The sequence below is a fragment of the Stenotrophomonas sp. CFBP 13724 genome (assembly GCF_014841975.1).
Taxonomy (GTDB): Bacteria; Pseudomonadota; Gammaproteobacteria; order Xanthomonadales; family Xanthomonadaceae; genus Stenotrophomonas; species Stenotrophomonas lacuserhaii.
Genome location: NZ_JACYUW010000001.1, coordinates 1544441 through 1659783 on the forward strand (window position 1 = coordinate 1544441; position 115343 = coordinate 1659783).

A 115343-nucleotide genomic window follows, 5' to 3' on the forward strand; every position below is an offset into this window, starting at 1 on the left:
GCTGCTCCACCGTGGTATCGGCATCGCGCCGCATCCGGGCGAACACGCCGTGGAAATCACCCTGCATGCGCGCGGTAAGGTCGCCCCGGGCGATCGCCTGCAGCAGCCGCGACAGCTCGGCCAGGTTGCCATCGGTGGTATGCATCAGGGTATTCAGACCCTCCACCATGCTGCGGAAATCGTGGGTGAAGCGCGCCACATCACCGCGCTGGGTGAAATCACCGGCCGCTGCAGCATGTGCCAGCTGCAGGATCTGCGCGTTGATCGCCTGCAGGTTGGCTTTGGTGTCGCGCATCGCCGCGCTGATCATCGCCTTCTCGCCGGGCAGCTCCACCATGTCCGCGCTCATGTCGCCCACCGCGTAGCAGGCCATGACCTCGACCAGCCGACGCTGCACGTCCACGTGCCCAGCCACCAGCATGTTGGTGCCAGCCACCATGCGGCCATACTCCCCGGGGAAGGCGCCATCATCCAGCCGATAGCTCATCTGCCCTTCGTCATGCCGGCGCGCCATGTCGGCCTGCGCGGCGATCACCGCGCGCAGCTGGGCCTGCATCGCCCCCATCGAGGTCAACAGGCGCCCCACTTCGTCATTGCGCGATGCGCTGATACGGCTGTCCAGGCGCCCCTCGGCCACCGCCGCGGACACGCGTTCGGCCTCGGCCAAGGGCTTCAGCACCAGCGCACGCAGCAGCACGAACAAGGCCGCGCTCAGCAGCACGGCCGAGAACAGGCCCACTGCCACGATCACCCACAGCAGCGTGCGCGCCTGCGCCATCACGTGCGCCTTCGGCACCGCGATGCCCAAGGCGAACACCTGCGGCGCCGAGCCTACCCGCAACGGCACGAACACCTGCAGCTCCTCCTCGCCATTGAAGCGGGCTTGGCTGCCGATCGTCTCGCCCTTGGCGACGGCGGCCAGCATCGCCTGGGTACCGGCATCGTCACGCAGCTTGCCGACCTCATCCGCATTACGGCTGGCCATCACCGAACCGGCCGGCGACAGCAGGGTGGCGTGGCCGACCTCCATCGGCCGCATCGCCGCGATGCGCGCCTGCAGCGCCGCCAGCGTGAAGTCGACCGTGATCACCCCTTGGTAGCGCCCGTCTTCGAGGATCGGGGTGGCCACGGTGGTCATCAGGGTGTCCTTGCCGGCCACCGGGTAGTAGTACGGTTCCACCACGGCCTGGGCGAGCGTCTGCCGCGGCTTGAGGTTCCAATCACCATCACCGGGCTTTTCGTAATCGCGCAGCGCTTCGCGCACCAGCGTACCGTCCTGCCAGGCCCACCAGGCCATGAAGCGGCCGCTGCCATCATGGCCCTCGCTGTCCACGAACGCAGCGTCCTTGCCATCGAAGGCATCGGGCTCCCACAAGGTGCCCATGCCGAGCCACTGCGGGTGCGCCTGCAGCTGGGCGCGGATGACTTCGTTGGCCGCCGTCCGGTCCAGGCTGCCCAGCGATCGCTGCACGCTGAAACTGTTGGCCAGCGCCGTGCCGGTGTCGGCGGCCACCGCGATCTCGGCCGCGATCCGCTGTGCCTCCTGCCCGGCCAGGTCCTGCAGGCGGGCCTGCGCGCTGTCCAGCAACGCATCGCTGCTGCGCCAGTAACTGATCACGGCGGTGAAACCGAAGCAGGCCAGGGCGAGCAGGCCGGTGCCGAGCATCAGGCGACGGGCCACGCTGGGCGGACGCGTGGAGCGGGAAGAAAGGAAAGCGGTACGCATCACGGAACTCGGAAGGGGGCGGACAGCCTCTCTATCGACCCGTATGACGGTTTCTTGACCATCGGTAGGGAGGGCCGCTGGCCGTCCGCCTCCCGCTCTGGTGGGTGACGACCGTTGGCCGTCACGCCTCTGCCGTTGCCGCTGCGCTCGCCGAGCATGGCTCGGCGCTACCCCACCAGCCGGCAACCCGGTAGCGCCGAGCCATGCTCGGCGGCGCCTTTCGCGGCATCCCGACCAACCCGCCGAGCATGGCCCGGCGGCGCCGGAAATCAGCGACTCAGGTGCAGGAACTGCACGTGGCGCTCGTACTGGCTGATGATGTCGTTGATGATCTGCTCGCGGCTGTAATCGACCAGATCGTAATCCTGGCTGCCCTCGTACAGATGCACCTCGGCCCGGTAGTAGCGGCTGTTGCGCGCCTGGTGCGAGGCGAACGACGGCACCCGGTAACCGGTCAGGATCACCCGGTACAGGAAATCCTGCTGCTCGCCATGGTTGACCGACAGCTCCATGTCACCCGCTTCCAGCCGCGTGGAAACCTCCCAGCCATCCCCGCGCAGTTGCTCGGCCACCGCTTCCATCGCCGGCTTCACGTCGGTATCCATGAACCGGTACACCTGGTCGCGCACCGGGAAATTGACCGCCCGCCCCAGCCGCTGGCGCCAGCCCTGGTGGTGCCGGCTGGCCCCCACCAATGGCGAGGCCCGGTACTGCAGCGCCCGCTTGCGGTGCGACTCATCGGCAAAGGACCGCATCAGCCCCCACGCCATCAGCAGCAGCACCGCCGAGAACGGCAGCGAGGCCAGCACCACCGCGGATTTCAGCGCATCCATGTTGCCGGCCAACAGCAGCCCGGCGGTGACCACCGCGGTCACCGTGCCCCAGAACACCCGCAGCCAGCGCGGACCGTCGTCTTCGGGCGCCCCGCCATGCGATGACAGCGTGGACAGCACCACCGCACCGGAATCGGCCGAGGTCACGAAGAACACGAAACTCACCAGCACCGTCACCGCGATCACCGCCCGGCTCCACGGATAGCTTTCCAGCAGGGCGTACAACACGGTGGGAGGGTCATCGATGGCCAGTTGCGCCAGCTGCGATTGCCCATGGTGCAGCACCTGGTCCAGTGCGCTGTTGCCGAAGATCGACAGCCACGCCAGGGTGAACCCCAGCGGGATCAGCAGCACCCCGAACACGAACTGGCGGATGGTGCGGCCGCGCGAGATGCGCGCGATGAACAGCCCCACGAACGGCGACCAGCCAATCCACCAGGCCCAGTAGAACACCGTCCAGCTGCCCATCCAGCCCGGCTTCCCGCCGTAGGCATAGACATCGAAACTCTTGCCCACCACGCTGCCCAGGTAGTCACCGGCGTTCTGCATCAGCGTGCCCAGCAGGTACTGGGTAGGGCCGGCGAACAGCATGAACAGCACCAGCGCGATGGCCAGCAGCATGTTGATGTTGGACATCCAGCGCACGCCCTTTTCCACGCCGGTCACCGCCACCGCCACCGCCGCGCCCATCATCAGCACGATCAGCGTGATCTGCACGCCGTGGGTGTGCGGCACGTTGAACAGATTGGCCAGGCCGGCGTTGAGATGCAGCACGCCAAAGCCCATGTCCGCGCCCAGGCCGAACACGGTGGCGACGATGCCGAGGGCATCCACGGTATAGCCGATCGGTCCGTTGATGCGGTTGCCGATCAGCGGGTAAAGGGCTGAACGCAGCGCCAGCGGCAGGTTGTGCCGGTAGGCGAAGTAGGCCATCGCCATCGCCGCCAGCGCGAACACGCCCCAGCCGTGCAGGCCCCAGTGCAGGAACAACAGCTGCATGGCTTGGCGCGCCCCGGCTTCGCCTGCCGCCGGGTCACCCTGCGGCGGCTGCATGAAGTGGGTCAGTGGTTCGGACACGCAGAAGAAGAACAGGGTGATGCTGATGCCGGCGGCGAACAGCATGCCCGCCCAGGACAGATAACTGAACTCCGGCTCGTCGTGGTCGGCGCCCAGCTTGATGCTGCCATACGGCGAAAGCGCGGCGACCACCACGAATACCAGGTACAGCGTCATCGCCAGCAGGTAGTACCAACCCACGTTGGACGAGGCCCAGTCCTGCGCCTGCATGAGCATCCGCCCGGCACCCAGCGGGTAGACGCTGACGAATACGGCGAACGCCACGACGATGAGCGAGGCGATGGCAAAGACGGGCCGCAGCGTCCGCACCGGGGTTTGTTGAGGCTCCAGGGCTTCCATGAAAAGCGACCTGCTCCGAATCAAGGGGTATCCGTACCATCATGACGGACCCACCATCGATTCGTGATGAAGGCCACCAGAAACCAGGCATTTAGCGTGATTTCTGGCGGAAGGCGACAGTCGATTACGTCAAACAGCAGCCAATACGTAATCCAGCGCAGCGGTCACCGCCACGACCTGGGCCTGGTTGCACTGCGCCGGGGTGGCGCGCGGGCTGTCCGGGTAGACCTCGGTGGTGGTGGTGTAGCGGGCCCCGGTGATGCCGGCACACAGGCCCAGCGCCACCAGCGGGTACTCGATCACCCCGTGCGAGACCACCTTCGACCCGATGATCTCCCCGGCCTCGTCGGCCGGTGCGATATGGGTCACCTGCTCCACCGCCGTTACCACCGCCTGCTGGAACGCCGGCTGCGGGTTTTCGGTGTCATCCACCAGATAGAAGCCATCCGGAATCAGGCCCGGCTCGAACGGCTTGCCGTCGCGTGCAGCCACCGCCGGACGGAACTCGCTTTCGTCGCTGTCGGTAGTCTCGTGCAGGTCGATGTGCAGCACGAACTGTGACGTCAACGGCGCCACCAGCTCGATCAGCGCGGTGGACTCACGTGCCGGACCGCCCTCGCGGAAGTTGCGGTTCGGGTCGATGGCATCGTAGTTCCAGCGGTTGATGCGCTCATAGCCCCACGGGTTCACGCACGGCACCACCAGCAGGTTGATGCGCCCTGCATAGGCGGCGGCATGCAGTTCCAGAAACTCCAACGCGCCCATCACGCCGCTGGTCTCATAGCCGTGCACGCCGCCGGTCACCAGTGCCGCCGGCAGCGCCGGATTCCAGTCGGGGCTGCGCAGGGCCAGCAGCGGGTAGGTCTCGCCGGCGTAGTCCAGCGCACCGTACTGCACCGGCTCAAAGGAACCCGCGAGCGCATCGATGCGTGGCAACACGTCCTGGTCGAAGCGACGCAGCCGCTGCTGCCGTGCCCGCCACTGCGTGCGCTCGGCCTCGCCCCAAGGCTGGCCGGGGGTTCCCACGGGATAGAAGGCAACAGGGCTCATGGCGGTCTCGCGGCAACGGAAATCAGCGCGCATTTTAGCACCGCAGCCACGGACGACTGGATTCAGCCCATCGCCTCGCCGGCATCGGCCAGGCGTTCTTCGATCTGCGCATACCAGTCCTGCAGCACCTCGATCAACAGGTCCATTTCGGCGTCGGCGCGCGGAAGGCGGCCGGCACGCAGCGACACCTGCGCCTCCTGCAACTGCGCGATGAAGCCGGCCACGGTGTCGGACTGCACGATCAGGCCGGGATGGCGTCGCCCCGGCAGACGCACCACGGCATGGTTGCCGAGCTGTCCATACAGACTGATCGTGGTGTAGGTCTTCATCGCCAGTTGGGCGTTCATGCAATCCTGTCTGGAGAGAACTGGTTCACCGGCACGCGCGGGCTGGACGGGGGAGACGCTGCCGCGCGTGCCGGGGAACCAGGGGGACACGGGAGGTGGGCCGGCGCGCAGGCCGCCCACGAGAAGAAGCGGTCAGTCGATCCGGGCACGCCCGGATATCTGCACCCGGCGGTTGGGCGCAAGGCAGGCGATCAATGCCGGCTGGCTGCGCTGATCGCACTGCACCAGTGGCTCGGCATCGCCGCGACCTTCGGCACGGATCGCCCCGCTGGCCACTCCGCCTTCCACCAGTGCACTGCGCACGGCTTCGGCACGACGCGTGGACAGCGCCTGGTTGTAGGACGCGCTACCGATGCGATCGGTGTAACCGACCACCTCGATCCGCTGTACCTCGCTGGCCCGCTGTACCTGGCCGAGCAGCCCGTCCACCGCACGGCGACCGGTGGCGCTCAGTTCGGCGCTGTCGAAGGCGAACAGGGCATCAGCGGACAGCCGCAGCGGCTCCGGCGGTAACGCGGCGGGCACTTCAGCGGTGGCTGGCGGCGGCGGTTCCACCAGCGCCGCGCACGACTGCGGCTTCCAGTAGCCGCCCTGGGCGACGCCCTTGCCATCGAACCGCACCTGGAACTGGCAGGTGAAGTACTCACTGCGCTGCGGGGTGCGGAAGTTGAGCAGGTAGTTCCACTCACGCACGCCCCACATGCCTTCGTTGAAGTGCGGTGTGCCCAGCAACGCGTACAGCTGGCGCTTGCTCATGCCCGGTGCGAAGCGGCGCAGGTCGGCCGGGTCGGCGAACACACCTTCCTTCAGCGAGGCCTTGCCGGGCTCCGGGAAGCTCACTGCTTCGCCAGCGGTGCTGCCCGCAACCGGCGCCTCACCCGCCGCGCCATGGCTGCGGCAGCCGGCCAGCGTGATGCAGGCCATCAGGGCGGGCAGCAGCACGCCGCGCAGCGCCCTGTAATGCGTATTCGTCGTGTCCATCAGGTTCCCCCTGTCATTGCTGGAGCCAGGACGGGCCGGCATCTCACCGGCCCGTCCGGCGTGCTTACCACTGGATGCCGGCACCTACAGCCACCCCGCCATCACCGCGGGTGTTGGTCGAACCGCTGAACTTGTAGATCCAGCGCCCGCCATCGGAGACGCCGGAAAGACCGACCGCCATGCCCGATTCGCCGTTGAAGCTGCCCGCCGCGAACGACGCCATGCTGCGACCGGCTTCGCTGGGCTGTGGCAGGGAGGCCACCGCCATCGCCGAGGCGATACCGGCCGAAGCGCGGTCATCGGTGCGCTTCAGGTTGCGGTCGAAGCTGTCCATGCGCTCATCGGTATAGGCCTTGGACCAGTCCAGGGTCTGCGCCATGCCGCTGCGCAGCTGGTCGACATTGACCGCGTCGGTGCCGGCGGTACCGGCGGCGACATTGCGTACCTGGGTCGGCCCACTGCCCGCCTGCCCCAGCGTCACGCTGCTGAAGTTGGTGGTGCCGTTGGTGTTGTTGTCATAGCGCAGCGTTCCCTGCTGCGAGGCCTGCAGCTGGCGGACATTGACCGCATCGGTGGCCTGGCTGCCATCGGCCACGTTGGCGATCTGCCTCTCGGCACCGACGCTGCCCACCGACACCGTGTTGGCACGGTCGGCGACCGAGCCGGCACCCAATGCCACCGTGTTGTCGGCCTGTGCCTGTGCGCCGTTGCCCAGCGCGGTGGCATTGGCACCGGCTGCACTGGAACCGGCACCGCCGGCGGCCGCGTTTGCCCCGCTGGCCGATGGATTGGCCAGGCCCTGCGAGTTGTTCACCTGGAACATGCCCGAGGTGCCGTTGTTGATGTTGTTGATCTGCTGGTCGGTGTAGCTCTTGGATTCGTCGATGGCGTAGTTCACCCCGTTCTGCAGCTGGCCGACATTGACCGCGTCATAGCGCTCTGACCCATCTGCCACATGGGTGACCTTGCGCTCGCCACCGCTGCTGCCCACCGACACTTCGCCTGCCGAGTTGCTGGCCCCGGCCTGGCCGTAGGCGCCGGTATAAGCGGCCTGCGCGCCGGTATCGGCGACCGAGCCTGCACCCAGCGCCACGCTGTTGTCGGCCGATGCATCGGCGCCATCGCCGATCGCCACGCTGGCCGCACCGGCTGCGCTGGCTTCAGGACCGACCGCCACCGCGTCGGTACCACTGGCTGTGGCGCCGGCCTTGGCCGAATTCACCGCCAGGAACGGGTTGCCACCGGCGATATTGTCGATGCGCTGGTTGATGTTCAGCAGCGAGGAATCCACCGCCGAGAACGCAACGGTGACATTGCCGTAGTCGTTGCCGGTCACCGTGCCATCGGTGGCGATGGATGAGATCCGGAAGGTCGGCGCGGTCCAGATGTTGCTTCCGCCGTCATACATCGTGGTACCTCCGAAATAGTTCGCCACGGTCTGGTTGGTCGCCGACAGCTGGTTGCCGGTGACCGCCTGGCGGCTGCCCGCGGTCACGCTGCCATCGTCCAGGTTGTCCAGCACCACCGCAGTGCCGCTGCCATCGCCGGCCAAGGTGATGCGGTTGCTCGCGTTGCCCGCCACATCGGCGTCGTACTTCACCGCCAGGCGGTCCACCGTATCGGTCTTGTCAGCGACATTGGCCAGCGAGGTGCTGACGGCATCGAAGGCAGTGCCTACGTCGTTGTAGTCACCGCTGCTGACGCTGCCATCCACGGCGACGTTGTTGAGCGTATAGGTCGGTGCAGTGACCGTACCGCTTGCATCCACGCCAGCGCCGCCACCGAGATGGGTGGCCACCGACTGGCTGCTCGCGAACAGCTGCGCACCGTTGATCGCTTCACTGCTGGTGGCCGATACCTCGCCCGCTGCCAGGTTGCTCAGCGTGGTCGCGGTGGCGCCATCACCCAGCGTGGCGCTGCTGTAATCCACGCTGCCATCGGCGGCGATGTCATAGCGCAGCGCCCCTTGTTCGGAGGCCTGCAGCTGGCCCAGGTTCACCGCATCGGTGGCGGCCGTCGCATCGGCGACGTTGGCCAGCTGGCGTTCGGCACCGGCGGCGCCGATGGACACCGTGCCATCCCGATCGGCGATGCTGCCCGAGCCGATCGCCACCGCGTTGGCCGCCGTGGCACTGGCGCCGCCACCGATGGCGACCGATTCAAGGCCGCTGGCAGCAGCATCCACGCCCGTCGAGTTGACCTTGAAGAAGCGCGACGCTTCACCGGTGCGGATGTCGTTGATCTGGGTGTTGAGGTTGACCAGCGAGCCGTCCACCGCCGCGAAGGCATCGCTGGCGTTGTCATACACGCCCGGGGCCAGCACGCCGTCGGCCGCGACCGAGGTGATCGCGAAGGCCGGGGCGGTGAACAGCGCGGTGGCCGGATCGAACGCGGTGGTGCCACCGAAATAGGCCACCAGTGCTTCATTGGTTGACAGCAACTGGGCGCCGGTGATCGCCTCGGTGCTGCCTGCCGCGACCAGGCCGTTGCTCAGGTTGCCCAGCCGGGTGGTGCCACTGCCGTTGCCCAGCGTGGCATTGCGGTAGTCGATGCTGCCGTCGGCGGCCACGTCGTAGCGCACCGCGCCCTGCTCCACCGCCTGCAGTTGACCTACGTTGACCGCATCGTTGGCGTCCACGCCATCGGCCACGTTGGCCAGCGTGGTGGTGCCGGTGCCTCCGCCCAGGGTGGCACGACGGTAGTCCGGCGCGCCGGTGCCATCGTCGTCGTAGGTGATGGCCATCACACCGACGTCGTTGATCAGCTCGACCGCACCCTGCAACTGCGCGACGTTGACCGCATCGGTGCCCAGGCTGCCGGCGGCCACGTTGCTGATCTGCCGCTCTCCGCCAGCAAAGCCCACCGACACTTCGCCGCTGGATACCTGCGCGGTGTCCAGGCCATACGCGTTGTAGCTGGCCTGTGCGCCACGCAGCGCGCTGGAACGGTAGCCCAGCGCCACGCTGTTGGCCTTGTCGGAGGTGGCTTCGGCACCCAGCAGCACCTGGCCGTTGGCGGTGCCGCTGGCGCTGTCACCGACGATCACCGAATGGCCCATGCGCGCGGCGTAGTCCGCCGTCGGCACGCCGGTGGGATCGGTCGGGTCGTTCACTCCATTGCCCGGGAACGCGAGGTTGGCATCCTGCAGCGGCAGCCGGTGGCTGGCGTTGGCGCCGATCACCACTTCACGCGAGCCATTCGCATACGCGCCATCGCCCATCAGCACCTGGTAGTCCTGGGCCGGGTTGACCGCCCAGCAGTCGATCGACACCACCCCCAGCACATCCAGGCACGAGGCGGCCCAGTCCGGCGCCTGGCCCGGCAGCACCAGGCCGAGCAGGCCATTGGGGTCGCCATTGTTGATGTTGTAGATGTAGCTGTCCGAGGTCACTCCGCCGATCAGGGTCAGGTGCGAGCTGCCGCCGGTGGTGGCGCCGCCCAGTCCATTGAGCAGCGTGCCGACCGGGGTCAGGTTGACCACCGGCAGGCCGAGCACGTTGGTGACCGAATAGGCCTGCTGCACGTTGGCACTGTTGACGGCCAGATTACCGTTGCGGACGTAGCCATCGCCGCCGAGCAGACCCTGCGCGGTCGGCCCGACCAGCGTGGACAGGGTGCCGACCAGGCCACCGCTGCCGATGATCAGGCCGGAATTGGGATCGGCCGGGCGCGGCGCCTTGGGGCTGGTCGGCGGAATGGCAGACGGCGAGGACAGGCCGAGACCATCGGTCACCCCGCCCACCAGTCCGCCTACGCCCCCCACGACCCCACCGACGACTCCGCCCAGGTCGCCCTGGACCAGACCGCCGACCGCGTCGCCGACGCCATCCAGCAGCGACCCGACTCCCCCGACCACGCTGCCCAGGTTGAGCCCGCTGGCCTGCGCGGCGGCGGTAGCCTGCGTGGCCAGCTTCGGATTGCGGTCAGCCACCGCCAGCAGGTGGGCTTCACCCTCCACGCCCACGCCACCGGCCACGCCGGTATCCAGGGCGGCGCTGACCACGGCATCGGTGGCGACCAGCTCTTCGTCCTTCGCGGCAAGGCGGACGGCGGCCTCGGCAGCAACCTTCGCATCCAGTGCGTCGGTGCCTGCAACCTCGGCGTCCACTGCGGTAGCCAGCTTTGCCTGCACCAGCGCGGCCGGGGTCGGTGCGACGGCGATGCCGGCATCGACCGAGGCGTTGATCGCAGCAAGCGTGCTAGAAGGCGCATCCACCGCGCCGATATCCGCCTTGACGCCAAGCTGCGCGGCGACGGCCGGTGCCGGCGCTGCGACGTTCGGCGTGCGCACCGCAGCCGCGACTTCCACCTTCGCGGGCAGCACATGACGGACCACCGGCAGGCGGCTGGCAACTCCCAGCGAAACGCTGGCATCGACGTTGGCCAACGCATTGCCCGCAGGCTGGCCGACGATGGCGGCCAGCGCTACGTCAGCATCCACCTTGACCGGGGCCTGCTGGGTGTACTTGGCCGCAAGTGCCTGCAGGTCGCGCAGGGTCTGGTTGTTCTCCGAAGCGGTTGCGGTACCGGCGCACAACGCAAGCGCCAGGGCAACGGCCAGCATCGCCGGCGCCGGCAGCGCGGCACGTTGATCGATGAGCGAGGAGGCGCCGTGGGCGCCGGTGGCCAGTTCAGAGGCCACGACCATGGCGCGCAGCTGCCTGCTCCACACCAAGCGGAAAATACGATTCATGAGTTCAGTCCCCCGTGGACGACGCTTCGTGAGTCAGAGATCTGCCTGCTGGCAGGTGACTGCTATTTGAGCGCGTGCAACGAAGGCGGGGCACTTCATTCCGGCAGGGCAAGCGCGCATTCCGGCAAGACCTCGACCAGATTCGGCAGCGCGATGCACCAATTCGGCAAGCGGGTCCTGCGCGCGTCCCGCACAGGTATCAGGCAGGTTGCCCGACGATCCCTGGCGCACCGGGTGCGCGCATCAACGTGTCGCGTGGCAGCTCGCCGAACACCTTGCGATAGTTGTCGGCGAAGCGCGAAAGATCCCACAGGCCGCAGCTCAGCGCGATCGCCTTGACCGAACGTCGACCGCCATCGGCCATCGACAATCCACGGCACGCCGCGCACAGGCGCAGCATCGACAGGTAGCGGTTGGGCGAGATCCCGAACAGATCCTCGAACGCATAGCGCAGGCCACGCTCACTGACCCCCGCCGCGTCACAGATCTCGTTCATGTAGATATTGCGCCGCAGGTTGAGGCGCATGAAGTTCTCTGCCCGTTGCACGATCAGGTAGTGGGTGCGCCGCGCACGGGTGTTCATCGCCTGTTCGCCCGGTCCGGCCGCCAGCAGTGCCTGCACGTGCTCGTGCAGCAGTCGCTCGCTGCCCTCGGCTGCCATCGCCGCAGCGTTGCCTGCCGCCAGTGCATCCTGCAGGTGGCGGTAGTGGTTGGCGAGCAGGGAATTGTCGGCAATCGAAAACAGATTCAGCGCTTGGCCGGACGGCGGCATGCTGCGCAGGCTGAGCTCGGAGAGCTTGCGCTGCAGCCGTGCCGCCGAGACCAGTACAAGGGTAAGTCGCGTGCCCGCGCCGAGGGCGAATTCACTGATGCCTTCCGGCAGCACGGTCAACACCGTGCCCGCGGTCAGCGGAACACCGTGGCACCAGCTCAATGCCGGGTCCGAGGCATGCACGTACCCCAGCAGGGCCCAGTCGGTGGGCAGCATGAACCGGCCACGTGCCTGGAAGCCGGTGACCGCATGGCAGAACAACGCTTCATCCTGTACCCGTGCGTCCACCGCTGCGCGCGGCCCGTTGCCATTCAGCAACACCAGTTCCACCTCACAAACGCGCAGCACGTTGCCCAGCGTGGCCAGGTCCATCGGCCTCAGCCCATCCGTGCTCTCGCTTCCCACACCATCTGCCATGACAGTGACGCCCCCCTTTCCAAGGTCCGTACGACGAGCCGTGCCGACCGCAACCATGCGACCGCTGCAGCGCCCCCGTTTTTTCTCGGGGTCGAGTATGCCTGATTATCTGTGGCCGCATACATTCGTAAACTGCGTGGCCGCGCAAGGATTAACTGTTAACCACCAGGCGTCAAATTTCCGTCGCTGCGCGGCCGCGTTACGGGATTTATTACGATCCAAACGTATTTAATTACGGGCACGGCCATTGCAGGCCGGGGCAATTTCGCATTTGTGCCGAATTTGCGTATCGATTGATGCGGTCGCCGGGTGAAACTACGGCACAGTAGCAACACGGTGGTTGGCTGGGGGACATCTGGCTACCCAGGGGAAACGTGATGATGTGACGTATATCTCACTATTGAGAGAGGCGACGGCGCGTTTGGCGTCATCGCGCTTCTGGCTCCTGAAACCTGCCACCCGTATTCACGGCCACATTATGTTGGCCGCGCCCTCGCATGGCCTTTGATTATCACCCCGGACCCGTCCAGTTAATCAAAAGGAGCCCCATGCAACCGTTGACAGGTAAAAGGAGAAAGCCGTCATGAATGCATCCATCCGCAAGTTCCTGAAAGAAGAAGACGGCGTCACCGCGCTGGAATACGGCCTGTTGGCCGCGCTAGTGGCGGGCGCTTTGGTTGTTGTCGCCGGCCCGGCGATCCGTACCTTCTTCACCACGTTGTTTGATGCCCTGACCGGCATGATCACCACCGCCACCGACTCTACCTGAGGCGTTGCCAGGCGGATGGATGAACCCGTCGTTGCAGGCTGCGGCCTGCAGGACGGGGGCGGCCTGCCGCCGCAGGTTGCATCGTTTCCAGGGAAAGGGAGGCCACATGTTGCTGTTCGCTATGCTGGCAACCACGTTGAGCATGCGGGTCATCGCCAGCGATCTGTACGCACGACGCGTACCCAACCGCTGGCTGCTGGGCGCACTGCTGCTGGGCGCGCTGCTGCTTGCCTGGCTGGCCATGCATCAGGGCATCGCCCGCATCGCGCCACACGCTGCCGGGCTGCTGCTGGGCCTGTGCAGCCTGCTTCCCTTCTACGTCATGCGCTGGATGGGCGCCGGTGACGTCAAATTCTTCGCCGTGCTCGGTTTCCTGCTCGGCTGGCAGGCACTGCTGCCGGTGTGGATCGGCGCCAGCCTGCTGGCCGGTGTGCACGCGGTGGCGGTGTACAGCTGGCGCAGCCTGCGCCTGTATCTCCCGCTGCGGCTGACACTGCTGCAGCACAACGCCGCCCAACACCGCGCACTGGCCCCTGCGCTGCATCAGCTGCAACAGGCACGCGGTGGCCGGCAAGGCATTCCCTATGCCGCCTATCTGGGCCTGACCAGCATCTGCTGGATCGGCTGGACCCTGCTCGGGGGTGCGCAATGACACGTCTCAGCCTGCGTCCGCGAAAATCACAACGCGGCGTCGTCACCATCGAATACGCCTTCATGCTCATGTTCGGGGTGATCCCACTGCTGCTGCTCACCTACACCGGCGTGATGCTGATGGCGGTGCAGCAGACCCTGGCCACCGCCTCGTCGGAGGGCGCGCGCGCATCGCTGCGCTTCGCCCCGCTGGACCAGCGCCGGGTGGCGGCCTGCGAAGCGGCGCGGCGCTCCATGCAATGGCTGCTGACCTATGCCGCGCAGACACCGGACTGCAGCAGCGCCAGCAGCGCACCGATCGTGGTCTCCTCGGCGGCGCCCTGTTCCGGGTTGGCAGATGCGCAGTGCATGCAGGTGTCGGTGAGCTTCGATTACCGCGCCACCCCGTTTCTTCCAGGCACCGGCCAATTGTACGGCTGGGTGCTGGACCGACCCATCAGCAGCACCGCCGTCGCCCAGCTCGACCTGGGCAGCAACTGAAAGGCGCAAGGAGACGTTCCATGCTCAGGTTCACCCGCATCGCCGCCATCGCCTTGATCGCCCTCGCCGTACTGCTGGCCGTGGTCGCCTTCGTGATCGGCCGTCGTGCCGCGACAACGCAGGCACCCACTGCCGCGCCCGCCCTCGCCGCCAGCGAAACACCGCAGGGCGTCATGGTGGTGGAGGCCGGCGGCCGCCTGGCCGCAGGCGTGCCGATCGAGCCAGGCCAGGTGCGCATGGCCCGCCGCCCGCAGCCACCGGCAGGTGCCTACCTGGACGTGGTCAGCGTGGTCGGGCTGGTACCGACCCAGGACGTACCCGAAGGCACGGTGCTGCAGCAGGGCCTGTTGGCGCAGGGTTTTTCGCTGCAGCTGCGTCCGGGCGAGCGCGCGCTGGCGGTGCCGGTGGATGAACTGGCAGCCGCCGGCAACCGGATCCTGCCCGGCGATTTCGTCGATGTGTTCCTCAACCTGAAGGGCAGCCAGGGCTACGGTGAACAGGAGGCCGCGCAGGCACGGCTGCTGTTGTCGCGGCTGCGGGTGCTGAGCTACGGCGCACACGATCTGCGTCCGCCGCAGCCATCGCCACAAAGCGAAGCCGGGGCCACCGCCAGCACGGAAGGCGATCCGCGTGCAGCCGACATCCGCGGCGCCAGCGCGGCCGGCAGCGCGTCGTCGTCAGGCACACCGGAGGCGCCGGCGCGTAGCGCGGTGCTGGCCGTGCCGGTCGCCGATGCCAACCGCCTGCTGCTCGGCGCGCAGCAGGGCAAGTTGTTCCTGGCCCTGCGCAATCCTTCCGATACCGGCATCGCCGACCCCTCGCTGTTCCCCCTGCCCCGGCCGGTCCTGGCCGCGGCACGTGGCCTGGAGGGCGAGCGCGCCGCCGCGCTGGCGCAACCGGAAAACGATGCCTACGCCGGGCTGGACGGCGATGCACTGGCAGGCCGCAACAGCGTGCGTGCAGCGCCGCCGGTGGCAGCCACCGCCGTACCGGCACGCCGCAGCAGCGCCCCGCGCGCACCGGCCGGCATTGAAATCATCCGCGGTAGCGGCACCCCCTGAACGAGACGAGACCGACCATGACGTATCGCTGCACCCCTCGCCTGTTCCGCCGACCGCTGCTGCTGGCCCTGCTGGCCGTGGCGCTGGCCTGCCCCCCCGGGCTGCAGGCCCAGGCCCAGCCGGATTTCGTCCTGCAGACCCGCGAACAACGCCCGTGGACGCTGCCGGCCAACCTGGAACGGGTGGCCATCGCCGACCCCGGCGTGGCCGATGTGGTGATGCTGCGCGGCAACCGCCAGGCGCTGCTGGTCGGCAAGGCGCCCGGCACCACCACCCTGCTGTTGTGGCAGCGCGGCCAGTCCGAACCGCAACGCCTGCAGGTGGACGTGCGCAGTGCGGTACAGGGCGGCCTGGCCATCGAAGGCGGAACCGCGTTGACCGTGCAGGGCAACGACGCCCTGCTCAGCGGCAGCAGCCCGTCACTGCTGGATCATGCGCAAGCGCGCAAGGCCGCCGAGGCGGCAACCGGTGCTGACGGCCGGGTTGCCGATGTATCCACCGTGGGCATCGGCGGCGTGGTCCAGGTGGAAGTGAAAGTGGTGGAGTTCAACCGCAGCGTACTGCGCCAGATCGGGATCAACTTCCAGAACCAGAACGGCGGCTTCTCATACGGCATCGCGCGCCCGGGTGGCGTGGCCAGCGGCGATGGGGACAGCGGCAGCACCCCGCTGCAATCGGCGTTCAAGCTGGTGTTCGGCTCCAGCAAGGACCTGTGGAGCGCCGACATCGACCTGCTGCAGAGCAATGGCATGGCGCGCGTGCTGGCAGAACCGACCCTGGTCGCACTGTCCGGCCAGAGCGCCAGCTTCCTGGCCGGCGGTGAGCTGCCGTTGCTGGAACCGCAGGGACTCGGTACCACCACCATCACCTACAAGCCGTTCGGCATCGGCTTGACGGTATCGCCGACGGTGCTGTCGGCCGACCGGATCGCCTTGAAGGTGGCGCCCGAAGCGAGCGACCTGGACTACAGCAACGCACTGACCCTCAACGGCGTGCAGGTGCCTTCGATCAGTACCCGGCGTGCCGATACCACCGTCGAGCTGGGCGATGGCGAAAGCTTCGTGATCGGCGGGCTGGTCAGCAGCACCGTGGCCTCCACCGTCAACAAGCTGCCGCTGCTGGGCGACCTGCCCATCATCGGTTCGTTCTTCCGCAACCTGGACTACAAGCGCCAGGACAAGGAACTGGTGATCATCGTGACGCCGCGGCTGGTCAAGCCGCTGGCCCGCAATACCGAATTGCCGCTGCCAGGTGACCGCGAAGCGCGCGCCAACCTGCCGGTGTGGGGTTCCTGGCTGATCGGGCCGGCCGGGCCTGACGCCGTCCCCGGCTTCTCGCGCTGATCCATGACCGGAGCACCCAGCACATGCCCTTCGCCACTGCACGCCAGCTGCCTTCGTCGGGATTGCCGATGAACCTGGTCGTGTTCGCCAGTGACCGGGAGCTGCTGTCACGGCTGGCGGCGAAGTTGCCGCCGCATTGGCCGTTGACCTACCACGACGCCGGTTTCCCCGGCGCGGTGCAGCAGTTGCGGGTCGCCCCCCAGACGCTGGTGCTGCTGGATTTCCATGCGACGCGCGCGGCGGCGTCGGCCGAACTGGTGCGACAGATACGCCAGCTGCGCCCGGAACTGGCGATGGTCGCGGTGGGTGCCACCAGCGTCAACCAGGTCGAGGGCGTGGTCACCGCACTGCGCGTCGGGCTGCGCGACTTCGTCGACCTGGATGCCGATACCGAAGAGGTGCAGGCCGTGCTCAGGCGTGCCACCGCGCCTGCCGCAGCCGCGATCCCGGTAGCGACTCGCAAGGCGCCGCTGACGTTGATGCTGGGCGTGCGCCCCGGCATGGGAACCAGCACGCTGGCTGCGCACCTGTGCGTGCTGGCGCAGCAGATGCGCGCGGCCGGCAACAGCCAGGACGTGCTGCTGCTCGACATGGGCCAGCCGGCGGGCGATGTGGCCTTGTACCTCAACATCGAAAGCCGGTTCCACTACGACGAAGCTCTGCGCAGCGCCAGCCGGCTCGATGCCACCCTGGTGCGCACCGCGATGGCCCGCCATCCAGGCGGGCTGGTACTGCTGGATCGCGCCGTGGGCAGTGAATCGCTGCCGCCCAGCGATCCGGGCCTGCTGCTCAAGCGCCTGTGCGGCCTGTTCTGCAGCGTCCTGTGCGAACTGGGCGGGACGCCGTTGCGGCAGATCCCCGGCGCACTGCTGGAACATGCCGATGAGATCTGGCTGGTCACCGATGGTGCCATCGCCAGCCTCGTATCTCTGGACCAGGTGCTCAAGCAGTTGCCGCCAGGTGTGCGCGAAGGTGACCGGCTGAAGCTGATCGTCAACCGAAACGATGAAGAGGCCGGCATGGCTGCCGCGCAGATTGCCGAACGCTTCCAGCTGCCGTTGCTGGCCACCCTGCCCGAGCGCCCGCGTCTGCGCGCCAGTGCCAGCCAGGGCCGCCTGTTGCTCGATGACGCACCGCGCGACCCGTACCTGCGGGCGCTTGCCCCGCTGCTTGCCCGTTTCGACCCGACCACCAGCCCACCGGAGGCGCAGGGACTGCGCGACCGGTTCGCCTCCGCCCTGAGTAGCCTGCAATGGAAGACAAAGTGATGCCCTTCCCGAATGCACCGTTCCGCGAGGTGCCGGCCGAACCCGCCGCGACGCCGTTCGCGCAGACCGACCAGTACCAGAAGGTGCTGTCGGCCGCGCACGAGCACCTGTTGAACCGGATCGAGGATGAGCGGATCGACATCGACGCCTGGGCGCCGGATACGGTCAGCCGCTGGGCCCAGGGCGAAACGGCAGCGTTCGTGCAGGAGTGGCGCATCCCGATCAACGAGCAGGAAATGCAGGACGTCGCTGCCGGGCTGGTCAAGGAATTGACTGGTTTCGGGCCGCTGGACGACCTGCTGCGCGACCCGACCATCGAAGACATACTGATCAACGGCTACAAGGACGTGCACGTCTCGCAGGGCGGCCGGCTGCAGCGCGCCACCCAGCGCTTCACCGATGACACCCACCTGCTGCGCATCCTGCGCCGGATCATCGCCCCGCTCGGCCGCCGCCTGGATGACTCCAACCCGATGGTCGATGCGCGCCTGCCCAACGGCGGCCGCCTCAACGCGATCATCGCGCCACTGGCCGTGGACGGTCCGATGGTGTCGATCCGCAAGTTCCGCAAGGATCCCTACACGCCGGAGGAGCTGCTGCAGATGGGCACCTTCGACAAGCCGATGCAGGCGCTGCTGCAGGCCATGGTGCTGGGTCGCTGCAACATCCTGGTGTCCGGCGGCACCAGCTCGGGCAAGACCTCGCTGCTCAATGCACTGGCGCATTACATCCCCGCGAACGAGCGCGTGCTGACCGTGGAGGACACCGCCGAACTCTCGCTCAACCATCCGCACGTGGTGCGTCTGGAAAGCCGGCTTGGCGGTGCCGATGGACAAGGCGCGGTGAGCATCCGCGACCTGGTCCGCAACAGTCTGCGCATGCGTCCGGACCGCATCGTGGTCGGCGAGGTGCGTGGCGCCGAAGTGCTGGAAATGCTGCAGGCGATGAACACCGGGCATGACGGCTCCATGGCGACCATCCACGCCAATTCGCCGCGCGACTGCCTGTACCGGATCGAGATGCTGGCCGGCTTCGCCGGCTTCCAGGGCAGCGAGGACAGCCTGCGCCGGCAGATCGCCAGTGCGATCGATTTCATCGTGCAGATCTCCCGTCTCGGCAGTGGCAGGCGCGTGCTCGTCTCCATCACGGAAATCACCGGGGTCAGCGACAACATGATCTCCACCCAGGAGATGTTCCGCCACGAGGTGCAGATCGACGAAGCCGGCCGTGAAACCGATCGCTGGATTGGTCTCGGCTTCCATCCGCATTCGCACAAGCTCGAGCCGTTCCGGCAGGCGCTGCGCGACTCCTTCAGCCCCGGGGCGTGGTGACGGTGGGTATCGTCCTGCTGCTGCTGAGCTTTGCCGCGCTGCTCGGCGCCGGCGCAATGCTGCTGCTGGGCAGCGCGCAGCGGCGCGCGCGTGCGCAGGCCACGCTCGTCCATGCAGAACAGCGCCTGCAGCGCAGCGCTGTGTCGATGGCGGCTACGAACGCTGCGGCGCCTTCAGCGGCGGCGGTGGCACTCGCCGGTCCTGCCGCCGTCGATGGCAAGGCAACGGCGGCCGGCCGCCCCTCCCTGCCCTGGGACGCCGCCCTGCTGCGCGCCGGGATGAAACCCGGCTGGCGTGCGCCGGTGCTGGCGCTGGTGCCGGGACTGGCCCTGGCCGGCTTTGCGGCGATGCGGCTGGGCACCGGCTGGGCCTTCCCGCTGACCCTGCTGCTGTACGTGCTGGTCGCATGGCTGCTGTTGCAGCGGCGCATCGGCAAGCTGCAGCAGAAGCTGATCCGTCAGCTGCCGGATTTCCTCGACAACCTGGTGCGCCTCACCGCACTGGGCAACAGCCTGCAGATGTCCTACCAGACCGCCTCGGTACAGACCGTGGCGCCCCTGCGCGAGCTGCTCGACACCACCCTGCGCAACGCGCGCGGGGGCATGGATCTGGACCGTGCACTGGCCCAGGCGGCCGCGCCATGGCGGGTGGAAGCACTCGACGTGCTTTCGGTGGTGTTGGGCGTGTGCGTGCGCATCGGCGGCCGATCGGACCAGGTGCTGCAGCGGCTCAGCGATTTCATGCGCGACCTGGATCAGGCCCAGCAGGAGCTCAAGGCGACCACGTCTGAAACGCGGATGTCAGCCTGGGTGCTGGCCCTGCTGCCGCCGATCAGCGCACTGATGATGGCGCTGGCCAGCCCGGGCTTCTTCGAACCGATGCTGCGCGAGCCGCAGGGCCACAAGATCCTGCTGGCGGCGCTGGGACTGGAGCTGGTCGGCGGCTTCCTGCTGTATCGGCTGGCCAAATCCATATGAACCGCACTCCGAACGCCGCAGGAGCAGAGCGATGAACCCGGCTACGTTGTGGATCCTGGCACTGGTGCTGCTTGCTGCCGGTATGGCGCTGTTCGGCGTGGCGTACTGGGTGCAGGGCGCCCGCCTGCAGCGTAGCGAAGCCACCCTGGAAGCGGCCCTGCAACCGCGCGGGCCGGCCACGCCGGCCGCGCCGCCCGCCGCGCGCAGCCGATGGGCATGGCTGGAGCAGTTCGGTGCGCAGTTCAGCGGCAGCCGCATCGAAGGCGCACTGCTGGCCAGCGAGGACCGCATGCTGCTCGACCTGGGCGGCTGGAACACCCGCAGCGGCACTGCCATCTACCTGGCATTGCGGCTGCTGCTGGCGCTGTCGGTACTGCTGCTGGTACTGGCGCTTGCCCCTGTAGACGGCATGGCCGGCCTGCTGACCTGTGTCGGCGCGCTGGCTGCCGGGCTGCTGCTGCCCAAGGTCGTGCTGGGCATCTGGGCCGGACGACGGCGCAGGCGCGTCGGCAACGAACTGCCGATGCTGATCGACCTGCTGCGCCTGCTGCAGGGCGTGGGCTTCAGCATGGACCAGAGCCTGCAGACGCTCGGCGACAAACTGCGTCCGGCGCTGCCGGTGCTCGGCCAGGAAATCCATGATGCCAACGTCAACTACAGCCTGGGCCGCAGCCGTCCGCAGTCGCTGCGCCGCTTGTCCGAAGCCTATGACGACGAAGACCTGCGCAGCCTGGTGCAGCTGATCGTGCAGGTCCATGCGCACGGCGGTGCGGTGCAGGAACCGTTGAAGCAGTTCAGCGTGCGGCTGCGCGAACAGCGGCGGCACGCGCTGAAGGAAAAGGTCGGCAAGCTCTCGGTGAAGATGACCGTGGTGATGATGGTGACCCTGCTGCCGGCATTGATGCTGGTGCTTTCCGGTCCGGCGCTGATGGCGCTGGCCTCAACCCTTACCCGGATGTAGCGCCCATGCTGCGACCCTTGATCCTTGTCTGCTGTTTCGCCCTCGCCGCCTGCTCACAGACCGTGGGCGGCTATCGCCAGGCTGCACCCAGCCTCGCCGAACCCGGTGCCGACGCGGTGGATACCCGCAGCACCTACCTCGACCTGATCCGGCGCATGCAGAAACAGGGCGCGTACTACGCTTCTTTGGCGCACATCGACGCATTCCGCCAGCGCCACGGCGACAGTCCCGCGCTGCGCCTGCTGCAGGCCGATGCGCTGCGCCACACCGGCCAACTGGATGCCGCCGGCGCGCTGTATGACGGACTGACCCGTGGCGAGCAGGCCGCAGCGGCGTGGCACGGACTGGGCCTGATTGCCGCCCAGCGCGACCAGGATGCAGTGGCCGAGGCCGCACTGGCACGCGCCGCCCAGCTGACCCCACTGGACACCGCCGTGCTCGGCGACCTGGGCTATGCGCGGCTGCGTGCCGGCCAGCTGGAGCAGGCCCGCGCACCGCTCGCACAGGCGTTGGAGCTGGCTCCGGACGATGCCCGCGCGGTCGCCAACCTGGCGGTGTGGGCGCTGCTGCGCGGCGACACCGCCACCGCCGAACGCCTGATGCAGCAGGGCAAGGTCAGCGAGACCACCCGCGCCGAAGTGCAACGGCAGGCCATTGCCCTGCGTCAGCGTAGACCAGCTGTCGCGACCGCAGCCGCAGCGGCCGCGCAGACCACAGCCGCCCCCGCAGCGGCCGCCGGGCGTGCCGACAGCGTGCCGCGCCGCGTACCGGTTGATCCACGCGCGGTCTCCGCCGTTGCCCAAGGCACTGCCGAGCGCCCCGATTCAACCCTGCCGGCGACCATGCTCGAACGCTTCGGCCGCCCGACCCCTCCCACGGAGAGCACCCGATGACCCGTTCCCTGACCCTTGCACGCGGGCTGGCCGTGTCGGTACTGCTGGCCGCTGGCCTCGCCCACGCGCAGCAGGCGCCGGTCACCGGACGCATGCTCGGCGGCTCCGTACCCGCGCCGGCGCAAGCCCGCGCTGCAGCGCCCGCACCTGCACCGACCCGTGCCGTGCCGGAACCGGGCCCGCAGCATGCCGGACCGCTACCGCCACCGCGCTACGCCGATGCCCCGGTCGCGCCCTTGGTGCAGCGGGCAGCGCGTCCCGAACCCGGCGATGCCACCCGCCACCTGCTGCAGTTGCAGGCATCCGGCGCACAGGGCGGGCGCAGCCTGCCGGTGCTGGGTGACCAGGCCCACGCCAGCTACGCGCGTTACCTGAGAAGCTTCGAACATGACCTCCCCGAGTTCTTCGAGAACACCGTCGGCCAGAGCACCCCGGGCGGGAGCAACTGAGCATGCCGCGTCCGCGCACGCCTGGCTTCCCACACCGGCAGCGCGGCGCCATGTCGGTGACGATGCTGCTGGTGATGATCGGCCTGGTGGCGATGCTCGGCCTGGTGGAAATCGGTTACCTCTACTGGGCAAAGCGCGACGCGCAGAAGGTCGCCGACCTGTCGGCGATCGCCGGTGCGCAACGATTGGACCTGTGCAACGCCAGCTACAGCGACAACAGCGCGGCACGCAACAATGCCGAACGACAGAACCGCTTTGCCGGCACCCTGGCCATCCAGTGTGGGAGTTGGAACACCAACCATCCGGCCCTCGACCATTTCGTGGCGGGCGTCTCGGCGAGCCATCCGCTCAACGCGGTCAAGGTGACCGCCAGCCGCAGCGTGGTCCCGTTCTTCGGCCAGAACGCATCGCTGCCGCAGATCAGTGCGCAGGCCGTGGCCAAGCGCAGCGCGCCCACCGCGGTGTTCAGCGTCGGCTCGCAACTTCTGCGGGTCGATGGCAACACCCCGCTGGGCAGCACGCTGAAACTGGTCGGCGTGGACCTGGACCAGACCACCCTGCTCGGCTATGACGGGCTGGCCCAGGCACGCGTCACCCCCGGCGGGCTGCTGCAGGCGCTGGGCATTCCGGTGGATGCCAACATCAGCATCGGCGATTTCAACGCGCTGCTGGCCGCGCACAAGGTATCGCTCGGGCAGCTGGTCGATGCCACCGCCAGTGTCCTCGCACGCAGTGGCGTGGCCGGCGCCGACCTGCGCCTGCTGCGCGACGCGCTCGGCACGAAACTGGACCTTGATGCACTGGCCGTGCAGCTGGGCAGCGACGCCAGCGGCAGTGGCCTGTTCGCCAAGCTCACCGCACCGGACGGGTCGGCCTCCAGTGCACTGCAGGCCGGTGTCAGCGCATTGGACCTGCTGACCACCGGCATCACCATCGCCAGTGATGGCCGCGGCGTGTCGATCAACCAGTTGAACCTGCTCGGCGACGCGGTCAGCGTGCGCACAGGCGTGGTCGAACCACCGTCGATCGGCATCGGCGGCGTGGGGGCGACAGCTTACAACGCGCAGGTACGCGTAGTCGCCGACGTCGATACCAACGGTATCCGGATCCTCGGCCTGGGGCTGGGCCAGCTGCTCGGCAACCTCGGCATCCGGGTCAAGCTGCCGGTGCACGCCGATGTGACCAACGCGATGGGCACGCTGGTGTCGCTCCAGTGCACCACCGAACGTCCGACAGCGACCATCCGCGTGGATGCCTCGGTACTGCGCAGCTGCGTCGGCAAGGTCACCGAAGCGGAGCGCTTCTCCACCCGCAATGTGTGTGGCACCAGTCTGCAGAACGAGCAGATGATCACCCTGCTCGGCGCGTCACTGGTCAATGACAAAATCAGTCTGGATGCGCTGCAGGACAGCCAGCAGGTCACCCTCGCCGCGGGCGAGACCGCCTCCACCCGGATCAATCCGCTGCTGATCGGCGATACCGTCAGCCACATCGTCGAGGAACTGCTGCGGGTGCTGTCCAACCTGCTCAGCCCGGCCAACAGCGGCATGGGCACCAGCCAGGCCGCCGACAACCTGGCCGACCAGCTGCTGAAGGCGGCCAATCCAGGCGGCGGGCGCTACAACGTCAACGACACCGTGACCTTCCTGCGCCGCACCCAGGCCCACAATGGCATCGAACCGTTCGCCGAGTGGCAGCTGGCCAACGGGGTCCCCTATGCATGCAACCTGCTCGGCCTCAACACCTGCTTCAGGACCGGCCCGGTCTGGGACGGCTTCAAGGCCACCGTCACCGGCGAGGGCCTGGGCGTGCTCAACGGCCTGCTGGGTTCGCTCACCGGCGGCCTGCTGATCAACCGCTGCGACAGCCTGATCAGCAACCTGGTCGGCTACAACAGCTGCGTGCAGAAGAACCTGGCCTCCTACCTGCAGACGGCACCGGAAGGCGTGCTCGACGCCTACCTCGGCAGCGGCGTCACTGCGCCGGGCAACCAGATCAGCTGCAAGGGCCTTCTGTGCACCCTGCTCAAGCCGGTGCTGGACGTGCTGAAGCCTGCCCTCAACGGCATCGGCACCCTGCTTACCACCACGCTGGCCAATGTGCTCGGGCTGGAACTGGGACGCACCGATGTGCACGTGCAGTCGATCCAGTGCAACAGCGCGCAGCTGGTGTACTGAATGCGATACCGGTGGCATTGGCGACGGAATCGCGCATGCTAGACTGCGTTCGGGGAACTATCGACATCAACAACAATCCACTCGTGGGTGGTCCATACATGCGACATGACTCAGGGACGGCAGCGCCCATCCGGCGCACGCGCGTCGTAGCGGCTGCACTGGCGATGATCCTATCCGTGCCGTCGGCTTACGCCGCACGCGCAGAGCGCACGCCGATTCCGGATACCGAACGCACCGCGCCGGTGGCACGCAATTCGGTCGACGAACTGCGCCAGCTCATGGACGCCAAGCAGCTGACCGAGCTGCGCACCACCTACAACGGCAACTACGGTGCCAGCCTGCTGTTCAATCCCAGCACGCTGAACTACTACGTGGCGCTGTTCCAGGAAAAGAATTTCTGGCGCGTGATCAAGACCGATTCGGTGGAGAACGCCGAGCACGTCTACCGCACCTTCGTGCAGCAGACCGAGCAGCTGGCGCAGGTCAACATCGACACCATCCGCCTGGATGCCGGAAAGCGCTACACCGAACGCCTGGTCAGCTTCAATGAAGAGCGCCTGCGCACCCTGCAGGCGCAGGTTGAGCAGGAACGCGCGCAGTCGCTGCAGGTCAGTACCGCGCTGCAGCAGGCACAGCAGCAGGCGGTCAGCCTGAGCACCGAACTGCAGAGCAGCAACAGCCAGCTCGGCACGTTGCAGCAGCGCATCCAGCAGCTGCAGCTGCAGCAGGGCAATCCGGAAACCACGCTGCCCACGCCGGCCCCGCCGCCGTCGCCGGCCCCGCAGGTCGACTGATCCGACCGTCGTAGCCGGTCCGATGGCGCTGCAAAGTGCCATCGACGGTCAGTCCGCGCCGGGCGGGACGTTGCAGGGTGGCTCGCCCGCGCAGGGTGCATCGCCGCCGTGCAGGCGCCAGGCATCGCGCAGGCGGCGGCGCTGTTGCGGCGAGGCATACAGATACGCATTGAGCGCCTCAAGGAAGGCAGCCTGCCCTTTCGCGTCGAGCTCGGAGAACCGGGCCAGCATGATCACGATAGGGGCGGGTGGAAGGGGCAGCACATCGGCACCGGTTGATCCACGACATTGCATGCCACCATAGAGGCATGCGCACGCGCCGCGTATCGGACCAGGACTAAACGCTACTCCGCTTCGGCCGCATTCGCCCGGGCCTGCTGCGAGGCATTCACCAGGCCATGGGCAATGGCGTACTGGAACACATCGGCATCGGTCGCCAGCCCGAGCTTGCGCATCGCCGCCACCTTCTGCGTGCTGATGGTCTTGCGCGAGCGTCCGATGCGGGCAGCGATCTCGATCACCGAAAGCCCTTCGGCATACATGCGCAGCACTTCCTTCTCGCGCTTGGACAACGGCTGGCCCTCGTCATCCGCCCCGGCTTCCGGCACCAGGCGCGCCCGCACCTGCGGCGACAGATAGCCGCCCTGCGCCCACGCCATCCGCAGCGCCGGCAACACTTCCTCGATCGGATCGCTCTTGCTGACGATGCATTCCACGCCCGCCGCCAGGATGTTGTTCAGCACCAGTGGGCTCTCCATGCCGGTCAGCACCACCAGCCGGGTCTGCGGGAACCGGCGATGCAGGAACCGCAACATGGCGATGCCGTCACCGTACTGCCCATGCGGCATCGAAAAATCGGTGACCACCACATCCACCTCCTGCCCGCTGACCAGCGCCACCAGGGCAGTGGAGTCCTTCACCACGCCCACGACCTCAATGTCGGCCTCGGACTGGAGCAGATGGGTGATCCCGGCCAGCAGCACGGGGTGGTCATCGGCGATCGCTATGCGAAGTGGCACGTCATCGGCCCATGGGTTGAGGGTATGCCGGGAACTATATGCCACCTTCAATCGAAGCTGTCATATAGTTGCGCCGCGCCCCCTTTCTGCAGGGGCTGACCACGAAAGCTGGAGTCCTGAATGGCCGATAATTCGATCCACGTCGTCGTGGCAGACGATCACCCGCTGATCCGGATGGCCGTCGAGTCCGCCCTCGATTCGATCCCGGCCCTGGTCCATGTGGGATCCGCCGCCGATTCGACCGAACTGATAGCGCTGCTCGATGAACAAACCTGTGACGTACTGGTCACCGATTACGCCATGCCCGGCGGCGCCCATGGCGATGGCCTGCCGTTGCTGCACTTGTTGCGCGAGCGCTATCCGGAACTGCAGATCGTGGTGTTCACTGGCCTGGACCAGGCCGCGATCGTGCAGACGCTGTTCGAAGCGGGAATCAGCCATATCCTGAGCAAGGCCGATGACGTAAGCCACATCGCCGCTGCGATCACCGCCGCCCACGTAGGGCGCCGGTATCTTTCGCCCAGCATCGCCCCCCTGCTGCCTTCGCGCGGCACCCAGCGCCCGCCTCTGGCACTGTCGCCACGCGAGCGTGAGGTACTGACCCTGTTCGTGGCCGGCTGGAGCGTCAACGCCATTGCCGAGAAACTCGACCGCCGCAAGCAGACCGTCAGCACGCAGAAGGTCAACGGAATGGCCAAACTGGGCATCGAGCGCGATGCGGACCTGTTCAAATACGCCGTCGAACTGGGCCTGTCGGGGGCCGCCAGCTGAGCCGATCCGCGCAGGCCGGTTCAGCCTGCGCCAAGCTGCGCCGCCTGCTGGTCGACCAGCGCCTGCAGCGCTTCGATCACCCCATCCAGCGCGACGGCGTCCACGGGCCCGCCCTCGCGCAGCTGCGCTTCGATCTCGCTGAAGCGCTCCCCCAACCCGCGCTGCCCCAGCATCATCAGCACGCCCTTGAGCGCGTGTACCCGATCCAGCAGGGCCGGTTGATCCTGATCGGCGCGCGCACGCGCGATGCGCTGCAGGTCGTCCCTGGAGCTGTTGACGAACGTGCGGCGCAGGTGGTCCGGGAGGACCATCCCACCGCCCGGCGGGGCGGCGTCAGCCGGCCCGGCAGGCTGCACGGCAGCCTCGCCGGCAATGCCGGGCATCGGACCGAGATGCTGCAGCAGCACGCGGCCCAGCGTCTCCAGGTTGAGCGGCTTGAGCAACAGGTCGGTGATGCCGGCCTGGCGGCAGCGCTCGCGCTCGCTGGCAAGTGCGGTGGCGGTTATCGCCAGGATCGGCAGCGTGGCCGCGCGTTCCCGCAGCGCACGCGCCAGCGCATAACCATCCATCACCGGCATGTTGATGTCGGTCAGCACGGCCAGGTGCTCATGCTGGCGCCACGCCAGCAGCCCTTCCTTGCCATCCTCTGCGGTGTCCACGGTGAATCCCAGTGTTTCCAGCTGCTGCTGGATCAATTCGCGGTTGATCGGATTGTCTTCCACCAGCAGCACCCTGCCGCGCGCGCTGACGGCCGCCGCCGGCGGTGCGGGCGGCAGGGGCGAAACAGCGCCGTGCAGCGCGCCCAGCGCACGCAGCAGCGACTGTCCTGCATAGCAGCTGACATGCACCCCATCGTCCATCTGCTGCGGCGAGAGGGGTCCATTGGCGTAGGCACGCACCACGTAACGGTGGCGCGCGACCAGTGCCGCCTCGTCATCGGCGCTCCACGCGCGCCGCTCGCCGAACAGCAGCAGCGTGGCGCCCTCGCTGGCCACCGGCTCCAGTGGCGGCTGCTCCAGCACCGTCACGTCCGCCCCCGCCCGCTGCAACAGCCCGCCGATTTCCAGCCGCCATTCCGCCGCGGCCGACAGCAGCGTGATGCGCTGGCCGGCAAGCACTGCAGCGGGACGGGCGGGCACCCCGGCACGCTGCACCGGTACCTCCAGGGTGAACACGCTGCCCACGCCCAACGTGCTTTCCGCGCCGATGCTGCCGCCCAGCAGGCGCGCCAGCTGCTGGCACAGCGCCAGCCCGAGCCCGCTGCCGCCGTAGCGACGCGAAACGCTGGCATCGGCCTGCTGGAAGGGCTGGAACAACTGCCCCAGCTGGTCTTCGGCGAGCCCGATGCCTGAATCCACCACCTGCAGCCGCAGCAGCGGATCCGGCGTGGTGTGGCGCTCCACCAGCGCGGCCCTGACCACGATCCTGCCGGACTCGGTGAACTTCACTGCATTGCCAAGCAGGTTGTTGAGCACCTGCCGGATGCGCTGCACATCGGCCAGGAACACGCTGTCCAGCGCCGGATCCAGCGCGTAGTACAGCTTCACGCCCTTGCGCTGGGCCTGCGCTGAAAACAACAGCGCGGCCTGTTCGATCAGCGGCCGCGGCTCGAACGCGACCGGGTCGATGTCCAGCTGGCCTGCTTCGATCTTGGAGAAATCCAGCACATCGCTGATGATGCCGAGCAAGGCGTCGGCCGACAGCCGGATGCGCTCTACGCGCTCCTGCTGCGCCGGTTGCATCGGCGAACGCGCCAGCAGCTCGAGGTGGCCCAGCACCCCATTGAGCGGCGTGCGGATCTCGTGGCTCATGGTGGCAACGAAGGCGGATTTCGCCTGCGATGCCGACTCGGCCGCCGCGCGCGCGCGATCGGCATCGCTGCGCGCAACCCGCAGCGTCTGTTCCAGCTCTGCCTGCGCGGTGACATCGCGCAACGCACAGACCCACACGGGCCGGTCGCGGAACATGGCAGGGGCCATCGCCACCTGTAGTTTCAGCGCATGCCGGGCAGGTCCCTCGGCGTTCCACTGGAACTCATGGGTGGTATCGCCGTCGGCCGCAACGGCGTCACGCGCGTGTCCGGACAACACTGCGTAAAGCGCTTGGCCGTCAGCGGCCACGCCCTGTGCGGCCATTTGCCGGGCCGGCTCGTTTTCCACCAGCGGCTCACCGCTGGACGGGTCGATCAGCACCAGCCCGACCGGCGAAGTATCTATGATCACCCTGCTCAACGCCTCGCTTTCGTACACGCGAGAAGCGTCTGCCAGCGCGGGGGTGAACACGCGACGGTCCAGCCGCAGCAGCAGCAGCCACAGCGCCAGCAGGATCACCGCCGCAGCCAGCGCCTGCGCCAGCAGCCGCGTGCCTTTCTCCTGCCACAGATCACCCCAGCCATAGAGGTGCAGGACGGTCCAGTCCACCCCATTTACCGGCCCATGCACGATGAACTGGCCGCCCACATGCAGCCGGCCGTCCCCCGCCGGGACGGCACGGGCGATCCGCCGCGCCAGCGCGGGACTGACATCACGCGGCAGGCCGGCACTGCGCAGCACCGTGCGCCCGTCGCGGGTGACCACGGCGTAGGCACCGGAAACGCGCTCATCCAGCCGCGTCTTGATGGTCTCGACCGGCTCGAAGACGATGCGTCGGAATGCCGGATCCCGCCCCTGCAGCAGGGTCTGCACGCCGACCAGCGACGGCTGGCCGGTAATCGGGTTGGTATCAAAGCGCGAGATCAAGCGGCCGCTGGCGGCGGCACTTTCCACTGGACCCACCTGCGGCCGCATGGCCCGCGCCCTCTCTTCGTCGACCAGCAACCGGGCGAAGGCTTCCTCGCGATTGGCAACCCGAAGCGCGCGCAGCAGCTGGGCCTCGTCGGCCACCCCGGCGACCGCCAAAAGGCGACCCTGCGGTTCGTACAGGTACATCGTGACCGGACCAGAGGCACGCAGCGCGGTCACGGTAGAGGCGGCATAGGCCGAGTACTCGACCATGATCCCAAGGTAGGCATCCAGCTGCGGCCGCGGCAGCGCGTTGTCCTTCGCCCCCAATACCAGCCACGGCACGGAGGTACGTCCCTCCGCGCGCACCACCCCTTGGCCGCCAGCGGCGAGGAAGCGGTCTGCCAGCGGCCGCCCCTGCGCCTGCAGCTGTGCCTGTTGCCCGTTCCACATGGCCTCGCTGCCGTTGATGTTGGCGGCATAGGCACGGTCGCGCTGGAACAGGAAATAGTCGACCGAGGCGCGCGCTTCGGCGAACCGCTGCTGCTGCGCAGCATGGAACGCATCCACGTCGGACAACAGGGCCACCAGCAGGGTCGCCAGGATCAACAGGCTGACCACGCCCCCGCCGCCGAACAACAGCCTGCGCTGGTGGCGGCGTAGCGACGGCAACAGGGAGCGTCCCTGCACCGATGCAACTCTGGTTGGCAACGTATCCAAGCCGATTCCCTTTGCGCGCCTGCGCGGCTCGAATCTAGCCGATCGCTGCCGGGGTTGCCATCGGCCCATCCAGCGTGACCGACCCGTCCTCCAGGCGTCCCGGTTCCAGCAGCGCTTCCAGCAGCGATGCAGCCGAATAGGCCGACACCTGCCACACCCCTTCGCGCAGCGCGGCCCGCAGCGGCCCGTCGCTGCGCACACGGACGACGCGCTCGACCCCGGCGTGCCGCGCTGGACCGGTAGCGCGCTGGTTGCGTTCGAACAACACCAGCGGCAACGGTCCGCCGTCATTGGCCTTGTCCGCCTGCCCCAACGTGTCCAGCACCAGCACCTCAGCGCCCCATCGGCGCAGCCGGCGCGCCAGCTCTTCGCGCCAACTGGTCACCGTCGAATGCAGCAGTACCCGGCGACCTGACAGCGGACCCCGCCCACCGTCGCAGGGGCGCTCGGCAGGCAGCAGCGGGATGTCAAAACCGAACACGCTGCCCACCCCCGGCGTGCTGTGCACATCGATGTCCCCGCCCATCAGCCGGCACAACTGCCGGCACAGCGACAGGCCAAGGCCGGAACCGCCGAAGCGGCCGGCAATGGAGTCGTCGGCCTGGATGAAAGGCTCGAAAAGATTCTCCTGCTGCCTTTCGGTCAGCCCGATTCCCGAATCGGCGACCTCCCAGCGCAGCGCTCCCGGCTGCGCCGATGGCAGCAACCGGATCTCGATCCTGCCGGACGGCGTGAACTTGATGGCATTGCCGACCAGGTTGCGCAGCACCTGCTCGATGCGTGCCATCGGACCAGTGCAGTGGCTGGGCAGCAGCGGATCGACCAGCAGGTCCAGGTCCACCCCCTTGCCCAGCGCCAACGGTGCATACAGCAGGGCCACGCCTTCGATCAGCACGGCCGGCTCGAAGCGCACCACCTCCAATCCGAGCTGGTTCGCCTCGGCGCGCTCCAGATCAAGCACGTCGCTGATGATGAGCAGCAACGAATCGGCGGACTGGGTGATGCGATGCAGGCGCGCGCGCTGCTCGCCGTCCAGGCGCGAGCGCGCAAACAGTTCCAGATGGCCCAGGATGCCATGCAGTGGCGTGCGGATCTCATGGCTCATCGCGGCCAGGAAGCGCGATCTGGCGCGGTGCGCGGATTCTGCCTGGTCATGCAGCAGGTCTTTCTGTGCCTGCAGTTCAACCCGGGCGGTCAGGTCCTGCAACACGCACAACAGTACACTGCGCTGCTCGTGGACGACCTGGGTCGCACTGACCAGCAAGTGTCGCGCCGCGACCCGGCCCACTGCAGGATGGGACAGTTCGAATTCGGCGATCGCCGGATCGCCCTCCCCGCCGACCCTGCGCGCGCGGATGTGGCCCTCCACCAGAGCGGCATACAGGTCCATGCCGCAACGCTCGGCCGCGGCCGCATAACGCCGCATCAGTTCATTCTGCACCACCGGCTGCGCCCCTTCGGTGTCTATCAGGCAGAGCCCGGCCGGCGTCATCTGGATCAGCGAGCGGAACAGCTGTTCATCGGCATGCACCTGCCGCGACCGATGCGCTGCCGGCGCGAGCACGCGTCGGTCCAACCACGCCAGCAGGATCCAGATCGTGGCCATGCCCAGTGCCCACACGGCCACGGCGATGCCCAGCTCGCGCCGCGCCTCGGCCAGCAGCTCGCGCCCGTCCAGCAGGCTGACCAGCGACCAGTCGGTTCCTGCCACGGGCGCAGCGAACCCCAGCCAGCCCGCGTGCAGGTACTCGCTGATGCCGGAGCCGCCTCCTGGCCATCGGCGGATATCTTTCAACGCGTGCAGCAGATCGGCGGGCGCGCCCGCGCGCGAACCCAGGATGACTTCGCGATCGGGGCCAACGACGAGCAGATTGTCGGCCGTTGCCTGGCCAAGCACGCCGGCCAGCGCTGCGACGGGTTCGATGGCCACCAGCACACCCACCGCGCGCGTGCCGTCATGGACCGGAAACGCGGTTGTCCGCGACGCCCTTCCACTGATGGGATGAGGAGCCGTGCCGGTTCGGTTGCGGCGATCGCCGAGGGACGGGCCCGGCGTCGCCACGCTGCCGCGATCAGGCCCAGCCAGGCTCGATTGCACGTACGCGCGCAGCTGGCCGAACGGCGCATCACGGTCCGCGCGGGACAGCGCACGGGCCAGGGCACTGTCCTGCAAGCCGTGGTCGAGCACGGCAACGTGTCCGCTGGGATCGAGGAAGTACGCCACGCTCGCCGCTGCTGCACCATCGGACTCCAGCTGCGAAACGAGCGACATCGATCGCGCCAACGCCAGGTAACGCCCGAGCCGTCCTGCAGGCCATCGCTGCGTGTCCCTTCCAACGACCAGCTGCGTGGCTGCACCCGCTCCCTGCTGGACCTGCAGCGTCTGGCCATCGGCGAAGTAACGCCGCAGGTCCGCGGCCTGCAGCGCCGGATCCCTCTGCGCACCCTGCTGCCACGCGTAGGCGGTCAAGCGGGCAAGCCTGGCGTAGTGGTCGTGGTGATGGCGCAGATGCGCGTCCAGTGAGGCGCGCGCGCGCATGAAATCGTGCAGATGGCCCTGCTGCCTGGCACGCACGCAGGACGCCACCGTGATCGCAAGGGCGATGCACGACAGCATGCTGAGCAGTATCCCCGCTGCCAGCAGCAGGCGCCGAGAATGCCGATGGGCCAAGCGCAGGTCACCGCCATGGCCAGGTCGATCACGTCCACGCAGGCGCGACAGGTAGATGAAGGGCCGCAGGCAGGCAATCATGCTGGGGGCGGGCAGGCAGACAGGATCCACGCAGCGCGCGGCGTTCCTGGTTGCCACAGGGTTCCGGGGAGATGACCTGCACGTTAGTCGGCCCCGTCCTCGATCCCCATAGGACGCGACTGAAACGACGAGCGCGCTGGACCGTCATCGACAGGCATCGCGCAGTAGATCGTCCCAGCGCCGCTGCTGGACGTAGGACTCGCGCTGGCGTCTCCGCTGCAGGGCGTTCTTCCGTGCACGCTGCGCGCGGCTGCAGGCCTGCGGGTCGCGTTGCAGGGGGATCAACACGATCCGTCCCGGCGGTGGCCGGCGCGTTCTGCGGCTGACGGGCGGCGGCCGCGGCGGTGGCTCGGCAACGGGCGTTGCGGCCGGGGTTTCGGCGGTTGCCGCGCTGTCCGGGACCATCCACCGCACCATCGGCTCGCCCGCCGCGCACGCTGCGTCCTGGTAACGCACTGCGGCGCCGCTGCCACATCGATGGACCGGGCCGGCAAAGGCAGCGGAGCACACCCCGATGCCCATCGCCAACCACCAGACTGATGCGTGCATGGCGATCCTCCTTGCGCGCCACGCTGCGGCATGGATGAACGCCGGCCAAGAGGCGAAGGCGGCGGATCCACCTTTTCGTGTTTGTTGTATTCCGCACCCCGACGCAAGCCACCAAGCTGCCCGCCCTCCCCTCCCTACCCCTCCTGCCCGCCATGAATCCCGCGCTCCCGCACCTCCGGCACGCAGCACGCCGCATCGCCGAGCGTGGCCGCGTGGCACGCCGCCTGGAAGCGGCGGTGATGCTGGTGATCGTGGTCAACGTCCTGGTGCTCATGCTCGACAGCGTGGCGGACATCCATCGACAGCACGGCCACCTGCTGAGCATCCTGGAGTGGGCGTTCACCGGGCTGTTCACCGCTGAATACCTGCTGCGCCTGTGGCTGCTGCGCAGGCCCTGGCACTACGCGCGCAGCTTCTTCGGCATCGTGGATCTGTTGTCGATCCTGCCGGTGTTCCTGGCCTTGCTGCTGCCCGGCCTGCATGTGCTGGCCGATGTCCGCCTGCTGCGCCTGCTGCGTCTGTTCCGCATCCTGCAGCTGCCGGTCTACCTGGAAGAAACGCGGCACCTCCGCCAGGCACTGGCGCGTGCGCGCCGCAAGATCCTGGTCTTCATCGGCGTGATGGTGCTGCTGGTCATGCTGCTGGGCACGGTGATCTTCCTGGTGGAAGGCCCAGACAACGGGTTCAGCAGCATTCCGGTTGGCGTGTACTGGGCCGCGGTGACGATGAGCACCACCGGCTATGGCGACATCACCCCGCAGACCGGCCTGGGGCGGTTGATCACCGGCTGCGCCATCCTGCTCGGTTACGGCATCATCGCCTTCCCCACCGGCATCATGGGGGCGGAACTGTTCGCCGGCGCGATGCAGCCCCCCCCGCAGCCGCACGACAGCTGCCGGTGTCCCTGCCACTGCGGCAAGCGCGGCACAGCGGCTGAAGACCCGAAGTGAACCGCGGTGCGCGGTTCAATCAACGCGCGCGTCGCCTTGCGCTGCGTCCCAGGCCTTCACCTTGCTGCGCACCTGCTGCAGCATCGCATCCAGCGCGGTGCGGTCATGCACCTTGCCTCGCAGCACCACCGTGTTGATCGACTCGGTGGCGCTGATGTCCTGCAGCGGATTGGCGTCGAGCAGCACCAGGTCGGCGGCCTTGCCCGCTTCCACCGAACCGTAACGGTCCATCTGGCCGAACCAGGCCGGACCGGCGCGGGTAGCCGCCGCCAGGGCCTGCGGCGGCGTCAGTCCCTCGCGCACGAACAACCGCAGTTCCTGGTGCAGCCCGATGCCGGGATAATTGAACGCGTTGAGGAACCCGGCATCGGTGCCGGCAATGATCGTCACGCCTGCCTGCTGCAGCATCGGCAGCACCGCAGCCACCTGGTGGTACTGCCGGTGGCGCGCCTGCACCTGCGCCGGCGTGGCCTTGGCAGCGCGATCCACGCGCCATGCATAGGTGGCGCGCAGTCCGGGCCCGATATAGGCCAGATAGGGATCGTGGCGATGGTCGTCCTGGTCGAGGAAATCCAGGATGCGTCCGCCGTTGAGCGTGGGCGTGACGAAGACGCCGCGACGGGCGAAATCACGGTAGGCCGCCATCGCGGTGTCCCGATCGAAGCTGGCATCCAGGCGCTGGTTGGCCTGCGCGCGGTCGATCCGCCCGGCGCCGAAATCCGCGGCGATGCCGGCCTGTTCCCGGCTGCCGGCCTTGAACGCGTAGTCCAGGTGCTCGATGGACGCCAGGCCGGCATCGACGGCCTGCTCCACCGTCAGGGCCATCGGAATGTGCCCGGAGGCCTTGAGTCCGGCCTTGCGCGCCGCGCTTGCCGCATACAGGAACAGCTCGGGCTTCAACGTACTGTCGGTGATCTTGACGAAGTCCACGCGGTCGCGGCGCAGCTGCGCGATCGCCGCATCCACGTCCGCCTCGCTGCCCACTTCCAGCGTGCCCTTCCAGACCGGCTTGATACCCTCGATCTTCGCGCCGGAGGTCAGCAGCCGTGGCCCGGCAAGCGCACCGCTGGCGATCTGCCCGCGCCACTGCAGTACCTGCTGCGGCAGGTCACCGGACGCATCGCGTACGGTGGTGATGCCATGGGCGATATACAGCGGCAGCAGCGCCTTGTTCTCCTCGATCAGGGCCGGGCCACCGCCGAAGTGCACGTGCATGTCCCACAGCCCCGGAACCAGGTAGCGGTTGCCCGCATCGATCCGCCGCGCGGCGGTCCATCGGGAGGCCATGGAGGCATCGTCACCGACGGCGACGATGTCCTCGCCACGCAGCGCAACGCTTTGTCCGGGGCGGGTCAGGGCCGCTTCGACGTCGACGATCGTGGCGTGCTGGATCAGCACGTCGGCGACCTTGGGCGAGGCCAGTGAGACAGCAGGCATGCCGGCCCCGGCAAGGGCCAAGGCAAGCAGGCAAATGGTTCGAGCAGACATGGGCGGCATCCGGTTGCACGGCGCGCAGGCCGCGGGAATCAATGCGGGCATGCGCGTTGGCACACCGTGTCAGCGCATGGTAGAAGTCGTTTTACCCATGCGGAAACGAAATAAGTAAATCCCAGCGATGAACGAGGCAAATAGATCGCTCTTTGAACTGGACCTGCTGCGGGCGCTGGTCATGGTCGCCGACTGCGGCAGTTTCACCGCGGCCGCCAGCCGCTTGCATTCCACCCAGTCCACCATCAGCCAGAAGGTGCGGCGCCTGGAACAGCTGGCCGGCCATCGCCTGCTGGAACGCGGTCACCGCGACGTGCAGCCCACCGACGCCGGCCAGACGCTGCTGGGCTACGCGCGCCGCATGCTCGGGTTGAACGACGAACTGCTGCAGGCGCTGGCGGGTGCAACGGTGGCCACGACGCTACGCCTCGGCGTGCCCGAGGATTTCGTCAACCCGGCCACCACGCGCATGCTGGCCGCCTTCAACCGGGGCAATCCGCAGGTCCGGCTGGAAATCAGCAGCGGCCTGAGCCGGGACCTGGCCCAGGGCTTCGACCACGGTGAGCTGGACCTGGTGCTGGTCAAGCAACGGCGCAACAGCCGACCGGCGGTGCATTGCTGGCCCGAACCGATGCACTGGATCGACAGCAGGGCCGCGCCCAGCGCAGGCCAGGACGTGCTGCCGCTGGTCACTTTCCCGCCGCGTGGGCTGTACCGCGATGAGATGATCCATGCGATCGAAACGCTCGGCAGGGGCTGGCGGATCACCTTCACCAGTTCCTCGCTGAGCGGCATCCAGGGCGCGGTGGCCGATGGCATCGGCATCAGCCTGCTGCCACGGCGCGCGGTGACCGCCGACCATCGCATCATCGATGGCGAACACGGACTGCCGGTGATCGACAGCTACGAGATCGGCATCCTCTACCGTGACAACGCCGACGACGGCGTGCGCGCGCTGGCGCTGGAGCTCAAGCGCCAGGTTGACAGCGAAACGCGGTGAGCCGGCCTGCTCAGGCGCCAGCCGGGGGCAGGATCCAGCGCCCCCGGCGCATCGAAACCCGGTCCGATGGCACGCCCGCCACCGCGGCCGGTCCATGATCGGCGCGTACCGCCACGAAGGTCGCCGGCAAGCCCTCCTGCAGGCCGTGCTCCGGCAAGCCCAGCACCGCAGCCGCGTGGGTGGTGACCATGTCCAGCGCCAGCTGCAGCTTGGCGTCGGTATGGAAGCCGGACCGGTAGCCGATCAACATCGCACGCTGCAGCAGGTCGCCGTTGCCATACGGCCACCAGCTGTCGCGGATGTTGTCGTTGCCGGAAAACAGCCGCACGCCCTGTGCATGCAATGCCGCCACGGGGGGGAACGGCCGGTCGCCCGGCGCATTGGTCATGATCGCCACCTGCGCGCGCGCAAGCGCCTCGCCCACCTGCTGCGCACGGGCCAGCGGCACCTCACCGAGGGCGTACGCATGGCTGACCGCCACCCTGCCCTGCAGGCCCGCCGCTTCGGTACGCGCACACACCTGCAGCAGCTGCGCCAGGCCCTGCTCACCGGGCTCGTGCAGGTGCACGTCGATCCGCGCGGCATGCCGGTCGGCCAGGTCGAACAGCAGGTCCAGCTGGCCATTGGCATCCCCATCCAGGCCCTGCGGGTCGATCCCACCCACCACCTGCACCCCTTCAGCCACTGCCTGCCGCAGCACCTGCGCGGTGCCGGCACAGGACATCACCCCGGCCTGCGGGAAGGCCACGTACTGGATGTCCAGCAGGTCGGCGCAGCGCGCATGCGCCTGCTGCACCGCATGCAGGTTGCGCAGGCCGGTGGTCGCATCGACATCGACGTGGCAACGCACCGCCGCGGTGCCCAGTGCGACGATCTGCCGCATCAGCGCCTCGGCGCGCACGTCCATCGGCGCGGCATCCGCCAGCGCCTGCTTCTCCTGGGCCAGACGCTCGCGCAGGCTGGCGACCGGTTGGTGGGGACGCCAGTGGTCGCCAACGAAACTCTTGTCCAGGTGGATGTGGCCGTCGACCAGAGCCGGCAGCACCGTATACCCGCGCAGGTCGACCCCCTCGCCGGCGCCGGCTTCGGGCGCCACGCTGGCACCGAAGCGGGTGAACCGTCCGTGCTCGATGGTGAAGGACAGGGGCTGGCCGGCGGCATCCACCGCGCCATGTACATGCAGGGCCGTCATGTGGGTCTCCTTCGATGAATTCATGCGACCTTACGGCGTGGTGTGGCCAGACGACCAATGAAATCGCTGCATTGCAGGCATCCACCGCGCCACTGCCGGGCGCCCCGGCAGCGGGTCGACCCCGGGAGCGGGTAAACTAGCGCTGACGCAATCACCACAGCAGGATCCATGGGCCCGTTCGACCGCACCGACCGCCTTCGCTGGCAGGCCGCCTCGCTGCTGGCGGCAGCGCCGGTGGCCGCCTTCGCCGCGGCCGATGCGCAGACCGGACAGGACGCCCCGGCGGCATCCGCAACGCCGCAACAGCGCGTGGAGGAACTGCACCAGCGCGTGCTGGCCGGACGCAGCGCCACCGCCACGTTGGAAGCCTGGTGCGCCGAACACGGGCTGGCCGACAAGGCGCGGGTCCGCGCGGTACGGGTCCAGGGCGTGCAGCGTGATGCACCCGACGACGTACGCAGGGCGCTGCAGGTCGACGCCGGCACGCCGTTGCGCTACCGCCGCGTGCAGTTGGCCTGTGGTCCGCGCGTGCTGTCCGAGGCGGACAACTGGTACGTACCCGCGCTGCTGACGCCGGCGATGAACAGCGTGCTCGACGGCACTGACGAACCGTTCGGCCGGGTCGTCGCACCGCTCGGCTTCAAGCGCCAGACCCTGCGTGATCAAACGTACTGGCCCGCACGCGGCGACGGTGCCGACGCCACCGTGCTGGAAGTCCGTGCCCTGCTGCGCGACGGCGCGCAGCGGCCTTTCAGTTATGTCATCGAAAGCTACCTGCAGGGCGCGCTGCCGCACTGACCGCCCGGCTGCCGTGGCCGTCACGCCGGGCGGTGCTATGGTGCTTCCACCTCCCCTGTGGAAGCGCACTGATGGACACCCGCCACGGCATGATGATCCCCCTCGCGCTGCTCGGCACGCTGGCCCTGAACGGCTGTGCCAGCAGCCCGGGCCCGCAGGTGCGCGGCAGCGGCCAGTGCCAGGCCAGCACGCTCGGGTGGGCCGTGGGCCAGCCCGCGAACGAGGCGAACATGCGTCGGCTGTCACGCGAAAGCGGCGCCGGGCTGGTCAACCCGATCGGTCCAGGCACGATCACCACCAAGGACCTGCGCACCGATCGCCTGCGCGTCTTCATCGACAAGCAGGACGTGATCACCGCCGTGCGCTGCGAGTAACACAGCACCGGGGCGGACTTCAGTCCGCGCGGACCAGCAGCTCGGGGCTGATGTCGGCAATGCGACGCGCGCCGGTGAGGGTCATCGCCACCCGCATCTCCCTTGCCACCAGGTCCAGCAGGTTGGCCACCCCGGCTTCTCCATGGGTGGCCAGGGCGTACACGAAGGCCCGTCCCAGCAGCACCGCATCGGCGCCGAGCGCCAGCATGCGCACCACGTCCAGGCCACTGCGGATGCCCGAATCGGCGAGGATCTTCAGTTCGCCCTTCACCGCATCGGCAATGGCCGGCAAGGCGCGCGCGGTCGACAGCACGCCATCCAACTGGCGCCCGCCATGGTTGGATACCACGATCCCGTCGGCACCGAAGCGTACCGCATCGCGCGCGTCATCAGCGTCGAGGATGCCCTTGATCACCATCGATCCCTTCCAGAATTCGCGGATCCATTCCAGGTCCTTCCAGCTGATCGACGGATCGAAGTTGCTGGCCAGCCAGCCGATGTAATCGGCCAGCCCGGTGGGACCGCCGCGGTAAGCCGATATGTTGCCCAGGTCGTGCGGACGCCCGCGCAGGCCCACGTCCCAGGCCCAGCGCGGATGCGCCAGCACCTGGCCGGCGCGGCGCAATGCAGCGTTCGGTCCGCTCATCCCCGAATGCATGTCGCGGTAGCGCGCACCGGGCACCGGCATGTCCACGGTGAACACCAGCGTGGTCACCCCGGCCGCCTGGGCGCGTTCCAGCGCGTTGCGCATGAAGCCACGATCGCGCAGCACATACAGCTGGAACCACATCGGCCGGTTGATCGCCGGGGCCACCTCCTCGATCGGACACACCGACACCGTGGACAGCGTGAACGGGATCCCCCGGCTGGCCGCCGCGCGTGCCGCCTGCACTTCCCCACGCCGGGCGAACATGCCGGTCAGGCCGACCGGCGCCAGCGCCACCGGCATCGCCAGCGACTCGCCGAACAGATCGGTCTGCAAGTCCAGTTCGGACATATCGCGCAGCACGCGCTGGCGCAGCGCGATGCCGGCCAGGTCCTCCACGTTGCGCCGCAACGTGTGTTCGGCGTAGGCACCGCCGTCCACGTAATGGAACAGGAATGGCGGCAACCGGCGCTGCGCCGCTGCCCGGTAGTCGGTGGAGGCGGAAATGATCATGTCCGACTGTGAGCGCAAACCGCGCCGCCAGGCAATTCGCCTTTCGGCGAATGCGCCGGATTACAGTTTCTTCTCGACCCGGCGCATCACGGTCAGCACTACCACGCACATCAGCGTCACCCCGGTGGCGATCACGTACGCGCCGATTCCGACTGCGATGCCGACCGCGGCGGACATGATCAGCGAACTGGCGGTGGTCAGGCCGCTGACTTCGCCATCGCGCGTGCCGCGGATGATGGTGCCGGCGGCGATGAAGCCCACGCACGCCACCACCGCCTCGATCAGGCGGATCGGATCGACCTGCAGCAGGTCCCGGTACTGGTCCTGCTGGAAATGCTCGGCCACTGAATCGCCGAGCCCGACGATCAGCGCCGCCGCACCGGCCAGCAGCATGTGCGTGCGCAGTCCCGCCGCATGCTTGCCCAGTTCGCGCTCGAACCCGATGACCCCGCCGAACAGCATGGCCGCAGCCACCCGCAGCAGCAGGGAGATATCCTGGCTGAAATCCATCGCACGTCTTCCCTTGATCAAACCGTGAAGGTCGCCGGAACGCCGTGCGAGGACCGTGAAAACCGATGGCTTACTGTGCCAGGTAGCCGCCATCGATGGCGTAGTAGGTGCCGGTGGCGAACGATGCGGCATCGCTGGCCAGCCAGGCCACCAGCGCGGCGACCTCTTCCGGAGTGCCCAGGCGCTTGAGTGCGTGCCGGCCTTCCAGGGTCGCCCGTACCTTCGGATCCATCTGTTCCAGCAACGGGGTGCTGATGAAACCGGGGCCAACCGCGTTGATGCGGATCTGGTCGGCGGCATGCTCCCAGGCAGCGGTCTGGGTCAGCCCCACCACGCCGTGCTTGGCCGCCGCATAGGCCACCGAACCGGCATACCCCACCTGCCCCAGGATCGAGGCCATGTTGATGATGCTGCCGCCACGGCCAGCCTTGCGCATGGCCTGGATCTGCGCGCGCTGGCACAGGAACACACTGGTCAGGTTCACGTCGATGACCTTGCGCCAGCCATCCACCGGGTAGTCCCCGCTGATCGCGGCCGGACCGGCGATGCCGGCGTTGTTGACCGCGATATCCACGCTGCCAAGTTCGGCCACGGTGCGCGCCACGGCCGCTTCCACGGCGGTCTCGTCGGTGACGTCCAGCGCGATGCCGAGCGCCTTTGCGCCCTTGCCACGCAGCGTTTCGGTGGTGGCGTCGACCGCCTCCTGCTTGAGGTCCCATACCGAAACCGCGGCACCGGAGGCGGCAAGCATTTCCGCCACGGCCAGGCCGATGCCGGACACGCCGCCGGTCACGATCGCGGTCTTGCCCTTGAGTTGGTAATCAATCATTGCTGGACTCCTGTTGCGGGGGTCTGGATGGACGTCCATCCGTCACCGGCAACGCTACGCCGCGCCGCGTGACGCGCCCGCATCATGCGTCCACGGCGCGTGCAACAGGCCTTCCCACCGCTGCAACAACCCAGGTCCTATGCTCGGTCCACGGGCCTGCAACGACCCCTCCTCCCCCAACGAAGGATGCTTGATGCCAACCGATGACAACGTGCTGTTCACTGCAACCCGCCTGGGCGGGATCGCCCTCGCCAACCGGGTGGTGATGGCACCGCTCACCCGAAATCGCGCACTGCCGGACCGCGTTCCCACGCCGCTGGCGGTCGAGTACTACGGTCAGCGCGCCAGCGCCGGGCTGATCATTGCCGAAGCGACACAGATCAGTCCGCTGGGCCAGGGCTACCTGGACACCCCGGGCATCTACAGCAACGCACAGGTGCAGGGCTGGAAGGCCGTGACCGACGAAGTCCACGCCCGCGGCGGAAAGATCGTGCTGCAGCTGTGGCACGTCGGCCGCATCTCGCATACCAGCCTGCTGCCGGAAGGTGAGGTGCCGGTCGCACCCAGTGCCATCCGCGCCGATGCGAAGACCTTCACCGCCAACGGTTTCGAAGACGTGTCCACGCCGCGCGCGCTCGCCCTGGACGAGATCCCGGCATTGATCGAGGACTACCGCAAGGCCGCGCACAATGCCATCGAAGCGGGCTTTGACGGTGTGGAAGTGCATGCGGCCAACGGCTACCTGATCGATCAGTTCCTGCGCGACGGCAGCAACAAGCGCGAGGACGCCTACGGCGGCAGCATCGAGAACCGTACCCGCCTGTTGTTCGAAGTGGTCAGCGCAGTGGCCGACACGATTGGTGCGGCGCGCACCGGTGTGCGCCTGTCCCCCACCACACCAGCCGGTGATGCCCACGACAGCGATCCGCAGCCGTTGTTCGAACGCGCCGTGGAACGACTGGACGATATCGAGGGGCTGGCCTTCGTGCATGTGATCGAAGGGTCGACCGGCGGTGACCGCGACAATATCCCGTTCGACTACGCGGCCCTGCGTTCGCGTTTCGGCGGCGCATGGATCGCCAACAACGGTTACGACAAGGCACGTGCCGAAGCAGCAGTGGCATCGGGCTATGCCGATGCGGTGGCGTTCGGTCGTGCCTTCATCGCCAATCCGGACCTGGTCGAGCGCCTGCGCCTCAACGCACCGCTGGCCGAGCTCGACCAGGCCACCCTGTATGGCGGCGGCGCAAAGGGCTATACCGATTACCCGCCGCTGTGAGCAATACGGGCTGACATGCTGCCTGGTGGGTGACGACCGCCCCGGTAGGTGACGACCGTTGGTCGTCACCTACCTGACCGCAATCAGCGCACCACGGTGTCCTGCAACTGCACATCCACCACCTGCAGCGGCTCGGCCGCATTGCGACCCAGCTGCAGCTGGTAGTCACCAGCGGCTATCTTCCACTCCCGCGCGATCGGATCGAAATCAGCCAGGGTCTTCGGCTCGGCTTCGATGCGGATCCGGCGCTGCTCACCCGGCTGCAGACTGACCTTGTCGAAACCGACCAGGCGGATCGGCGTGGTGTGGCCCTGTGGCAGCTTCAGGTACAGCTGGGCAACATCGGCGCCGGCACGCGCGCCGGTGTTGCGCACGTCCACGCTGGCGACCAGGCGCTGGCCTTCCACGCTCACCTGCAGGTTCTCGTAGGCGAAGCTGGAATAGGACAGGCCATGGCCGAAGGCGAAGGTCGGCACCAGGCCCTTGGCTGCAGCCCACTTGTAACCCACGTTGGCACCTTCGATATCGAAATCGAAGATGTCCACCGCCGGCTGCTTCGGGTTGAAGCCCAGCCCGGGCACGTGCGGGCGCGGCAGCTGGGACTCGTCCACCACCCACGTCACCGGCAGGCGACCGGACGGATTGACCTTGCCGGTGAGCAGTGCGGCGATGCCTTCACCCCCGCGGATGCCCGGATACCACGCCTGCAGCAGCGCCGGCACCTGCGCCAGCCACGGCGTACGCACCGGGCCGTTGGTTTCCAGCACCACCACGGTCTTCGGATTGGCCTTGGCCACCGCACTGATCAGCGCGTCCTGCTGGTCGGGCAGCTGCATGTCCGGCAGGTCTACCGATTCGGCCGACCACTGCGTGGCGAACACCAGGGCCACATCGGCCTGGGCGGCCGCGCGCGCGGCGGCAGCCCGATTGCGGCCATCCACATAGGTGATCTGGGCATCGGGCCGCTCGGCGCGCAGCGCTTCCAGCGGCGAGGACGGGTGGAAGATCACCGGACCCGGCCAGGTGGTCGGCATTACGCCCGGCACTGCATTGGTGCCTTTGGCGGTGACACCCACCATGGACGAGCCACCGCCGCCGATCACGCCCTTGTCGGCGTGGCCACCGATGATCACGATGCGCTTCACGCTGTCGGCCAGCGGCAGCAGGTTGCCTTCGTTGCGCAGCAGCACGCTGCCCTCCTCCACCGTGCGCTGGGCCGCGGCATAGCCGGCTTCCACGTTGATCGGCTGGTGCTGTGGCGGATTATCGAAGTTGCCATGCAGGAACATCGTGCGCAGGATGCGCGACACCATGTCGTCCAGCCGCGCCTGCGGCACGGTGCCACCGGCCACGGCCAGCCGCAGCGGCTGGTCGAAGAAGGTGGTGGCATCGAACACTTCACCGGCCGACTGCTGGTCCAGGCCAGCCAGCGCCGCCTTCGAGCCGCTGTGCACGCCGCCCCAGTCGGACATCACGAAACCGGGGAATTTCCATTCCTGCTTCAGCACCTGGTTCATCAGGTACGGATGCTCGCAACCGTAGATGCCGTTGATCTTGTTGTAGGAACACATCGCCGAACCCGGCTTGCCGAGCTCGATGGCGATCTCGAAGGCCAGCAGGTCCGACTCGTGCATCGCCTGGTCGCCGATCTGCACGCTGTGGAAGTTGCGCCGCGTCTCCATGTCGTTGAGCGCGTAATGCTTCATGGTGGAGATCACGTGCTGGCTCTGGATGCCGCGGATCGACTCACCCACGATCACGCCACCCAGCAGCGGATCTTCGCCGGCGTACTCGAAGTTGCGCCCGTTGCGCGGATCGCGCTGCAGGTTGACGCTGCCACCAAGCAGGATGTTGAAGCGCTGCTGCCAGGCTTCGCGGCCCATGGTGGCGCCGCCGACATACGCGATCAGTGGGTTCCAGCTGGACGCGGTGGACGGACCGGATGGCATCGCGGTGGCGAAGTCACCCTTGCGGATGCCGCCGGGGTTGGTCACGCCTACGCCGGCATCGGCCGACTGCTGTGCCGGGATGCCCAGCCGCGCCACGCCGGGCACGAAGCCGGCCGAACCGACCGCGCCTTCCGGCAGCGGACCGCCGTCCTTGCCCAGCCCGAAGTAGCTTCGCAGCATCTGGAATTTTTCGTCCTGGGTCATCTCACCCAGCAGCAGGCGGGTGCGCTCATCGGCGCCCAGCGTGGTGTCCATCCAGGGCTGCGGCGGGGTCGCGCCCTGCGCATAAGGCAAGGTCAGCAGTTGGGCCTGCAGCTTGCGACCCGCGCCATCGCGCAGGTCAAGCGTCGAGGCGCGGCCTTCTGCGAATCCGTTGCTGGCCACGCCGTCCACCGCAGTGGCGGCGAAGCCGTCGGCCCGCACCGCCTGCGACGCCAGCAGAACCGCCGGCGCCCCCAGGCGCGAGGACTTCAGCAGGCCCGGCAGTGCCGTCGCATCCGCACCGGCCTGCGCATACAGCGCCACCACATGACGGTCATCGGCCAGTCGCAGATAACCCCGGCCGACCTGGTCCGGACCGGACTCGGCCTGCACCGGGACACGGCTGAGGATCACCTGGCCCTGCGCAGTGCCTTGGGCATCCACGTCGGCCTGGACGAAGCGGTAGGCAAAGCCAAGCTGGTCAGCCAGTGTCTGCAGCGGATCGATCGCCCCGACCGCACGCTCCACCTCCAGCACCGTCACCACATCGGCCTGCACCGACGTCAATTGAGTGGCCAGCGAGCCGACATCGGCGGCCTGCGGCGCCTTGCCCAGCGTCAAGACAGTGAAGGAAGGCGTGGTATCGGCAGCGAAGGCCGGAATGGAGAGCGCCAGCGCAATGGCGGCGGAAAGGGAGAGCTGCTTTGTAATCGTTTTCATCGACAGACGTTTCAAACCCGATGCCTGCGCAGTCGGTCCTGGAAAGGGTGCCGCCGAAGGGAGCAGCGCTAGCCCGCATACAGGCCTCGCCGAAGCGATGCTGCAGGGACCGGGGAGGAGCGGGCCTGCGCACGAACCCCTCCGTCCGGCGTGACAACCTGCTCCTGGATTGCGAGGCAATCCAACAGGTGAAGAGTGGTCGAGGGGGTTTGTTGCTGTCAACCTCCGTCGCATGCGGCGAAGGTCGCATGGACGACTGGAGCGCGCCGCGTGCATCGGCTATTGTCGTGGATCGATCCAAGGAAGGAATCCGTCCATGTCCCGTGCCCTGAGCAGCACTGCCCTCGTTCTCTCCCTGGTCGCCCTGGCCGCCTGCGGGTGGACCGCCTGGCGCCAGCAGGGGGCGCAATCGCCCGACCAGGTGCTGCACGCCCGCGGGCTCGTCATCACCGACGCGCACGGCCAGGCGCGGTTGATCCTGGGCGCCCCCGTCCCCGATCCCACCACTGGCGGAAAGCCGCTGGGCCCGCGTGCCGCCCCGTTGTCCGGCCTGGTACTGCTCGGCCCGGACGGTTCCGAACGCGGCGGGTATGGCACATCAGACGTCGGCGGCGAAGCGATCCTGACCCTGGACGATGCTACCGGCGCCACCGAAGTCTTCAAGGTGGTCGCCAACCCGGACCGCGGCGCCACGCTGATGGTCAAGCACCAGAACAATACCGGCGCGATGCTGACCTCGTGGCAGGGCGCGCCTGAACTGATGTTCGTGGACGATACCGGGCGGTCGTTCTACGTGCGGCCGGGGATGCCTTCGGCGCCGTAGGCGGGTTCGTCGAACGGGTGGGACCCCCTCGCGGGTGGCTTGAAAGCCGCAGCTGGGCTGGGCCGGGCGGTGGGGCTGGTCGGGGGACGGCAAAAGCCGCATCCTGCGGGCCTCGTTTCGCGCCATCCATGGCGCGGGTACACGTCATCGCATTCGCGCTGCCGCTCCCACGCTTTGCTACGCAAACCGCGGGCCCCGTCTCACCACCACCCACACCCCGCCGCTTCGCGGCCGCCCCTGACTCAGGGGCTCCCTCCACCCGACACAGCACGGCGGTCTGGTAGCGCCGAGCCATGCTCGGCGGAAACCATCAGACCCCATTCCCCCCACCATCCGCCGACCATGGGTCGGCGCTACCAGGGTCGCCATGAACCTGTAGAAGGTGGGGCGAGGTGGCTGTGCAGGACCGTCTTTTCGCATGGATGCGAAAAGCGAGCCTACAGGGACGTACTTGCGGCGTGTCCTGCACAGCCACCCCGCCCAACCAGCAGCCCCGCAGCCGTTGCTTTTGCTCCTGCTTGAAAAGCAGGTGCCGGGCCGCAGGCCCGGCAAACCAAAATCAGCGCGGCCCGAACATCAGTTCCAGGTCGTTGCCCTGCGGCAGGCCCGAACGACGCTGCACGTGCCCTTCAGCATCCTTGAACAGAATCCCCGGCGTGCCCTGGAAACCCATCTCGACCATCAACGCCTGGTTCGCATCCAGCTTGCGCGACGCATCGGCGCTGATCGCCACCGGCTTGATGCCACCGCGGTCAAAGGCGTGCTCGTTCTCCAGCAGCGCAGCGCTCGGATTGGCCGCCTGCAGGATCGCCGCCGCTTTGCCCGGACTGTCTTCGCGGATCACGCCCACCATGATGTGGCGCAGTTGCACCTTGCCGGCATCCACCCACGGCCGCGCCGCATCCCAGAATTTGTGGCAGTAAGGGCAGTTGGCATCGCTGAAGGTGTATACCAAGCGCGGCGCACTGGCCTTGCCGTCGGCGACCCAGGCACTCGATTCAAGCTGCGACCAGATCTTCTCGGTCATCGGCCCCGCCACCTTTTCGGTCAGCAGATCGCGCGCCACGTCATTGCCCTGCGCATCGAACAGGCTGCCCACCACCACATGCTTGCCATCGGGAGTGAGGTAAGCGGCGGCAGGTTGCTGACCATTGACCACACCGGCAAACCCGCGCAGGCCGCCAGGCGCTTCGAACTCGGAAACCACTTCGAAACCGAGCTTCTGCAGGCCCGTGATCGGAGCCGGGACACCGCTTGCGTCCTTACTGGCACCCGCCGTGGCAGGCGTTGCCTGAGCCGCGTTTTTCGGCGCCTGCGCCTGGCCACAGCCGGACACCGCCAGCAGGATCGGCAACACCAGCGCCGCTGGTGCGGCGCGCAGATACGTGGAAAGCATGACAACTCCTGATTGAATGCCCGCGCAGGCTACCGCAGCCGGCGCAGTTTGTGCTCGAGGCCTGCAGCGGTCAGTTCGCCCAGGTGCAGTTCGCGAAGCTGGCCTTCGCGGTCGAAGAACAGGGTACTCGGATAGGCCTGCACGCCCATCGCCTCACCCGTGCGGGCCGGCTCATCCAGCAGCACGCCCTGCAGGCCAGGCGCATGCACGCGCAGGAATTCCTGAACCGTCTCCGCATCCTCGCCCTGGTTCACGAACAGGAAACGCACGTGCGGGTGCGCGCGCTGCGCCGCTGCCAATACCGGCATCTCGCGGATGCACGGCCCGCACCAGCTGGCCCACAGGTTCACCACAACCGGGCTGCCCTGCCCTGCGGCCAATGCAACCGGTTGGCCGCCCAGGTCGTGCAGCACCATCGCCGGCAGGCTGACCTGCCCTGCCTGCCAATGCTGCAGGCCAGCGGCGGCACCCCACCAACCCGCCGTGGCGAACAGCGCGGCAGCAACGACGGCCGGGCGCAGCGCAGGGTGCCGACGCAGCTTCCACGCGCCCCAGCCAGCGGCACAGGCGAAGAATCCGATGGGGTCAAAGCCGCCATCACCGATGCGCAGGATCGACCCGGGATCGGCCAGATACAACGGTGCGGCGCGCAGTACGAACAACACCCGTGCGGCCAGCAGCCCCAGCAGGAACATGTCCACCAGCAAGGCGGTGGCGGGCCGCCATGCCACGCCGGGCGGGCGTGGCCACAGGCGCGCGACCAGCAGCGCCAGCAGCAGGAAAGAGATGGCCAGTGCCACCGGCAGTGGCACTGGTCCCAGGCTCATCATCACAGGTGTGTCATCAACGGATCCCGTCCGGCAGGCTCAACAGGAACGAGGGTCGTTCACCATCGCGGCCGCAGCAAGCCACAGGACAGGTGTCCATTCAGGCAGCGTGCCGGTCGACCGGTCGGAACGGACTACCCATCGGCGACGGGCCTGACTGCGCGGCGCGCTGCTTGCCTGCCACCATCCGCCGGTACGTTGCCGGGGTCATGCCGACGATGCGCAGGAACAGGCGGCGGAATGCGCTCTGGTCCGCATAGCCGACGCCCCAGGCCACTTCATCGATGGCCCCGCCCAGTTGCAGCAGCAGCTGCGCCTTGGCGATGCGCAGCCGCTGGCAATACTCGATCGGGCGCAACCCGGTTGCCTTCAGGAAGCGACGCTGCAGCGTGCGCGGCTCCAGTCCCGAGGCCTGGCAGATGGCCCCCAGGGTGGCCCCGCGTGCGGCCGTGGTATGCAGCCAGCGCTGCGCCTTCAGCACGTCGCGATCGCCATGGGCGAAGTTGGCACTGAAGCGCTCCAGATCCTGCTGGATGCCGGCAGGCACCACGATGCCCTGCTGGTGAGCCACCGCCGCCATCACGCCCTGGCCATGCACCCGGTAAAGCAGGCGCAGGGCAAGGAAGCGCCAGGCCTGGGAACCGGTAACGGTCAGCAGGTCGCCGTCGTCTACCAGCAACCGTTCGCTGGGAACCCAGCTTCCACTCTGCGATGACAGCCCCGGGAAGCGGGTGGCGTCCACGCTGGCAACCGTCCGGCCAGCCAGCAATCCGGCGCGTGACAACACGCCGATTCCGTCATTTACCGCCGCCATCAGGCTTCCGCCGTCATAGTGGGCGCTCAACCAGTCCAGCAGCACGGCCTCGTCACGGATCTGTCCGTTCTGGCTGACCTGCCCAGGCAGGGCGATGATCGCAGGCACGGTCGCATCCAGCATCTCCGCACCGGCGACCCGCTGTGGCCCGCCGCCATCGCTGGCCATGATCCAGCGCGACACCAGAATGCGTGCCGTATGCCGGCCCTGTTGCTGCGCCAGCCGGTTTCCGACATGCGCCATCTCGGCCAGCATCGACGCAGCGGAGGGGTCAGCACCCGGGTATTCCACTACTGCGATTTCAGTCAGCTCGTTCTTGTTTGCGTCCATCAGCTCCTCCTCTTGCCTCCCGCGAACAGAGCCGCCGCCATTGACGGCGTGGCCCTTCGGTGGCTGCAGGTTAGGAATCGCGTACAGGCCGAGGCTATGAAGAAAGCTGCAAACTGCGTCAGAAGCCTTGCTTTTCAGAGGCTAGTGACTCTAGACCTCACTCAAGGGTTGATGGTGGTCACACTCGGTGGGCGCCATGAACAGGGGTCAACCCGTACGCCTTGCCGGGGTGCCTATCGATACCGTTCGCTATCAGGAGCGGCAACAGCTGTTACCGACCGACCGCCGCTCGGCTGCCGGCTGTTGGCTATCGGCTATTTGACGAAGACACGTGCAGCGGCTGCGTTTCATCCGCCGCGACAAGGCGCTGGGCTTTCGCCTGGAAAAAACAGGCGAGCTGCTGATGCTTTCGGCCGGACGCGGCGGTGGCGATGGGCCTGGGTTCGGTATCGGTGATCAGCAACGCACTTGGGCCGCGTTCACAGCCGCTTCCGGGCGTCTGGCTCGGCATGCAGAAAACTGCAATAAATGCTTGCCAACCCCAGTACCCATCGCTATGATTTCGCACCTCAGCGACGTGGGGCCATAGCTCAGCTGGGAGAGCGCCTGCATGGCATGCAGGAGGTCAGCGGTTCGATCCCGCTTGGCTCCACCAAACTTTCGGCATTAGGCCGTCGGAAGGTCGCGAATAAATTGATGAGCAATGCGTCCCCATCGTCTAGAGGCCTAGGACATCACCCTTTCACGGTGGCGACCGGGGTTCGAATCCCCGTGGGGACGCCACTCATCTGAACAACCGGGACCCGGCCGAAACCGGGTCTTTTTTGTTCATCGCCTTCGGCCTTCACGGGCGTGGCGCTTGTCGGGTCTTCACTTCGGTGGGTGTATCCTTCAATTGCCGGGAAGCTTCAAAAAAGCTTCCACAAACGTGAATAAGCCGGTATGATAGGCGGCTCGGTTACACGGGGCCATAGCTCAGCTGGGAGAGCGCCTGCATGGCATGCAGGAGGTCAGCGGTTCGATCCCGCTTGGCTCCACCACTTTCGACAATAGGCCGTCGAAGGTTCTACAACTTGAAGTTTTTCGTGCGTCCCCATCGTCTAGAGGCCTAGGACATCACCCTTTCACGGTGGCGACCGGGGTTCGAATCCCCGTGGGGACGCCAGTTTCAAAACGGAAGCCTGACCCATCAGGCAACCGGGTTTCAATGGGGCCATAGCTCAGCTGGGAGAGCGCCTGCATGGCATGCAGGAGGTCAGCGGTTCGATCCCGCTTGGCTCCACCACTCCAGGCATTAGGCCGTCTGGATAGCAGTACAACTCAGGTTTTCGTGCGTCCCCATCGTCTAGAGGCCTAGGACATCACCCTTTCACGGTGGCGACCGGGGTTCGAATCCCCGTGGGGACGCCAATTCTGCAAAAACCCGGCTTCGGCCGGGTTTTTCTTTTCCTGCGTTAAGCTGGCCCCATGTGCTATTCCGCCCAGATCCGCGCCGACTACGCCAAGCTGGTCCGCCATTACGGCGCGACGATGTCGCTGGAGGAATTCTCCCGCCTGTACACCTTCGACCCGGCCAAGAAGCGGCCGAAAACGCCGAAGGCGATGGACGACGGATTCCGCGGCGCACGCACCGACGCTGGCCGCGATATCGTGGCGATGATCCAGCAATGGCATGCGCAGGAACAGTCCGAACTGGAAGGTGAACTGCGCCGTCAGCACGAGCGTCGCACCCTCGCCCAGGCCGCCGTGGCGAGCAAGCCCACGCAGAAGGCGCGCAATGAACTGCGTATCGCCGGCAACCGCATCGAACGCGCCCAGACGCGCCTGGATGACCTGCAGCGCAGCCAGCAGCTGCCGCGCGACAATCGCATTTTCCCCGGCACGTACGCCCCGGTGATCGTGGCCGAAGACGGCCGGCGGGTGATCAAGCCGATGCGCTACCAGTGCCGCCTGCCGGACAAGCCAGCGCGCAACGACGTGCTGTATCCGGGCACCTACAATGCGCGCCGCGACAGCCTGGAAAGCTACTGGCGCGGCGCCTTCGGCCATCGCCACGGCGTGGTGGTGGTGCAGTCGTTCTACGAACACGTGCCGCGCAAGGGACTGCCGCTGCAGGCCGCCGACGACGACAGCGACGTGGTGCTGGAGTTCCAGCCGCAGCCACGCCGCGACCTGCTGATCGCCTGCCTGTGGGCGGAGTGGGAAGGCCCCGAAGGCCGCCTGCTGTCGTTTGCGGCGGTCACCGACGAGCCGCCGCGCGATGTCGCCGCCACCGGCCACGACCGCGGCATCGTGCCGATCCGCGAAGCCCACCTGGATGCGTGGCTGAACCCGGACCCCAGCGACCTGGCCGCGCAGTACCGGATCCTGGATGACCGCGAAGATATCGAATATGCCTGGAGCGAAGCGGCTTGAGGCCTACCCGTGGCGCGCGGTTTTGTTTACACTACGCGGCCACGCTGCCGGTGTGGCGGAATGGTATACGCAGCTGACTCAAAATCAGCCGGGGGTGACCCCATGAAGGTTCGAGTCCTTTCACCGGCACCAGAAATACAAAAAGCCAGGCCACGTGCCTGGCTTTTTTTTTGTCACGCTCTCCGCCACAACCGCCAGCTCACCCAGCCGCCATGTGCCAGCGTGGCCCCCAACAGCGCCACCACCGCCCAGCGCAGCACGCTGGCCAGTTCCACGTGCAGCGCCGCGCCCTGCACCTGCTCAAGCAACAGCCAACCCAGCACGGCGGCCATCCACGCTGCTGCCGCCGGCCCATATGCACGAAGCACTTCCCGATCCCAACCTGCCATGTCGTTCCCCGGTGTGTCTGAAGGTGCAGGCAGTGTCCCCTGCCCCGCTCTCACCGGCTGAGACCTTCACGCACCGATCAGTCACCTTCCGCTGGCGAAGCCAGGCCCATCGGTTCGGACTGCACGTTGTTGCGTCCGGCCGCCTTGGCCCGATAGCACTGCACATCGGCGGCGGCCACCGCCTCGTCCACGCTCATCCCGGTGTTGATCGAGGCGATGCCGATGCTCACCCCGACCTTGATGCGGTGCTGCTGCCACGGGATGGACAGCCCGCCGATGGTATGCAGCAGCTCGCCGGCGATCCGCCGCGCCCGGCGCAGCGAACAACCCGCCAGGATCACTGCGAATTCGTCGCCACCCAGCCGAGCCACCACGTCCGAATCACGCACGCCATGGCGCAGCACGTTGGCCACCGCCCACAGCACCGCATCGCCGGCCAGATGCCCCCACGTATCGTTGACCGGCTTGAACTGGTCCAGATCGATGAACATCAGCGAGGCGGCCTGCCCGGTGCGGTCCACATGGGCAATCGCCTGCTGCAGATGCGCCTCGAAACCGCGCCGGTTGACCAGGTCGGTCAGCGGATCCATCTCGGCCAGCTGCCGCGCCTCGCGTTGCCGCGCGCGCAGCTGGGTCACATCGCGTATCACCCACACCGCACCGCGCAGCGCGCCGGCATCATCATGCAGCCAGGCCTGGGAGACATCCACCGGCATGTTCTCCCCGTCCTGCACCAGCAGCAGGTCCGAATGCAGGTCCACTGCGTTGCTTTCCGGATCCAGCAGCACGGAGATGTCCAACGGGGAAAGCGGTGCATATTCGGTGGTCAGCTGCATCATCTCCCCCACGTGGCGGCCGTGCAGCGGGGCGCCCTGCGGCCCGCCCAGCGCACGCACCGCAGCCGCGTTGGCATGTTCGATGCGCCCGTCCAGGTCCACGCTGAGCACCAGGTCGGTCACCGCATCCAGGGTGATCCGGCTGCGCTGCTCGGCCTGCAGCAGGCGTTGTTCGCTGGCGTGCTGGGCGGTCACATCCTGGATCTGCGATACGAAATGCAGCGGATCGCCTTGTTCGCTGCGCACCAGCGAAACCGAAAGACGCGTCCAGATGACGTTGCCCTCGCGGCCGATGTAGCGCTTCTCCAGATGATAATGCGCGCGCTCGCCGCGCAGCAGGCCCTGCACCATGGCCAGGTCGGTATCCAGGTCGTCGGGGTGGGTCAGGCGCTGGAAATCGACCTGCAGCAGTTCATTGCGCGAATAGCCCATGATCCGGCACAGCGCATCGTTGACGTCCAGCCAGCGCCCTTCCAGCGACACCAGTGCCATGCCCAGCGCCGCGCTGGTGAACGCACCGGCGAATTTCTCTTCCGCCAGGCGTGCCTCGGCGCGGGCCTGCAACACTTCGGTGATGTCGGTGGCCATGCCGACGAAGCCGGTGACCTCCCCTCGTGCGTCGGCCAGCGCACTGATCGACAGCCGCACCTGGCGGGGCTGGCCATCCTTGCGCAGGAAGGTCCACTGCCGTGAAAAGGTGTGCTCGCGTGCCCGCGCGCTGAGTATCGAAAACAGGTCCCCTCCTCTCGCTTCGTCGGCCGGCAGGGTCAGCAGGAACGCGTCTACTTCTTCGCCCTGGTGGAACAGCGCCGGGCTGGCGACGCCCACCACTTCATCGGCACGGTAGCCCAGCAGGCGTTCGGCACCGGAATTGAACAGCGTGATCGAGCCCTGCTCATCGGTGACGATCACCGCAACTTCATCGGATGAATCGACGATCGACTGCAGCCGCTGGCGCGCAGCCGCCACGTCCTGGCGTGCCTGTTGCAGATCCGTCACATCGGCGTGCGCGCCGGCCATCCACAGCGGCGCGCCGTCCGCATCCCATTCGCAGACCCGGCCGCGGTCCTGCACCCATACCCAGTGGCCATTGCGGTGGCGCATCCGCACCAGGCACTCGTAGAACGGCGTCTTGCCGGCAAAGTGCGCCTGCAGCTGGACATCGGAACGCTGCAGGTCATCGGGATGGACCAGACGCTCGAAGGTATCGGAGGAGATCGGCTGCAGCTCCTCCAGCGTGTAACCGACGATCTCGGCCCAGCGCGCGTTGACCTGCATGTGGCCGGTCGGCGGATTCCACTCCCAGGTACCCGCCGCGCTGCCATCGATGATCATGCGCAGCCGGCGGACCTGCTCAAGCGCCTGCTCCAGCTGCGCCTGCAGATCAACGGGAGGACGGGCGGACAGGTCGTTCACCGGCGCACCGCGCGCACCCACGCGCAGGCCTGCCGCGTGCCTGCGCACGGGGACCTGGTCGATACGCCTGCAGAACTGACCTCCATGGCCCTCCCGGCATCTGGCCCGGGCCTCATCGGCCCCCTCATCCCCCAGTGTGCGCAATCACGGGGCGCTGCGTAAGCCCCCCCGTCTCAGGTTGCCGGAAAAGGCTGGGCCGGACGCTCCGGACCGGCCTGTCGGCCCTGCCTCAGCTGCGCTTGGCGCGGGCGAACGCGTCGGCCAGCGCGTTGTTGGCCGGGGCCGCCGTGCTGCCAGGACGCCCGCCGCCGCCATTGCCCCGCGCCTGGCCCGGACTGCGGCCGCCACCGTCGCGGCGCGCCGGGTTGCCCGCACCTGGACGCTCTTCGCGCGCGCCCGGGCGGCTGGTGGATTGCCCCGGCGTATCGTCCAGGCGGCGGGTCAGAGCGATGCGCTTGCGCGCCACGTCCACCTCCAGCACCTTCACCTTGACGATGTCACCGGCCTTGACCACGTCGCGCGGATCCTTGACGAAGGTGTCCGACAGCGCCGAGATGTGCACCAGGCCGTCCTGGTGCACGCCGATGTCGACGAACGCGCCGAACGCTGCCACGTTGCTCACCACACCTTCCAGGATCATCCCTTCGCGCAGGTCCTTGATGTCCTCCACGCCGTCGGCGAAGCGCGCGGCCTTGAACTCCGGGCGCGGATCGCGGCCGGGCTTTTCCAGCTCCTTCAGGATGTCGCGCACGGTCGGCACGCCGAACGTTTCGTCGGTGAACTGCTCGGCCTTCAGCCCGCGCAGGAAGCTGCCATCGCCGATCAGCGCCTTGATCGGGCGCGCGGTGGCGGCCACGATGCGCTCCACCACTGGATAGGCTTCCGGATGCACCGAGGAAGCATCCAGCGGCTGGTCGCCATCGGCGATGCGCAGGAAGCCGGCGCATTGTTCAAAGGTCTTCTCGCCCAGTCGCGGCACCTTGAGCAGGTCCTTGCGGCGCTTGAACGGTCCGTTGTCGTCGCGGTGCCGCACGATGTTCTCGGCCACGGTGGAGGACAGCCCGGACACCCGCGCCAGCAGTGCGGCAGAGGCGGTGTTGACGTGCACGCCGACCGCGTTGACACAGTCTTCCACGCGCGCTTCCAGCGCGCGCGCCAAGCGGTACTGGTCCACGTCGTGCTGGTACTGGCCGACGCCGATGGCCTTCGGTTCGATCTTCACCAGCTCGGCCAGCGGGTCCTGCAGGCGGCGCGCGATGGACACCGCGCCACGGATCGACACGTCCAGGTCCGGAAACTCCCTGGCCGCGAACTCCGATGCCGAGTACACCGACGCGCCGGCTTCACTGACCACGATCTTCTGCAACGTGGTGCTGCCCACGGCCGTGATCACCTCACCGGCCAGTTTGTCGGTTTCGCGGCTGGCGGTACCGTTTCCGATCGCGATCAGTTCCACGTTGTGCTTCAGGCAAAGGTGCTTGAGCGACTGCAGCGACTGCTCCCACTGCCGGCGCGGCTCATGCGGATAGATGGTATCGGTGGCCACCAGCTTGCCGGTGCCATCCACCACCGCCACCTTGCAGCCGGTGCGGATGCCCGGATCCAGCCCGAGCACTGTTTTCGGCCCGGCTGGCGCGGCCAGCAGCAGGTCTTTCAGGTTGTCACCAAACACCGTGATCGCTTCGGCTTCGGCCTTTTCGCGGGCCTGGTTGAACAGGTCCAGCAGCAGGTGCATGTGCAGTTTGGCGCGCCAGGTCAGACGGCAGGCATCGAGCAGCCAGCGATCAGCCGCACGGCCCTTGTCGCTGATGCCGGCCCTGAACGCGACACGCCCTTCGCCGTACTGATGCCCGGCCTCGGCATCGGTGCCCGGATCCAGTTCCAGGTGCAGGATTTCCTCGCGGCGCGCGCGGAACAGCGCCAGCAGCCGGTGCGAGGGAATCTTCGCCAGCGCTTCGGCATGCTCGAAATAATCGCGGTACTTGGCGCCTTCGTTCTCCTTGCCTTCGGCCACGCGGGCGCGGATCACGCCGTTCTCGGACAGCCAGCTGCGCAGTTCGCCCACCAGCGCGGCATCCTCGCCCCAACGCTCCATCAGGATCGCGCGTGCACCTTCCAGCGCCGCCTTGGCATCGGCCACGCCCTTTTCGGCATCGACGAAGGTTTCGGCGAACACTTTCGGATCGCGTGTCGGGTCGGCCAGCAGGCCGTCGGCGAGCGGCTCCAGGCCGGCCTCCCGGGCGATCTGCGCACGCGTGCGGCGCTTGGTCTTGTACGGCAGGTACAGGTCTTCCAGCCGGCTCTTGGTGTCAGCGGCCAGGATGTCACTGCGCAGTTCGTCGGTCAGCTTGCCCTGCTCGTCGATGCTGGACAGCACTGCGGCGCGGCGGTCTTCCAGTTCGCGCAGATAGGTCAGGCGCGATTCGAGGTTGCGCAGCTGGGTGTCGTCCAGCCCGCCGGTGACTTCCTTGCGGTAGCGCGCGATGAACGGAACGCTGGCACCCTCGTCCAACAGGGCGATGGCGGCGCGCGCCTGGGCAGACTGGGCACCGATTTCATCGGCGATGGTCTGGGCGATCTGCTGGGCAAGCTTGGTATCTGACATTGCGTCCGGCCGTGGCCTTGAAGCGGAAAGATCCCATTCTGGCCGCGCACGGCTGGCACGGGAAGGCGTTGACAGCGGCGTCGGAGACGGGGCAGGAATCCTGCCGGCGCCGACATCCTTGCGTGAGGCTGGGATGTCGGCGCGGACACGCCCTCGATGCGTGTCCAGGCCTGTCGGTACGGTCAGCGGTAGTGGCGTGCGGCGTGCTGCATGACGATGTCGTCGCGCAGGCCTTCCAATGCCATCAACCGGACCTTGCCCACGCCCTGCAGTTCCATGAACCGCTCGGTATAGATCTCCGGCCCCAGCGCGGTATCGGCGCGGGATTTGCTGAAGCCGTAGGGCATCACGCCCTTGTCGCCGTCCTTGCTACCACCGACATATAGAACAATTGCCATGTGATGTGTTCTCCAGGTTACGTACTGCGTCTTGAAACAGGTGGCCGCTGCAGTACTGCCTTCACGACCGCCTGAGTGCAGCTTAGCGTGCCGAAGCTGACTCGGATGTCATCAATGGTAATGACGACCGGTTGCACGGAAATGACGGAAGATCCACGCGAAATCCTGACGTTTTTTTAACGCCGCGATAACTTGGTGATCACATATGCCGTCGTTCGCCCGACACTGACTCGACCGCCCGGCGGCGTTGCCGTCAGGGCCACCAGCCGTGGCCGAAGCGCGCGTAGTGGTCGGCGGCGCGCTCAAACGGATTGCGCACGCTCACCCCGCCGCACAGCAGGTACACCGGCAGATACAGCGGTCCCAGCACCAGGTACTGGTACACATGCGCGCGCTCATGGTCATCCAGCCGGATCGTCGGCTCCACCCCGCGCCCGGCACGGTGCGCGTAGGTATGGCAGGCCACTTGCAGGTCACCGCCGGTATGCAGGATGACATTACCCAAGGTGATCGCCCCGCCCGGCCCCCACGGCCACTGCTGGAACACCAGCGCGCAATCGCGGCCGCTCCAGCGCACCCGGGCGCCGGCCAGCAGGCCAAGCGCGCCGCCGACCAGGCCGATCAGCGTGTTGGGCGAGGTCCACAGCGCGCCGATCAGCTGCAGCAGGCGCAGCCAGGACGGGGTGGGGATCAGTTGGCTTCGTTGGGGATCAGCAGCCACAGGATCAGGTAGACCAGGATGCCCGGGAAGGCGGCCGAGGCGATGGAAACCACCACGAACAGGATGCGCAGCAGCGTCGGGCTCCAGCCGAAGCGGTGCGCGATGCCGCCGATCACCCCGGCGATCATGCGGTCACTGAGCGAGCGCGACAAGGTGCTGGTACGCGGGGTATTCATGGCATGGGCTCCGATGGTCTGGATACTACCCTAGCCAAGCCGGTGTCTACGCCATGCGTTGGCGTGGCAGGCTGCTCAGCCAGCGCGCGCCAGCAGCCAGTCGTGCAGTGTCGCCGGCACTTCGCGCTGGGCCCGGCCGGATACGTAGATACCGATATGCCCGCCGCGGAAACTCGATTCGGTGTAATCCGGGGTACCCAGCCGCCCACGCAGCGCACGCGAGGCATCCGGTGGCACCAGATGGTCCTGCTCGGCGTAGAGGTTCAGCACCGGCAACGTGATCTGCGACAGATCCACGGCGTGCTCGCCGATGCGCACGGTCCCCTTGACCAGGCCGTTGTCCTGGTAGAACTGCTTGATGAACTCACGGAACGCTTCGCCGGCCAGGTCGGGCGAATCGAAAATCCACTTCTCCATGCGCAGGAAGTCCTCCAGCGCGGCCTTGTCATCCAGGATGTCGAGCAGGCCGACATACTTCTGCACGTTGAGCCGGAACGGCTTGAGCATCAGGTAACTGCTGTTCATCAGGTCGGCCGGGATGTTGCCCAGCGTGTCCACCAGCAGGTCCACGTCCACCTGGCGCGCCCAGTGCGACAGCATGTTGTCGGCGGTATGGAAATCCACCGGTGTGACCATGGTGACCAGGTTGGCCAGCTTTGCCTGGCGCAGCGCGGCGTAGCACAGCGCGAACACACCGCCCTGGCAGATGCCGAGCATGTCCACCGGCCCGCCGCTGCGCGCGTGCAGGGCGTCCACCGCGCCGTCGATGTAGCGCAGCAGGTAGTCTTCAAGGGTGAGGTAGCGCTCGGACCGGTTCGGGTAGCCCCAGTCCAGCACGTAGACATCGTGGCCCAGCGCCAGCAGCTTCTGCACCAGCGAGCGGTCGGCCTGCAGGTCCACCATGTACGGCCGGTTGACCAGGGCGTAGACGATCAGCAATGGCCGCGCATGCACCGGCGGCTGGTCGCCCACGAACCGGTACAGCACCACCTTGCCGTCGCTCCAGACCGCCTCGCGCGCGGTGGCGCCGTAATCCACGTCCTCCACCGATGGCAGCAGCTGCAGGCCCTCCATCAGCTTGCGCTGCATGGCCAGAGTCTCCTGCATCAGGTCGTCGGCGTTGAATCCCAGCGGGCCTTTCATGCGCGCGGCTTCCGCACGCGCGGCTTGGCCGGCTTGGCCGCTTTCGCAGGCTTGGCCGTGGGGGCCACTGCGCTGGTTGCACGCGAAGCGCGCTTGCGTGCCCGCGGCACCACCTTGGCGACCGCAGGTTGCACCGCATCGGCCCAGTCGTCGCTTGCCGCAGGCGAGGCCGGAGTACGCAGCAGCGGCTCCACGCTGGCCTGCAGGCGGCGCAGCTGACGCTCCAGCTCGGCGATGCGCTTGTGCGCGGCATCCATTTCGGTCCGCGTCGGCAGACCGACGCGTTCGCTCAGCTGCTCCACTTCGTGCTGCACGGCCGAACGCAGGCGCATCTGCGCATTGCCGAGCGAGGCGAACACCTGCTGGAAGCGCTCCGACAGCGCCACCTTCGCGTAAGCCTCCTCGGCCACCTCGATCCACAGGTCGAACATCGCGCGTGCGCTGGTCAGCTGGCTGCCCGGCGACTCGTGTTCGGCGAGGCGCTGCTCGAACAGCGCAAACGCCGCATCCAGCGCCTGCTGGATCTGCGCGACATACTCCTTGGAGTGGCCCTGGAAGGCCTGCTGGGCCTGCAGCAGCTTCTGCCAGCGCGCCTGGTGTTCGCGCGCCGGGCCGAATGCCGGACTCTGGAGCCACGGCGCCAGGCGCTCCTGCCACTGCTCCAGCACGGCCACCACGTCGTCCATGCTACCGCCGGCGCCGGTACTCCCCTGCGCGCCCTGCAGCATCCAGTGCAGCAGGCTTTCGCCCTTGCCCTGCCCCATCACCGCATCGCGCCAGGCCTGGGCCACGTCGGCACTGCTGGCATCGCGGCCGGCAAACTGCGAGGCCACCTGCTGCATCGTGCCGTACCAGCCGCCGGCCTGTTCGCGGAACCGATGCAGCGCATCGTCCGCCGGGCCCGGGCCGCGCTCGGGCAGCAGCTGCGCCCACCAGTCCAGGACCTGCTTCCACTCACCCGGATCGGTGCCGCCGGCACCGCCTTGGCGCAGCGAATCCCCCCACGCGCCGTAGTACTGGCGCGCAAGGGCCTCGAAATCCATCCCGCCGGGCTGTTTGGTCGATCCGCTCATGCCGATGCCTGCGTCATGGCTTGGGAATGTGCAGGGTCTTGCTGATCATCAGCGACCCGGACAGCGCGAACAGCAGCACCAGCGGATGTAGCTGCCACGGACCCAGCTGCCACTGGCCCAGCCACAGGTCCTGACCGATGCCGCCGGTGGCCGCGGCAATGGCCAGCACGATCACCAGCAGCAGGCTGCTCGGGATCGGCGTGCCTTCGAAATACGGCACCTTGTCACCGCCATCGGACAGCGCCTCGGCGGTCACGTTGTAGCGCGCCAGGCGACTGACGCCGCAGCAGACGAAGTAGCTCAGCACCAGCCAGTCCCAGCCGCCCTGCATGCCGCAGGCATACGCCAGCGCAGCCGGCGCCACGCCGAAGGAAATGACATCGGACAACGAATCCAGCTCACGGCCAAGGGTGGAGCTCGACTTGCGCCAGCGCGCGATGCGCCCATCCAGGGCATCGAAGATGAAAGCCAGCGGTATCAGCGCCATCCCGAACAGCAGGTAGCCGTGTGCGCCGTCCTGCAGGAAGCGCATCGCCGCGAACACCGCGCCGGTGCCGCAGAAGGCGTTGGCCAGGGTGAACCAGTCGGCCAGCTGGAACTCGCGAAGCATCGAGAAGTGTCGTTTCATGAAAGCTCACGGGCAGCAGTGGGCTACAGGGTACGCGAGGGCGCGCAAAGGCAACAGCGGCGCGGGCATGGCGCATTCACCCGCCCATCACGGATCATCACATGCGGTGAATTTTTGGCCACCCATCTTGACAGCGTTGCCCGACGGGGGCGAACGGCGGTTATCCACAAAGTTGCTCACCAACAATCCACACCCCCTGTGGACAACCCGCGGCACTGGCGTGCCGCGGGTTGTCCGCGCATGCCGTACATCCCCCCGCCTTCGGCGCGCCCCCTTTGAAGGGGGCTTTCCATCTGACGGATTGCGGTATGACGGGGTTCAAGCAAAAGCCCTTCAGATCTGGCTCGTGGCGGGTTGTCCGCGCATGCCGTACATCCCCCCGCCTTCGGCGCGCCCCCTTTGAAGGGGGCTTTCCATCTGACGGACCGCGCTGGACTCGGTAGCGCCGAGCCATGCTCGGCGGTGCTGCCCGCGCCCTTCAGATCCGGCTGTAGCTCCAGGACTGCATCCGCCCATCGCGGTACGGCATCACGCCATGGAAGGTGCGCGGATCGGTGTCGAACACCAGCGGCAGGAAATGGCGATCGCCTTCCCACATCGGCAGGGTGTCCAGCTTGTCCACATCCACCCACTCCAGCGTGCCTTCGTGATTGCCGCCGTGCGGGGTGCCCTCGTAGGCATCGACCACGAACACGAACCCGAACCAGTCCTCGCCGTGTTTGCCGAACCCCGGCCAGCTGATGGTCCCGCGCAGCTGCATCGAGGTGCAGTCGATCCCCGCCTCTTCCTGGATTTCCCGACGCATGCCGGTGGCGACGTCTTCGTCCGGCTCCACCTTGCCGCCCAGTCCGTTGTACTTGCCCAGGTGATGGTCACCCGGCCGCGTGTTGCGGTGGATCATCAGCACCTGGCGACGATCAGGGGACAGCACGTAGCCCAGGGTGGCGACGATGGGGGTGTACGGCATGCGCGGGTCCAGCAACGGGTGAGCCGCTGATTATGTCCGATCAGGGCACGATCGACAGGCGCTTCTCGGCGCTGGCCGCCGGTTCCGTACCGTGGTCCCGGACCAGCGTGGCCACGCCGTGGCCGCGTTCGGCCAGGTAATCCAGCCACTTGCCCAGAAAGGTGTTCATGCGCATGCGGTGGCTGATCAGCTCGGCCGGCGGCGGGTACATGCCCACCACGTCCTGCCAGCGCCGGCCCACGTAGCAGTGCGTGGTTTCGGCCTGCCGGGCGTCGCGGTACAGCCGGATGTAAGCCGAAGGGTCCGGCTGCCCGGTGACCGGGTCGCACAGGTCGTAGGTCAGCCGCAGCTCCACCGTATAGGCGTGGCGGGCGATCACGTCCAGGCGGACATCCAGCCCATCCCCGACCGAGGACACATAGCTGCCAACCTCCAGGTCACCGGGCGCGAACAGGCGCACCAGATGCCGGTGGTTTTCAGCGTACAGGCCCATCAACCAGCTGAGCCGGCTGAGACGGGGAATGCGTTCGGCGAGGGGACGGGCTTGGGCCATGCCTCGATCCTACACAAAGCCAGCGCGGCGCGGCAGCTTGTGCGGCGCCCATGTTCGGCGCACGATCAGGGTTCGCGCCGCTTCGGTGGGTGACGACCGTTGGTCGTCACGCTTCTCCCCTCAATACAACTCCCGCCGCAGTCCCAGCGTCGCCAGCACCTTGCTGGAAATCTCCTCGATCGAGGTATGCGTGGTGCTCAGGGTCGGCACCCGCTCCAGCTGGAACATCCGCTCGGCGATGGCCACTTCGCGGCGGCAGGTTTCGGCGGCCGCATAGCGCGAGTTCGGCCGGCGTTCCTGGCGGATCTGCTGCAGGCGCTCGGGATCGATGGTCAGCCCGAACAGCTTGCGGCGGTAATTGCGCAGGCGCGGCGGCAGCTGCTCGGTTTCCAGGTCCTCGTCGGTCAGCGGGTAATTGGCCGCGCTGACCCCGTAATGCAGCGCCAGGTAGATGCAGGTCGGCGTCTTTCCCGCCCGCGAGACGGCCACCAGGATCACGTCGGCATCGTCGTAGTTCACCGCGATCCCGTCATCGTGGCTCAGCGCGAAGTTCATCGCGTTGATCCGGCGGTGATAGGTCTCGAAGTCGACCATGCCGTGCGCCTGGCCCACCCGTGACAAGCGCGGCGAGGACAGCTCGGCCTCCAGCCGTTCGATGAAAGGCGCGAAAACGTCCAGCATCAGCGCCCCGCTGCTGGCCAGGATCACGCTCAGGCTCTGGTCCACGCAGGAGTTCACCACGATCGGCCGGACCTGGTAGCGCTCCCCGGCCGCCTGGATCCGGGCACAGGCCTCAGCGGCTTTTTCGGGGTCGTCGATGAACGACATCCGGTCGGTGATGAAGCTGAATCCGGAGAACTGGGTGAGCAGGCTATGCCCAATGGTTTCAGCGGTGATACCGGTTCCATCGGAGACATAGAACACCGGTCGGATGGTCGTCATATGCGCATTTTCCCAGTCCGAAACTTAAAACAGCTGCTGTCACAAGCTTGTGCCGACGGCAGTCCGACCGGCATCATAGCGGCTTCTTCCTACGGACGCGGCCATTCCCAGCCCGCCTCGGGCGATGGCCAAACGGAGCATCGCGCTTGAACGAGAATATCCTGTGGTTGCACGAACTGCGCTTGGCCGACCTGGCCCGCGTAGGTGGAAAAAATTCGTCGCTGGGCGAAATGATCGGCAACCTCGCCGGTCTCGGGGTGTCCGTGCCCGGGGGCTATGCCACGACCTCCGAAGCCTTCAAGGACTTCATCGCCCATAACGATCTGTCCAAGCGCATTTTCGACAAGCTGGCCACGCTGGATGTCGAAGACGTTGCCGCGCTGACCGCTGCCGGCAAGGAGATCCGTGGCTGGGTCATCGACGCGCCGCTGCAGCCGCAGCTGGACCAGGACATCCGCACGGCGTATGCGCAGCTGAGCGCTGAGAACGGCGGCGGCGACATCGCCGTGGCCGTGCGCTCCTCGGCCACCGCCGAGGACCTGCCCGATGCATCCTTCGCCGGCCAGCAGGAGACCTTCCTCAACGTGACCGGCGCCGACGATGTCGTGCTGAAGGTCAAGGAAGTGTTCGCCTCGCTGTACAACGATCGCGCCATCGCCTATCGCGTCCACCACGGCTTCAAGCACGAGGATGTGTTCCTGTCCGCCGGCGTGCAGCTGATGGTGCGTTCGGGCGTCGGTTCGTCCGGCGTACTGTTCACCCTGGACACCGAATCCGGCTTCCGCGACGTGGTCTTCGTGACCTCCTCGTTCGGCCTGGGCGAGATGGTCGTGCAGGGTGCGGTCAACCCGGACGAGTTCTACGTCTACAAGCCCACCTTGAATGCCGGCAAGCCGGCGATCCTGCGCCGTTCGCTGGGCAGCAAGGCGATCCGCATGGTGTATTCGGATGTCCCCGGTGAGCGCGTGCGCATCGAAGACACCCCGAACGACCTGCGCAACACCTTCTCCATCAGCGATGAAGACGTGCAGGAACTGTCCAAGCAGGCGCTGGTCATCGAAAAGCATTACGGCCGCCCGATGGATATCGAGTGGGCCAAGGACGGTGTCAGCGGCAAGCTGTTCATCGTGCAGGCCCGTCCGGAGACGGTGAAGTCGCGCAGCCACGCCACGCAGATCGAGCGTTTCGCGTTGACCCAGAAGGACGGCAAGGTGCTGGCCGAAGGCCGCGCCGTGGGTGCCAAGATCGGCGCCGGTACCGCCCGCGTGGTCAAGACGCTGGACGACATGGCCCGCGTGCAGCCCGGCGACGTGCTGATCGCCGACATGACCGACCCCGATTGGGAGCCGGTGATGAAGCGTGCTTCGGCCATCGTCACCAACCGCGGTGGCCGCACCTGCCATGCCGCGATCATCGCGCGTGAACTCGGCGTGCCGGCCGTGGTCGGCTCGGGCAACGCCACCCAGCTGATCCAGGACGGCCAGCAGGTCACCGTCAGCTGCGCCGAGGGTGATACCGGCTTCATCTACGAAGGCATCCTCGACTTCGAACGCACCACCACCGATCTCGGCAACATGCCGCCGGCGCCGCTGAAGATCATGATGAACGTGGCCAATCCGGAACGTGCCTTCGACTTCGGCCAGCTGCCGAACGCGGGCATCGGCCTGGCGCGCCTGGAAATGATCATCGCCAGCCATATCGGCATCCACCCGAATGCGCTGCTGGAATATGACCGCCAGGACACGGCGACGAAGAAAAAGATCGACGAGAAGATTGCCGGTTACAAGGATCCGGTGAGCTTCTACGTGGATCGCCTGGCCGAAGGCATCGCCACCCTGACCGCGTCGGTGGCCCCGAACCCGGTGATCGTGCGCCTGTCGGACTTCAAGTCCAACGAGTACGCCAACCTGATCGGCGGTACCAACTACGAACCGCACGAAGAAAACCCGATGATCGGCTTCCGCGGCGCCAGCCGTTACGTCGACCCGAGTTTCTCCGCTGCCTTCGCGCTGGAATGCAAGGCCGTTCTGCGCGTGCGCAACGAGATGGGCCTGGACAACCTGTGGGTCATGATTCCGTTCGTACGCACGCTGGAAGAAGGCCGCAAGGTCGTCGAGGTGCTGGAACAGAATGGCCTCAAGCAGGGCGAGAACGGCCTGAAGATCATCATGATGTGCGAGGTGCCGTCCAACGCGCTGCTCGCCGATGAGTTCCTCGAGATCTTCGATGGCTTCTCCATCGGCTCCAACGACCTGACCCAGCTGACCCTGGGCCTGGATCGCGACTCCTCGATCGTCGCGCACCTGTTCGACGAGCGGAATCCGGCGGTGAAGAAGCTGCTGTCGATGGCGATCAAGGCCGCACGCGCCAAGGGCAAGTACGTCGGCATCTGCGGGCAGGGTCCGTCGGACCACCCGGACCTGGCCGAGTGGCTGATGCAGGAAGGCATCGAATCGGTGTCGCTGAACCCGGACACCGTGGTCGACACCTGGCTGCGGCTGGCCAAGCTGAAGCAGGCCGGCTGACGGTAGTGACGGCCGCTGGGTGACGACCGTTGGTCGTCACGCTCTTCGCCTCGCCGCTGCGCTCGCCGAGCATGGCTCGGCGCTACCGATCGCTCCTGGTAGTGACGGTCGCTGACCGTCATGCTTCTACAGGATCTTTACCGCTTCACCGGCATACTCCTGTGATTACAAGCCCCGCCTATGCGGGGCTTGTTGTTTCCAGCGCCCACTCAGGAGACCGCATGTCAGCCGCCGCCCCCACGCCCGATCCCACGCCCGCCCTGCCCGCGTCGTCCTGGTGGCACAGCCTCAACTGGGAACGCATCTTCGAAACCTACGGCCTGCCGCTGATCGCCGCCATCGTGGTGCTGCTGGTCGGCATCTGGTTGGCCCGCCGTGTCTCCAACGTGTTGCCACGCGCCACGGCGCGGGTCGGCATGGACCCGATGCTCGGCAGCTTCATGCGCAACGTGGTGTATGCCGCTGCGCTGGTGATCGTGGCCGTGTTGGCCATCGCCACGCTGGGCGTGCCGATCTCCCCGCTGCTGGCGGTGCTGGGGACCGCCGGCCTGGCGATCGGCCTGGCATTGAAGGATTCGTTGTCCAACATCGCCTCCGGGGTGATGCTGGTGACCCTGCGGCCGTTCCGCGTGGGCGACGTAGTCACCGTGGCCGGACAGACCGGCACCGTGCGCGACGTGCGCATCTTCCAGACCGTGATCACCGGCGCCGACAATCAGCACACCACCATTCCCAATACGCTGATCACCGCCGCCCCGATCATCAACCTCACCGCCGAGCCGACGCGCCGGGTTGAGCTGGTCATCGGCATTGGTTACGAGGACGACATCCAGCTGGCGCGTGACACCGCGCTGTCCATCATGAAGGCCGACAAGCGCGTACTGGCCACCCCGGCGCCGGACGTGGTGGTCTACGAACTGGGGGCGCACTCGATCAACCTCGGCATACGCTGCTACGTCAACGCCGCTGACCACTTCGGCACCAAGGTCACCCTGCTGGAACAGCTGAAGCTGGGCTACGACAAGGCCGGCATCAACATCCCGTATCCGCAGCAGGACATGCACCTGTACCTGCACGGCAAGGATGGCAGCGTCACCCCCGCCGAGGCCCTGGTGCGCGATCCGCGCTGAGACCCGGTAGTGACGGCCGCTGGCCGTCATGCCCTGCTCCGGGTGGGTGACGACCGTTGGTCGTGGTGGGTGACGACCGTTGGTCGTCACGCTCCTGCCGTCCGCTGCGCTCGCCGAGCATGGCTCGGCGCTACCGATTCCTACGCTTCTGCGTCTTCCAGCACCGGGTAATCGGTGAATCCTTCCACCCCGCCACCAAAATAGGTCGCCCGGTCCGGTTCGTTCAACACCGCACCGGCCCGCAACCGCTGCGGCAGGTCCGGGTTGGCAATGAACGGGCGGCCGAAACCGATCAGATCGGCCCAGCCATTCGCCAGCGCCTCTTCGGCACGCGCCAAGGTGTACTTGCCCGCATAGATCAACGTGCCGCGGTAGGTGATCCGCAGCGCCTCCTTGAACGCCACCGGCATCACCGGTGCGTCCTCCCAGTCGGCCTCGGCAATATGCAGGTAGCCCACGCCCAGCTGGTCCAGCACGTGCGCTGCGGCCAGATACGTGGCCTGCGGCGTGTCATCCACCGCGCCCTGCAGCGTGGTCAGCGGCGCCAGGCGTACGCCTACCCGCTCGCCACCGGCCACGCCAACCACCGCCTCCACCACCTCGCGCAGGAAGCGCAGGCGGTTTGGTAATGAACCGCCATAACCATCGGTGCGCGTATTGGCCTGCGAATCGATGAACTGGTTGATCAGATAGCCGTTGGCCCCGTGCAGCTCCACCCCGTCAAAGCCGGCGGCCAGCGCATTTCGCGTGGCCTGCGCGTACTCGGCGACGATGCCCGGGATCTCTTTCTCCGAAAGCGCCCGCGGCATCGAGTGCTGGATCATCTCGCCCACCCCGGACTCCGGCCCGGCACCGGTGGGATCGACGAACACCTTCACTCCCTCGGCCTGCAGCGCGGACGACGAAACCGGTGCGGCATTACCCGGCTGCAGGGCCACGTGGGAGACCCGTCCCACGTGCCACAGCTGGGCGAAGATGCGCCCGCCCGCGGCATGCACCGCGTCAGTGACCACGCGCCAGCCTTCGATCTGCGCGGAGCTGTGGATGCCCGGCGTCCAGGCATAGCCCTGCCCCTGCGGACTGATCTGCGTGCCTTCGCTGACGATCAACCCGGCCGAGGCGCGTTGGGCGTAGTACTTCGCCATGTCAGCGGTGGCCACGTTGCCTGCGGCGGCCCGCGAGCGGGTCATCGGCGGCATCACGATACGGTTGGCCAGCTGCAGCGGCCCAAGGGAATACGGGGAGAACAACATGGAACGTCCTTGCACAATGAGCATGCAACAAGGATGGGGGCCGGCCGCCGCCGCTTACAGACCCGGCCGGGCAATACAGTTGTGCCTGTGGCGCAACGATCAGCGCGTCAGGGACGCAGCAGTGCCGCCCGTCAGCCTTGGGCGATGCGCTGGTAACACGCCTGCACCACGTCCTCGCCATACTTGCGCTCCAGCCGGCGCACGATGAAGTGGCCGCGCGCCACGTCCTGGTAGTAGTCGGTGAACATGGTGTTCAACGCCGCACCGGTGGCCGCGCCGACAATCGGCACCGCCTGCGCGGCGAACTTCTCGGTGATCACCACGCCGAACCGCGCGGCCACCTTTTCCACCAGCTTGGCCAGCAGTTTGCCGGCCTCCTTCGGTGCCACGCCCAGGGTCAGGTTGCGGCCGGTCACCACCCGCCCGGCCAGCTCGGCCGACAGGTGCCGCACCACGTCCGCGGTGAAGCCACGCGCCAGGTAGTAGCCGGTTTCACTGGCATCATCGCTCTTGGCGTTGCCGCCCAGCGCGAACACTTCCAGACAGGCCTGGCGGGTGGACATGTCGGCCAGGTCAAAGCCTTCGCTGCGGGCGACATCGGCCACCGCGCGCATCATGATGGTGGTGGACACCGGCAGTTCGATCAGCAGCGCGGCGAAACCAAACGCACCGCCCACCGCACCGGAGGTCGCCGCTGCCAGCTTGTGCCAACGCGTGGAGGCGGACTTGCCCGGCGTGTTGTCCATGCTCATCAACGCGCCCTGCACCGCCTTGTACAGCGCGGCCTGCACGGCACCATGGATGCGGCTGGACACCGCGTTGGGCAGCCGGCTCACCGCGAACTCCAGCGGCGTGCCGACCAGGTTGGCCATGCGCGCAGTGATGGTCGGCGCCTCCAGCAGGCTCACCGCCCGCTGCAGGTCGGCCCAGTCCTGTGGCTGGTGGGCGATGTCACGGGGAAGCAGGATCGGCTCGTTCATGGGCCGATCTTAGCGCTGCGCAGTTGAACGGCCGGGTGACGACAATCGGGTAGTGACGGCCGCTGGCCGTCAGTGGGTCGCGGTCGATGACAGTGATGACGGCCAGCGGCCGTCACTACCCATCAGCCCGGCAGGCCAGCCAGCGTGCCCATGAACTGCCGGTAGTGCTTCAGTTCGTTGATCGAATCATGCACGTCGCTCAGCGCGGTGTGGTTGCTGTTCTTGCCCACCCCGGCGGCCACCGCCGGGGCCCAGCGCTTGGCCAGCTCCTTGATGGTGGACACATCCAGGTTGCGGTAGTGGAAGTACTTCTCCAGCCGCGGCATTTCACGGTGCAGGAAACGCCGGTCCTGGCAGATCGAATTGCCGCACATCGGCGAGGCGCCCGCGCCGATCCATTCGGCCAGGAAATTCACCGTGGCCGCTTCGGCCTGGCCCAGGCTGACCTGGCTGTCCACCACGCGCTGCCACAGGCCTGAGCGGCGGTGCTGGTTGCGGTTCCACTCGTCCATCGCGTCCAGCCGCTCCACCGCGTGGTGGATGGCGAACTCCGGGCCTTCGGCAAGCACGTTGAGCTGGGCATCGGTGACCACCGTGGCGATCTCGATGATGGAATCGTTGTCGGTGTCCAACCCGGTCATTTCCAGGTCGATCCAGATCAATCGGTCATTGCCCGCGCCGGTGTCGGCCATCGTGTTGCCTCGCTGTGGGCGGGCCGCAGGCTCGCCATGAATGGATGCGCCATGATAGCGCGCCGTTCAGCCTTCGTCGGCACCCGGCGCATCCAGCGACAGCAGCGGGCGGCCGCGCTTGGCGCGGAAATAATTGGTCAGCCGGGTGCTTGCCTCGCGTGCCAGCACACCGCCGTGGATCTCTACCCGGTGGTTGTGCCGCGCATCGCCGAGCAGGTCGAACACGCTGCCACAGGCGCCGGTCTTCGGGTCGGTCGCCGCATACACCAGCCGGCCCACGCGCGCGTGCACGATCGCCATCGCGCACATCGCACAGGGCTCCAGGGTGACGTACAGCGTGCTGCCCATCAGCCGGTGGTTCTGCAGCGCCCTGCCCGCCCGTCGCATCGCCACGATCTCGGCATGCGCGCTGGGGTCGTGCTCGGCGATGTTGAGGTTCCAGCCTTCGCCCAGCACCTCGCCGTCGGCACTGACCAGCACCGCGCCGACCGGAATCTCGTTGAATTCGCGCTGCGCGCGCTCTGCCAGCGCCAACGCATGGCGCATCCAGCGTTCGTCGGCATCGTGGACCGGCAGCGCGTCAGACACGCGGCGCCGCCTTGGCCAGGAAAGCCTCGAAGGCAGCCAGGGTCGCCTCGCTGACGTGGTGTTCGATGCCTTCGGCATCGCGCCGCGCGGAATCGGCATCCACGCCGAGGGCCAGCAGGAAGCGCTCCACAGTCTGGTGGCGCACGCGCACATCACGCGCCAGCTGCTCCCCGGCCGGGGTCAGGAACACGCCGCGGTACGGGCGCTGGATCGCCCAGCCTTCCTTGACCAGGCGCCTGAGCGCCTTGGCGACCGTCGGCTGGGCCACCCCGAGGCGGCTGGCGATGTCCACCTGGCGCGCCTCGCGGCCATCGGCGATCAGGTCGGCGATAAGCTCCACGTAGTCCTCCACCAGCTCGGACCGGCGCGCTTCACGCACCTGCGCGAAGCCCTCCACGTGGACCTGGGTGGCGGGCAGGACGGACTTCGGGCGGGCGCTGTCGGGCATGCGGGTATTGTACGCGGGCGCCTGCAGGGCCGCCGAGCATGACGGCCAGCGGCCGTCACTACGCTGCCGCCCTGGTAGCGCCGAGCCATGCTCGGCGAGCGCAGCGGAAGGCACAATCGTGACGACCAACGGTCGTCACCCACCACGGCGCAAGCATGACGACCAGCGGCCGTCACTACGCTGCCGCCTTGGTAGCGCCGAGCCATGCTCGGCGAGCGTAGCGGAAGGCACAAGCGTGACGACCAACGGTCGTCACCCACCACGGCAGCAGCATGACGGCCAGCGGCCGTCACTACCGGGTGCGGTTCATCGCTTGTCCAACAGGTACAGGAATTCGGTGACATGGGTGTCCCGGGCGCCCAGGTTCCGGCTGCCGCGGAAGGTGTTGTAACGCGTGTCCATCACGCTCAGCGCGCCCATCCCTTCCAACCCGGCAACGAAGCGCTCGTGGCTGATGAAGCCCTCCGAGTTGTACGAGATCAACACGAAACGGGCGCGAACCTGCGCCACCGCATCGAACAGCGCGGCCTCGGCCAACCGGGCCTTGTTGTAGTCCGAACGGTTCCAGTCGGTTGGAATGCCCGAGACCCGACTGACCTGCGATGGCCGCCGGTAGTCGCACAGCAGGTTCAACATGAAGTAGTTCGAACCGTACGGATGCTCGTTGTAGGGCGGATCGAAGTACGCCACGTCCACCAGGTCCAGCTCACGCACCAGCGCATTGGCGTCGCGGCGGTGCAGCTGCACCTCGCACGCAAAGCGACTGAACACCGGCGCCTGCACCTCGATCGGGCGCAGGATGCGCGATAGCGCGTTGCGTGCCGTCCCACCGAACTGGCCCACGCCTTCGCGGTTCTTGTGGAAGCCTTTGAACACGCCGGAGGTGTTGGTGTACATGGACGCCTGCGCCAGCACCGGCGCCAGCAGGAATGGCCGCAACTCCGCCGGCGTATCCACCAGCACCTGGCAGAAGGTATCCAGGAACATCGCGTTGCGCCGCGTATAGAACACCCGCTCGCCGGGCTGGATGTCATCGTCGTCCAGCGGCGCATACAGGTCGCACAGGAAGCCGGGCGCCAGTTCGCGCTGCACCCGGCGTGCAACGCGGGCCAGTTCTTCCTCCAGCGCTGCCGCATCCACATCCGCCACGTTCGCCTGATAGCAGCGGTTGCCGACCTCGCTGTAGCGCTCCAGGTCATTGCACTGCAGGGTGGCGGCATGTCGGCGCGCCAGCCGCGCCACCACACCGGAACCGGAAAAAAGGTCCAGGAAGTCGATCCGCGTCTTGCCCAGGCAGTCCTTGGCGTGTGCGATGCCCGCCTCCACGAACGGCAGCAGCGCGCGCTTGTTGCCGATATAGGTGATCAGCTGGCTGCGCAGGAACGCCTCGTGCTCGACAGGCACGGCGTGGGTGGAATCTTCCTGCGGATTCAAACGGTTCCCCTGATCACATGACGGCCTTCGAAATTCCCCGCCATGGTAGCGCCGAGCCACGCCCGGCGGGGTGTGCAGTGCAGTCAATCACGCCTGGGATCGGGCATTTTCGCCGAGCATGGCGCAGCGCTACCGAGGTGACCCCATTACCGTGCGCCAACGTTTTGACGCAAACGAAACATGAAACTGGTAAAAAGGACGATCTATTCGTCACGAATCGAGCACATGTCGCCAAGGAACGGAGACAACATCGAAGCGCCGCACACCGGTTCGAGCCCCAGGCTCCCGCGCGTGCGCCCTGCCCTGCGCCCGCTACCGGCGCGCTCGATGGCTTGCGTGGCCACCGCATGACCGCATCGACTTCCCCCTTCCCACCCGCAGCCAGGAGGCCCCCCGTGCGCCGAACGTTTCTGCCGTGCGCTGCCCTGCTCCTCCTCACCGCCTGCCACCCGGAGAACGCCATGAACCAGGAAATCACGACCGCCGAACAGGACGTCGAAAATGGCGGCCGCGGCCTGGCCAAGCTCAATCCGAGCCCACGCCAGGCATTCGAGCTGGTGCTGAGCCTCGCCGATGCCCCCGGCACATTCGCCGTGGTGGAAGGCGTGGCCCAGTACGACGTCACCAACGAGCAGGAATGCGGCCGCATCATTCCGGCCACCGGCATGGCCGCGCGCATCACCAGCCAAGAGCCGGTGCAGCTGAAGAAGGTGTCCGATACCGAGTACCGCGGCACGGTCTACCTGGACCGCATGCTGGATGAGGATTACTACGGGCGCGGTGTCTGCAAATGGACCTTCAGCGGCGCTGGCGCGATGTTGAAGGCCACCGGCGCCGACGGCGAAACCCGCTTCACCTCCTTCATCGAAGCGGACAAGTTCATCGCCGGCAAGGCGCTCACCCGCCATTACCCGGACCGCGATTACCCACGCGTGGAATCGGTGCCGGACTTCGGCCAGGCCGGCCATGAAGACCCGTCGCGGTTCCGCCCGGAGCTGCAGGATGCGCTTTTCACCGCCACCCTGACCGCCCATGAGGTGCGCTGATGCCGCTCACCCACCGCGACTACGCCGCACTTTCCGCCGATGCGTATGAAGACCACAAGGTCGGCCGCCGCGCGCCCGGCCAGGAAGAAGTGGTGCCGCTCAACGGGCACAACTACAAGGTGCTGGAGCACGTAAACAACCGCCAGAACGGCTACCAGGGCACGATCTACCAGCGCGAGGACACCGGCGAGATCATCGTCTCCCATCGCGGCACCGAGGAGATCCTGCAGGACGCCGTGCTTGCCGATGGCGGCATGGTGCTGGCGCGCTACAACCTGCAGGCCAACGATGCCATCGCGCTGACCCAGCGTGCGGTCGCGCTGTCCAAGCACATCGGCGAGAACGAAGGCCGGGCCCCGGAAGTCAGCGTCACCGGGCACTCGCTGGGCGGCGCGCTGGCCCAGGTCACCGCCCACCACTTCGACCTGAAGGGCGAAACCTTCAACGCCTACGGCGCCGCCAGTTTGGGCCTGCGCATTCCCGAAGGCGGCAACAGCGTGATCAACCATGCCATGGCCTCGGATCCGGTGAGCGCGGCCTCCGGCCATTACGGCGAGGTGCGCCTGTACGCCAGGCCCGATGAGATCCGAACGCTGGACAACGCCGGCTTCAGCAACAAGTGGTACAACGGCGTGATTCCGGATTCGGCGCTGGTCGCCGCCGCCGGTTCGCTGGGCGCGCACAAGCTCGGCAATTTCGCTGATGCCGGTTCGGTGCTGGATGATCCCGCAACCCAGGATCTGGCCAAGCAGAACGCGCGGATGATCGACGAGTACCGCGACAAGATGGAACTGCTGCGCGGCGCGGTTACTACCGGCGCGCGCGGCATGCCGGGCGTGGCCGTGGACCTCTACGACCGCATCCGCGGCCCGCTGGATCCGGGCGAGCCGGCCCGCAAGGCGGCCGAAGACGCGCACAAGCGCGAAGGCGCCATGCGCATGGACAGCCCCGGCCACCCCGGCAACCTGCTGTTCCAGGACGCATTGCGCGGCGTGGAGGCGCAGGACCTGCGCGTAGGCCGCACGCCGGACCAGCACAGCGGCCAGTTGGCCGGCAGCCTGGCGGCGGAAATGCACGCCAACGGCGGCACCCGCATCGACAGCGTGCTGATGAGCAGCGATGCCTCGCGCACCTTCGGCGTGCAGGGCCAGCCCAACGATCCGGCGCACCTGAGGGTTTCGGTGGCAACTACCGAGGCGATGCAGGTTCCCCTTGAACAGAGCAGTGAGCGCGTGCAGCTGGCAGCCAGCCAGCGCACCGGACAGGAGCAGGAGCAGCAGCTTGCGCAGCAGCAAGACAGCGCCAGGCAGATGCATGCTTGAGTCGCACGCTTCTGCAGACAGGCTTCGGCCGAGGTGGCAGGCCCTGCTGCCCTGCCTCGCCATTGTTGCGCTTGCAGCCTGCCATCCGCACGGTGCGGAACAGGACGCTGGGCAGAACGAACGCGGCCTCGCCAAACTCAATCCCACCCCGCGGCAGGCCCATGAGCTGGTATTGAAGATCGTCGATGCACCCGGCCCTTTCGCGGTGGTGGAAGGCAGCGCGCAGTACGACGTCATCAACGAACAGGAATGCGGGCGCATCGTGCCTGCCACCGGCCGCGCGGGCCGCATCACCAGCAAGGAAGAGGTGAAGCTGCAGAAAGTCAGCGACAACGAATACCGTGGCACGGTGTATCTCGACCTGATGCAGGACGAGGACTATTACGGACGCGGCGTCTGCCAGTGGAAGTTCAGCGGCGCTGGCGCCCTGCTGAAAGCCACGGGTGCCGATGGAGAGACACGTTTCCTGTCCTTCATCCAGGCCGACCGTTTCGTCGAGGGTGACACCGAAACCCAGCATTACGCCGATATGGGTTATCCGCGCGACGCCATGGACAACTACGCCGATTACGGCGAAGACGCACCCGAGGGCTTCAAACCGGAGCTGCGTGGGTCGTTGTTCAGCGTCACCCTCGTCAGCCCACCTCCACCATCGCACTGACTTCGTTCCGAGAAGGCACCCCATGCGTAGAACGATCCTTCCCTGCCTCGCCCTGCTGCTCATCACCGCCTGCCATTCCGAGACTGCCATGAACCAAGAAATCACCACCGCAGAAAAAGACGTCGAACAGGGCGGCCGTGGCCTCGCCAAGCTCAATCCCACGCCACGTCACGCATATGAGTTCGTGCTGAAGATCAACGACGCCCCCGGCCCGATCAAGGTGGTGGAGGCCGTGGCGCAGTACGACGTGACCAACGAAGAACAGTGCGGCCGCATACAGCCGGAAACCGGCACCGCTGGCCGGATCACCAGCCAGGAGCCTGTCGAGCTGAGAAAGGTGGCCGATGGCGAATACCGCGGCATCGTCTACCTGGACCGCATGCTCGACGAGGACTACTACGGTCGCGGCGTGTGCCGCTGGGAGTTCAGCGGTGCCAGTGCGATGCTCAAGGCCACCGGGGCCGAAGGCGAAACCCGCTTCACCTCGTTCCTCGAATCCCCGGCCTTTGCAAAGAGTGAGCCGCTGACGCGCTACTACGCCAACGCCGTATACCCGCGTGCCGAGGCGCTGCCCGACTACCGTGCCGGCGGTGAAGCCGCGCCCACCGACTACAAGCCTGAACTGCAGGATTCGATCTTCTCCGTCCAGCTCTCCGCGCGGCAGGTCCAGCCATGAGCCTGACCAGCCAGGATTACGCCGCGCTTTCCGATGATGCGTACAAGGACTACGCCGTTGGCCGCCGTGACAATGGCAAGGACGAACTCGTCACGCTCAATGGTCACTCGTACAAGATCATCGAACATGTAAACAACAAGAACAACGGCTATCAGGGCACGATCTACGAGCGTGCCGACACCGGCGAAGTCATCGTTGCCCATCGTGGCACCGAACAGATACTGCTGGATGGCGTAGTGACGGATGCCGGCATGGTCCTCACACGTGCCAACCTGCAGGCGCCCGATGCCATCGCGCTGACGCAGCGTGCGGTGGCCCAGGCCGAGGTCAACGCCTCGTTGAACGGGCGTGCGGCCGAGGTCAGCGTCACCGGACATTCATTGGGCGGTGCCCTGGCACAAGTGAGCGCGCACCACCACGGCCTGAAGGGCGAGACCTTCAATGCCTATGGTGCAGCCAGTCTGGGTTACCGCATCCGCGAAGGCGGCGATGCGATGGTCAACCATGTGATGGCCGCCGATCCGGTCAGCGCGGCGTCCGGCCACTACGGCCAGGTGAAGGTCTATGCGAACGAAACCGAGATCAAAAACCTGTACGGATCCGGCTTCCGCAACGGCGCGGTTGCTGGCTTCCTGATGCCCGATTCGGCGTTGCTGGCCGCCGGCCGCTCGCTGGATTCGCACAAGATGGGCAACTTCCTCGGCGCGGGCTCGGTGCTGGACAACCCGGCCTCGCAGGCGTTGGCCAAGCAGAACGAAGGCATGATCAGCGAGTATCGCGACAAGCTGGAATTCCTGCGCGGTGGAGTAACGACCGCCACCCGCGGGGGAATCGGAAACGCGGTGGATATCATCGACCGCATCCGCGGCCCGCTGGATCCGGGCGAGCCCGCGCGCAAGGCAGCGGAGGAAGACGCCCACAAGCGCGACGGCGCGATGCGCATGGACAGCCCGGGCCACCCCGGCAACCTGCTGTTCCAGGACGCACTGCGCGGCGTGGAAGCACAGGACCTGCGCGTGGGCCGCACGCCGGACCAGCACAGCGGCCAGCTCGCCGGCAGCCTGGCGGCGGAAATGCATGCCAACGGCGGCACCCGCATCGACAATGTGCTGATGAGCAACGATGCCTCGCGCACGTTCGGCGTGCAGGGTGAAGTCAACGATCCTGCGCACCTGCGCGTGTCGGTGGCGACCACCGAGGCGATGAACACGCCACTGGATCAGTCCAGCGAACGGGTGGCATCACAGCAGTCCGCGCAGCAGGTGGCCTCGCAGGATCGTGACCTGCAGATCGAGCAGACCCAGGTGGCTGCGCGCAGCATGAATGCCTGAGCCGTTCCCCGGCGCCTTGGTTGGGCCGGGCCTACGGTACGCGTCCGTGGCTCTCTCAAGCCGATCTCACGCACTGCTTTCGGGGTGGGATCGGCTCAAGACCCGGCCCGATGGACGCTCAGCGCGGCCACTGGGAAACAGGTTGAACGAACAGGTTCATCGCTCAGGGAAACTGCAGGCCTCATAACTGGCTGTACACCCGGACCCGGCAGGATCGATGCAATTTTTCTGAGCGTCTTGCCGGGCCAGTTCAGGCGTCACGCCAGTCCCTATTCCGCCCTTGGCTCCTGCAGGCCATGCGCCCGGGACCAGAAGCGCGATGCATTGATTGCTGTACCGCGAGATCACGGCGCAGTCCCGGGCGCCTTCACGCTGACAATCCTTCATCGCCACCGCCGCCGCGGCTTCGCTGCTTGTCTGTTCCGCGGCAACACCCGCTGCGGAAGTGGAGGGCGACATCGCGATGGCTCCATAGCGCGTGTGCAGCCAGACCGGCGGCGGCGGCGGGGCCTGCTGCTGGGCAGGCTGAGCAGTTCCCCTACCCGGAATAGGCGCGCACCCTCCTACTCCTTGACCGCCCACAGGATATTGACCCGGTGGGCAGCGGCCTTCCGCACTTGCTTCGAAGGCGAGCGACAACCACAGAACGGAAGCCGCCAACGCCACGTTGACCAGAATGCCGACTCGACAGATGTTCATCCCGCCATTCCCTTCTTCATGAATTCATGCTCGAAACTTACTCAGGCAACGCTGAGTGGCACTACAACGGCGCATTCCCGCGGCTGCCTGCCGGTGCCGTCGGGGACTCTGCAGGGTGTCCCGAAAGACGCGGCGAAGTGTTGACGTTGTTGGTGCCCGAAGTCTCCGGACGTTCCTGCGCGCTTCCCTGCTGCGGCGCATAAGAACCCGGCGGCTGACCCTGCGGGCCCGGTGCAGCAGCACCCGGCGAACCGCCGATCTGCGAGTACGCCATGAACGCACCCAGCGTGCCCTGGAAGAACATCGCCGCCATGGGCGGTGCGGTCAGGATCAACGTGGTCAGGATCAACCCCATGCCGCCCTGCTGCAGCGCCATGCTGGTCATGCCTTCGGTGAAGTTGGAACCCATCAGCGCGCCGGCCGCGGCGGTGCCCCAGAACGCAAAGGCCACCTTGGACACCATGCTCATCGCGATCCCGGTCATGGCCGCCAGCACCGCCATCGAGAACATCGTGCCGATGCCATAGAACAGCCATCGCTGGAATAGCGATTTGGTCTGTTCGAACAGCAGGCACAATATGAACAAGGGTGCGAAGCCAATGAACAGCGCCATCGCGACTTCATACAGCAGCAGCATCGCACCTGCGGTTACGGCGGGCCCGCCCGTACCCAGGCCGATGAACCACATGGCGCGGGTCTTTGCGTTGTCCAGCGTCACGTCACCGGCGACATCGAGCACATCCACCGCCGACAGCGCCACCTGCATGTACGCCAGGTTTTCATCGATCAGGTCCTTGGCCGTGTCTTCCTCACCGGTGACCACGTAGGTGATCTCGTCCTGCACGTAATGGGTCAGGAAGGAATGCACGTTCTGGCCGAAGATGGCCATCGTGGTGGCAGTGATGACGATCAGGGCGGCACGCGCCATGTCCGTCACCAGCGCCATCATCGAGTCCCGGCTGCGGCCGGTCACGATGCGGTAGCCCTGCAGCAGCAGCCAGATGGTCATCACCACCAATGCGATGATGCCCACCCACTCCATCATGCGGCTGAGGAAACCCAGGCCGAACTCGGATATCTCCCTGCTGAGATAGTCGAAGATCAGTTTGAAGAACACGAAATCGCCGATCGACGAGGTCGCGATCGGTCCGTGCAGCGCTCCTTGTGCCCACATACTGTCCATCATCCCTAGACTCATTGCTTCACCTGCCCCTTTTCGGGGCCTCGCAGGGGTGCATTACGCACGGTTTTCAATCGAGTGCCGTCTTCAACGCTGCAGCTTTGATCACCGAGCCGATCGGATTGGTTTCACCCTTCAGCGCACGCTGCGCCAGCGCACGCTGCTGGCTCTGCAGTGCCACGATCTGCTGGTCGTAGATGCGCATCTGGTTTTCCCAGGTTTTGAAGTTCGCATCGATCTGCAACTGCGATGCGGTTGCGTTCGCGGTGGTTTCCGCCAGCGCGCCTTCGTTGTCAAACAGCCGACGGATGTTGCGCAGCGTTCCCAGCGTCTGCTGCATGAGCGGCAACGACTGCTGCACGACCTTGACGGTCTCGTTGTATTTGCGGTTCTCCAGCGCCTGGATGTACGAGCAGATCGTCCGCTGCTGCGCCCCGATGTCGCCACCAGGGCTGATCCCCGCCATGGCCATGATGCCGGTGATGCTGAACACCGAACCGCCGCCGCAGCGCTCGGCAATGTTCCAGTCATCCGGAATGGTGGTGAGCGTCGGTGTCGCCGGCATGATCGGGTTGGCGATGATCTGCGACCAGTTCTGCAGCTTCTGCAGCCAGTTGTTCAAGGTCGCGGTGTAGTGCGAAGCGGTCTGGGTCCAGCGCCCGGCCGTTTCGATGTATTCCAGGCCGGTCGCGATATCGGCCTTCACGCTCTGGATAAGCGCTGGCGGGTCATTGACGATCCACTGTGCCTGCACCGGTGCAGGCGCCATCAGTGAAAACGATGCGCACAAGGCAAGCGTGGCCGTCGCCAGTGGCATCAGGCGACGACGAAGGGCGGGACGTTGCGGGGCAACGGTATTCATGGTGGCCTCCGGAATGAGGTGGGTGGTCATGGGTCAGGCTGCCTTGTCGCGGTCGTTGCTGGCCGGCTTTCCCGAACCCTTGCGGCGGCGGTAGAAATCCTCCAGCCACTGTTCGGGGGTCAGCATCGATTCCACAACATTTTCACGGGCAGCGGCGTCCTGCAGCACACGGTGCATGACGTCGATGTTGTCGGTGGAGGCAGAGATCACCGACAGGATATCGTCCATGCCGCGCATGTTGAGCTGGCAGACATTGGAGGCATGCCCCTGCTTGACCAGGAAGCAGCGTGAGCGCTCGTCCAGCGCGGTGACGACCTTGAATTCGGCATCGGTCAACTTCAGGCCGTCGATGTAATCGGTGCGGCTCGCATTCGGATTGGGCAGCAGGATCAGCGTGGCGGTCTGTTCGATCAGTGCGGCGGAAATATCGCTCTTCAGCGCGTCTTCCGGGCTCTGCGTGGCGAAGATGCCCAGGCCGTTCTGCTTACGGATGGTCTTCTGCTTGTTCTTGGCGAACTCCTTCAGTCCACCCTCGCCATCGAGGATCTTCCAGAATTCGTCCATCACATAGATCAGGCGACGCCCGTCGATGAGCGATTCAAGCCGGTGCAGAAGGTAGTTGATCACCGGCACGCGCACTTCCGGATTGTCGATCACGTCGGTGTAATCGAAGCCGATGATGTTCGCCCGCTCCAGGTCGATCGTGTCCACCGGATTGTCGAACACCCAACCCAGCGAGCTGCCGGCAGTCCAGCGGCGCATGCGCGCGTACAGCCCATCGTCACCGAGGTTCGGCAGGCTCTTCTGGAAGTTGGTCATGCTGCGCAGGTGCATGGGCGTATCAAGCATGTTTTCCACCGCGCGGAAGATGTCCTCTTCTTCGCGGGCGCTGTACTGGCCCTTACCGGCCAGCACCTTGACCAGATCGGCCAGGAACTGCACGTTCGCTTCGGTGCGTTCGCACTGGAAGGGATTGAAGCCGGTCGGCCGCCCGTTTTCCAGCGCCAGGTAGTTGCCACCACAGGCACGCACGAAGATCTCGGCGCCGCGGTCCTTGTCGAAGAAGAAGATGGTCGGCGCCGGATCATACTTCTGCACCTGGCTGAGCAGGAAGTTGATCAGCGCGGTCTTGCCGGTGCCGGACTTGCCGATGACCATCGTATTGGCGATGGCCTTCTCGCCCAGCGAGTTTTCCGCCGGATGGGTGGCGTGAAAATTGAAGTAGTACGGCTGCCCGTTGGTGGTCTGCAGCGTGGTCAGGCAGTCCCCCCATGGATTGTTGTGCTGCTTGCCGGTAGCGAAATTGTGCAACGGCGACAGCCCCAGGAAGTTCAGCGAACTGACGTTGGCCAGTCGCGTGCGGTAGCGCCAGTTCGCCGGAATCTGCGAATAGAACGATGCCGTGATCGCGATGTCTTCCTTGGCCGACACGAAGCCGGCGTTGGACAACTCCGCACGCGTGGTGGCCACGTTGGCCGAGAGCTGGCCCTGGCTGTCTGCAAACACCGCGACGGTGAAGTGATATTCGCCGAGTACGAAGTTGCCCGAGGACAGATGGTCCATCGCCTGGTCCAGCTCGATGATCTGGCTCACCGCCTTGTCGCCGGAGGAGATCATCATGCCCTTGGTACGGTCCAGGATCTTCAGCGCATCCTGGCGGCCCATCGGGCTGAAGGACTGGGTGACCACGTACTCGAAATCCAGGTACTTCAAGCCGTTCAGGATGCCGGGGTAGGTGCCCTCGGCGTATTCCTTGATGTTGAGGATCGCGCCGAAGTGATTCTTGCCGTTGGGCGTACTGATCACGAAATCGCCGGTCTTTGCCGAGAACATGTGGCGGCTCACCGGCAGGTATTCCTTCACCGGCGCAGCCAGCACCGGCACCGGCTCATCGATGCGGTTGATCAGGTAGCCGAAGAACTCCAGCGTCTCGGAAAACACCACGCCGTTGGCCGCTTCGTACATGCCCAGGCGGTACGGCGCATAGTCGCGCAGCACCGCTTCGACGTTGCCGGCCAGCTCCATCAGCTTCTCAACGGCCTGCTCCTGCTCAGCCTGCAGGCGTGGCACGTCGGCTGATTTCTCAACGAAACGCTTACCGGCCACCACCGGCCGATAGATCATCGTCAGGTACAGCTCGTTCTGCATGATCCGCTGGCTGGACAGCATGTCCAGGTAGGTGTCGGACACGTCCTGGTTGAAGCGCTGGGAGAACTTGCTGCGCTCCTTCAACTGCCTGCGGCGGCGGACGTCGTGCGTCCAGAACGCCACGTTGACGAAATCCGGCGCGCGCAGCGTCTGCAGCAGTCGGTTGAAGGTGTTGTGCTTGTGCTCAAGCTCCCATTCTTCCCGACCCACGAACGGCAATCCCTCGAGGTGCCACGTCAACAGGTAGTCGCCACCGCTGGTCTTCACCACCGATGGGGCCACGTGCGAGGACAAGGGAATGAACTCGCTGATCGACGTATCCGGACTGAACATGCCTACTCTCCAGGAACTGCCATATGCCTGCTGCTACGCCGCTGAAACATTCAGCGGCGGTTTCCACCCGGTGCCTTCGCAGGCGCCGGCTTGTCGCGGTAGTGGTTCGGGGTGAACACCCACATACCTTCATGGTCACGCACGTTCCGCGCCCGGAACTTGAACTGCAACCGCAGCCCCATCAGCCGGAAGATCATCTCGTCCCGACGCGCCATCTGACGCATGATCATCACGGCTACCGGGATGCTGAGCAGAACCCAGAAATCCCAGTAGATGGCGAGCAGGAACAGGCCGCCGCATACCATGAAGAAGGGTACGTAGGGCACGCCCAGGAACATCGGTGGGCGCGTGCAGCCGCGGAAGACGACGTTCTTATGCACTGTAGTACTGGGCAGCGGTGCTCAGCATACCGACGGCCGAGCACTCGCCGTACTCATCACCCAGCAGCATGCGGGCGATCTGGCCAGCCGCGCCGATCAGCACGCCACCGATCAGGATCGGCGACACGTCGCTGATGCGCTTGTGGGCGAAGGCGATCTGGTAGCCGGCGAAGATCACCGCGATGGTCACCACGGCGATCGACACCAGGTTCAACAGGCCCTTGACGCTGTCGAAGAAGCCGCACACTTTCTTGTCGGTGCCGCCGAATTCCTGCGCGAAAGCCTGCGGGACGAACATCATGCCAACGAAGGCGACGGCCATTGCCAGGGTCTTCAGGGTGCGCTGGGCCTGGGCGAGATCATGGGTGTTCAGCTTCATGGGGACTTCCTTATTGATGGACGAAAAACAACATGTGCGGCCCCTGCCCGGCGGCCAGTGAACTGCTCAGAACACGAAAGCCGCGTCCCTGGCAGGTGCATCGGTGACAGGCGCGGCAGACGCGGGCATTGCCGCCGCGCCGGTTGCCGCGGGTTGGTTGCGTTCACTCCAGGGACGCAGCAGCACCGGAGCGCCGGGGCTGCCAGCGGGCGCTTGCTGCGGACCCATGGGCGGTGCGGAGACGACCGGGTGGCCCTGCGGGTAGCCTTCATCGGCATAGCCGGCCATCGGCGCTGCGGAAGGCACCGCACGGTCGACCAGGTTGGTCACCGCACGCGCCAGCCCACCGTCAGCGGCGCGCAGCAGGCTGCCGCGCACCATGGCGCCGGTGTTGGGGTACACCACGTAAGCGCGCGCGGGGTCTTCCGGGAGCGGCATCACTACGCCGCCGCCCTGGGCGAGCATCTGTGTCTGCAGGCCTTCGATACGGGTGCGCAGGCGCGCGGCATCGGCGGATTCGGCCGGCGCGCGGGCTGCCGCAGTGGGTGTGCGCGGCGTGCGATCCACCACCGGAATCGGCAATGCACCGTTGGCGGAGGCGACCATCTGGCCGCGCTGCATCGAATTGAACACCTTCTGCACATAGCCGTGCCGGTAGCCGGTTTCAAAATTGCCCGAGTAGTAGCAACTGAATGCCTTGCCCCAGTCACCCTTCGAACGCGAATGGCATTCGGCCAGGATGCGCGATCCTGCCTGCAGGTTCGGGCATTGCTGGAAGGCTTTTTCGTAGGTTTCCAGCCCGTATTTCTGCAGGTTGTAACGATTGACCTGGGCCAGCCCCAGCGAGAAGTTGTAGCCGTTCTCTTCCAGCATCCGTGCCGTAGCCACCGCCTCGTCCAGAGCCTTCGGCTGGCGCGCAAGGCGACCGCCCACCACGCCGATGGCGTACGGGTTGCGCGAGGATTCCACGTTCACCACGTGGGCCATGACATCCATCGAAACGGCCAGCTCGGGGCAGGCCAACGCTTCCAGTCCGGGCAGCATCAGTGCACCTCCTGGCCAGCATGCGCGCAGCGGCCGCCACGACGGGCATTCATACCGCGCCCCCTTGGCCCTGGGCACGTCCGGGATTGAAATCGATGCCGGTGATGTGCCGGTCGCCAGCGTGCGCCTTCACGTGCACAACGACGTCGATGGTCATCTGCAGCAGGCGCTTGATGACCGGGAACTCCAGCCCTGAGCCTTCGTTGGATGCCTTCACCATAAGCGCCAGCTGGTCCCAGGTCTGTTCCGGGCTGCCCGCATGGCAGCTGGTGATCGACCCGGGATGGCCGGAGGCGCAGTTGCGGATGAAGTAGAACGCTTCATCGCCGCGCAGCTCGGCCAGGATGATCCGGTCCGGCTTCATGCGCAGGCAGGCTTCCATGCAGGTTTTGGCACTGACATTGCTGCCACTCTGGCCACCCTTGGAATACAGCAGGTGCACGACGTTGGGCTGCTCGATGAACAGCTCGCGCGCATCTTCAATGGTGACCAGGCGTTCCCCTTGGGGAATGTGGTGGACCAGCGATTTCATGAAGGTCGTCTTGCCGCTGCCGGTGGCACCGGACACCACGATGTTCTTGCGGTACTGCACCGCACGACGGAAGAAGCCGGCGAAATCGCGCGCGCGGCGCAGCTCCATCAACTCCTCATCCTGCGCGCTGAGGCTGCCGTCGTGTTCGACGATGCGATCAAAGAAGCCATCGTCCTGGTACTGCTGCAGGGTCCGCATCTGGCGTGAAGGAAGGCGGATGGTGATGGAGACCTTGCCCGCGTCACACGCGGGCGGAATCACGAACTGCGCACGCTGGCCGCTGGGGAAGGTCAGCGACACCATCGGATCGGCATCGGTGATGCGCTGCCCGGTGTTGCTTTCGTTCACCACTGCGGTGCAGAACTGGCGGGCCCGTTCGAAGGTCAACGTGGGCACCGCCACCTGCTGCCAGCCATCACGCGTTTCCAGGTAGATCTCACCAGGCCGGTTGACGCAGATTTCGGTGACTTCGGACGACCCCATGTAACCCGCAATACCCAGCACTTCGTACTGGTATTGCAGGAATTCGCTGGAAACCAGCGCGAGGGGTGAAGTCTCCATGTCCACGACGGGTCCTGTGCTCCTGGATCAGCGGCGCGCCAGCACGGCGCTGAAGTCGACGTCCTTTGCGACGTAGACGTTGATGATGGTGCCCTGGTTGACCGTCACGGTCGGCGCGCGGCGCTGGCTCGCGGCCTGCTGTGCGAGGCTTTCCATGGTGCGGGCGGTTGCACTTTCATACGGCGACTGCATCGCAAAGCCACTGCTGTTGACCGTGGTGGTCTCCGGGCCATTTTCCGCGGCTGCGTATTTGAAGGCATCAGCGAGCAGGCTGATCATCAGGGCGCTGGCGATGCGCTGGCCCCAGTGAGCGGTGTACTGCCCCGGGATGCCTGCCCCGCCCAGCCCATCCGTGCCCGGGCTGGACATGGCAACGTCAATGCCGTTCGGCGTCGTGATGCGATCCCAGATCACATCCACGCGTTCGCCGATCGGGCCGCCACCGTAGCTGCCGTAGATCTTGGAACCCTTCGGCAACAGCAGGGTACGGCCGTTGATCGAGTAGACCGGTTCGGTCACCAGGCAGGAGGTGAACCCGGCCACGTCGGTGATGATGCGCGTTTCAAGCACGCAGCGCAGGTAGGTGCCGCGAACCAGAAGTGCATCCGGGCTGCGGATGAAAGCGGCGTTGGACACATCGTCCACATCCGCACCCCGACGCGTTTCTTCCGGCGCCTGACGGCCGTTCATCTGCTGCAGCGCCAGCAACGTCGGATCGACCGGCGCCTGGCGTTCGGAAGGATCACCGCCGCCACCGCTACCGGTGGCCGCAATGCGGCGATCGAGCAGCGAAGGCATGCGCGGCGCCTCGCCGATGGTGCGGCTGTTGCGCTCCATTGGCATCGGCATGTCGTCCGGCATCGGCGGCGGCGGCAGCATCGGAATTGGATCGGCCTGCATCGGCGGGGGTGTCTGCACCGTCGGCGCCACGCTCGGAAGGTCCGGCGTGCTCGGACGCGAAACTTCGGCGCCGCGCGCGGGGGCCTCCGCGTCGTCCCTGCCTTTGCGCAGCAGCAGGAAGCCCATCAGCAGCACCAGGGCGAGAATGCCGCCGATGAACATCAACGCCTTGCGATTCAATCGGCGTTCTTCCGCTGTGCGCAGCTGCGGCGCACTGGCATCAAGATCCGGCGCGTCCTGCGGCTGCACACGGTTGTAATACGGGTTACCCGGCTCCTGCGCGGTGCCTTCCTGGCGGTAGGCATCGTCGTCCTGGCGGGGGTCATTCCCTGGAGGCGTGTTCTGGCTCATTTCTTGGTATTCCTCCGCAGGCCGACCACGTTGTCACCGTGTCGGATCACCAGGTACGGGTGGGTGCCATGCACCACCAGGGTATTGCCCTCCACCGTCGTGTTGATGACGAAGTCCTCGCCATTCTCGGTCTCGCGGCCGAACACAGCCGGGAAGATGCCGGTCTTGAACTCCGGCGAAGACGGGAGGCGCACATAGGTGAAGCGGCCATCGTCGTAGGCATTGACCGGGATCAGCCAGCCCATCCGCTTGGCCTTGCGGGTTGAATAGGAGTAATCGAAGTTGTAGCGACGATCCTTGGCGATGGTGGTACTGAGCAGCGGCTTGCTCTCTTCCACCGACTCCTGGGCGACGGTGAACTCACTGTCACTGGGGTAGGTGAAAGCGATCTTGTACTGCACGCCGGCCTTGCGCGCCTGGTCCAGCTGGCGCCAATCAGTCGCCACCACCTTCAGTTCGAAGATGTACGAGTTGGTTTCCGTGCGCACCATCATGTTGGTGTCCACGTCCACGTTCTTCGGCTTCAAGTAGAAGACGTTGCCGCGACGCGTCAGCTCCCAGCCACTGCTGAAGCCGGTGCTGTAGTCGAGGATCTTTTCATGCGGGCTCAACTCGATCTGGGTGGTGAGGCCCAGGCCGGTGCGGACCGTGTAGATCTGGTCCGGCACATAGGCGTAACGGTCCACGGCCTGGGCCGAGACGGTGGTGGCATACCCTGCCAGCATTCCCGCCAGCATCCAGGCACATGCCTTGTTTCTGCGACTACTCATCGGTTGCTTGCTCCATCAGCAGTTCCGGTGGAAAGGTTGCGCGCGGGGACCGGCGTGCCGCGGCCTGGCGCTTGTTGAGCGGGTGCACCGGGAACCGGTGCGGTCTGCACCGGGTAGCCCTGCGCAGGTACGGCCTGTCCCGGCCCGGCAGCACCGGGAATGCCCTGGGCAGGAATGCCTTGCTGGGCCGGAAGCATCTGGCCCGGGGGCGGCGGAGCCGGCGCCACCATGGGCTGGCCGGACACCGGATCAATCGTGCCCTGGCCCATCTGCTGGCTCGGGTCAAACATCGCCGGGTCGGCCTGCACGGCAGCCTGCTGTTGTGCCTGCAGCATGGCCTGCTGCTGCGCCTGCGCGTCGGTGGCGGCCTGGTCAGGCAGCGGAACCGCAGCGGCGTAGTCGCTGTCCACGCGGTATTCGGTAACCTGGAAGCCCAGCGGATTGAGCAGGCGATCCTGGTCGTTGAGCGCCAGCTTGGCGTCGTAGTTGAAGCGTAGGGTCACCAGGCGGTTGTCCATGAAGGTGGACGCACCACTGTTCTTGTCCACCAGGGTGCGCTGTACGCGCACCGATGCGCCACGGAATCCGCCGTTGTCCAGCTCGCCGATCGGGGTGATGCTGAGGATCTTCACCCGGATCGCCTTGGTGTTGCCGTACAGGACCACCGGGCTCTGCGGATTGGTGCGCGCATAGCGTGCCCGCAGCTGCGCGGCGATGTTGTCGGCGGACATGGTGAACACCAGGTTCCAGTCACGCAGCTGCATCAGCGCCAGGTCATAGGATTCGTGGGCCAGCACGTACTGCGCCACGTTGCTGCGGTTCACCGCCTCGACGTGGGTCACTGAACTGCTGCCGAAATCACCCTGCAGGCGCGCCACCGATGCGGTCCCGGTGTAGGCATCGGCCATCACCAGGAACGGCACCTTCTCCTTCAGCGGCAGCATGTAGTAATAGCCGCCGGCGAGCGCCAGCGACATCACCAGCGACGCACCGGCGACCCACCAGGCACGACGCTCGCTCTTGCGCGCCATGTCGGCCACGGTCAGCTCATAGCTCACCGCCTTGGCGACGGCCTGCTCCACCTTGGGACTATTGCCTGGGTCTTTCTTACGGAACATGGGGTTTTCCGGACTGCATGATCGTCAATGAGCGCCATGCCCCTGCGACCAGCGCAGGAGCATCACGACGGGAAAACGGCAGCGGTCAGCTACCGCTTGGCGCGATTTCGGCGGGTGCGGATGCGGGGGCGGCGCTGGGCGCGCTGGCTGGCGTGGTGGCCGCCGTCGGCACCGCGGCGCTGCTGCCGGCCACGATCTTGTTGCCCACGATGCTCACGTAGACGCCCTGCGCCGCATAAGCAGTCGTGACATCGGCCACGGCCTGCTGCGCACTGGTCGTGGAGATGCGGGAAACGCCGCTGTGCAGCGTGTAATCCGACCCTAGGCGGTAATCCAGCGACATCCCCGAATCGGCCGCCCAGCGCTCGAGCATGGCCTTCAAGGTGCCATCCATCGGCGATGCCTGGAAGGCATAGCTGGTGTACAGCGGAATTTCCGTGGGCGCGGCGTCAAAGCGATTGACCGGCTTCCACCGCCCGCCGAAATCCGGCGCAGGCTTGGTGGCACAACCCGACATCGCAACCGCCGCCACGGCGATGAAAATCTTCAGCAACGCTTGCCGCATACGAACATCCTTTGACGTACGAATAAGCAGCTTCGATGCGGGTGGTTCGGCAGTCCAGCGTTACATCTGCACGCTGGAACCGGTTACGCGGCGGCCTGTGCCGTCATGTGCAACCGTCTCCCCTGCGGCCAAAGCCGCCTGCCCAACGGGCGCTGCACCGCCCCATGGGCATGATGCATCGCCTGACACCTCGTTCGAAGCCATCCCTGTTCCGGTGATGTTCTGCACCACCTGATCGACTCCATCGGCTCGATGAACTGAACCGATGGCGAAGAGTGGCATAGAACGAGGTCAAGGATGCGTCAAGAACGCATGAAAGTTCAACGCATGCACGACAAATTGTTGACACCCGTCACCACTTCACGGGAGTGAATGCATTTATTTTCAGCGCTTTCGTCCCATCTGATTCATATCTGCAAGCTGGGAACCTCAACCTTTGCTAGCAGGCGCGAAGTGAAGTGACGATCCTTGTAGTAGCGGATCTTGTCGCACATCACCGGGTGCGGAATGCCCTCGTAGAGGAACACTTCCTTGTCCGTGCCCATGGCCTTCAGCTCCTGCGGCAGCATCAGCGCCCGCCGCTCTTCACTGAAGCTGTGGCTCTTCTCGCGGCCCTTGGTGATGTTCTTCTTGCGCAGCGTGGTGTAACCCAGCATGTCCGAATAATCGTTGGCGTCCTGCTGCTCGCGCGGCGCGAACAGGATCTGCAGGGCGTGGTTGGTGATGATGGTGCGCGACACATCGCGGCCATAGGTGGCATCCAGCTGGGCCATGCTCTGGATGATCGGCAGCAGGCGCACGTTGTAGCCGGCCATGTAGGACACCGCCGAGGCGATGATGTCCACCTTGCCGATGGAGGTGAATTCGTCCATCAGCAGCAGCACCTGGTGCTTCAGCTCCGGATTGGACTTGGGCAGCTCCTTGGTGTTGAGGTTGATGATCTGGCTGAAGAACAGGTTGATGATCATCCGGCTTTCGGCCAGCTTGTTGGGCTGGATGCCGATGTAGATGGTCATCTTCTTCTTGCGCAGGTCGGTCAGCAGGAAGTCGTTGCTGCTGGTGGCGGCGTCCAGCACCGGATTGATCCAGGCGTTCAGCGGCTCCTTGAAGGTGCCCATGATCGAGGCGAAGGTCTCGTCAGCCTGCGACAGCAGGTTGGCGAAGGCCGACTTGGCGTTGCCGCTCAGGAACGGACGGCTGGCCAGCGTCTGCAGGTACTTGCGCAGGTCCGTGCCGTCGCCGGAGGAGATCCGGTAGATCGCGCCCAGGGTCGGTACGCCCTGCCCGCCCGGGAAGCCACTGCGGCGCTCGTCATCATGATTGTCGAACAGGTACAGCGTGAAGGCCATGAACGCATTGCGCGCCTGGCTGACCCAGAATTTCTGGTCGTCCGAACCATCCGGATACAGCATCGCGGCGATGCTCATCAGGTCGGAAACGCGGAAGGCCGGGTCATCGGAGACGTAGCTGAGCGGATTCCAGCGATGGCTGCGGCGGTCTTCGGCGAAGGGGTTGAACAGGAAGACTTCCTGCCCCTGCTTGGCGCGCCAGCCGCTGGTGAGTTCGTAGTTTTCCTGCTTGATGTCCAGCACCACCACGGACTCTTCGTATTCCAGCAGGTTCGGAATCACCACGCCCACGCCCTTGCCCGAACGGGTCGGCGCGGCCAGGATCACGAACTGCTGGCCGGACAGGCGGACCAGCTTGCCCTTGTAGCTGCCCACCACGATGCTGTCGCCGGTCTTCTTGAACAACCCGTGTGAAGACAGGTCCGAGCCCGTGGCGAAGCGCGCATCACCGTGCAGGCCCTTCTTCTTGCGCCGCAGCAGCAGGAAACCGGCCACCACCACCAACAGGAACAGCGGGATCCCGAAGCCCACGTAACCGGCGGCCTTGATCTTGCCCACGTAGGGCGCGACCTGCGGCTGGTCCAGTGCGTTGACATACGGGTAGTAGGTGTTCCAGCTGAAGTGGCTGGTGTCCAGGCCAAGGAAAAGCAGGGTCAGGTAGCCCGAAAGCAGGTAGCCGATGACGAGGGCCGCGACGATGGCGACCGAATAACGAACCAATTTCTGCGTGGACAAACCCGATCCTCCGTGAGCGCATGATGGGCCGGACTCTACACAACTGACCGTGACACGGGTAGCTGCACCCGCACTGGAAACCTCCCGGTGGGTGACGACCGGCTCCGGCGGGTGACGACCGTTGGTCGTCACGCTCTTCTTCCCCAGCCCTACCACATCACACCATCCGGACCACTATCCGGGTATGCTCCGCGCGCCAAAAACAAAACCTGGAGCAAAGGAATGCAACGATCCTCTTCGTGGACGCGCGGTGCGCTGCTGGCCACCCTCGCCCTTGCTGGCCCTGTCTTCGCCGTGCCTCCGGCGAACGCGCCGTCGCGTACCGCGCCGGCACCGGGTGAAATCAGCAAGGCCATGCCCGAAGGCATGGACCTCTACACCAGCCTGGCCGTCAGTGACAGCAAGCAGGTTGTAGGCACCGGCAACGGCATGGGCGCAGCGGAAGCCAAGGTGCGTGCGCGCAAGGACTGCCAGGACAGCGGCGCCACCGACTGCGTGGAGCTGATCACCTTCCCGGTCCGCAACCACTGCATGGCACTGGCCGTGGACAAGGGTGCCAAACCCGGCGTCCGCGCCATATTCGCCAGCAGCGCGCAGGCCGGTACGCCGGAAGCGGCAGCGCTGGGCAAGTCCTCGATGGACAAGTGCGTTGCATCCGGCGCCAAGCAGTGCGGGGTGAACGTTGAACATTGCCTTTGAGCGGATGATCCGCGCGGTGCTGCTGGCCGCTGCACTGCTGACCGGTGCCGGTGCGGCACAAGCACAGAATGGTGCGCAGGCTCGACAGCAGGCCCACGCCGCGCAGATGAACTTCCTGGGCTGGCAGCAGAGCCAGCAGGCCGCAACCTATATCAGCGCCGAAGAAGCCGCGGCGCAGCAGGCTGCATCCGCCGCCGCCGCCGCCGCCGCGCGTCGTGTGCGCGACGACGCCAAGCGGGACTGGTGGGGCGCGCTGGTGGTCAACACCGCCGATGGCAGCTGGAACGTCATCCTCAACGAATACGACCCACGCATCGCCACCCGTAACGCCATGGGCAAATGTGATGGCACCTGCTGGCCTGTCGCCACCTTCGCCAACACCTGCGTGGCGCCGGCTTACAGCCAGCAGGGCGGCATGTACGTCAACACGGGCGAGAACAAGAAGAAGGCGGCCGAATCGGCGCTGGCCAGTTGCCAGGCCGGCGGCGGCGCGCAGTGCCGCAGCGCGGAAGAACAGACCTTCTGCACCGGCTGGAAGTATGCCTATTCGGCGCTGGACCGCATCAGCTACCGCATGGAACTGATCGCAATCAACCGCGTGGCGAAGCCAAAGCTGGAGTTCTTCCCGGGCGGGGCCGAATTCGTGGCCAAGCCGCCGGAAGCCCGTGGCACCGCCACGCGCATGGCCGCCGGCGAGGGCCAGGATCCGAAGATGAACATCGCCCAGCCGTGGAGCGCCATTGCGGTGGAGCGCGGCGGTGACGCCTTCGCACTGCACTTGGGCGTGAACGAGAAGGACGCCAAGGACACCGCCATCAGCAAATGCGGCAAGCGCGGCTGCGAAACCGCCGTGGCATGGACCATGGGCGAATGCGCCGCCATCGTGCGCAGCAAGGCGGCCGGAGGCGGCTGGTCCACCTTCGGCGCGAAGGCCGGCAGCAAGGCGGCGGCGGAAGAAGACGCGGTCACCCAATGCATCGAGAGTGGCGCAAGCGTCTGCCCGGTAATGCTCAACGAATGCATGACCCGCTGATCGTCACCCCCTGTTCCTTCTGCTGCTTGTAGCGTTCCAGCAATCGTCCAGGGGTTTCTTCCATGCATATCCTCCTCACCGGTGCGACCGGCCTGCTCGGCCAGGGCGTTCTCAACGCCTGCCTCACCTCACCTGACGTCACCCACATCACCGTCCTGGCCCGTCGGCCGCTGGACCGCGCCGACGCGAAGGTCAACGAAGTGCTGCTCGAAGACTTCAGCCAGGCCGCCAGCATCCAGGCACAGCTGGCCGGCATCGACGCGGCGTTCTACTGCGCCGGCGCTCCGCCCATCGGCACCGCCGAAAAGGAATACCGCCGCGTCACCTTCGAGCTGACCTTGGCAGTGGCGCGGGCCTATGCCGCGGCCAATCCACAGGGGCGCTTCTTCTACATTTCCGGCGCCAATTCCGATCCCGAAAGCCGGCTGATGCTGCTACGCATCAAGGGCGAAACCGAGGATGCGCTGCAGCGGCTGCCGATCACCACCGTGATGCTGCGGCCCGGCGGCATCCTGCCCGAAGAAGGCACGCACAGCCCACACGGTGTGATGCGCATGTTCCATGCGCTGGCCAGCCCGCTGCAGGGGATGATCGTCAAGAATGTGCCGGGGGCGGCCACCACCAACGGTGCCATCGGCCGGGCGATGATCTCCCTCGCCCGCTCCCCCAACCCGCCTTCCATCGTCGAAAACCGCGAGATCAACCAGCTCGGCCAGCCTGTCACGTAACGCAGGGCTTCAGCCGTCGCGCGCGGCCTTGCGGACTTCCGCACCGACGCGCGCCTTGACGCGATCCACGTCCGGATTGTTCGGACCCGAATAGTCGAACGCCTGGATCACGAACACGGTGTGGTCGCCTGCGCTGATGCAGTACGAGATCAGCGAGCGCCCATCCTCGCGCGGGGCGGACACGTGCAGCACCAGCGTCTTCTGGTCCTGGTCCACGCGCGTGCTGTAGCCCACCGCCGCGGCCCCACGCGTTACCGCCGCGCGGCACGCCTGCATGCTCAGCTTGGCCGCCGGAAAGCGGTCCACGTCGTAGCCGAGGCTGAAATCATTCGCCTTGCCCGGCGAGGCCATTGCCAAGGCGGCCACCGTGCCCAGCGCTGCGAGTATCGCTGCCTTCATTCCGTTCTCCTGTCACTGTTGAACGTGCGCCGCCGAACTCACGAACGCACGAAGATTTCCACGCGGCGATTCAACTGCCGGCCGCTGGGGTTGTCCTTGCCCTCCAGCTCGTTGGGCGCCACCGGCTGCGTTTCGCCGTAGCCCTTTGACGCCGCCTGCTGGCCCGCACCACGCTGGCGCAATGCGGCCACTACCGATGCCGCGCGGCGTTCGGACAGGCTCTGGTTGTAGTCGTCCGCGCCCTTGGAATCGGTATGCCCGCGCACTTCCATGCCTGTGGTTTTCAGTTCGGCCAGCGCCCCGGCCAAGGTATCGAGCAGATTCGCCGCGTCGGGACGGATGTCGGACTTGTCGAAGTCGAACAGCACCCGGTCATTCAAGGTGATCACATAACCGCAGGGCGCACCGGGCGGAGCGAACTTTTTCAGCGGCGGGAATTTACCGGCAGGCGCCAGGCGCGCCAGCGGCGGCATCCTGACCGGTCGCGCTGGCGGGCCGATGGTGCCGGTGCCATCACCATTGTTGGTGATCAGGCCTTCTTCGCCATTCCAGGTGCCCGAGCCGTCCGCATTGACGCGCACCAGGCCCATCGGCCCATTCCACGTGCCGCTGCCATCGCCATTATTCGTGATCAGGCCACTGTCACCGTTCCAGGTGCCCGCACCCTTGCCATCCAGCCGGATCAGGCCCGCCACGCCGTTGTAGGTGCCCGACCCATCCGCTTCCACACTGATGATGGCATCGTCGCCACCGCCACCGGGATTGCCGTTGATGGTGCCGCTGCCATCGGCGTTCACGCGCACCAGTCCGCCTTCGAAATTGGCGGTGCCGCTGCCATCGGGGTTGATCACGAAGATGCCTTCGTCGCCGTTCCGGGTCAGCTTGCCCTGCGCATCCACGCTGGTGATGCCGGCATCGTTGATCAGGCTGCCATCGGTGCTGCAGCGTGCCGGGGAAACGGTAATCCCCTCCACCGGGTTGAGGATCGACTGCAGTGAGCTTTCCAGCGCACGCTGCGCCGGAGTGACGCCTATGATCTCCGGCACCACGATCGTCGGGATGACCGGGAATTCGGGGGCGTCACTGTCCTGTTCTGCGTCGGCTTCCTCATCGGAGACCGCGGCGGCGTTGCCAGTCACGGGGTTCGGCGCTGGCGAATCGGGCCCCTTGGAACACCCCGCAAGCGCAATCAACAGCACGGAAACAGCAGACAGCGGCAACACACGCGTGGATGAGCTCATGTACTGGATCGTTCCGTGATGGCAGTGAGGCCAGCATCCTATCCGGCGCCCATTTGCACGGCGTGAACGGCCTTGAATCGACCACATGGCCCCGCTTTGGTTGCGCCGAGCCCACGCTCGGCGAGCGCACCGCGCGGCCTGCGCCGGACATCGCGCTACCGGACCACCGCATTCTCCGCCACCACCTTGTCATACGCCGCCAAGTCCAGGAATGCCTCGGCCTCCACCACGACGCCGTCTTCCATCCGGAAAATCCACACATACTGGTTCGTGTACGGGCGCCCCCCAGCGGTAATGGATTCGGCTTCAAACCGGCTGATCACCGTATCGCCCACCGCCCAGATGGCATGCACCTTGGGCACCAACGGCCGCGCCAGCCGGCGGGTCAGCGGAGCCGCCGCGCCCTGTAGGAATGCTTCGACGCCCTTGTAAGTACCCGCCGCCGAACCGGAGCCATGAACGGTCCAGACGACATCGGGGGACAGCAGCGCAAACACGGTGCCGTTTCCCGTAGACCAGTTGGTGAAGGCCGTCCGGACCAAGGCCTCGTTGTGTACGGCGGTGGCGTGCACGGGCTCAGGCGTCGAGGCGTGGGCGGAACTCAGCGCTGCAATGGCCAAGGTGAGTACCAGCGCCAGGCGATTATTCGGAGTCGATCGGTTCACGTGAGTCTCCTTCCCGTTTCGTGGGAACGACAATGCGCTCACCCGCCCGGCGGCGGTATCCATCGGTCGCTGGACACGACGGTTAGCCGCTCTGGACAATCCAGGGACAGACCTTCAACTGACCTCCGCATGCCCATCACGCGCGCCCACGCATCGTGCATCTCGGCCGTCCGCTCTGGTAGCGCCGAGCCATGCTCGGCGAGCGCACCGCGCGGCCTGCGTCAGGCATCGTGCTACCGGAACGGAATGCCGCCGAGCATGGCTCGGCGCTACCCAGCCCACCTCCGCGCGCCCATCACGCGCGCCGACGCATCGTGCAGCGATGGATATCGCCGCCGCCATCATCGACCTGCTGGGCCAGCGCGCGGCGTCGGCCTCCATCTGTCCGTCCGAGGTTGCCCGGGCATTGCGCCCAGAGCCAGGTGACTGGCGCCCACTCATGCAGCCGGTGCGCGAAGCCGCCGCTGCCCTGGCGCGGGAAGATCGGATCATCATCACCCGCAAGGATGAGCGCTTGGACCCGGACGCTTTGGGCCCGGGCCCTGTCCGGCTGCGGCGCGGGCCTGGATTCCGCTAAGGCCCGCCTTCTGTGGCGCTGGAGCGACGCAAGGCCTTAAGGCCGATCAACCGCGCCGCCGCGACGTCGGCCTTGCTTTCAGCGCATCCAGTGCCTCGGCATTGCGCCGCGCCCAGTCGTAGATCAGCTCGATTGGCTCCACCAGTTGCCGGCCCAGCGCGGTCAGGCTGTACTCCACAGAGGGCGGCACGGTGGGATGTTCGGTCCGCAACACGATGCCCGCCAGCTCCATCTCCCGCAGAGTCTGGATCAGCATCTTCTTCGAGATGGCAGGCAGGCTGCGGTGCAGCGCGTTGCTGCGCGCCACCCCGCCATGACGGACTGCCAGGGTGTGCAGCACCATCGACGTCCACTTGGTGCTGAACAGCTCCAGCACCCGCCGCGGTGCACAGTCTTCGCGCCATTCCTGTTCCGGGGTGCCTGCTTTCATCGCGTGGTTACCATTTGGTGCCTTCTTTCGGGCCTGACCCCATTATCCTAAGGTGTCTGCCTGTTATTTGATGCAAAAGAGGCGACCCCATGACCCAGAAAGCATTGGTAGTCGGTGCAACCGGCATTACCGGCAGTGCCCTGATCCAGCAGCTGCTCCAGGAAGGCTGGGAGGTGCACGGCCTGGCGCGCAACCCGGCGGCGCTGCCGTCGCGCGTCCACGGTGTCTCGGCCGATCTGCGCGATGCGCAGGCCACCCGGGCCGCACTGGCAGACCTGCGGCCCACCCATGTATTCATTACGACCTGGTCGCGGCAGGCCAACGAGGCCGAGAACATCCGCGTGAATGCGGCCATGGTGCGCCACCTGCTGGATGCCCTGCAGCCGGCCGGTTCGGTGCAGCACGTCGCGCTGGTGACCGGTCTGAAGCATTACCTCGGGCCGTTCGAAGCCTACGCGCAGGGCGCGCTGCCACAGACCCCGTTCCGCGAGGAACAGCCCCGCCTGCCGATCGAGAACTTCTACTACGCACAGGAAGACGAGGTCTTTGCCGCAGCCGCGCGTGATGGCTTCAACTGGAGCGTGCATCGTCCACATACGGTGATCGGTGCGGCGGTGGGCAACGCCATGAACATGGGCACCACGCTGGCGGTGTATGCCTCGCTGTGCAAGCGCAGCGGCCGTCCGTTCTATTTCCCCGGCTCGCTGGCGCAGTGGAACGGGCTGACCGACATGACCGACGCGCGCCAGTTGGCACGCCAGCTGGTGTGGGCCACCCAGACCCCGGCAGCAGCCAACCAGGCGTTCAATATCGTCAACGGTGATGTGTTCCGCTGGAGCTGGATGTGGGGCCGCATCGCGGACTGGTTCGGCATCGAAGCGGCGCCGTTCACCGGTGAGCTGCGCACGCTGGAACGGCAGATGGCGGACGACGCGGCACGGTGGGTGCAGCTGGCCATCGAACAGGGCCTGGCCGAGCCGGACATCCACCGGCTGGTGTCGCCGTGGCACACCGACGCCGACCTGGGCCGTCCGGTCGAAGTGATGACCGATATGTCCAAGAGCCGCCGGCTGGGGTTCCTTGATTACCAGCCCAGCGATGACGCCTTCTTCGACCTGTTCGCCACGCTGCGGGCGCAGCGGCTGATTCCCTGAGCGCAGCCAGACGCCCCGGAATCCATCCCGGGGCGCCTGCGCACAGCCATCAGAACCTGTAGTTCACCGTCAGCCGCACGTTGCGCGGCTCACCCCAGGTGTAGGTGCTGTACCAGTTGAAGATGGTGTAGTAGTGCTTGTCCAGCAGGTTGTTGACGTTGAGCGTGGCCGACAGCCTGTCATTGAACTCGTAGCGTGCCATCGCATCCAGCAGCCAGTACGGATCGGTGCGATGCACCAGGCTGCCCCCGTCCTGCGGGTTGCTGATGGTGCCGAAGGTGCTGCCCTGCCAGCGTGCGCCGCCGCCGATGCTCACCCCACGCAACGCGCCGTCCTGCACGCGGTAGGTGGTGTGCAGGCTGAACTGGTCTTCCGGCTCCAGCGTTGAGACCTTGGTGGACTGCTGCCGCGCAATCTTGTGCGCATAGCCACCCTGCACTTGCCAGCCCGGTGCGACCTGGCCGGACACATCGAACTCGTAGCCCTTGGTGCGCACGCCCATCAGTCCGCGGTAGGCGATGCCACCGCTCGGGGTCAGCCCGCCACTGGGCTCGGCATGGTTGTCCTGCTCCAGCTGGAACACCGCCGCGCTGGCGTTGAAGCGTCCTTCCAGGAACTCCGCCTTGACGCCGGCTTCGTAGCTGCGGCCTTCCAGCGGATCCAGCACCCTGCCCTGCTCGTCCTGGTTGCTCTGCGGCTTGAAGATGGAGCTGTAGCTGGCGAACACCGAGTAGTTCTGGTTGAGGTCGTACACCAGCCCGGCGTATGGCACGATCACGCCGCTCTCGTCGATATCCATGGCCTTGTAGTTGGCCACGCGGCTGCCCAAGATCAGCTTCAGCGGATCGGCCAGGTCGAAGCGGCCCACCACGTAGGCACCGCTTTCGCGGGTCACTTCATTGTTGCCGTAGCCCCACTGCCAGTCCGGCTCGGGCACATCGCCGGTCCAGCCGCGGTAATCGGCCACGCTGGTGACATAGCCCTCCTGCGGCGAGTAACCATCGTTGATCCAGCGCTTGCGCGACACGCTGCCACCGACCACCAATTCGTGCTGGCGACCGAACCATTCGAACTTGCCGCTGACATACAGATCGGCCGCATTGCTGGTGGTCTCGCCCACGTACTTGCCGACCCACATGCTCACGCCTTCGCCGGTCACCGGATCCGGGTTACCGCCGGCCGCCGCGCCCAACGGGGCGTCATACCCGTTGACCTGGTGATTCAGCTGCAGCTTGGCCACCCAGTCATTGCCGAAGGTGTGTTCCAGCGTGGCGAACGCGGTGCGGCTGTACTGCGCCCAGCTGCTCCAGCGCGCGCCGTTGTTGAACGAACGCGGCATCTTGTTGAAGTTGCCGGTGCTGTCCAGCAGCGGAATGCCGCCCCAGCTGGAACCCTGCGGATCGCTGTCCTGGTAATCGGCGCCGACGGTCAGCAGCGTGCTGTCATCGATGTCTGCTTCCAGGATGCCGTAGAACACCTTGTTGGTGCGCTGGTAGTGGTCGACATTGGAGTGCTTGTCCTGCTGCGCCGCCACCGCGCGGCCACGCACGCGACCGCTTTCGGTCAACGGGCCGCTGACATCGACTTCGGCGCGGTAGCTGTCCCACGAGCCGACACCCAGGCCCACGCTACCGGCGAACGCGTGCGTCGGCTTCTTGCGGATCAGGTTGATGGTGGCACCGGGATCGCCCATGCCGGTCAGCAGGCCGGTGGCGCCCTTGAGCACTTCCACACGATCGTAGATGGCCATGTCACTGAGCGTATTGCCGGCCGAATAAGCCGAATCGCGCGCCATCGGAATACCGTCGTACTGGAAGTTCTGCACGGCAAAACCACGTGCGTAGTACTCGGTGCGCTCGCTGTCGTAGGTGACGATGCTGATGCCCGGGGTGACCTTCATGACATCGTCGATGCCGTTGAGGCCGAAGTCGTTCATCTCCTGCCGGGTGATCACGCTGATCGACTGCGGCGTCTGGCGCGGACTCAGCACCAGCCGGGTGGCGGTGGCGATGGTGCCTGGCGTGTAGGAGCCGCTGTTCTCGGTCACGGTACCCAGCTGGTTGGCGGTCACCTGCACGGTCTGCAGGGTCCGCGCGGCTTCGTCATCGGTCTGCGCGGCGGCGCTCTGCTGCGCCTGCGCGCTGGCGGTGAGCAGGCCCACGGTGAGCACGGCGGATACCGCCTGGGTCAGCGGCGAACGGGCAAAGGTGCGATGCAGACGACCGCTGCGGGTCGGGGCAACAGGGGACGGAACGACGGACACGGCAGTGCCTCCAGGTAGGAAGTGATCCTCTGGCGGCGGCTGGAGGTAACAGAATGGGCGGCATGATGACGCAAATGTGACGACGGGGAAAGCCTGCGCCTGCCCCGCCGCCTGCGCGGCGATGCGGCCCCACGCCGCATCGCCATGCTCCAGTGAACCGCACTACCTCAGTTCACCTGCACCTGTCCCAGCGGCAGTCGACGCTGCGCATCCTGCCCATCGTTCTGCGGGGCGATGTTGCGGCGGCCCGGGGTGTCATCGGCCAGCGCAAGACGCAGCGCATAGCTGCCCGGCGCCAGGCTGCTGGGCACGGTGAAGGTGGTGCTGCGGCTCTGCACCGTGCCCGGCATGATCTCGCTCAGGGTCACCGCGGGTATCGAGGTACGCGCCTTGGTGCTTCCATCAGCCGCCACCCAGTGCAGTTCCACGTGGTAGGCGTTGTACAGCGGGGCCGAGCCGTGGTTCTTGATACCCAGCTGCAGCGCCGCCTGCTGGCCACGCACCTGCGTGTTGGGCCAGGTCACCGTGCTGATGCCCAGCCGGTAGCCCAGATCGCTCTTCAGCGTCTTCAACTTGGCCGCATTGCCACTGGTTTCGTGCGCCCCGGCCGGGCCGAGGAAGCTGAAGTGGTAATCGCGCAGCAGCTTGCGCACATCGGCGGTGCGGTTGGTCCAGGTACTCTTCTGGTTGCTGTTCGGGCTCTCGCCGCTGACCGGGTTGACCATCCAGTTCTGCCGCGCCGCCGGTACCTCGTTGGCCAGCCCGTATTCCAGGTTCCACCAGCCATCGTCGCTGCAGCTGGGCATCTGCGGATTGAACGCGTTGCACTTTCCGGTGAACGAGGGGAAGTAATCCTCGTGGAAGCCAAACAGCGCCGATCCCACGTCCGATGCCCGCGCATAGCGGGTCTGCAGCGGCGTCTTCAGGAAGGCTGCAGTGTAGGCATCGCGGATCAGCGAGCGGGTCTGCGCATTGGGCTGCAGGTCCTCGCAGCCACTGGTATGCCACTCGCCCCAGAAGCCGAGCAGGCCCACCTGGATGGCGGTGATGCGCGGGTCGCCATCGAAGCGCGCGGCCAGTGCCTGCACGAACTGCTGCATCTGCTGGCGCGCCGCCGGGTTGTTGTAATCCAGGCTGCGGATCGGACCGTCCGAATCGCACTTGGCGCGCACCGCATACGGAATGTTGAGCGGCGCCTGTTCGAGGAACTTCGGATAGTCGCGCTCGTTCTCGCCGCCGCTGTAATGCGCGTCAATCTGGCTGGCGGCACTTTCCGGATAATCAGCGACGGGACGCAGCACGAAGGTCGCCAGCGGATCGTCATTGAGGATCGGCTGCAGGTACAGCGTCTCCACCGCGTTCCAGTCAAAGACCTGATCGGCGGTTTCGATGATCCGCCACGGCAGGTACACGTGATAGATGTGCGCCCCGTGGAAATTGTCTACCCCGCCATCCACTGCGTACGAACTGCCCCAAAGCATGAAACCGCGATGCGGGTTGTCGAACTCCTGGGTCGATACCGCGGGGGTCAGGGTGCCAGCATGGGCACAGGCGGCGGACAGGGCACTGGCGAGGACTGCGACAGCCAGCATTCCGGAAAACGGACGTGACGACGACATGGACGTACCTCTTCGGTTGCACGGGGAAGACGGCGACAGGGAGGCGTTGACCTGCCTCAGGGTTGTCGCAGACGACCTTATGCCTTGTTTCGTTATGTATCAATACCGAAACATATCGAAATTTCTCGACCGGATCACAGTTTCGATCTGTGCGGCGACGTCAGGTAGCGCCGAGCCATGCTCGGCGGCTTTCCACCCCGACAACAGGATGTCCGACAGATGCCGCGCCCGCGCTCGCCGAGCGTGGCTCGGCGCTACCCTGCCCCCACGAGCGCGTAAATCGCAGGCGTTCCCGTGGTGAATAAGATTTGATCTCGCTATCATGTAAACGATTACATGGAGCTTTGATCAACAATGGAAACACCGAACACCGTCCCGCATAGTCCGAAATGGCAGTACCGCTTCGACTTCTTCGCGCAGCATGGCGCGCCGAAGACCAAGGAGTACCGACAGGCTCTGAAAGACCTGCCCTTCGCCGGCAAGCTCAGAGTGAACATCAACCTGTTCGCCCTGTTCTTCAGCTGGATCTATCTCTTCATCCTCGGCATGTGGCGCAAGGGCCTGGTTGTGTTTGGCCTGTACGTGGCGCTCATCACCGTCTCCTTCTTCGTACCGGACCTGCTGGTGCGCGCGCTGGTCGCAGCGCTTGGCCTGTCGGTGGCCATGAGCACCAACTACAGCTATTACGCCGAACGCGTAAAGGGCAAGGTGAGCTGGAACCCGTTCGAAGGCATGTTCTAAGCAGGAAAACGGTAGCGCCGAGCCATGCTCGGCGGCTTTCCGGTCAGGCACCCATGTCTGACTGCGGCCGCACCCAGAGCCGCCGAGCGTGGCTCGGCGCTACCGAAGATGGGCATCTTGACTGACTGATATCAATCTCAGCATAGTGATATCATCACCATCAATGCCAACAGGTGCCCTTACATGCCTGCCGTGACCATTCGAAATCTGTCAGACGAAGCCCACCGGGCGCTCAAGGTGCGTGCGGCACAGCATGGCCGCAGCACCGAGGCCGAAATCCGCGACATCCTGGAATCTGCCGTGCGGCCCGCCAGCCGTTTGCGGTTGGGGTCGGCTTTGGCAGCGCTGAGCGCCGACCATGGCCTCACCGACGCCGATGTGGATGCGATGGCGGCCACCCGCGATAAAACCCCGGCCAAGCCGATGGGGTTTGGGTGATCGTCCTCGACACCAATGTGGTCTCTGAAGCGATGAGCCCTGCGCCCTCCCCCGCTGTACTCGACTGGATGGACAGGCAGGCTGCAGAGACGCTCTATCTGTCCAGCGTGACGATCGCGGAGCTGCTGTACGGTGTCGGCGCGTTGCCGGCCGGACGCAGGAAGCAGACGCTGCTCAGCACGGTCGACGGCCTGATCAAGCTGTTCGACGACCGGGTACTGCCATTCGATCTGGAGGCGGCGCGCTGCTACGCCGTTCTCGCAGTGAGTGCACGAAGCGGCGGCAAGGGTTTTCCAACGCCGGACGGTTACATTGCCGCGATTGCGGTAGCTAATGGCTTCACCGTCGCCACGCGCGATGCCGGGCCGTTCAAGGCGGCCGGGCTGGACATCATCAATCCCTGGACCAGCTGAAGCATCCCTCCAGCCTCGGCCGAGCCGACTTCAGTCGGCTGCTTTCACCATCATCAGCCGACCGAAGTCGGCGCTACCGCGCTGCGCCGTCACCCGCGGCTGTGGCTGACTGGCTGTTATCTGTCTTCGGCTCATGCCGCACCGCATGCATTGCAACACCTGCACGCCAGCTCCATTACGGGGATGCGCCCGCGGTTGGGCGCTCTCAGGAGAAATGCATGCCGCACCACGAAAAGATCGCCCTTACCGGCGTCATCGAACACGTCTTTGCCCACCGTTTCACCTTCATCGCCGACGATGCCGCCTACCTGGCCGATCTCGGCCCGAAAGGCGCTGAAGCCTTCCCGCTAGCCGAAGGCCTTGCCATCCGCCTGGAAGGCGAGCAGCGCCCGTCGGAGATCAAGGTCAGCCGTATCGCCAAGAAGGGCGGCCGGTTTGTCGAGGTGGAACACAAGAAGCCGCACCACGGCCCCAAGCACCACCATCCAGACGTCCCCGCCGATCCACGCGCGGTGCTGGCTGCGGTGAAGAAAGCGGGCTGGACGGTCAACGGCGCGCCTGAGCGCAAGCCCAAGCACTTCGAAGTGCTGGCCCATCGCGATGGCGGCGACTGGACCGAACTGCACGTCGATTTCTCCGGTGCCATCTACAAAGAGAAGCACGCCGACGCAGGCAAGTGGGACCTGCAGGACTGATCCAGAAAAACGCCAGGCCGCATCACTGCGGCCTGGCGTTTTTGCTTACTGGCGTGATGCTTAGAAGAAGATCGCGTACAGGATCAAGAGCGGAATCGGAACGCCCAGGAACCAGAGCAGCAGGGTTTTCATGTCGGTTCTCCTTGGTGGATACGAAAGTTACAGGTCGCGGCGGCGGCCGCCCCAGGTGGCGCTCAGGCTGGCGAAGAACGCGCCGATCAGCAGCGTGATGAACAGCCAAAGCGCGGCGTAGGCGGTGGCCTTGCGGGCATCATCCGCAGCGGTTTTGGCGGTGTTCTTGGCATCTTCCAGCGCGGCCCGCATGCGGGTCTGCACGTCAGTCACGCGTGCCTCTGCCTCGGCTTGGCTCATTCCGGTTTCGCGGGCGATCAGCTGGGCCAGGTACTGCTTGTCCGCCGGATCCAGGCCGTCGCTCTGCAGGCTGGACATCACGATGCGGTTGACCTCGGCACGCACTTCACGGCGATCCCCGGCGCGCTCGTTGCCCGGCATCGAGCGCGGCGGCGGCAGCATGGCGGCGTCACGCGGGCCGGCAGCCGGACCCATGGGTGCAGCCATCGGGCCAGTGGGCGGTGCGCCTGCGCCGGCGCCCATCGGCGGAGCCGGCGGTGCCGGCGGCGGGTTGGTGGAGGTGTTACGGAACAGGGAGTCGACCCAATAGTTCATGTCGCCTTCCTGCGGGCCCATCGCAGCCGCACCGGCGCCCGCACCTGCCGCAGCGGCGGTGGTCGCAGCGGCGCCAGCAGTGGCACCGGCCACCTTCGCGCCGGCACCCAGCACGCCGCCAATGGCGGAGGTGAGCAGGCCAGCGGTCAGCAGCGTGGCAACCGCCCACGACACAAAACCGTGCGCGGTATCGCGGAAGTAGGTCTCGTCACCGTGCAGGTTGGTCCACTTGGTCCGCAGACGGCCGGCGAGGTAGCCCCCCAGGCCGGAAGCCGCCAGCGCAGTGAAGGTCAGCCAAGCGACGCTGGTCCAGCCGAAGGTTTCCTTGGATACACCGTCGAACGACCACGGCGACACCGAAGACAGGCCCAGGCCGACGCCCAGAATCAGCAGCACCAGCGACAGCGCAGCGGCCGCCACGGCGCCGGCAATGATCGCGCCCCAGGACACCGCGCTTTCCGGCGTGGGGGTGATGACGGGGGTGGAGGTGACGACGGTTTCGAATTCGGTGCCGAGCGGCCGGCGGTCCGGGAATCCACTGGGTGTACTCATTGGTGATGCTCCATCTGAATGGCTGCGGGCGCAGCAAGCGTCGTGAGGCTGCGCGCTTTGCTGTGAACACGGGGAAATGGGGAAATCACGCGCATTTGATGGGCGGCGGTGAGCTACGCATCGATGGCCGATGATGGGGTGCACTGGAGGACGTCCGCGCTGCCCGCGACGCGTCGCCTGCAATCGCGGCGCCCCCTCGCACGTTTGGGTCTCCTGCGCCGCCGCGTTAGACTTGGACGCTTTCGTTCGCAAAACGGAGGCCACGGCCACTATCGTGAAGGTATTTTCACTCATCTTTCTGTGTGCGGCGGCAACGGCCACGCATGCAGTACACGCTCAGGTAGCGCGCGGCGGGCAGGTCGATCCGTTTGTCGACATCGGCGGTGCGGTGCGCTTCAACTACGGCTGGCTCGACTACGGCCCCACCAGCCGGCTGCAGCTGGAGCTGCTCCGCGCAGATATCGAAGCCGGTGCCGGCCCGCTCTTCTTCTCTGCCCAATATCGCTGGTATGACGGGTTCGATGCCGTCCACCACGCCTACGCGGGATGGAATTTCAGCGAGACCACGCAACTCAAGGCGGGTATCCAACAGGTTCCCTTTGGCCTGCTGCCCACCGTTTCGCAGAGCTTCTGGTTTGGCTCGGGCTATTACCTCGGGATCGAGGACGATTACGATCCGGGCGTGACATTCAGCCATCAACAGGGCGACCACCACTGGATGGCGGGCTGGTTCTCAGGCGATGAATACGGAACCGGATCGCGCTATGACCGCTACTCGTTCGATGTGGCGCAGACACCCGAGCTGCCCTACCGCGAGCGCGGCCGCGTCCACGTCCGGTACGAACATACTGGCGTGTTGAACGAGGGCGAACTGCTGCTCGGCGCATCGGCATTCAGCGGCCGCGTCCAGGACACCGCCACCGGCCGCCACCACGGACACCACGGCGCGGCATTGCACGCCCAGTGGAAGCGGGAGGGTTGGACCACCCAGCTCCAGTGGGCCCGCTACCGTTACAGCGTCCCGGGCGACCGCATTGCGATGTCAGCCTTCCTCGCGCCCTTCGAGATCGCCTCCGAAGCCGACGTGCCCAGTGCCAACGTCGCCTATTCCTTCGGCGCCCGGCGCTGGCTCGATGACATCACCTGCTACAACAACCTGAGCATGACGCGGCCGGTCGGTCGCCGCGCGAGCGTCAGGGAGTCCTGGCAGAACGTCACCGGATGCAGCCTGCAGAAGGGAATCATGCTGACCTACGTGGACTGGATCGCCGGCAAGAACATGTGGTTCGCAGGCGGCGATGGCATCGGCATCGACGACGGCGGCCCCTCCCGCTGGCACAGCCGGCTGAACCTCAACATCGGGTTCCATTTCTAAGAGCACTCCGCTCTCTCGCTCCAATCGCATCAACCGGAGGATTCCATGCAGAGCCCCGCTCCGCCATCCACTCCTGTTCGCCAGCGCATCCTGCCGCAGGTGTTCATCCCTACCGCGGCCATCGTCCTGCTCCTCGTGGCGCTGTCGATTTTCGTCCCGGAACAGGCCACCACCTGGTTTACCGCGGCCAAGAACTGGACCGCCAACGACGCAGGCTGGTTCACGATCCTGTCCGTCGCCGGCTTCCTTGTCTTCGTCATCGGCGTGGCCATCAGCGGTTATGGACGCATCAAGCTGGGTCCCGACCACAGCCGCCCCGACTACAGCTACGCATCGTGGTTCGCCATGCTTTTCGCTGCGGGCATGGGCATCGGCCTGATGTTCTTCGGCGTGGCCGAGCCGATCATGCATTACGCCACCCCGCCGACCGGCACGGCCGAGTCTGCCGAGGCAGCCCGCCAGGCCATGCGCATCACCTTCTTCCATTGGGGGGTGCACGCCTGGGCCATCTACGCGGTCGTTGCGTTGGCACTCGCTTACTTCGCGTATCGGCACAATCTCCCGCTGCGGGTGCGCTCGGCACTCTACCCACTGATCGGTGACCGTATCCATGGTCCCATCGGCCATGCAGTAGACACCTTTGCGGCCCTTGGCACCATCTTCGGTCTTGCCACCTCGCTCGGCCTCGGGGTCATGCAGATCAACTCGGGTCTGAATTATCTTTTCGGCCTGGAAATCAGCACCCTGGTGCAGGTGTCGCTGATCGGCGTGATCACTCTGGTGGCGACCGGATCGGTGGTTGCGGGCCTGGACAGCGGCGTGCGCCGCCTGTCCGAGATCAACATGATCATGGCCGTGGCACTGCTGGCGTTCGTGCTGGTCTGCGGCCCCACCGTGCATCTGATGCAGGCATTCGTCCAGAACACGGGCATGTATGCATCCCAGCTCTTCTCCATGACGTTCAACCTGTACGCGTATGAGCCGAGTGGCTGGCTGGGGGGCTGGACGCTGTTCTACTGGGGCTGGTGGATCGCCTGGTCGCCGTTCGTCGGCATGTTCATCGCGCGCATTTCCCGCGGCCGGACGGTGCGCGAATTCGTCGTCGGCGTGCTGCTGGTGCCGCTTGGCTTCACGTTCCTGTGGATGACCATCTACGGAAACTCGGCTTTGTTCATGGTGCGGTCCGATGGGGTCCAAGCGCTCGTCTCAGCTGTATCCAACGACAGCTCGATGGCGCTGTTCGAGTTCCTGCGCCACCTGCCATTGACGATGATCACCTCCTCGCTCGCCGTGGTGCTCGTGGCGCTGTTCTTCGTCACCTCGGCCGACTCCGGCGCGCTGGTGATCGACATGCTGACATCCAGGGGTGAAGAAGAATCTCCGGTCTGGCAGCGGATTTTCTGGGCACTGCTGGTCGGCGCCATCGCGGTTGCCCTGTTGATCGCCGGCGGTCTTGAATCACTCCAGGCCGCCACCATCGCCAGCGCCCTTCCCTTCACCGTGGTCATGATTCTGATGTGCTGGGGCCTGCTCAAGGCCATGCACCTGGACGCAACGAAGCGTTCGATCCTGCGTGAGGCGCGCATGCTTCCGGGCACCAGCGAAGACTGGCGGGCCAGGCTGAAGCTGCTGGCGCACAACCCCGTCAAGATCGAGGTGGTCGGGTTCATCAGGGACCATGTGCTGCCCGCACTGCAGGAAGTTGCCGTGGAGCTGCGCAAACAGGACCTGCCGGTCGAGGTGACCGCAGGCGATGATGGCCGGGCATGGCTGCGTGTAGGCCATGGCGAGGAAATGGACTTCTTCTATTCCGTGCGCCCCCAGCCTTACGAAGCGCCTACGTTTGCCCTGCAGGATCCCCGCCGTCCCGCCAGCGAGGGCACCCGTCACTACCGGGCGGAGGTCTACCTGCGCGAAGGCGGTCAGGACTATGACGTCATGGGATGGCCCAAAGTCCAGGTGATCCACGACGTGCTGGACCAGTACGAGCGTCACCGCCAGTTCCTGGATCACGTCCGCTGATGGCAATGCCGGCCAGCCTGCCCGGGCTGGCCGGCCTGCTTGAACGCTGGCATTCCGGCTTCATGGGTCAGATCGAAGTCTCGGCCACCAGCAGCCATCCGCTCTACATGTTAATCTTTCTCATTCTCACCCGCCTTTCGGCCTGCGATGACCCGCCCGACGCCTTCTCTCTCCCTGCTGGGCCTGGCCCTGACCCTCGCCTGTGCCTCGGCCCACGCAGCGCCGCCCTCTTCCGTCGGTGTGCAACAGCTGGATGCCGTGCAGGTGCATGGCCGGGCGCAGACCTTTTACCGGGTGGACGATGCGACGGTGGGGACGCGCACCGATACCCCGCTGGCGTTGGTGCCGCAGTCCATCCAGGTGGTGCCGCGCGAGCTGATTGAAGACCAGGCTGCGCGCCAGATCACCGATCTCTACCGCAGCATCAGTGGCATCAGTTTCTTCAGCTACGCCGGCGTCACCCTGCGCGGCTTCCGCCAGGAAAACGTGCTGTACGACGGCATGCGCGGCGACCCCTATGCCGGGTTTTCGGTACCGCAACTGTTCAACATCGATCGCGTGGAAGTGCTGAAGGGTCCGGCCGGCGCGCTGTATGGCGGCGGCGATGCCGGGGGTGTCATCAACTACGTCACGCGCAAGCCCAAAGCCACGGCCGAGCGCCGCATCGAACTGCAGGCCGGCAACAACGATTTCAGGGCCGCATCGATCGAGGCCACCGGGCCCGTGAACGCCGCAGGCAGCGTGCGCTACCGCGCCGGGCTGTATGGCGACACCGAACAGGGCGTGCGCTGGAACGCGGACAGCGAGAGCGTGATCGGCGATGCGTCGCTGGCCTTCGACGTGGGCGACACCGGCGAGTTGACCCTGCAGTTCACCGACATCACCCAGAACCTGGGCGGCAACCGCCTGCGCGGCGTGCCGGTGGACGACAACGGCAGCTTCCTGACCGACCGGCGATGGAACCATAACGAAGCCAGCGACTTCCTGGATATGCGTGCCAAGGTGGCGCTGGTGCAGTACCGCTTCTCGCCCGGCAGCAACCTGGACGTCGATTTTGGCGCACGCTGGTTCGAGAACAACGAGCATCAGGTCTACCACGAGCCGATGGGCCTGATCGACCGCAACCGCGACGGCGTGCCCGAATGGATGACCCGCCAGCTGCGCAACCAGATCCGCGACAACGACGCGTTTACCGCCAACGGCAACGCCGTGTGGCGCTTCAATACCGGCAGCATCGGGCACAAGCTGCTGTTCGGCGCCGATGTCTACCAGCAGGATGCCGACTTCACCGCACAGACGGCCAACAGCGCCGACCTGGCGCGGGGTGCCGGCCCGGTGCCCGGCATCGACCTGTTCAACCCGGTGTATGGCGCCAGCTCGTGGCGCGACTACAACCTGGCCGCCCTGCCCTGGCGCAGCACCAGCACGCGCAGCAAGCGCTATGGCGGTTACCTGCAGGACGAACTGGCGCTGACCCCGCGCTGGCACGTGCTGGCCGGGCTGCGCTGGGATGGTTTCAAGGACGACGACCGCATCGCCGGCACCACCGTGGATGGCAACGACATCAGCTGGCGGCTGGGCAGTACCTACACCGTGCGCGAAGGCATCAATGTCTACGCCAACATCGCCAGCGGGTTCATGCCCCAGAACGCCGCCAACCAGAGCGCCGAAGCGGGTGGCCCGTTCGATGCCGAGCGCAGCAGGCAGTGGGAAGTGGGCCTGAAATCCCTGCTGGCCGAGCGCGTGACCTTGAACCTGGCCGCTTACCGGATCGACCGCAGCAATATCGTGCAGGCCACCGGCGAGATCGTCGATGGCGTGAACCAGCTTGCTGCCTTGGGTCTTGTGCGCAGCACCGGCATGGAGCTGGACCTGCTGGCCGATGTGACCGAACGCTGGGTGCTCAACCTGACCTACGCCTACAACGATGCCCGGGTGAAGGATGCCGGCAGCGACGGCATCACCAATGCCTCCGGCGACCGCTTCGCCAATTCCCCGCAGAACAAACTCGGCCTGTGGACCCGCTACGAGCTGCCGGCGATCAACTCGGCGATCGGCTTCGGCGCCGATTACGTGGATGAGCGCGTCAGCCTGGATGGCCAACGGGTCAAGCCGTACACCGTGTTCGACATGAGCTGGAAGACGCAGTGGCAGCAGTGGCAGTTCCAAGCCAACGTCAAGAACCTGTTCGACAAGGTCTATGCCGCCAGCGGTTTCACCGGGCGCACCGGCCACTTCCCGGGCGAGCCGCGCCGGGTGTACGTGCAAGCCGCTTACGCGTTCTGAGCCCGCCCATGCGCCAGCCTTCGCCAGCGCCCCCCACCCGCCCGGCACGCGCCGGCAGTGGCCGGCGACTGTGGTTCGACCTGCATAGTTGGCTGGGCCTGAAGCTCTGCCTGTTCATGGGCTTTGTCTGCCTGACCGGCACGCTGGCGGTGTTCTCCCAGGAGATCGACTGGCTGCTGCACGCCCCCATGCGCGTGGCCGACGGGGGTGAGCAGGCCGGCTGGGGCGAGGTCATCCATGCCGCACAGACGGCACATCCCGACTGGGAACTGGAAGGCATCACCGCCGGCCACACCCGTCTGTTCGCCGCACGTGCACAGATGCGCCTGCCCGACGGCAAGCGGCGCTTCGTCTGGATCAACCCGTATACCGCGCAGGTGAACGGCGACACCGGCTGGTTCAATACGCAGCGGCTGCTGCGCAACACGCACCGCCACCTGATGCTGCCGGTGGCCTGGGGCGTACCACTGGTGGCGGCGTTGTCCATTCCCTTGCTGCTCTCGCTGCTCAGCAGTCTCTACATTTACAAGAAGTGGTGGCGTGGATTCCTGAAATGGCCCGACGCGTCGCGACCGCGCCGCCTGTGGGGCGATGTGCATCGTCTGGCCGGTGTGTGGTCGCTCTGGTTCCTGCTGCTGATCGGCCTGACCGGGACGTGGTATCTGGTGGAATCGCTCGGCGGCGATGCACCGGCCGCGCCCACTCTTCAACTGGCCGAGGGCGGCGAACGGGTTGCCCCCGTAGACCCGGCTGCCGTCGACACGGCAGTGCAGACCGTCCGCCAGCAATGGCCCACCCTGGATATCCTCGCGGCCGTCCCCGCACGCGATGGCGACAGCATCCTCTTCATGGGCGAAGCTGACGCCTGGCTGGTACGCGAGCGGGCGAACAACATCGCCGTCGACCTGCGTACCGGGCAAGTGATGGGCCGGCATGACGGCCGTGCGCTGAGCGTCCATCAGCGCATCGCCGAAATGGCCGACCCCCTTCACTTCGGCAGCTTCGGTGGCTGGCCGATCCGGCTGCTCTGGTTGCTGGCCGGCACCCTGCTGACCGGACTGTGCTTTACCGGCGTATATCTGTATGGACTGCGCACCGTGGATTCGCTGCGATCGGCGGCAAAGAGGAGGCAGGCATGAGTCACGAAAAGCTGCCGGGGCCTTGGCGCGCGGCATGGCACGGGATGGGCCGTTGGCGCTGGCTGTGGCTGGTGCTGCTGCTGGTATGGGCGTCGCTGGTGCCACTGGAAGCCATGAAGTAGCGGCGACGCAGGCGCTGTCCGTGAGTCAACGCCAGGGGGTGCGCGCGCCGGTCGAGCCTCCTACCGCTTCGGCGCAGGGAAACCATGCCGCCTGGCCGCCCACACCACCCCCAGCGCAACCACCAGAAGCGCGACCAAGGCGGGGGCGAAAGCACCTGCGCCCACGCGTTCAAGCAGCACGCCGCCGACGATGGCTCCCCCGGCAATCGCCAGGTTCCAGGCCGTGACCAACATCGACTGCGCGACATCGGCGGCACTGCCTGCCACGTTGGCCAGCGCGGTCTGGAACAGCGTCGCCGAGCCCCCGAACGCCACGCCCCACGCGGCCACGGCCACATACACCACGCCGGGTTCATCACGGGCCACACCGAGTGCCAAGGCGGCCATCGCGAACACTCCGATGCTGCCCAGTGTCATTGCGCGCAGACGACGATCAATCAATACGCCGACAATCCAGATGCCCAACAACGATGCAACACCGAACACCAGCAGCACCGCATCGGTGCGCTGCGCCATGCCCGCCGCCGACAGGAACGGCGCGATATAGGTGTAGAGCACGTTGTGAGCCAACACGAAGGCGAGCACCGCGACCAGCACCGGGCGCACTCCGGGCAGGGTGAACACCTGCCGCAGCGACAGCGCCCTGCCCGCCGCCTGTCCCGCGAAATCCGGCAGCTTGAGACGCGCCCACAGCATCAGCACCAGTGCCAGCCCGCTCATGATGCCAAAGCACACCCGCCAACCCACCAGGTTGCCAACGAACGTGCCGACAGGAACGCCCAGCGACAGCGCCAGCGGTGTGCCGACCATCGCAACGGCAATGGCACGGCCCTTCTGGTGGTCGGGCACCATGCGCGCCGCATAACCGGCCAGCAGCGCCCACAACACGCCAGCCGACACGCCGGCCAGGAAGCGCGCCGTCATGGTCAGGGCGTAACTGGTGGAGAGCGTGGTCACCGTGTTGGCCAGCACAAAGCCGGCAAGGGCCGCCAACAGCAATGGACGGCGACGCAGGCCCTGCGTGGCGGCGGTCAACGGGATTGCCGCCATCAGTGACCCGATGGCATAGATCGTGACGGTCTGCCCAACCCATGCCTCGGACACTGCCAGGCTCTGCGCCATCTGCGGCAGCAGACCGGCCGGCAGCGCCTCGGTCAGGATGGTGATGAAAGCCGCCATTGCCAGCGCAAGCAGCGACGCCAGCGGCAGCCGACCCTCCGCGGCGGCCACCACCCGTGCCATAGGCGCACTC

The 115343-nt window shown here is 66.4% G+C and carries 101 protein-coding genes, 7 tRNA genes and 1 pseudogene (2 of these 109 running past the window's edge); 50 read left to right on the forward strand and 59 right to left on the reverse strand.

The genetic code is table 11. The features are described from left to right. The 7 genes from IFT63_RS17665 to IFT63_RS06750 form a co-directional block, all read right to left on the reverse strand. Positions 1 to 1726, reverse strand: the 5' portion of a protein-coding gene (locus IFT63_RS17665; RefSeq protein ID WP_274602574.1) for a methyl-accepting chemotaxis protein. The gene continues 818 nt to the left of window position 1, outside the view; only the first 1726 of its 2544 coding nucleotides appear in the window; its start codon is at positions 1724 to 1726; the stop codon falls past the left edge of the window. Positions 1727 to 1995: 269 nt separating this feature from the next. After that, complete coding sequence (gene betT / locus IFT63_RS06725) at positions 1996 to 3975, reverse strand: choline BCCT transporter BetT (protein WP_042613606.1); 1980 nt, start codon at positions 3973 to 3975, stop codon at positions 1996 to 1998. Positions 3976 to 4104: 129 nt separating this feature from the next. Beyond that, positions 4105 to 5025 carry a M14 family metallocarboxypeptidase gene (locus IFT63_RS06730; protein ID WP_042613607.1) on the reverse strand — a complete coding sequence of 307 codons (921 nt, stop codon included), beginning with the start codon at positions 5023 to 5025 and terminating at the stop codon, positions 4105 to 4107. A 62-nt stretch (positions 5026 to 5087) separates the two neighbouring features. Then, complete coding sequence (locus IFT63_RS06735; RefSeq protein WP_042613608.1) at positions 5088 to 5372, reverse strand: hypothetical protein; 285 nt, start codon at positions 5370 to 5372, stop codon at positions 5088 to 5090. 132 nt (positions 5373 to 5504) lie between these two features. Next, positions 5505 to 6296 carry an OmpA family protein gene (locus IFT63_RS06740; protein WP_249404418.1) on the reverse strand — a complete coding sequence of 264 codons (792 nt, stop codon included), beginning with the start codon at positions 6294 to 6296 and terminating at the stop codon, positions 5505 to 5507. Between the two features lie 121 nt (positions 6297 to 6417). Then, complete coding sequence (locus tag IFT63_RS06745) at positions 6418 to 11046, reverse strand: YadA-like family protein (protein WP_192083615.1); 4629 nt, start codon at positions 11044 to 11046, stop codon at positions 6418 to 6420. A gap of 199 nt (positions 11047 to 11245) precedes the next feature. Beyond that, a complete protein-coding gene (locus tag IFT63_RS06750) occupies positions 11246 to 12235 on the reverse strand; it encodes a helix-turn-helix domain-containing protein (protein ID WP_192083616.1) in 990 nt (329 codons plus the stop codon). Between the two features lie 583 nt (positions 12236 to 12818). Here IFT63_RS06750 and IFT63_RS06755 point away from each other — a divergent pair. The 13 genes from IFT63_RS06755 to IFT63_RS06815 all read left to right on the forward strand — a co-directional run bounded on the left by IFT63_RS06755 (position 12819) and on the right by IFT63_RS06815 (position 25389). Then, the gene (locus IFT63_RS06755) at positions 12819 to 13004 is read left to right on the forward strand and encodes a Flp family type IVb pilin (protein WP_192083617.1); all 186 of its coding nucleotides are present in this window, start codon (positions 12819 to 12821) and stop codon (positions 13002 to 13004) included. Between the two features lie 106 nt (positions 13005 to 13110). Further along, positions 13111 to 13656: a prepilin peptidase gene (locus IFT63_RS06760; protein ID WP_192083618.1), complete on the forward strand. Its 546-nt coding sequence runs from the start codon at positions 13111 to 13113 to the stop codon at positions 13654 to 13656. Beyond that, the gene (locus IFT63_RS06765) at positions 13653 to 14135 is read left to right on the forward strand and encodes a pilus assembly protein (protein ID WP_192083619.1); all 483 of its coding nucleotides are present in this window, start codon (positions 13653 to 13655) and stop codon (positions 14133 to 14135) included. The genes IFT63_RS06760 and IFT63_RS06765 overlap by 4 nt, the downstream gene beginning before the upstream one ends. Positions 14136 to 14155: 20 nt before the next feature. Then, on the forward strand, positions 14156 to 15196 hold the full coding sequence (gene cpaB, locus IFT63_RS06770) for a Flp pilus assembly protein CpaB (RefSeq protein ID WP_192083620.1): 1041 nt from the start codon (positions 14156 to 14158) through the stop codon (positions 15194 to 15196). Positions 15197 to 15213: 17 nt separating this feature from the next. Beyond that, positions 15214 to 16539, forward strand: coding sequence for a type II and III secretion system protein family protein (locus tag IFT63_RS06775; RefSeq protein WP_042614763.1), 1326 nt, complete (start codon positions 15214 to 15216; stop codon positions 16537 to 16539). 23 nt (positions 16540 to 16562) lie between these two features. Next, the gene (locus tag IFT63_RS06780; protein ID WP_192083621.1) at positions 16563 to 17807 is read left to right on the forward strand and encodes a fimbrial protein; all 1245 of its coding nucleotides are present in this window, start codon (positions 16563 to 16565) and stop codon (positions 17805 to 17807) included. Continuing rightward, positions 17792 to 19138 carry a CpaF family protein gene (locus tag IFT63_RS06785; protein WP_042614761.1) on the forward strand — a complete coding sequence of 449 codons (1347 nt, stop codon included), beginning with the start codon at positions 17792 to 17794 and terminating at the stop codon, positions 19136 to 19138. The genes IFT63_RS06780 and IFT63_RS06785 overlap by 16 nt, the downstream gene beginning before the upstream one ends. A 2-nt stretch (positions 19139 to 19140) precedes the next feature. Continuing rightward, on the forward strand, positions 19141 to 20115 hold the full coding sequence (locus tag IFT63_RS06790; RefSeq protein WP_342450469.1) for a type II secretion system F family protein: 975 nt from the start codon (positions 19141 to 19143) through the stop codon (positions 20113 to 20115). Between the two features lie 31 nt (positions 20116 to 20146). Then, complete coding sequence (locus IFT63_RS06795; RefSeq protein WP_042614760.1) at positions 20147 to 21076, forward strand: type II secretion system F family protein; 930 nt, start codon at positions 20147 to 20149, stop codon at positions 21074 to 21076. Positions 21077 to 21081: 5 nt separating this feature from the next. Beyond that, the gene (locus tag IFT63_RS06800) at positions 21082 to 21969 is read left to right on the forward strand and encodes a hypothetical protein (protein WP_042614759.1); all 888 of its coding nucleotides are present in this window, start codon (positions 21082 to 21084) and stop codon (positions 21967 to 21969) included. Beyond that, positions 21966 to 22418 carry a DUF3613 domain-containing protein gene (locus tag IFT63_RS06805; RefSeq protein WP_192083623.1) on the forward strand — a complete coding sequence of 151 codons (453 nt, stop codon included), beginning with the start codon at positions 21966 to 21968 and terminating at the stop codon, positions 22416 to 22418. The genes IFT63_RS06800 and IFT63_RS06805 overlap by 4 nt, the downstream gene beginning before the upstream one ends. 2 nt (positions 22419 to 22420) lie before the next feature. Beyond that, the gene (locus IFT63_RS06810; protein ID WP_192083624.1) at positions 22421 to 24595 is read left to right on the forward strand and encodes a TadG family pilus assembly protein; all 2175 of its coding nucleotides are present in this window, start codon (positions 22421 to 22423) and stop codon (positions 24593 to 24595) included. A gap of 164 nt (positions 24596 to 24759) precedes the next feature. Beyond that, on the forward strand, positions 24760 to 25389 hold the full coding sequence (locus tag IFT63_RS06815) for a DUF2968 domain-containing protein (RefSeq protein ID WP_249404354.1): 630 nt from the start codon (positions 24760 to 24762) through the stop codon (positions 25387 to 25389). Between the two features lie 48 nt (positions 25390 to 25437). On the opposite strand, the gene IFT63_RS06820 is transcribed toward IFT63_RS06815, so the two are convergent. Further along, positions 25438 to 25626 (reverse strand): hypothetical protein, encoded by a 189-nt coding sequence (locus tag IFT63_RS06820; protein ID WP_192083626.1) that lies wholly within the window; start codon positions 25624 to 25626, stop codon positions 25438 to 25440. A 107-nt stretch (positions 25627 to 25733) separates the two neighbouring features. Then, positions 25734 to 26408, reverse strand: coding sequence for a response regulator (locus tag IFT63_RS06825; RefSeq protein ID WP_192083627.1), 675 nt, complete (start codon positions 26406 to 26408; stop codon positions 25734 to 25736). A 120-nt stretch (positions 26409 to 26528) separates the two neighbouring features. On the opposite strand from IFT63_RS06825, the gene IFT63_RS06830 reads away from it, so the two are divergent. After that, positions 26529 to 27179: a response regulator transcription factor gene (locus tag IFT63_RS06830; protein WP_192083628.1), complete on the forward strand. Its 651-nt coding sequence runs from the start codon at positions 26529 to 26531 to the stop codon at positions 27177 to 27179. A gap of 20 nt (positions 27180 to 27199) precedes the next feature. Here IFT63_RS06830 and IFT63_RS06835 read toward each other — a convergent pair whose 3' ends face one another. From IFT63_RS06835 to IFT63_RS06845, 3 genes are all read right to left on the reverse strand, one after another. Next, the gene (locus IFT63_RS06835) at positions 27200 to 30589 is read right to left on the reverse strand and encodes a response regulator (protein WP_342450470.1); all 3390 of its coding nucleotides are present in this window, start codon (positions 30587 to 30589) and stop codon (positions 27200 to 27202) included. Between the two features lie 64 nt (positions 30590 to 30653). Beyond that, positions 30654 to 33428, reverse strand: a complete 2775-nt coding sequence (locus IFT63_RS17715; protein WP_192083629.1) for an ATP-binding protein — start codon at positions 33426 to 33428, stop codon at positions 30654 to 30656. An 87-nt stretch (positions 33429 to 33515) separates the two neighbouring features. Then, entirely contained in the window at positions 33516 to 33920 is a 405-nt protein-coding gene (locus tag IFT63_RS06845; protein WP_192083630.1) for a hypothetical protein, read from the reverse strand. Positions 33921 to 34072: 152 nt separating this feature from the next. Between IFT63_RS06845 and IFT63_RS06850 the strand changes: the two genes are divergently transcribed. Continuing rightward, positions 34073 to 34870, forward strand: a complete 798-nt coding sequence (locus IFT63_RS06850) for a potassium channel family protein (protein ID WP_192083631.1) — start codon at positions 34073 to 34075, stop codon at positions 34868 to 34870. 15 nt (positions 34871 to 34885) lie between these two features. Here the strand turns inward: IFT63_RS06850 and IFT63_RS06855 are convergent, their stop codons facing one another. Then, complete coding sequence (locus tag IFT63_RS06855) at positions 34886 to 36358, reverse strand: amidohydrolase family protein (protein ID WP_192083632.1); 1473 nt, start codon at positions 36356 to 36358, stop codon at positions 34886 to 34888. Between the two features lie 127 nt (positions 36359 to 36485). Here IFT63_RS06855 and IFT63_RS06860 point away from each other — a divergent pair, with 127 nt between their 5' ends. Then, positions 36486 to 37358, forward strand: a complete 873-nt coding sequence (locus tag IFT63_RS06860) for a LysR substrate-binding domain-containing protein (RefSeq protein WP_192083633.1) — start codon at positions 36486 to 36488, stop codon at positions 37356 to 37358. 10 nt (positions 37359 to 37368) lie between these two features. Here IFT63_RS06860 and IFT63_RS06865 read toward each other — a convergent pair whose 3' ends face one another. After that, the gene (locus IFT63_RS06865) at positions 37369 to 38550 is read right to left on the reverse strand and encodes an amidohydrolase family protein (RefSeq protein ID WP_192083634.1); all 1182 of its coding nucleotides are present in this window, start codon (positions 38548 to 38550) and stop codon (positions 37369 to 37371) included. 168 nt (positions 38551 to 38718) lie between these two features. Here IFT63_RS06865 and IFT63_RS06870 point away from each other — a divergent pair, with 168 nt between their 5' ends. Continuing rightward, on the forward strand, positions 38719 to 39348 hold the full coding sequence (locus IFT63_RS06870; protein ID WP_192083635.1) for a hypothetical protein: 630 nt from the start codon (positions 38719 to 38721) through the stop codon (positions 39346 to 39348). A 71-nt stretch (positions 39349 to 39419) separates the two neighbouring features. Next, positions 39420 to 39722, forward strand: coding sequence for an I78 family peptidase inhibitor (locus IFT63_RS06875; protein ID WP_052811968.1), 303 nt, complete (start codon positions 39420 to 39422; stop codon positions 39720 to 39722). Between the two features lie 19 nt (positions 39723 to 39741). On the opposite strand, the gene lldD is transcribed toward IFT63_RS06875, so the two are convergent. From lldD to IFT63_RS06890, 3 genes are all read right to left on the reverse strand, one after another. Continuing rightward, the gene (lldD, locus tag IFT63_RS06880) at positions 39742 to 40881 is read right to left on the reverse strand and encodes an FMN-dependent L-lactate dehydrogenase LldD (protein ID WP_042613936.1); all 1140 of its coding nucleotides are present in this window, start codon (positions 40879 to 40881) and stop codon (positions 39742 to 39744) included. A gap of 60 nt (positions 40882 to 40941) precedes the next feature. Continuing rightward, positions 40942 to 41391: an MgtC/SapB family protein gene (locus IFT63_RS06885; protein WP_192083636.1), complete on the reverse strand. Its 450-nt coding sequence runs from the start codon at positions 41389 to 41391 to the stop codon at positions 40942 to 40944. Positions 41392 to 41461: 70 nt separating this feature from the next. Beyond that, the gene (locus IFT63_RS06890; RefSeq protein ID WP_042613934.1) at positions 41462 to 42220 is read right to left on the reverse strand and encodes an SDR family NAD(P)-dependent oxidoreductase; all 759 of its coding nucleotides are present in this window, start codon (positions 42218 to 42220) and stop codon (positions 41462 to 41464) included. A 193-nt stretch (positions 42221 to 42413) separates the two neighbouring features. Here IFT63_RS06890 and IFT63_RS06895 point away from each other — a divergent pair, with 193 nt between their 5' ends. After that, positions 42414 to 43499: an alkene reductase gene (locus IFT63_RS06895; RefSeq protein WP_235306056.1), complete on the forward strand. Its 1086-nt coding sequence runs from the start codon at positions 42414 to 42416 to the stop codon at positions 43497 to 43499. Positions 43500 to 43582: 83 nt separating this feature from the next. On the opposite strand, the gene IFT63_RS06900 is transcribed toward IFT63_RS06895, so the two are convergent. Continuing rightward, the gene (locus tag IFT63_RS06900) at positions 43583 to 46369 is read right to left on the reverse strand and encodes a glycoside hydrolase family 3 C-terminal domain-containing protein (protein WP_192083637.1); all 2787 of its coding nucleotides are present in this window, start codon (positions 46367 to 46369) and stop codon (positions 43583 to 43585) included. Positions 46370 to 46685: 316 nt separating this feature from the next. Here IFT63_RS06900 and IFT63_RS06905 point away from each other — a divergent pair, with 316 nt between their 5' ends. Next, on the forward strand, positions 46686 to 47192 hold the full coding sequence (locus IFT63_RS06905; RefSeq protein WP_042613932.1) for a hypothetical protein: 507 nt from the start codon (positions 46686 to 46688) through the stop codon (positions 47190 to 47192). 559 nt (positions 47193 to 47751) lie between these two features. Here IFT63_RS06905 and dsbG read toward each other — a convergent pair. The 3 genes from dsbG to IFT63_RS06920 form a co-directional block, all read right to left on the reverse strand. Then, positions 47752 to 48588, reverse strand: a complete 837-nt coding sequence (gene dsbG, locus IFT63_RS06910) for a thiol:disulfide interchange protein DsbG (protein ID WP_192083638.1) — start codon at positions 48586 to 48588, stop codon at positions 47752 to 47754. 29 nt (positions 48589 to 48617) lie between these two features. Beyond that, positions 48618 to 49415 carry a TlpA disulfide reductase family protein gene (locus IFT63_RS06915; RefSeq protein WP_320504458.1) on the reverse strand — a complete coding sequence of 266 codons (798 nt, stop codon included), beginning with the start codon at positions 49413 to 49415 and terminating at the stop codon, positions 48618 to 48620. Between the two features lie 100 nt (positions 49416 to 49515). Continuing rightward, a complete protein-coding gene (locus IFT63_RS06920) occupies positions 49516 to 50559 on the reverse strand; it encodes a helix-turn-helix domain-containing protein (protein WP_042613929.1) in 1044 nt (347 codons plus the stop codon). Between the two features lie 196 nt (positions 50560 to 50755). On the opposite strand from IFT63_RS06920, the pseudogene IFT63_RS17545 reads away from it, so the two are divergent. The 9 genes and pseudogenes from IFT63_RS17545 to IFT63_RS06960 form a co-directional block, all read left to right on the forward strand. Continuing rightward, a pseudogene (locus IFT63_RS17545) lies at positions 50756 to 50971 on the forward strand (heavy metal-responsive transcriptional regulator); the annotation flags it as partial. Positions 50972 to 51138: 167 nt separating this feature from the next. Then, a tRNA-Ala gene (locus tag IFT63_RS06925) sits at positions 51139 to 51214 on the forward strand. Positions 51215 to 51266: 52 nt separating this feature from the next. Then, positions 51267 to 51342, forward strand: a tRNA-Glu gene (locus tag IFT63_RS06930). Between the two features lie 181 nt (positions 51343 to 51523). Continuing rightward, positions 51524 to 51599, forward strand: a tRNA-Ala gene (locus IFT63_RS06935). Between the two features lie 49 nt (positions 51600 to 51648). Then, positions 51649 to 51724: transfer RNA gene (locus tag IFT63_RS06940), tRNA-Glu, on the forward strand. A 44-nt stretch (positions 51725 to 51768) separates the two neighbouring features. Further along, positions 51769 to 51844, forward strand: a tRNA-Ala gene (locus tag IFT63_RS06945). 49 nt (positions 51845 to 51893) lie between these two features. Next, positions 51894 to 51969, forward strand: a tRNA-Glu gene (locus tag IFT63_RS06950). Positions 51970 to 52026: 57 nt separating this feature from the next. Further along, entirely contained in the window at positions 52027 to 52974 is a 948-nt protein-coding gene (locus IFT63_RS06955) for an SOS response-associated peptidase family protein (protein WP_042613928.1), read from the forward strand. 46 nt (positions 52975 to 53020) lie between these two features. Then, a tRNA-Leu gene (locus IFT63_RS06960) sits at positions 53021 to 53106 on the forward strand. Between the two features lie 41 nt (positions 53107 to 53147). Here IFT63_RS06960 and IFT63_RS06965 read toward each other — a convergent pair. From IFT63_RS06965 to IFT63_RS07020, 12 genes are all read right to left on the reverse strand, one after another. After that, on the reverse strand, positions 53148 to 53342 hold the full coding sequence (locus tag IFT63_RS06965) for a hypothetical protein (RefSeq protein WP_152620645.1): 195 nt from the start codon (positions 53340 to 53342) through the stop codon (positions 53148 to 53150). Positions 53343 to 53440: 98 nt separating this feature from the next. Beyond that, the gene (locus IFT63_RS06970; protein ID WP_342450488.1) at positions 53441 to 55615 is read right to left on the reverse strand and encodes a PAS domain S-box protein; all 2175 of its coding nucleotides are present in this window, start codon (positions 55613 to 55615) and stop codon (positions 53441 to 53443) included. A gap of 229 nt (positions 55616 to 55844) precedes the next feature. Then, positions 55845 to 58220 (reverse strand): Tex family protein, encoded by a 2376-nt coding sequence (locus IFT63_RS06975; RefSeq protein WP_192083639.1) that lies wholly within the window; start codon positions 58218 to 58220, stop codon positions 55845 to 55847. A gap of 182 nt (positions 58221 to 58402) precedes the next feature. Beyond that, positions 58403 to 58618, reverse strand: a complete 216-nt coding sequence (locus tag IFT63_RS06980) for a hypothetical protein (protein ID WP_192083640.1) — start codon at positions 58616 to 58618, stop codon at positions 58403 to 58405. A gap of 253 nt (positions 58619 to 58871) precedes the next feature. Further along, the gene (locus IFT63_RS06985) at positions 58872 to 59312 is read right to left on the reverse strand and encodes a hypothetical protein (protein WP_161793572.1); all 441 of its coding nucleotides are present in this window, start codon (positions 59310 to 59312) and stop codon (positions 58872 to 58874) included. After that, complete coding sequence (locus IFT63_RS06990; protein WP_042613924.1) at positions 59309 to 59515, reverse strand: PspC domain-containing protein; 207 nt, start codon at positions 59513 to 59515, stop codon at positions 59309 to 59311. The genes IFT63_RS06985 and IFT63_RS06990 overlap by 4 nt, the downstream gene beginning before the upstream one ends. Before the next feature lie 75 nt (positions 59516 to 59590). Further along, positions 59591 to 60658: a class III poly(R)-hydroxyalkanoic acid synthase subunit PhaC gene (locus IFT63_RS06995; RefSeq protein ID WP_192083641.1), complete on the reverse strand. Its 1068-nt coding sequence runs from the start codon at positions 60656 to 60658 to the stop codon at positions 59591 to 59593. Beyond that, positions 60655 to 61731, reverse strand: coding sequence for a class III poly(R)-hydroxyalkanoic acid synthase subunit PhaE (gene phaE, locus IFT63_RS07000; RefSeq protein ID WP_192083642.1), 1077 nt, complete (start codon positions 61729 to 61731; stop codon positions 60655 to 60657). Before phaE ends, IFT63_RS06995 begins: the two co-directional genes overlap by 4 nt. 13 nt (positions 61732 to 61744) lie before the next feature. Continuing rightward, a complete protein-coding gene (locus tag IFT63_RS07005) occupies positions 61745 to 62359 on the reverse strand; it encodes a CDP-alcohol phosphatidyltransferase family protein (RefSeq protein ID WP_192083643.1) in 615 nt (204 codons plus the stop codon). 478 nt (positions 62360 to 62837) lie between these two features. Further along, positions 62838 to 63326: an 8-oxo-dGTP diphosphatase gene (locus IFT63_RS07010; protein WP_192083644.1), complete on the reverse strand. Its 489-nt coding sequence runs from the start codon at positions 63324 to 63326 to the stop codon at positions 62838 to 62840. 40 nt (positions 63327 to 63366) lie between these two features. Further along, the gene (locus tag IFT63_RS07015) at positions 63367 to 63879 is read right to left on the reverse strand and encodes a DUF1249 domain-containing protein (RefSeq protein ID WP_042613920.1); all 513 of its coding nucleotides are present in this window, start codon (positions 63877 to 63879) and stop codon (positions 63367 to 63369) included. A gap of 120 nt (positions 63880 to 63999) precedes the next feature. Further along, on the reverse strand, positions 64000 to 64821 hold the full coding sequence (locus IFT63_RS07020) for a pyruvate, water dikinase regulatory protein (RefSeq protein ID WP_042613919.1): 822 nt from the start codon (positions 64819 to 64821) through the stop codon (positions 64000 to 64002). Between the two features lie 146 nt (positions 64822 to 64967). On the opposite strand from IFT63_RS07020, the gene ppsA reads away from it, so the two are divergent. Both ppsA and IFT63_RS07030 read left to right on the forward strand, forming a co-directional pair. Beyond that, a complete protein-coding gene (ppsA, locus tag IFT63_RS07025) occupies positions 64968 to 67346 on the forward strand; it encodes a phosphoenolpyruvate synthase (RefSeq protein WP_192083645.1) in 2379 nt (792 codons plus the stop codon). 221 nt (positions 67347 to 67567) lie between these two features. Then, a complete protein-coding gene (locus tag IFT63_RS07030; RefSeq protein WP_192083646.1) occupies positions 67568 to 68476 on the forward strand; it encodes a mechanosensitive ion channel domain-containing protein in 909 nt (302 codons plus the stop codon). A gap of 140 nt (positions 68477 to 68616) precedes the next feature. Here IFT63_RS07030 and IFT63_RS07035 read toward each other — a convergent pair whose 3' ends face one another. The 6 genes from IFT63_RS07035 to IFT63_RS07060 form a co-directional block, all read right to left on the reverse strand. Beyond that, complete coding sequence (locus IFT63_RS07035; RefSeq protein ID WP_192083647.1) at positions 68617 to 69729, reverse strand: alkene reductase; 1113 nt, start codon at positions 69727 to 69729, stop codon at positions 68617 to 68619. A 131-nt stretch (positions 69730 to 69860) separates the two neighbouring features. Further along, on the reverse strand, positions 69861 to 70709 hold the full coding sequence (locus IFT63_RS07040; RefSeq protein ID WP_191768333.1) for an EcsC family protein: 849 nt from the start codon (positions 70707 to 70709) through the stop codon (positions 69861 to 69863). A 122-nt stretch (positions 70710 to 70831) separates the two neighbouring features. Then, complete coding sequence (orn, locus tag IFT63_RS07045) at positions 70832 to 71401, reverse strand: oligoribonuclease (protein ID WP_101099185.1); 570 nt, start codon at positions 71399 to 71401, stop codon at positions 70832 to 70834. A 66-nt stretch (positions 71402 to 71467) separates the two neighbouring features. Then, positions 71468 to 71989 carry a tRNA adenosine(34) deaminase TadA gene (gene tadA, locus IFT63_RS07050; protein ID WP_042613913.1) on the reverse strand — a complete coding sequence of 174 codons (522 nt, stop codon included), beginning with the start codon at positions 71987 to 71989 and terminating at the stop codon, positions 71468 to 71470. Beyond that, entirely contained in the window at positions 71982 to 72437 is a 456-nt protein-coding gene (gene mntR / locus IFT63_RS07055) for a manganese-binding transcriptional regulator MntR (protein ID WP_192083648.1), read from the reverse strand. Before mntR ends, tadA begins: the two co-directional genes overlap by 8 nt. 306 nt (positions 72438 to 72743) lie before the next feature. Next, a complete protein-coding gene (locus IFT63_RS07060) occupies positions 72744 to 73871 on the reverse strand; it encodes a DNA adenine methylase (RefSeq protein WP_197974231.1) in 1128 nt (375 codons plus the stop codon). A gap of 395 nt (positions 73872 to 74266) precedes the next feature. Between IFT63_RS07060 and IFT63_RS07065 the strand changes: the two genes are divergently transcribed. The 5 genes from IFT63_RS07065 to IFT63_RS07085 are packed head-to-tail and all read left to right on the forward strand — an operon-like array spanning position 74267 to position 78907. After that, positions 74267 to 74917 carry a hypothetical protein gene (locus IFT63_RS07065; RefSeq protein ID WP_182655739.1) on the forward strand — a complete coding sequence of 217 codons (651 nt, stop codon included), beginning with the start codon at positions 74267 to 74269 and terminating at the stop codon, positions 74915 to 74917. Then, a complete protein-coding gene (locus IFT63_RS07070) occupies positions 74917 to 76239 on the forward strand; it encodes an XVIPCD domain-containing protein (protein WP_192083649.1) in 1323 nt (440 codons plus the stop codon). Before IFT63_RS07065 ends, IFT63_RS07070 begins: the two co-directional genes overlap by 1 nt. Continuing rightward, positions 76232 to 76900, forward strand: coding sequence for a hypothetical protein (locus tag IFT63_RS07075; RefSeq protein ID WP_192084179.1), 669 nt, complete (start codon positions 76232 to 76234; stop codon positions 76898 to 76900). The genes IFT63_RS07070 and IFT63_RS07075 overlap by 8 nt, the downstream gene beginning before the upstream one ends. A 22-nt stretch (positions 76901 to 76922) precedes the next feature. Then, on the forward strand, positions 76923 to 77576 hold the full coding sequence (locus IFT63_RS07080; protein WP_080335040.1) for a hypothetical protein: 654 nt from the start codon (positions 76923 to 76925) through the stop codon (positions 77574 to 77576). Then, a complete protein-coding gene (locus tag IFT63_RS07085) occupies positions 77573 to 78907 on the forward strand; it encodes an XVIPCD domain-containing protein (protein ID WP_042612600.1) in 1335 nt (444 codons plus the stop codon). The genes IFT63_RS07080 and IFT63_RS07085 overlap by 4 nt, the downstream gene beginning before the upstream one ends. Positions 78908 to 79667: 760 nt before the next feature. On the opposite strand, the gene IFT63_RS07095 is transcribed toward IFT63_RS07085, so the two are convergent. From IFT63_RS07095 to IFT63_RS07150, 12 genes are all read right to left on the reverse strand, one after another. Continuing rightward, positions 79668 to 80789 (reverse strand): type IV secretion system protein, encoded by a 1122-nt coding sequence (locus tag IFT63_RS07095; protein WP_249404424.1) that lies wholly within the window; start codon positions 80787 to 80789, stop codon positions 79668 to 79670. Positions 80790 to 80856: 67 nt separating this feature from the next. Further along, positions 80857 to 81648: a hypothetical protein gene (locus tag IFT63_RS07100; protein WP_152620544.1), complete on the reverse strand. Its 792-nt coding sequence runs from the start codon at positions 81646 to 81648 to the stop codon at positions 80857 to 80859. 33 nt (positions 81649 to 81681) lie between these two features. Then, entirely contained in the window at positions 81682 to 84129 is a 2448-nt protein-coding gene (locus IFT63_RS07105) for a VirB4 family type IV secretion/conjugal transfer ATPase (protein WP_042612599.1), read from the reverse strand. A 50-nt stretch (positions 84130 to 84179) separates the two neighbouring features. Next, a complete protein-coding gene (locus IFT63_RS07110; RefSeq protein ID WP_080335038.1) occupies positions 84180 to 84509 on the reverse strand; it encodes a VirB3 family type IV secretion system protein in 330 nt (109 codons plus the stop codon). Continuing rightward, positions 84502 to 84888 (reverse strand): TrbC/VirB2 family protein, encoded by a 387-nt coding sequence (locus IFT63_RS07115; protein ID WP_042612597.1) that lies wholly within the window; start codon positions 84886 to 84888, stop codon positions 84502 to 84504. Before IFT63_RS07115 ends, IFT63_RS07110 begins: the two co-directional genes overlap by 8 nt. A gap of 66 nt (positions 84889 to 84954) precedes the next feature. Continuing rightward, complete coding sequence (locus IFT63_RS07120; RefSeq protein WP_192084180.1) at positions 84955 to 85920, reverse strand: lytic transglycosylase domain-containing protein; 966 nt, start codon at positions 85918 to 85920, stop codon at positions 84955 to 84957. A 61-nt stretch (positions 85921 to 85981) separates the two neighbouring features. Then, positions 85982 to 87025 (reverse strand): P-type DNA transfer ATPase VirB11, encoded by a 1044-nt coding sequence (gene virB11, locus IFT63_RS07125; RefSeq protein ID WP_042612595.1) that lies wholly within the window; start codon positions 87023 to 87025, stop codon positions 85982 to 85984. A gap of 27 nt (positions 87026 to 87052) precedes the next feature. After that, complete coding sequence (locus tag IFT63_RS07130) at positions 87053 to 88276, reverse strand: TrbI/VirB10 family protein (RefSeq protein ID WP_042612594.1); 1224 nt, start codon at positions 88274 to 88276, stop codon at positions 87053 to 87055. Then, positions 88273 to 89046 carry a TrbG/VirB9 family P-type conjugative transfer protein gene (locus tag IFT63_RS07135; RefSeq protein WP_042612593.1) on the reverse strand — a complete coding sequence of 258 codons (774 nt, stop codon included), beginning with the start codon at positions 89044 to 89046 and terminating at the stop codon, positions 88273 to 88275. The genes IFT63_RS07130 and IFT63_RS07135 overlap by 4 nt, the downstream gene beginning before the upstream one ends. Then, on the reverse strand, positions 89043 to 90164 hold the full coding sequence (locus IFT63_RS07140) for a type IV secretion system protein (protein ID WP_042612592.1): 1122 nt from the start codon (positions 90162 to 90164) through the stop codon (positions 89043 to 89045). Before IFT63_RS07140 ends, IFT63_RS07135 begins: the two co-directional genes overlap by 4 nt. An 85-nt stretch (positions 90165 to 90249) precedes the next feature. After that, positions 90250 to 90729: a hypothetical protein gene (locus IFT63_RS07145; protein WP_042612591.1), complete on the reverse strand. Its 480-nt coding sequence runs from the start codon at positions 90727 to 90729 to the stop codon at positions 90250 to 90252. 407 nt (positions 90730 to 91136) lie between these two features. After that, positions 91137 to 92813 carry a type IV secretory system conjugative DNA transfer family protein gene (locus IFT63_RS07150; RefSeq protein WP_192083652.1) on the reverse strand — a complete coding sequence of 559 codons (1677 nt, stop codon included), beginning with the start codon at positions 92811 to 92813 and terminating at the stop codon, positions 91137 to 91139. Positions 92814 to 93035: 222 nt separating this feature from the next. On the opposite strand from IFT63_RS07150, the gene IFT63_RS07155 reads away from it, so the two are divergent. From IFT63_RS07155 to IFT63_RS07165, 3 genes are all read left to right on the forward strand, one after another. After that, the gene (locus tag IFT63_RS07155) at positions 93036 to 93512 is read left to right on the forward strand and encodes a DUF4189 domain-containing protein (protein ID WP_192083653.1); all 477 of its coding nucleotides are present in this window, start codon (positions 93036 to 93038) and stop codon (positions 93510 to 93512) included. Further along, positions 93496 to 94545: a DUF4189 domain-containing protein gene (locus tag IFT63_RS07160; protein WP_192083654.1), complete on the forward strand. Its 1050-nt coding sequence runs from the start codon at positions 93496 to 93498 to the stop codon at positions 94543 to 94545. The genes IFT63_RS07155 and IFT63_RS07160 overlap by 17 nt, the downstream gene beginning before the upstream one ends. A 62-nt stretch (positions 94546 to 94607) precedes the next feature. Beyond that, complete coding sequence (locus IFT63_RS07165; protein ID WP_192083655.1) at positions 94608 to 95273, forward strand: NAD(P)H-binding protein; 666 nt, start codon at positions 94608 to 94610, stop codon at positions 95271 to 95273. Positions 95274 to 95282: 9 nt separating this feature from the next. Here IFT63_RS07165 and IFT63_RS07170 read toward each other — a convergent pair whose 3' ends face one another. The 3 genes from IFT63_RS07170 to IFT63_RS07180 all read right to left on the reverse strand — a co-directional run bounded on the left by IFT63_RS07170 (position 95283) and on the right by IFT63_RS07180 (position 97578). Then, positions 95283 to 95672, reverse strand: a complete 390-nt coding sequence (locus IFT63_RS07170) for a DUF6180 family protein (protein ID WP_192083656.1) — start codon at positions 95670 to 95672, stop codon at positions 95283 to 95285. A 38-nt stretch (positions 95673 to 95710) separates the two neighbouring features. After that, the gene (locus IFT63_RS07175) at positions 95711 to 96913 is read right to left on the reverse strand and encodes an OmpA family protein (protein WP_192083657.1); all 1203 of its coding nucleotides are present in this window, start codon (positions 96911 to 96913) and stop codon (positions 95711 to 95713) included. A gap of 155 nt (positions 96914 to 97068) precedes the next feature. After that, entirely contained in the window at positions 97069 to 97578 is a 510-nt protein-coding gene (locus IFT63_RS07180) for a nuclear transport factor 2 family protein (RefSeq protein WP_197974233.1), read from the reverse strand. Positions 97579 to 97900: 322 nt separating this feature from the next. On the opposite strand from IFT63_RS07180, the gene IFT63_RS07185 reads away from it, so the two are divergent. Further along, positions 97901 to 98155, forward strand: coding sequence for a DUF3253 domain-containing protein (locus IFT63_RS07185; RefSeq protein WP_192083659.1), 255 nt, complete (start codon positions 97901 to 97903; stop codon positions 98153 to 98155). A 46-nt stretch (positions 98156 to 98201) separates the two neighbouring features. Here IFT63_RS07185 and IFT63_RS07190 read toward each other — a convergent pair whose 3' ends face one another. Next, entirely contained in the window at positions 98202 to 98585 is a 384-nt protein-coding gene (locus IFT63_RS07190) for a helix-turn-helix domain-containing protein (RefSeq protein ID WP_192083660.1), read from the reverse strand. An 89-nt stretch (positions 98586 to 98674) separates the two neighbouring features. Between IFT63_RS07190 and IFT63_RS07195 the strand changes: the two genes are divergently transcribed. Continuing rightward, positions 98675 to 99739 carry an SDR family oxidoreductase gene (locus IFT63_RS07195; RefSeq protein WP_192083661.1) on the forward strand — a complete coding sequence of 355 codons (1065 nt, stop codon included), beginning with the start codon at positions 98675 to 98677 and terminating at the stop codon, positions 99737 to 99739. A gap of 49 nt (positions 99740 to 99788) precedes the next feature. Here the strand turns inward: IFT63_RS07195 and IFT63_RS07200 are convergent, their stop codons facing one another. Then, positions 99789 to 101957, reverse strand: a complete 2169-nt coding sequence (locus IFT63_RS07200; protein WP_192084181.1) for a TonB-dependent siderophore receptor — start codon at positions 101955 to 101957, stop codon at positions 99789 to 99791. Positions 101958 to 102169: 212 nt separating this feature from the next. Beyond that, positions 102170 to 103621, reverse strand: coding sequence for a DUF4832 domain-containing protein (locus IFT63_RS07205; protein ID WP_192083662.1), 1452 nt, complete (start codon positions 103619 to 103621; stop codon positions 102170 to 102172). Positions 103622 to 103975: 354 nt separating this feature from the next. Between IFT63_RS07205 and IFT63_RS07210 the strand changes: the two genes are divergently transcribed. The 4 genes from IFT63_RS07210 to IFT63_RS07225 all read left to right on the forward strand — a co-directional run bounded on the left by IFT63_RS07210 (position 103976) and on the right by IFT63_RS07225 (position 105908). Then, complete coding sequence (locus IFT63_RS07210) at positions 103976 to 104362, forward strand: DUF2628 domain-containing protein (protein WP_192083663.1); 387 nt, start codon at positions 103976 to 103978, stop codon at positions 104360 to 104362. Between the two features lie 183 nt (positions 104363 to 104545). After that, complete coding sequence (locus tag IFT63_RS07215) at positions 104546 to 104800, forward strand: plasmid stabilization protein (RefSeq protein ID WP_042612573.1); 255 nt, start codon at positions 104546 to 104548, stop codon at positions 104798 to 104800. Next, positions 104797 to 105213 (forward strand): PIN domain-containing protein, encoded by a 417-nt coding sequence (locus tag IFT63_RS07220; RefSeq protein ID WP_192083664.1) that lies wholly within the window; start codon positions 104797 to 104799, stop codon positions 105211 to 105213. The genes IFT63_RS07215 and IFT63_RS07220 overlap by 4 nt, the downstream gene beginning before the upstream one ends. Before the next feature lie 218 nt (positions 105214 to 105431). Next, positions 105432 to 105908: a hypothetical protein gene (locus tag IFT63_RS07225; RefSeq protein WP_192083665.1), complete on the forward strand. Its 477-nt coding sequence runs from the start codon at positions 105432 to 105434 to the stop codon at positions 105906 to 105908. A 159-nt stretch (positions 105909 to 106067) separates the two neighbouring features. On the opposite strand, the gene IFT63_RS07230 is transcribed toward IFT63_RS07225, so the two are convergent. Next, on the reverse strand, positions 106068 to 107147 hold the full coding sequence (locus tag IFT63_RS07230; RefSeq protein WP_192083666.1) for a hypothetical protein: 1080 nt from the start codon (positions 107145 to 107147) through the stop codon (positions 106068 to 106070). Positions 107148 to 107379: 232 nt separating this feature from the next. Between IFT63_RS07230 and IFT63_RS07235 the strand changes: the two genes are divergently transcribed. The 5 genes from IFT63_RS07235 (at position 107380) to IFT63_RS17670 (ending at position 114091) form a co-directional block, all read left to right on the forward strand. Further along, positions 107380 to 108522: a hypothetical protein gene (locus tag IFT63_RS07235; RefSeq protein ID WP_249404355.1), complete on the forward strand. Its 1143-nt coding sequence runs from the start codon at positions 107380 to 107382 to the stop codon at positions 108520 to 108522. 45 nt (positions 108523 to 108567) lie between these two features. Next, positions 108568 to 110544 carry a choline BCCT transporter BetT gene (gene betT / locus IFT63_RS07240; protein ID WP_192083667.1) on the forward strand — a complete coding sequence of 659 codons (1977 nt, stop codon included), beginning with the start codon at positions 108568 to 108570 and terminating at the stop codon, positions 110542 to 110544. 147 nt (positions 110545 to 110691) lie between these two features. Continuing rightward, the gene (locus IFT63_RS07245; RefSeq protein ID WP_192083668.1) at positions 110692 to 112830 is read left to right on the forward strand and encodes a TonB-dependent siderophore receptor; all 2139 of its coding nucleotides are present in this window, start codon (positions 110692 to 110694) and stop codon (positions 112828 to 112830) included. Positions 112831 to 112838: 8 nt separating this feature from the next. Next, positions 112839 to 113969 carry a PepSY-associated TM helix domain-containing protein gene (locus tag IFT63_RS07250; protein WP_192083669.1) on the forward strand — a complete coding sequence of 377 codons (1131 nt, stop codon included), beginning with the start codon at positions 112839 to 112841 and terminating at the stop codon, positions 113967 to 113969. Continuing rightward, positions 113966 to 114091, forward strand: a complete 126-nt coding sequence (locus tag IFT63_RS17670) for a hypothetical protein (RefSeq protein WP_269801220.1) — start codon at positions 113966 to 113968, stop codon at positions 114089 to 114091. Before IFT63_RS07250 ends, IFT63_RS17670 begins: the two co-directional genes overlap by 4 nt. A 60-nt stretch (positions 114092 to 114151) precedes the next feature. Here IFT63_RS17670 and IFT63_RS07255 read toward each other — a convergent pair whose 3' ends face one another. Further along, positions 114152 to 115343 carry the 3' portion of an MFS transporter gene (locus tag IFT63_RS07255; RefSeq protein WP_197974234.1) on the reverse strand. The gene runs 2 nt beyond the window's last position, so 1192 of the gene's 1194 nt are visible here — the last part of the coding sequence; only part of the start codon is in view: it crosses the right edge, with 1 base visible at position 115343; its stop codon occupies positions 114152 to 114154.

Bases quoted from the DNA above. Each gene is read 5' to 3' on its own strand.
- betT (WP_042613606.1), bottom strand. From the start codon at position 3,975: ATGGAAGCCCTGGAGCCTCAACAAACCCCGGTGCGGACGCTGCGGCCC.
- IFT63_RS06730 (WP_042613607.1), bottom strand. From the start codon at position 5,025: ATGAGCCCTGTTGCCTTCTATCCCGTGGGAACCCCCGGCCAGCCTTGG.
- IFT63_RS06735 (WP_042613608.1), bottom strand. From the start codon at position 5,372: ATGAACGCCCAACTGGCGATGAAGACCTACACCACGATCAGTCTGTAT.
- IFT63_RS06740 (WP_249404418.1), bottom strand. From the start codon at position 6,296: ATGGCCTGCATCACGCTGGCCGGCTGCCGCAGCCATGGCGCGGCGGGT.
- IFT63_RS06745 (WP_192083615.1), bottom strand. From the start codon at position 11,046: ATGAATCGTATTTTCCGCTTGGTGTGGAGCAGGCAGCTGCGCGCCATG.
- IFT63_RS06750 (WP_192083616.1), bottom strand. From the start codon at position 12,235: ATGGCAGATGGTGTGGGAAGCGAGAGCACGGATGGGCTGAGGCCGATG.
- IFT63_RS06755 (WP_192083617.1), top strand. From the start codon at position 12,819: ATGAATGCATCCATCCGCAAGTTCCTGAAAGAAGAAGACGGCGTCACC.
- IFT63_RS06760 (WP_192083618.1), top strand. From the start codon at position 13,111: ATGTTGCTGTTCGCTATGCTGGCAACCACGTTGAGCATGCGGGTCATC.
- IFT63_RS06765 (WP_192083619.1), top strand. From the start codon at position 13,653: ATGACACGTCTCAGCCTGCGTCCGCGAAAATCACAACGCGGCGTCGTC.
- cpaB (WP_192083620.1), top strand. From the start codon at position 14,156: ATGCTCAGGTTCACCCGCATCGCCGCCATCGCCTTGATCGCCCTCGCC.
- IFT63_RS06775 (WP_042614763.1), top strand. From the start codon at position 15,214: ATGACGTATCGCTGCACCCCTCGCCTGTTCCGCCGACCGCTGCTGCTG.
- IFT63_RS06780 (WP_192083621.1), top strand. From the start codon at position 16,563: ATGCCCTTCGCCACTGCACGCCAGCTGCCTTCGTCGGGATTGCCGATG.
- IFT63_RS06785 (WP_042614761.1), top strand. From the start codon at position 17,792: ATGGAAGACAAAGTGATGCCCTTCCCGAATGCACCGTTCCGCGAGGTG.
- IFT63_RS06795 (WP_042614760.1), top strand. From the start codon at position 20,147: ATGAACCCGGCTACGTTGTGGATCCTGGCACTGGTGCTGCTTGCTGCC.
- IFT63_RS06800 (WP_042614759.1), top strand. From the start codon at position 21,082: ATGCTGCGACCCTTGATCCTTGTCTGCTGTTTCGCCCTCGCCGCCTGC.
- IFT63_RS06805 (WP_192083623.1), top strand. From the start codon at position 21,966: ATGACCCGTTCCCTGACCCTTGCACGCGGGCTGGCCGTGTCGGTACTG.
- IFT63_RS06810 (WP_192083624.1), top strand. From the start codon at position 22,421: ATGCCGCGTCCGCGCACGCCTGGCTTCCCACACCGGCAGCGCGGCGCC.
- IFT63_RS06815 (WP_249404354.1), top strand. From the start codon at position 24,760: ATGATCCTATCCGTGCCGTCGGCTTACGCCGCACGCGCAGAGCGCACG.
- IFT63_RS06830 (WP_192083628.1), top strand. From the start codon at position 26,529: ATGGCCGATAATTCGATCCACGTCGTCGTGGCAGACGATCACCCGCTG.
- IFT63_RS06845 (WP_192083630.1), bottom strand. From the start codon at position 33,920: ATGCACGCATCAGTCTGGTGGTTGGCGATGGGCATCGGGGTGTGCTCC.
- IFT63_RS06850 (WP_192083631.1), top strand. From the start codon at position 34,073: ATGAATCCCGCGCTCCCGCACCTCCGGCACGCAGCACGCCGCATCGCC.
- IFT63_RS06855 (WP_192083632.1), bottom strand. From the start codon at position 36,358: ATGTCTGCTCGAACCATTTGCCTGCTTGCCTTGGCCCTTGCCGGGGCC.
- IFT63_RS06860 (WP_192083633.1), top strand. From the start codon at position 36,486: ATGAACGAGGCAAATAGATCGCTCTTTGAACTGGACCTGCTGCGGGCG.
- IFT63_RS06865 (WP_192083634.1), bottom strand. From the start codon at position 38,550: ATGACGGCCCTGCATGTACATGGCGCGGTGGATGCCGCCGGCCAGCCC.
- IFT63_RS06870 (WP_192083635.1), top strand. From the start codon at position 38,719: ATGGGCCCGTTCGACCGCACCGACCGCCTTCGCTGGCAGGCCGCCTCG.
- IFT63_RS06875 (WP_052811968.1), top strand. From the start codon at position 39,420: ATGGACACCCGCCACGGCATGATGATCCCCCTCGCGCTGCTCGGCACG.
- lldD (WP_042613936.1), bottom strand. From the start codon at position 40,881: ATGATCATTTCCGCCTCCACCGACTACCGGGCAGCGGCGCAGCGCCGG.
- IFT63_RS06885 (WP_192083636.1), bottom strand. From the start codon at position 41,391: ATGGATTTCAGCCAGGATATCTCCCTGCTGCTGCGGGTGGCTGCGGCC.
- IFT63_RS06890 (WP_042613934.1), bottom strand. From the start codon at position 42,220: ATGATTGATTACCAACTCAAGGGCAAGACCGCGATCGTGACCGGCGGC.
- IFT63_RS06895 (WP_235306056.1), top strand. From the start codon at position 42,414: ATGCCAACCGATGACAACGTGCTGTTCACTGCAACCCGCCTGGGCGGG.
- IFT63_RS06900 (WP_192083637.1), bottom strand. From the start codon at position 46,369: ATGAAAACGATTACAAAGCAGCTCTCCCTTTCCGCCGCCATTGCGCTG.
- IFT63_RS06905 (WP_042613932.1), top strand. From the start codon at position 46,686: ATGTCCCGTGCCCTGAGCAGCACTGCCCTCGTTCTCTCCCTGGTCGCC.
- dsbG (WP_192083638.1), bottom strand. From the start codon at position 48,588: ATGCTTTCCACGTATCTGCGCGCCGCACCAGCGGCGCTGGTGTTGCCG.
- IFT63_RS06915 (WP_320504458.1), bottom strand. From the start codon at position 49,415: ATGAGCCTGGGACCAGTGCCACTGCCGGTGGCACTGGCCATCTCTTTC.
- IFT63_RS06920 (WP_042613929.1), bottom strand. From the start codon at position 50,559: ATGGACGCAAACAAGAACGAGCTGACTGAAATCGCAGTAGTGGAATAC.
- IFT63_RS06955 (WP_042613928.1), top strand. From the start codon at position 52,027: ATGTGCTATTCCGCCCAGATCCGCGCCGACTACGCCAAGCTGGTCCGC.
- IFT63_RS06975 (WP_192083639.1), bottom strand. From the start codon at position 58,220: ATGTCAGATACCAAGCTTGCCCAGCAGATCGCCCAGACCATCGCCGAT.
- IFT63_RS06980 (WP_192083640.1), bottom strand. From the start codon at position 58,618: ATGGCAATTGTTCTATATGTCGGTGGTAGCAAGGACGGCGACAAGGGC.
- IFT63_RS06990 (WP_042613924.1), bottom strand. From the start codon at position 59,515: ATGAATACCCCGCGTACCAGCACCTTGTCGCGCTCGCTCAGTGACCGC.
- IFT63_RS06995 (WP_192083641.1), bottom strand. From the start codon at position 60,658: ATGAAAGGCCCGCTGGGATTCAACGCCGACGACCTGATGCAGGAGACT.
- phaE (WP_192083642.1), bottom strand. From the start codon at position 61,731: ATGAGCGGATCGACCAAACAGCCCGGCGGGATGGATTTCGAGGCCCTT.
- IFT63_RS07005 (WP_192083643.1), bottom strand. From the start codon at position 62,359: ATGAAACGACACTTCTCGATGCTTCGCGAGTTCCAGCTGGCCGACTGG.
- IFT63_RS07010 (WP_192083644.1), bottom strand. From the start codon at position 63,326: ATGCCGTACACCCCCATCGTCGCCACCCTGGGCTACGTGCTGTCCCCT.
- IFT63_RS07015 (WP_042613920.1), bottom strand. From the start codon at position 63,879: ATGGCCCAAGCCCGTCCCCTCGCCGAACGCATTCCCCGTCTCAGCCGG.
- IFT63_RS07020 (WP_042613919.1), bottom strand. From the start codon at position 64,821: ATGACGACCATCCGACCGGTGTTCTATGTCTCCGATGGAACCGGTATC.
- IFT63_RS07030 (WP_192083646.1), top strand. From the start codon at position 67,568: ATGTCAGCCGCCGCCCCCACGCCCGATCCCACGCCCGCCCTGCCCGCG.
- IFT63_RS07035 (WP_192083647.1), bottom strand. From the start codon at position 69,729: ATGTTGTTCTCCCCGTATTCCCTTGGGCCGCTGCAGCTGGCCAACCGT.
- IFT63_RS07040 (WP_191768333.1), bottom strand. From the start codon at position 70,709: ATGAACGAGCCGATCCTGCTTCCCCGTGACATCGCCCACCAGCCACAG.
- orn (WP_101099185.1), bottom strand. From the start codon at position 71,401: ATGGCCGACACCGGCGCGGGCAATGACCGATTGATCTGGATCGACCTG.
- mntR (WP_192083648.1), bottom strand. From the start codon at position 72,437: ATGCCCGACAGCGCCCGCCCGAAGTCCGTCCTGCCCGCCACCCAGGTC.
- IFT63_RS07070 (WP_192083649.1), top strand. From the start codon at position 74,917: ATGCCGCTCACCCACCGCGACTACGCCGCACTTTCCGCCGATGCGTAT.
- IFT63_RS07075 (WP_192084179.1), top strand. From the start codon at position 76,232: ATGCTTGAGTCGCACGCTTCTGCAGACAGGCTTCGGCCGAGGTGGCAG.
- IFT63_RS07080 (WP_080335040.1), top strand. From the start codon at position 76,923: ATGCGTAGAACGATCCTTCCCTGCCTCGCCCTGCTGCTCATCACCGCC.
- IFT63_RS07085 (WP_042612600.1), top strand. From the start codon at position 77,573: ATGAGCCTGACCAGCCAGGATTACGCCGCGCTTTCCGATGATGCGTAC.
- IFT63_RS07095 (WP_249404424.1), bottom strand. From the start codon at position 80,789: ATGGACAGTATGTGGGCACAAGGAGCGCTGCACGGACCGATCGCGACC.
- IFT63_RS07100 (WP_152620544.1), bottom strand. From the start codon at position 81,648: ATGAATACCGTTGCCCCGCAACGTCCCGCCCTTCGTCGTCGCCTGATG.
- IFT63_RS07105 (WP_042612599.1), bottom strand. From the start codon at position 84,129: ATGTTCAGTCCGGATACGTCGATCAGCGAGTTCATTCCCTTGTCCTCG.
- IFT63_RS07115 (WP_042612597.1), bottom strand. From the start codon at position 84,888: ATGAAGCTGAACACCCATGATCTCGCCCAGGCCCAGCGCACCCTGAAG.
- virB11 (WP_042612595.1), bottom strand. From the start codon at position 87,025: ATGGAGACTTCACCCCTCGCGCTGGTTTCCAGCGAATTCCTGCAATAC.
- IFT63_RS07130 (WP_042612594.1), bottom strand. From the start codon at position 88,276: ATGAGCCAGAACACGCCTCCAGGGAATGACCCCCGCCAGGACGACGAT.
- IFT63_RS07135 (WP_042612593.1), bottom strand. From the start codon at position 89,046: ATGAGTAGTCGCAGAAACAAGGCATGTGCCTGGATGCTGGCGGGAATG.
- IFT63_RS07140 (WP_042612592.1), bottom strand. From the start codon at position 90,164: ATGTTCCGTAAGAAAGACCCAGGCAATAGTCCCAAGGTGGAGCAGGCC.
- IFT63_RS07145 (WP_042612591.1), bottom strand. From the start codon at position 90,729: ATGCGGCAAGCGTTGCTGAAGATTTTCATCGCCGTGGCGGCGGTTGCG.
- IFT63_RS07155 (WP_192083653.1), top strand. From the start codon at position 93,036: ATGCAACGATCCTCTTCGTGGACGCGCGGTGCGCTGCTGGCCACCCTC.
- IFT63_RS07165 (WP_192083655.1), top strand. From the start codon at position 94,608: ATGCATATCCTCCTCACCGGTGCGACCGGCCTGCTCGGCCAGGGCGTT.
- IFT63_RS07170 (WP_192083656.1), bottom strand. From the start codon at position 95,672: ATGAAGGCAGCGATACTCGCAGCGCTGGGCACGGTGGCCGCCTTGGCA.
- IFT63_RS07175 (WP_192083657.1), bottom strand. From the start codon at position 96,913: ATGAGCTCATCCACGCGTGTGTTGCCGCTGTCTGCTGTTTCCGTGCTG.
- IFT63_RS07185 (WP_192083659.1), top strand. From the start codon at position 97,901: ATGGATATCGCCGCCGCCATCATCGACCTGCTGGGCCAGCGCGCGGCG.
- IFT63_RS07190 (WP_192083660.1), bottom strand. From the start codon at position 98,585: ATGAAAGCAGGCACCCCGGAACAGGAATGGCGCGAAGACTGTGCACCG.
- IFT63_RS07195 (WP_192083661.1), top strand. From the start codon at position 98,675: ATGACCCAGAAAGCATTGGTAGTCGGTGCAACCGGCATTACCGGCAGT.
- IFT63_RS07205 (WP_192083662.1), bottom strand. From the start codon at position 103,621: ATGTCGTCGTCACGTCCGTTTTCCGGAATGCTGGCTGTCGCAGTCCTC.
- IFT63_RS07210 (WP_192083663.1), top strand. From the start codon at position 103,976: ATGGAAACACCGAACACCGTCCCGCATAGTCCGAAATGGCAGTACCGC.
- IFT63_RS07215 (WP_042612573.1), top strand. From the start codon at position 104,546: ATGCCTGCCGTGACCATTCGAAATCTGTCAGACGAAGCCCACCGGGCG.
- IFT63_RS07225 (WP_192083665.1), top strand. From the start codon at position 105,432: ATGCCGCACCACGAAAAGATCGCCCTTACCGGCGTCATCGAACACGTC.
- IFT63_RS07230 (WP_192083666.1), bottom strand. From the start codon at position 107,147: ATGAGTACACCCAGTGGATTCCCGGACCGCCGGCCGCTCGGCACCGAA.
- betT (WP_192083667.1), top strand. From the start codon at position 108,568: ATGCAGAGCCCCGCTCCGCCATCCACTCCTGTTCGCCAGCGCATCCTG.
- IFT63_RS07245 (WP_192083668.1), top strand. From the start codon at position 110,692: ATGACCCGCCCGACGCCTTCTCTCTCCCTGCTGGGCCTGGCCCTGACC.
- IFT63_RS07250 (WP_192083669.1), top strand. From the start codon at position 112,839: ATGCGCCAGCCTTCGCCAGCGCCCCCCACCCGCCCGGCACGCGCCGGC.
- IFT63_RS17670 (WP_269801220.1), top strand. From the start codon at position 113,966: ATGAGTCACGAAAAGCTGCCGGGGCCTTGGCGCGCGGCATGGCACGGG.